The organism is Psittacicella hinzii (assembly GCF_003585885.1).
GTDB lineage: Bacteria > Pseudomonadota > Gammaproteobacteria > Enterobacterales > Psittacicellaceae > Psittacicella.
The window spans coordinates 1-115,343 of record NZ_NRHC01000016.1 but is presented as its reverse complement, the minus strand read 5'-3'; the positions used below and the strand labels follow the sequence as shown (position 1 = coordinate 115,343).

Annotated in this window: 105 protein-coding genes and 7 tRNA genes (1 of these 112 running past the window's edge); 46 read left to right on the top strand and 66 right to left on the bottom strand. The window is 33.2% G+C overall.

Annotation, left to right across the window (positions count from 1 at the left end; translation table 11 throughout):
* The 5 genes from CKF54_RS01780 to CKF54_RS01760 all read left to right on the top strand — a co-directional run.
* Positions 1–1,241: the 3' portion of a DEAD/DEAH box helicase gene (locus tag CKF54_RS01780; protein ID WP_119524567.1), read on the top strand. 616 nt of this gene lie to the left of the window's left edge; 1,241 of the gene's 1,857 nt are visible here — the last part of the coding sequence; its start codon lies off the left edge, out of view; it ends in the stop codon at positions 1,239–1,241.
* Between the two features lie 369 nt (positions 1,242–1,610).
* Positions 1,611–3,494, top strand: a complete 1,884-nt coding sequence (dnaK, locus tag CKF54_RS01775) for a molecular chaperone DnaK (protein WP_119524566.1) — start codon at positions 1,611–1,613, stop codon at positions 3,492–3,494.
* A 33-nt stretch (positions 3,495–3,527) separates the two neighbouring features.
* Positions 3,528–4,709 (top strand): DnaJ domain-containing protein, encoded by a 1,182-nt coding sequence (locus CKF54_RS01770; RefSeq protein WP_119524565.1) that lies wholly within the window; start codon positions 3,528–3,530, stop codon positions 4,707–4,709.
* A gap of 117 nt (positions 4,710–4,826) precedes the next feature.
* Positions 4,827–5,189, top strand: a complete 363-nt coding sequence (gene secG / locus CKF54_RS01765) for a preprotein translocase subunit SecG (RefSeq protein WP_119524564.1) — start codon at positions 4,827–4,829, stop codon at positions 5,187–5,189.
* A 10-nt stretch (positions 5,190–5,199) separates the two neighbouring features.
* Positions 5,200–5,285 (top strand) — tRNA-Leu (locus CKF54_RS01760).
* Between the two features lie 42 nt (positions 5,286–5,327).
* Here CKF54_RS01760 and CKF54_RS01755 read toward each other — a convergent pair.
* The 21 genes from CKF54_RS01755 to CKF54_RS01655 form a co-directional block, all read right to left on the bottom strand.
* Positions 5,328–6,554, bottom strand: coding sequence for an MFS transporter (locus CKF54_RS01755; protein ID WP_119524563.1), 1,227 nt, complete (start codon positions 6,552–6,554; stop codon positions 5,328–5,330).
* A 63-nt stretch (positions 6,555–6,617) separates the two neighbouring features.
* Positions 6,618–7,811, bottom strand: coding sequence for a peptidoglycan DD-metalloendopeptidase family protein (locus CKF54_RS01750; RefSeq protein WP_119524562.1), 1,194 nt, complete (start codon positions 7,809–7,811; stop codon positions 6,618–6,620).
* Between the two features lie 15 nt (positions 7,812–7,826).
* On the bottom strand, positions 7,827–8,441 hold the full coding sequence (locus tag CKF54_RS01745; RefSeq protein WP_119524561.1) for a YqaA family protein: 615 nt from the start codon (positions 8,439–8,441) through the stop codon (positions 7,827–7,829).
* Positions 8,441–8,929 (bottom strand): 2-C-methyl-D-erythritol 2,4-cyclodiphosphate synthase, encoded by a 489-nt coding sequence (gene ispF, locus CKF54_RS01740; RefSeq protein WP_119524560.1) that lies wholly within the window; start codon positions 8,927–8,929, stop codon positions 8,441–8,443. The genes CKF54_RS01745 and ispF overlap by 1 nt, the downstream gene beginning before the upstream one ends.
* Position 8,930: 1 nt before the next feature.
* On the bottom strand, positions 8,931–9,887 hold the full coding sequence (locus CKF54_RS01735) for a 2-C-methyl-D-erythritol 4-phosphate cytidylyltransferase (RefSeq protein ID WP_119524559.1): 957 nt from the start codon (positions 9,885–9,887) through the stop codon (positions 8,931–8,933).
* A 2-nt stretch (positions 9,888–9,889) separates the two neighbouring features.
* On the bottom strand, positions 9,890–10,267 hold the full coding sequence (locus CKF54_RS01730; protein ID WP_119524558.1) for an FtsB family cell division protein: 378 nt from the start codon (positions 10,265–10,267) through the stop codon (positions 9,890–9,892).
* A 19-nt stretch (positions 10,268–10,286) separates the two neighbouring features.
* On the bottom strand, positions 10,287–11,564 hold the full coding sequence (hemL, locus tag CKF54_RS01725; RefSeq protein WP_119524557.1) for a glutamate-1-semialdehyde 2,1-aminomutase: 1,278 nt from the start codon (positions 11,562–11,564) through the stop codon (positions 10,287–10,289).
* A 5-nt stretch (positions 11,565–11,569) separates the two neighbouring features.
* On the bottom strand, positions 11,570–12,073 hold the full coding sequence (mreD, locus tag CKF54_RS01720) for a rod shape-determining protein MreD (RefSeq protein WP_222987472.1): 504 nt from the start codon (positions 12,071–12,073) through the stop codon (positions 11,570–11,572).
* The gene (mreC, locus tag CKF54_RS01715) at positions 12,066–13,172 is read right to left on the bottom strand and encodes a rod shape-determining protein MreC (RefSeq protein ID WP_222987471.1); all 1,107 of its coding nucleotides are present in this window, start codon (positions 13,170–13,172) and stop codon (positions 12,066–12,068) included. The genes mreD and mreC overlap by 8 nt, the downstream gene beginning before the upstream one ends.
* 66 nt (positions 13,173–13,238) lie before the next feature.
* The gene (gene metG / locus CKF54_RS01710) at positions 13,239–15,284 is read right to left on the bottom strand and encodes a methionine--tRNA ligase (RefSeq protein WP_119524554.1); all 2,046 of its coding nucleotides are present in this window, start codon (positions 15,282–15,284) and stop codon (positions 13,239–13,241) included.
* A gap of 63 nt (positions 15,285–15,347) precedes the next feature.
* Complete coding sequence (glyS, locus tag CKF54_RS01705; protein WP_119524553.1) at positions 15,348–17,441, bottom strand: glycine--tRNA ligase subunit beta; 2,094 nt, start codon at positions 17,439–17,441, stop codon at positions 15,348–15,350.
* A gap of 22 nt (positions 17,442–17,463) precedes the next feature.
* Entirely contained in the window at positions 17,464–18,399 is a 936-nt protein-coding gene (gene glyQ, locus CKF54_RS01700; protein ID WP_119524552.1) for a glycine--tRNA ligase subunit alpha, read from the bottom strand.
* A 21-nt stretch (positions 18,400–18,420) separates the two neighbouring features.
* A complete protein-coding gene (gene rph / locus CKF54_RS01695; protein WP_119524551.1) occupies positions 18,421–19,158 on the bottom strand; it encodes a ribonuclease PH in 738 nt (245 codons plus the stop codon).
* 228 nt (positions 19,159–19,386) lie between these two features.
* Positions 19,387–20,733 (bottom strand): acetyl-CoA carboxylase biotin carboxylase subunit, encoded by a 1,347-nt coding sequence (gene accC, locus CKF54_RS01690; protein ID WP_119524550.1) that lies wholly within the window; start codon positions 20,731–20,733, stop codon positions 19,387–19,389.
* A gap of 41 nt (positions 20,734–20,774) precedes the next feature.
* Complete coding sequence (gene accB, locus CKF54_RS01685) at positions 20,775–21,242, bottom strand: acetyl-CoA carboxylase biotin carboxyl carrier protein (RefSeq protein WP_119524549.1); 468 nt, start codon at positions 21,240–21,242, stop codon at positions 20,775–20,777.
* Between the two features lie 254 nt (positions 21,243–21,496).
* On the bottom strand, positions 21,497–22,051 hold the full coding sequence (locus CKF54_RS01680; RefSeq protein ID WP_119524548.1) for a type II 3-dehydroquinate dehydratase: 555 nt from the start codon (positions 22,049–22,051) through the stop codon (positions 21,497–21,499).
* A 63-nt stretch (positions 22,052–22,114) separates the two neighbouring features.
* Positions 22,115–23,572, bottom strand: coding sequence for an ATP-binding cassette domain-containing protein (locus tag CKF54_RS01675; RefSeq protein ID WP_119524547.1), 1,458 nt, complete (start codon positions 23,570–23,572; stop codon positions 22,115–22,117).
* A 12-nt stretch (positions 23,573–23,584) separates the two neighbouring features.
* Positions 23,585–24,412, bottom strand: coding sequence for an ABC transporter ATP-binding protein (locus tag CKF54_RS01670; RefSeq protein ID WP_119524546.1), 828 nt, complete (start codon positions 24,410–24,412; stop codon positions 23,585–23,587).
* Between the two features lie 8 nt (positions 24,413–24,420).
* On the bottom strand, positions 24,421–25,320 hold the full coding sequence (locus CKF54_RS01665; protein ID WP_119524545.1) for an ABC transporter permease subunit: 900 nt from the start codon (positions 25,318–25,320) through the stop codon (positions 24,421–24,423).
* Position 25,321: 1 nt separating this feature from the next.
* The gene (locus tag CKF54_RS01660; RefSeq protein ID WP_119524544.1) at positions 25,322–26,323 is read right to left on the bottom strand and encodes an ABC transporter permease; all 1,002 of its coding nucleotides are present in this window, start codon (positions 26,321–26,323) and stop codon (positions 25,322–25,324) included.
* Between the two features lie 8 nt (positions 26,324–26,331).
* A complete protein-coding gene (locus CKF54_RS01655) occupies positions 26,332–27,981 on the bottom strand; it encodes an ABC transporter substrate-binding protein (protein WP_262407790.1) in 1,650 nt (549 codons plus the stop codon).
* 178 nt (positions 27,982–28,159) lie between these two features.
* On the opposite strand from CKF54_RS01655, the gene CKF54_RS01650 reads away from it, so the two are divergent.
* On the top strand, positions 28,160–29,086 hold the full coding sequence (locus tag CKF54_RS01650) for a hypothetical protein (protein ID WP_119524543.1): 927 nt from the start codon (positions 28,160–28,162) through the stop codon (positions 29,084–29,086).
* A 40-nt stretch (positions 29,087–29,126) separates the two neighbouring features.
* On the opposite strand, the gene CKF54_RS01645 is transcribed toward CKF54_RS01650, so the two are convergent.
* Both CKF54_RS01645 and CKF54_RS01640 read right to left on the bottom strand, forming a co-directional pair.
* Positions 29,127–30,311 (bottom strand): LptF/LptG family permease, encoded by a 1,185-nt coding sequence (locus CKF54_RS01645; RefSeq protein WP_119524542.1) that lies wholly within the window; start codon positions 30,309–30,311, stop codon positions 29,127–29,129.
* A gap of 3 nt (positions 30,312–30,314) precedes the next feature.
* Positions 30,315–31,649 carry an LptF/LptG family permease gene (locus CKF54_RS01640; protein ID WP_119524541.1) on the bottom strand — a complete coding sequence of 445 codons (1,335 nt, stop codon included), beginning with the start codon at positions 31,647–31,649 and terminating at the stop codon, positions 30,315–30,317.
* 193 nt (positions 31,650–31,842) lie between these two features.
* Here CKF54_RS01640 and CKF54_RS01635 point away from each other — a divergent pair, with 193 nt between their 5' ends.
* Positions 31,843–32,937, top strand: a complete 1,095-nt coding sequence (locus tag CKF54_RS01635) for a hypothetical protein (RefSeq protein ID WP_119524540.1) — start codon at positions 31,843–31,845, stop codon at positions 32,935–32,937.
* A gap of 75 nt (positions 32,938–33,012) precedes the next feature.
* Here the strand turns inward: CKF54_RS01635 and CKF54_RS01630 are convergent, their stop codons facing one another.
* A complete protein-coding gene (locus CKF54_RS01630) occupies positions 33,013–33,681 on the bottom strand; it encodes an N-acetylmannosamine-6-phosphate 2-epimerase (protein WP_119524539.1) in 669 nt (222 codons plus the stop codon).
* A 146-nt stretch (positions 33,682–33,827) separates the two neighbouring features.
* Here CKF54_RS01630 and CKF54_RS01625 point away from each other — a divergent pair, with 146 nt between their 5' ends.
* Positions 33,828–34,388: a VUT family protein gene (locus tag CKF54_RS01625; protein WP_119524538.1), complete on the top strand. Its 561-nt coding sequence runs from the start codon at positions 33,828–33,830 to the stop codon at positions 34,386–34,388.
* Between the two features lie 53 nt (positions 34,389–34,441).
* Here the strand turns inward: CKF54_RS01625 and nagA are convergent, their stop codons facing one another.
* The 6 genes from nagA to CKF54_RS01595 all read right to left on the bottom strand — a co-directional run bounded on the left by nagA (position 34,442) and on the right by CKF54_RS01595 (position 40,577).
* Positions 34,442–35,617, bottom strand: a complete 1,176-nt coding sequence (gene nagA, locus CKF54_RS01620) for an N-acetylglucosamine-6-phosphate deacetylase (protein ID WP_119524537.1) — start codon at positions 35,615–35,617, stop codon at positions 34,442–34,444.
* 10 nt (positions 35,618–35,627) lie between these two features.
* Complete coding sequence (gene nagB / locus CKF54_RS01615; RefSeq protein WP_119524536.1) at positions 35,628–36,467, bottom strand: glucosamine-6-phosphate deaminase; 840 nt, start codon at positions 36,465–36,467, stop codon at positions 35,628–35,630.
* Between the two features lie 146 nt (positions 36,468–36,613).
* Complete coding sequence (locus tag CKF54_RS01610) at positions 36,614–37,582, bottom strand: hypothetical protein (protein ID WP_119524535.1); 969 nt, start codon at positions 37,580–37,582, stop codon at positions 36,614–36,616.
* Between the two features lie 46 nt (positions 37,583–37,628).
* Complete coding sequence (gene bioD / locus CKF54_RS01605; RefSeq protein WP_119524534.1) at positions 37,629–38,492, bottom strand: dethiobiotin synthase; 864 nt, start codon at positions 38,490–38,492, stop codon at positions 37,629–37,631.
* 12 nt (positions 38,493–38,504) lie between these two features.
* Positions 38,505–39,287, bottom strand: coding sequence for a methyltransferase domain-containing protein (locus tag CKF54_RS01600; protein WP_119524533.1), 783 nt, complete (start codon positions 39,285–39,287; stop codon positions 38,505–38,507).
* Positions 39,288–39,347: 60 nt separating this feature from the next.
* Positions 39,348–40,577 carry an aminotransferase class I/II-fold pyridoxal phosphate-dependent enzyme gene (locus CKF54_RS01595; protein ID WP_119524532.1) on the bottom strand — a complete coding sequence of 410 codons (1,230 nt, stop codon included), beginning with the start codon at positions 40,575–40,577 and terminating at the stop codon, positions 39,348–39,350.
* A gap of 363 nt (positions 40,578–40,940) precedes the next feature.
* Here CKF54_RS01595 and lipB point away from each other — a divergent pair, with 363 nt between their 5' ends.
* The 4 genes from lipB (at position 40,941) to rpiA (ending at position 44,807) form a co-directional block, all read left to right on the top strand.
* Complete coding sequence (lipB, locus tag CKF54_RS01590; RefSeq protein WP_222987470.1) at positions 40,941–41,855, top strand: lipoyl(octanoyl) transferase LipB; 915 nt, start codon at positions 40,941–40,943, stop codon at positions 41,853–41,855.
* A gap of 23 nt (positions 41,856–41,878) precedes the next feature.
* Positions 41,879–42,892 (top strand): lipoyl synthase, encoded by a 1,014-nt coding sequence (gene lipA, locus CKF54_RS01585; protein ID WP_119524531.1) that lies wholly within the window; start codon positions 41,879–41,881, stop codon positions 42,890–42,892.
* A gap of 35 nt (positions 42,893–42,927) precedes the next feature.
* Positions 42,928–44,106: a radical SAM family heme chaperone HemW gene (hemW, locus tag CKF54_RS01580; protein ID WP_119524530.1), complete on the top strand. Its 1,179-nt coding sequence runs from the start codon at positions 42,928–42,930 to the stop codon at positions 44,104–44,106.
* A 62-nt stretch (positions 44,107–44,168) separates the two neighbouring features.
* Positions 44,169–44,807 (top strand): ribose-5-phosphate isomerase RpiA, encoded by a 639-nt coding sequence (gene rpiA, locus CKF54_RS01575; protein WP_119524529.1) that lies wholly within the window; start codon positions 44,169–44,171, stop codon positions 44,805–44,807.
* Positions 44,808–44,848: 41 nt separating this feature from the next.
* Here the strand turns inward: rpiA and CKF54_RS01570 are convergent, their stop codons facing one another.
* The 8 genes from CKF54_RS01570 to rpsM form a co-directional block, all read right to left on the bottom strand.
* Positions 44,849–45,682, bottom strand: a complete 834-nt coding sequence (locus tag CKF54_RS01570) for a hypothetical protein (RefSeq protein WP_119524528.1) — start codon at positions 45,680–45,682, stop codon at positions 44,849–44,851.
* A 17-nt stretch (positions 45,683–45,699) separates the two neighbouring features.
* Positions 45,700–48,264: a primosomal protein N' gene (priA, locus tag CKF54_RS01565; protein WP_119524527.1), complete on the bottom strand. Its 2,565-nt coding sequence runs from the start codon at positions 48,262–48,264 to the stop codon at positions 45,700–45,702.
* A gap of 62 nt (positions 48,265–48,326) precedes the next feature.
* Complete coding sequence (gene ppa / locus CKF54_RS01560) at positions 48,327–48,857, bottom strand: inorganic diphosphatase (RefSeq protein ID WP_119524526.1); 531 nt, start codon at positions 48,855–48,857, stop codon at positions 48,327–48,329.
* A gap of 130 nt (positions 48,858–48,987) precedes the next feature.
* Positions 48,988–49,356: a 50S ribosomal protein L17 gene (gene rplQ, locus CKF54_RS01555; RefSeq protein WP_119524525.1), complete on the bottom strand. Its 369-nt coding sequence runs from the start codon at positions 49,354–49,356 to the stop codon at positions 48,988–48,990.
* 28 nt (positions 49,357–49,384) lie between these two features.
* Positions 49,385–50,392, bottom strand: a complete 1,008-nt coding sequence (locus tag CKF54_RS01550; RefSeq protein WP_119524524.1) for a DNA-directed RNA polymerase subunit alpha — start codon at positions 50,390–50,392, stop codon at positions 49,385–49,387.
* A 32-nt stretch (positions 50,393–50,424) separates the two neighbouring features.
* Positions 50,425–51,060 (bottom strand): 30S ribosomal protein S4, encoded by a 636-nt coding sequence (gene rpsD, locus CKF54_RS01545; protein WP_119524523.1) that lies wholly within the window; start codon positions 51,058–51,060, stop codon positions 50,425–50,427.
* Positions 51,061–51,100: 40 nt separating this feature from the next.
* The gene (gene rpsK / locus CKF54_RS01540; RefSeq protein ID WP_119524522.1) at positions 51,101–51,493 is read right to left on the bottom strand and encodes a 30S ribosomal protein S11; all 393 of its coding nucleotides are present in this window, start codon (positions 51,491–51,493) and stop codon (positions 51,101–51,103) included.
* 17 nt (positions 51,494–51,510) lie between these two features.
* A complete protein-coding gene (gene rpsM, locus CKF54_RS01535) occupies positions 51,511–51,867 on the bottom strand; it encodes a 30S ribosomal protein S13 (protein ID WP_119524521.1) in 357 nt (118 codons plus the stop codon).
* A 435-nt stretch (positions 51,868–52,302) separates the two neighbouring features.
* Here rpsM and CKF54_RS01530 point away from each other — a divergent pair, with 435 nt between their 5' ends.
* Together CKF54_RS01530 and CKF54_RS01525 are read left to right on the top strand one after the other, a co-directional pair.
* On the top strand, positions 52,303–53,445 hold the full coding sequence (locus tag CKF54_RS01530) for a hypothetical protein (RefSeq protein ID WP_119524520.1): 1,143 nt from the start codon (positions 52,303–52,305) through the stop codon (positions 53,443–53,445).
* 7 nt (positions 53,446–53,452) lie between these two features.
* Entirely contained in the window at positions 53,453–54,130 is a 678-nt protein-coding gene (locus tag CKF54_RS01525) for a uracil-DNA glycosylase (protein ID WP_119524519.1), read from the top strand.
* A gap of 97 nt (positions 54,131–54,227) precedes the next feature.
* On the opposite strand, the gene CKF54_RS01520 is transcribed toward CKF54_RS01525, so the two are convergent.
* The 7 genes from CKF54_RS01520 to CKF54_RS01490 all read right to left on the bottom strand — a co-directional run bounded on the left by CKF54_RS01520 (position 54,228) and on the right by CKF54_RS01490 (position 56,133).
* Positions 54,228–54,671: a ribonuclease E inhibitor RraB gene (locus CKF54_RS01520; RefSeq protein ID WP_119524518.1), complete on the bottom strand. Its 444-nt coding sequence runs from the start codon at positions 54,669–54,671 to the stop codon at positions 54,228–54,230.
* Positions 54,672–54,798: 127 nt separating this feature from the next.
* Positions 54,799–54,874 (bottom strand) — tRNA-Asn (locus CKF54_RS01515).
* 30 nt (positions 54,875–54,904) lie between these two features.
* Positions 54,905–54,980 (bottom strand) — tRNA-Phe (locus CKF54_RS01510).
* 6 nt (positions 54,981–54,986) lie between these two features.
* Positions 54,987–55,062, bottom strand: a tRNA-Asn gene (locus tag CKF54_RS01505).
* A 45-nt stretch (positions 55,063–55,107) separates the two neighbouring features.
* Positions 55,108–55,183 (bottom strand) — tRNA-Asn (locus tag CKF54_RS01500).
* 50 nt (positions 55,184–55,233) lie between these two features.
* Positions 55,234–55,309, bottom strand: a tRNA-Phe gene (locus tag CKF54_RS01495).
* 557 nt (positions 55,310–55,866) lie between these two features.
* Complete coding sequence (locus tag CKF54_RS01490) at positions 55,867–56,133, bottom strand: DUF493 family protein (RefSeq protein ID WP_119524517.1); 267 nt, start codon at positions 56,131–56,133, stop codon at positions 55,867–55,869.
* A gap of 226 nt (positions 56,134–56,359) precedes the next feature.
* Between CKF54_RS01490 and CKF54_RS01485 the strand changes: the two genes are divergently transcribed.
* The 26 genes from CKF54_RS01485 (at position 56,360) to pgsA (ending at position 90,772) form a co-directional block, all read left to right on the top strand.
* Positions 56,360–57,643: a transglycosylase SLT domain-containing protein gene (locus tag CKF54_RS01485; protein ID WP_222987469.1), complete on the top strand. Its 1,284-nt coding sequence runs from the start codon at positions 56,360–56,362 to the stop codon at positions 57,641–57,643.
* Positions 57,644–57,724: 81 nt separating this feature from the next.
* Positions 57,725–58,804: a 3-phosphoserine/phosphohydroxythreonine transaminase gene (gene serC, locus CKF54_RS01480; RefSeq protein WP_119524515.1), complete on the top strand. Its 1,080-nt coding sequence runs from the start codon at positions 57,725–57,727 to the stop codon at positions 58,802–58,804.
* A 72-nt stretch (positions 58,805–58,876) separates the two neighbouring features.
* Positions 58,877–59,551: a thioredoxin domain-containing protein gene (locus tag CKF54_RS01475; protein WP_119524514.1), complete on the top strand. Its 675-nt coding sequence runs from the start codon at positions 58,877–58,879 to the stop codon at positions 59,549–59,551.
* 72 nt (positions 59,552–59,623) lie between these two features.
* Positions 59,624–60,805: a prephenate dehydratase domain-containing protein gene (locus CKF54_RS01470; protein WP_119524513.1), complete on the top strand. Its 1,182-nt coding sequence runs from the start codon at positions 59,624–59,626 to the stop codon at positions 60,803–60,805.
* 116 nt (positions 60,806–60,921) lie between these two features.
* Positions 60,922–61,887: a 16S rRNA (cytosine(1402)-N(4))-methyltransferase RsmH gene (gene rsmH, locus CKF54_RS01465; RefSeq protein ID WP_119524512.1), complete on the top strand. Its 966-nt coding sequence runs from the start codon at positions 60,922–60,924 to the stop codon at positions 61,885–61,887.
* 15 nt (positions 61,888–61,902) lie between these two features.
* Entirely contained in the window at positions 61,903–62,583 is a 681-nt protein-coding gene (locus tag CKF54_RS01460; protein WP_147396801.1) for a cell division protein FtsL, read from the top strand.
* A 3-nt stretch (positions 62,584–62,586) separates the two neighbouring features.
* Positions 62,587–64,422, top strand: coding sequence for a peptidoglycan D,D-transpeptidase FtsI family protein (locus CKF54_RS01455; RefSeq protein WP_119524510.1), 1,836 nt, complete (start codon positions 62,587–62,589; stop codon positions 64,420–64,422).
* The gene (locus tag CKF54_RS01450) at positions 64,409–66,229 is read left to right on the top strand and encodes a Mur ligase family protein (protein WP_119524509.1); all 1,821 of its coding nucleotides are present in this window, start codon (positions 64,409–64,411) and stop codon (positions 66,227–66,229) included. The genes CKF54_RS01455 and CKF54_RS01450 overlap by 14 nt, the downstream gene beginning before the upstream one ends.
* A gap of 14 nt (positions 66,230–66,243) precedes the next feature.
* Entirely contained in the window at positions 66,244–68,295 is a 2,052-nt protein-coding gene (locus CKF54_RS01445; RefSeq protein ID WP_119524508.1) for a Mur ligase family protein, read from the top strand.
* Positions 68,296–68,306: 11 nt separating this feature from the next.
* Positions 68,307–69,371, top strand: a complete 1,065-nt coding sequence (gene mraY, locus CKF54_RS01440; protein WP_119524507.1) for a phospho-N-acetylmuramoyl-pentapeptide-transferase — start codon at positions 68,307–68,309, stop codon at positions 69,369–69,371.
* An 82-nt stretch (positions 69,372–69,453) separates the two neighbouring features.
* Positions 69,454–72,222: a UDP-N-acetylmuramoyl-L-alanine--D-glutamate ligase gene (gene murD / locus CKF54_RS01435; protein WP_119524506.1), complete on the top strand. Its 2,769-nt coding sequence runs from the start codon at positions 69,454–69,456 to the stop codon at positions 72,220–72,222.
* Positions 72,223–72,348: 126 nt separating this feature from the next.
* On the top strand, positions 72,349–73,596 hold the full coding sequence (gene murG / locus CKF54_RS01430) for an undecaprenyldiphospho-muramoylpentapeptide beta-N-acetylglucosaminyltransferase (protein WP_119524505.1): 1,248 nt from the start codon (positions 72,349–72,351) through the stop codon (positions 73,594–73,596).
* 56 nt (positions 73,597–73,652) lie between these two features.
* Positions 73,653–75,047 carry a UDP-N-acetylmuramate--L-alanine ligase gene (murC, locus tag CKF54_RS01425; protein WP_222987473.1) on the top strand — a complete coding sequence of 465 codons (1,395 nt, stop codon included), beginning with the start codon at positions 73,653–73,655 and terminating at the stop codon, positions 75,045–75,047.
* Between the two features lie 5 nt (positions 75,048–75,052).
* A complete protein-coding gene (locus tag CKF54_RS01420; protein ID WP_119524571.1) occupies positions 75,053–76,030 on the top strand; it encodes a D-alanine--D-alanine ligase in 978 nt (325 codons plus the stop codon).
* Between the two features lie 24 nt (positions 76,031–76,054).
* On the top strand, positions 76,055–76,960 hold the full coding sequence (locus CKF54_RS01415; RefSeq protein ID WP_119524503.1) for a cell division protein FtsQ/DivIB: 906 nt from the start codon (positions 76,055–76,057) through the stop codon (positions 76,958–76,960).
* Between the two features lie 276 nt (positions 76,961–77,236).
* Positions 77,237–78,559: a hypothetical protein gene (locus CKF54_RS01410; protein WP_222987468.1), complete on the top strand. Its 1,323-nt coding sequence runs from the start codon at positions 77,237–77,239 to the stop codon at positions 78,557–78,559.
* Positions 78,560–78,703: 144 nt separating this feature from the next.
* The gene (locus CKF54_RS01405) at positions 78,704–80,269 is read left to right on the top strand and encodes a cell division protein FtsZ (RefSeq protein WP_119524501.1); all 1,566 of its coding nucleotides are present in this window, start codon (positions 78,704–78,706) and stop codon (positions 80,267–80,269) included.
* A 152-nt stretch (positions 80,270–80,421) separates the two neighbouring features.
* Positions 80,422–81,360 carry a UDP-3-O-acyl-N-acetylglucosamine deacetylase gene (lpxC, locus tag CKF54_RS01400; protein ID WP_119524500.1) on the top strand — a complete coding sequence of 313 codons (939 nt, stop codon included), beginning with the start codon at positions 80,422–80,424 and terminating at the stop codon, positions 81,358–81,360.
* Positions 81,361–81,442: 82 nt separating this feature from the next.
* A complete protein-coding gene (locus CKF54_RS01395; RefSeq protein ID WP_119524499.1) occupies positions 81,443–81,916 on the top strand; it encodes an RNA pyrophosphohydrolase in 474 nt (157 codons plus the stop codon).
* A gap of 3 nt (positions 81,917–81,919) precedes the next feature.
* Entirely contained in the window at positions 81,920–82,750 is an 831-nt protein-coding gene (locus tag CKF54_RS01390; RefSeq protein WP_119524498.1) for a sulfite exporter TauE/SafE family protein, read from the top strand.
* Positions 82,751–82,792: 42 nt separating this feature from the next.
* A complete protein-coding gene (lgt, locus tag CKF54_RS01385) occupies positions 82,793–83,665 on the top strand; it encodes a prolipoprotein diacylglyceryl transferase (RefSeq protein ID WP_119524497.1) in 873 nt (290 codons plus the stop codon).
* Complete coding sequence (locus CKF54_RS01380; RefSeq protein WP_119524496.1) at positions 83,662–84,486, top strand: DNA mismatch repair protein MutH; 825 nt, start codon at positions 83,662–83,664, stop codon at positions 84,484–84,486. The genes lgt and CKF54_RS01380 overlap by 4 nt, the downstream gene beginning before the upstream one ends.
* Positions 84,483–86,363 (top strand): DNA topoisomerase IV subunit B, encoded by a 1,881-nt coding sequence (gene parE, locus CKF54_RS01375; protein ID WP_119524495.1) that lies wholly within the window; start codon positions 84,483–84,485, stop codon positions 86,361–86,363. Before CKF54_RS01380 ends, parE begins: the two co-directional genes overlap by 4 nt.
* Before the next feature lie 5 nt (positions 86,364–86,368).
* On the top strand, positions 86,369–88,618 hold the full coding sequence (gene parC, locus CKF54_RS01370; RefSeq protein ID WP_119524494.1) for a DNA topoisomerase IV subunit A: 2,250 nt from the start codon (positions 86,369–86,371) through the stop codon (positions 88,616–88,618).
* Between the two features lie 145 nt (positions 88,619–88,763).
* Positions 88,764–90,113, top strand: coding sequence for a lysine-sensitive aspartokinase 3 (gene lysC / locus CKF54_RS01365; RefSeq protein WP_119524493.1), 1,350 nt, complete (start codon positions 88,764–88,766; stop codon positions 90,111–90,113).
* A 26-nt stretch (positions 90,114–90,139) separates the two neighbouring features.
* On the top strand, positions 90,140–90,772 hold the full coding sequence (gene pgsA, locus CKF54_RS01360) for a CDP-diacylglycerol--glycerol-3-phosphate 3-phosphatidyltransferase (protein ID WP_119524492.1): 633 nt from the start codon (positions 90,140–90,142) through the stop codon (positions 90,770–90,772).
* A 150-nt stretch (positions 90,773–90,922) separates the two neighbouring features.
* Here the strand turns inward: pgsA and CKF54_RS01355 are convergent, their stop codons facing one another.
* Genes CKF54_RS01355 through CKF54_RS01340 form a run of 4 tightly spaced genes read right to left on the bottom strand, consistent with a single transcriptional unit; the run spans position 90,923 to position 97,199 of the window.
* The gene (locus tag CKF54_RS01355; protein WP_119524491.1) at positions 90,923–92,326 is read right to left on the bottom strand and encodes an efflux transporter outer membrane subunit; all 1,404 of its coding nucleotides are present in this window, start codon (positions 92,324–92,326) and stop codon (positions 90,923–90,925) included.
* A gap of 2 nt (positions 92,327–92,328) precedes the next feature.
* The gene (locus CKF54_RS01350) at positions 92,329–93,453 is read right to left on the bottom strand and encodes an ABC transporter permease (RefSeq protein ID WP_119524490.1); all 1,125 of its coding nucleotides are present in this window, start codon (positions 93,451–93,453) and stop codon (positions 92,329–92,331) included.
* Entirely contained in the window at positions 93,454–96,216 is a 2,763-nt protein-coding gene (gene rbbA, locus CKF54_RS01345) for a ribosome-associated ATPase/putative transporter RbbA (protein ID WP_119524489.1), read from the bottom strand. It lies immediately after the preceding gene.
* 8 nt (positions 96,217–96,224) lie between these two features.
* Positions 96,225–97,199, bottom strand: a complete 975-nt coding sequence (locus tag CKF54_RS01340; RefSeq protein WP_119524488.1) for an HlyD family secretion protein — start codon at positions 97,197–97,199, stop codon at positions 96,225–96,227.
* 586 nt (positions 97,200–97,785) lie between these two features.
* On the opposite strand from CKF54_RS01340, the gene CKF54_RS01335 reads away from it, so the two are divergent.
* The 6 genes from CKF54_RS01335 to truB all read left to right on the top strand — a co-directional run bounded on the left by CKF54_RS01335 (position 97,786) and on the right by truB (position 103,842).
* Positions 97,786–97,862, top strand: a tRNA-Met gene (locus tag CKF54_RS01335).
* Positions 97,863–97,970: 108 nt separating this feature from the next.
* Complete coding sequence (gene rimP / locus CKF54_RS01330; RefSeq protein ID WP_119524487.1) at positions 97,971–98,510, top strand: ribosome maturation factor RimP; 540 nt, start codon at positions 97,971–97,973, stop codon at positions 98,508–98,510.
* A gap of 19 nt (positions 98,511–98,529) precedes the next feature.
* The gene (gene nusA, locus CKF54_RS01325; protein ID WP_119524486.1) at positions 98,530–100,098 is read left to right on the top strand and encodes a transcription termination factor NusA; all 1,569 of its coding nucleotides are present in this window, start codon (positions 98,530–98,532) and stop codon (positions 100,096–100,098) included.
* Positions 100,098–102,377 (top strand): translation initiation factor IF-2, encoded by a 2,280-nt coding sequence (infB, locus tag CKF54_RS01320; RefSeq protein ID WP_119524485.1) that lies wholly within the window; start codon positions 100,098–100,100, stop codon positions 102,375–102,377. Before nusA ends, infB begins: the two co-directional genes overlap by 1 nt.
* A gap of 77 nt (positions 102,378–102,454) precedes the next feature.
* A complete protein-coding gene (rbfA, locus tag CKF54_RS01315; protein ID WP_119524484.1) occupies positions 102,455–102,811 on the top strand; it encodes a 30S ribosome-binding factor RbfA in 357 nt (118 codons plus the stop codon).
* A 2-nt stretch (positions 102,812–102,813) separates the two neighbouring features.
* On the top strand, positions 102,814–103,842 hold the full coding sequence (gene truB, locus CKF54_RS01310) for a tRNA pseudouridine(55) synthase TruB (RefSeq protein WP_119524483.1): 1,029 nt from the start codon (positions 102,814–102,816) through the stop codon (positions 103,840–103,842).
* A gap of 31 nt (positions 103,843–103,873) precedes the next feature.
* Here the strand turns inward: truB and pgeF are convergent, their stop codons facing one another.
* From pgeF to CKF54_RS01225, 17 genes are all read right to left on the bottom strand, one after another.
* Positions 103,874–104,698 (bottom strand): peptidoglycan editing factor PgeF, encoded by an 825-nt coding sequence (pgeF, locus tag CKF54_RS01305; protein ID WP_119524482.1) that lies wholly within the window; start codon positions 104,696–104,698, stop codon positions 103,874–103,876.
* Positions 104,699–104,701: 3 nt separating this feature from the next.
* Complete coding sequence (gene rluD / locus CKF54_RS01300) at positions 104,702–105,616, bottom strand: 23S rRNA pseudouridine(1911/1915/1917) synthase RluD (RefSeq protein WP_119524570.1); 915 nt, start codon at positions 105,614–105,616, stop codon at positions 104,702–104,704.
* Positions 105,617–105,812: 196 nt separating this feature from the next.
* Positions 105,813–106,565: a hypothetical protein gene (locus CKF54_RS01295; protein WP_119524481.1), complete on the bottom strand. Its 753-nt coding sequence runs from the start codon at positions 106,563–106,565 to the stop codon at positions 105,813–105,815.
* Positions 106,566–106,775: 210 nt separating this feature from the next.
* Entirely contained in the window at positions 106,776–106,889 is a 114-nt protein-coding gene (gene rpmJ / locus CKF54_RS01290; protein ID WP_119496835.1) for a 50S ribosomal protein L36, read from the bottom strand.
* Positions 106,890–106,957: 68 nt separating this feature from the next.
* Positions 106,958–108,286 carry a preprotein translocase subunit SecY gene (secY, locus tag CKF54_RS01285; RefSeq protein ID WP_119524480.1) on the bottom strand — a complete coding sequence of 443 codons (1,329 nt, stop codon included), beginning with the start codon at positions 108,284–108,286 and terminating at the stop codon, positions 106,958–106,960.
* A gap of 74 nt (positions 108,287–108,360) precedes the next feature.
* Entirely contained in the window at positions 108,361–108,837 is a 477-nt protein-coding gene (gene rplO, locus CKF54_RS01280) for a 50S ribosomal protein L15 (RefSeq protein WP_119524479.1), read from the bottom strand.
* 2 nt (positions 108,838–108,839) lie between these two features.
* Positions 108,840–109,022: a 50S ribosomal protein L30 gene (gene rpmD, locus CKF54_RS01275; RefSeq protein WP_119496838.1), complete on the bottom strand. Its 183-nt coding sequence runs from the start codon at positions 109,020–109,022 to the stop codon at positions 108,840–108,842.
* Between the two features lie 6 nt (positions 109,023–109,028).
* Positions 109,029–109,529, bottom strand: coding sequence for a 30S ribosomal protein S5 (gene rpsE, locus CKF54_RS01270; protein ID WP_119524478.1), 501 nt, complete (start codon positions 109,527–109,529; stop codon positions 109,029–109,031).
* Between the two features lie 15 nt (positions 109,530–109,544).
* The gene (rplR, locus tag CKF54_RS01265; protein WP_119524477.1) at positions 109,545–109,898 is read right to left on the bottom strand and encodes a 50S ribosomal protein L18; all 354 of its coding nucleotides are present in this window, start codon (positions 109,896–109,898) and stop codon (positions 109,545–109,547) included.
* Between the two features lie 12 nt (positions 109,899–109,910).
* Positions 109,911–110,447, bottom strand: a complete 537-nt coding sequence (gene rplF / locus CKF54_RS01260; protein ID WP_119524476.1) for a 50S ribosomal protein L6 — start codon at positions 110,445–110,447, stop codon at positions 109,911–109,913.
* A 16-nt stretch (positions 110,448–110,463) separates the two neighbouring features.
* A complete protein-coding gene (rpsH, locus tag CKF54_RS01255) occupies positions 110,464–110,856 on the bottom strand; it encodes a 30S ribosomal protein S8 (RefSeq protein ID WP_119496842.1) in 393 nt (130 codons plus the stop codon).
* A 44-nt stretch (positions 110,857–110,900) separates the two neighbouring features.
* Positions 110,901–111,206 carry a 30S ribosomal protein S14 gene (gene rpsN / locus CKF54_RS01250; RefSeq protein ID WP_119524475.1) on the bottom strand — a complete coding sequence of 102 codons (306 nt, stop codon included), beginning with the start codon at positions 111,204–111,206 and terminating at the stop codon, positions 110,901–110,903.
* A gap of 9 nt (positions 111,207–111,215) precedes the next feature.
* On the bottom strand, positions 111,216–111,755 hold the full coding sequence (gene rplE / locus CKF54_RS01245) for a 50S ribosomal protein L5 (protein WP_119496844.1): 540 nt from the start codon (positions 111,753–111,755) through the stop codon (positions 111,216–111,218).
* Positions 111,756–111,777: 22 nt separating this feature from the next.
* Positions 111,778–112,101 (bottom strand): 50S ribosomal protein L24, encoded by a 324-nt coding sequence (gene rplX / locus CKF54_RS01240; protein ID WP_119524474.1) that lies wholly within the window; start codon positions 112,099–112,101, stop codon positions 111,778–111,780.
* Between the two features lie 12 nt (positions 112,102–112,113).
* The gene (gene rplN / locus CKF54_RS01235) at positions 112,114–112,485 is read right to left on the bottom strand and encodes a 50S ribosomal protein L14 (protein ID WP_119496846.1); all 372 of its coding nucleotides are present in this window, start codon (positions 112,483–112,485) and stop codon (positions 112,114–112,116) included.
* Positions 112,486–112,842: 357 nt separating this feature from the next.
* Positions 112,843–113,742 (bottom strand): UTP--glucose-1-phosphate uridylyltransferase GalU, encoded by a 900-nt coding sequence (galU, locus tag CKF54_RS01230; protein ID WP_119524473.1) that lies wholly within the window; start codon positions 113,740–113,742, stop codon positions 112,843–112,845.
* A 19-nt stretch (positions 113,743–113,761) separates the two neighbouring features.
* Positions 113,762–115,147, bottom strand: coding sequence for a phosphomannomutase CpsG (locus tag CKF54_RS01225; RefSeq protein WP_119524472.1), 1,386 nt, complete (start codon positions 115,145–115,147; stop codon positions 113,762–113,764).
* Between the last annotated feature and the right edge of the window lie 196 nt (positions 115,148–115,343).

The following is a 115,343-nucleotide window of genomic DNA, read 5'->3' as shown; positions in this document are numbered from 1 at the left end:
AGAAGCACTTAAAGGATCCTGCTGAAGTAAAAATTCATAAAGTAAAAGGCAATGAACCTAAAATCGAACAATTCTATTGGTTACAATACCAATACTCTAGAGATCAGGCTCTAATTCGTTTCCTTGAAGTTGAAGAGTATGATGCGGCTATTATCTTTGTTAAAACTAAACAAGGATGTAATGAGGTTTGTGAATTCCTTCTAAAAAATAATGTTGCTGCAGCGTGTCTACACGGAGATATGAGCCAAGAAGTACGTGAATCAACTTTAAATGGCTTACGCAATGAAAGTATTAACGTACTAGTTGCAACAGATGTGGCTGCTCGTGGTTTAGATATTGATCGTATCGACTTAGTAATCAACTACGAATTACCTAGCGAAAAAGAAAACTATGTTCACCGTGTGGGTAGAACTGGACGTGCTGGTCGTGAAGGTCGCTCTATTACTTTCGTAGGTGAGCGTGAAAGAGCTAATCTATTTGCAATTGAAAAAACCTCTAATAAAGAATTAAAAGAGATTAAAGCTCCTAACAACCAAGAACTTGAACAATTTAGACGTAACAAGTTCAAAAAAGAATTAGAGTCAAAAATTAATGATGCAAATTTAGATAACTACATTCAGTTAATTGATGAACTAATCCCTACAGATTTTGAACCAAATCAAGTTTTAGCTGCTTTACTGAATCTTGCTACTAAAGAACGTCGTCTTGTATTACCTAAAGATAAACCTATTCGTAATAAATTTACGTACGATAGAGAGTATTTCTCACGTGCAAAAACTTATGTACGTAATGGTAGATACGAAAACAATGATCGTCGCTCAACTGGATCAAACCAAGATCAATATATGATTAATCTTGGTCGTAACGACAATTTCAAAGTACAAGATATTATTAAGTTAATTAATAAACACAGCAGTCGCGTTAATATTGGTAATATCCGCATTAACCGTGATAACACTATTATTGAGCTACCTAAAAACTTTGATAGAAAAGCAATTGCTGCTATTTCTAATGAAACTTATGCTAATAAAATTATCACTATGCGACGCTTAGAGCGCCAAAATAACTTTGGTCGCAGACAATACGATAATAATTACGAAAACCGTAATAACTCAAGAAGAGACTTTAATGGTCAGAGAAAAGAATTTTACGGTCAAAGACGTAATTACAATGAGCAAAGAAATGATTTTAATAATAGAAAATCATTTAACAACTCATCAAGAACAAAAAGAGAGTTTTAATTAAAAGTAGAGAGGATCACTCCTCTCTACTTTTTTATTACTTAATAAATAGCTATATCCCAATTAGCAAAACCAATAAATACAAAAATATTTTAAGAATTTACATCTAAACCTCTTTAAATATAAAAATAAGAGGGTATAATATATTACGAGAAAAAACAAAAATACTTTATCAAGTAGCGTTTGAGGATAAATTGCGAAGAAGAAATTTTGCGAATAATTTGAAAAATTTTCTATTATTCACGGCTAAAATGAAAAAATTTTCTAAAAGATTAAATTTATTTCATATTTTCTCTTGAAAATTTAAAATCTCGCGCTATAATTTAAGAGTAAAAAATTAAATAAAAAATAAAAATAAGGAAGTAATATATGTCAAAAATTATTGGTATTGACTTAGGTACTACAAACTCTTGTGTTGCTATCATGGATGGTAACAACTTAAAAGTAATTGAGAATACTGAAGGTCACCGTACAACTCCTTCTATCGTAGCTTACACTAAAAATGGTGAAGTATTAGTTGGTCAAGCAGCTAAACGTCAAGCTGTAACTAACCCTAAAAATACATTATTTGGTATCAAACGTCTAATCGGTCGTCGTTATGAAGACGCTGAAGTGCAAAAAGATATCAAAATTATGCCTTTTGATATTATCCGTGCTGACAATGGTGATGCTTGGGTAATGGCTTTAGAACAGAAAAAAGCACCTCAACAAATTTCAGCTGAAGTTCTTAAAAAAATGAAAGAAGCTGCTGAAAACTACTTAGGTGAAAAAGTTACTGAAGCAGTAATTACAGTTCCAGCTTACTTCAACGACGCACAACGTAAAGCTACTAAAGATGCTGGTGAAATCGCTGGTTTAAACGTTCAACGTATCATCAACGAGCCTACAGCTGCTGCAATGGCATTCGGCTTAGATAAAGTAGAAGGTACTTCTAACGTATTAGTTTACGACTTAGGTGGTGGTACATTCGACGTATCTGTTATCGAAATCGACTCTACAGACGGTAACAAAACTATCGAAGTGTTAGCTACAAACGGTAATACACACTTAGGTGGTGAAGACTTTGATAACTTAGTTATTAACTACATCTTATCTGAGTTCAAAAAAGACAACGGCAACATTGATCTATCTAAAGATCCAGTTGCAATGCAACGTGTTAAAGAAGCTGCTGAAAAAGCTAAAATTGAGTTATCATCAACTAACTCATCTGAAATCAATTTACCATTCATTACTATGGACATGACAACTCAAGCTCCTGTTCACTTAGTAACAACTTTAACTCGTGCTAAATTAGAAAGCTTAGTAGAAGATTTAGTTAACTCTACATTCAAACCAGTTGAGCAAGCTTTAAAAGATTCAGGTTTATCTAAATCAGAAATCAACGACGTTTTACTAGTAGGTGGTCAAACACGTATGCCTCTAGTACAACAAAAAGTTAAAGAATTCTTTGATGGTAAAGAGCCACGTAAAGATATTAACCCTGATGAAGCTGTAGCTTTAGGTGCTGCTGTACAAGGTGCGGTATTAAGTAAAAACGATAATGTTAAAGATCTATTATTATTAGATGTAACTCCATTATCTCTTGGTATTGCAACAATGAATGACGTATTCTCTGTTCTAATTGAAAAGAATACATTAATTCCAAACAAAAAATCTCAAGTTTACTCAACTGCAGAAGATAACCAACCAGCAGTACAAATCGAAGTTTACCAAGGTGAACGTTCACGTGCTTCAGACAACAAACTATTAGGTAAATTTAACCTAGAAGGTATCCGTCCAGCTCCACGTGGTGTTCCACAAATCGAAGTTACTTTTGATATCGATGCTAACGGTATTATTAAAGTATCTGCTAAAGATAAAGACACTGGTAAAGAACAAAACATTACGATCAAATCTGACTCTGGTTTAAGTCAAGAAGAAATCGAGCAAATGAAACGTGACGCTGAATTAAACAAAGCTAAAGATGCAGAGTTTAAAGAATTAGCAGAAGCTAAAAACTTAGGTGACCAAATCGCTTCACAAGCTCGTAAATTATTTGAAAAAGTAGGTGATTCATTATCTTCAACTGATAAAGAAGAAATTCAAAGCGCTATTGAAGGTGTTGAAGCAGCTGTTAAAGGTAATGATAAACAAGAAATTGAAAATGCAGTTTCACGTTTAGACAAAGGCTTCAAACTATTACAAGAAGCAGCTGCTAGAGAAGACAACAATAACGATTCAAACGATTTTGTTGACGCTCAAGCTAAAAAATAATCACTAACTTATAAATAATTATTTAGGAAGCCCATGTTAGTATGGGCTTTCTCTTTTGTTATAAAAAATCTTATGAGCACATATTACGATATCCTTGGTATTAACAAATCTGCTAGTGATAGAGATATAAAGAAAGCTTACAGAAAACTTTCATTACAATACCATCCAGATAAAAACTCATCAGAAGAAGCTGCAGAGAAATTCAAAGAAATTAACGCAGCTTATGAAGTACTAAGTAATCCTGAAAAACGTGAATTGTACGATAGTTTAGGACACGAAAATTACATTCGCAGCAATGGACAAGGATTTGGTGGTTCTGGCTTTGGCGGTGAAGGATTTGGTGGCTTTGGTGGTTTTGAAGATATCTTCTCCACTTTCTTCAATGCTGGTGGCGCTAATGCAAATCAAAAATCTCCAGTTAGAGAAGGTAGCGATATCGCTGTAGATATTCAAGTTTCTCTTGAAGATATTCACTTTGGTAAATCCATCGATATTACCTACTATCGTGAAAAGAACTGTAGCACATGTAAAGGTACAGGTTCTAAAGATGGAACACAAGCACCTGCTTGTAAAAAATGTCATGGTTCAGGTACTGTACAGAACTTTATCTTTGTGCAAACATGTCCAGACTGTCGTGGCACAGGTCGTGATTTAAGCAATAGATGTGAAGTTTGTCATGGAAATGGTACTGTTCAAGAAAAAGAAACTATTTCATACGACATTAAGAACATCAATCCACAAAGTACATTAAGATTCAAAGGTTTAGGTAATGAAGCTGGGGCTGGATCTATCCCAGGTAATTTATTCGTACATATCCATGCTAAACCTCACGAAGTATTTGATTACGATCCAAGAAACTCTAACTTAGTGCTTCGCTATCCGATAGACTTTATTTCAGCTACGTTAGGTAAAAAGATCTCTGTTCCTACTTTAGATGGAATTGAAGAGGTTTTAATCCCAGCAGGTGCTGAAAATGGTCAACAAATACTCCTTAAACAAAAAGGTTTAAATGTTCAGCGTGGTAGAAGTGACTTAGTTGTTATTCTTGAAGTGAAAAGCTTAAAACATTTAACTAAAGCACAGAAAGAACAATTAGACAAGCTTCTTGATACTGTAGATCCTACTTCACAGTTAGATGCTGAAAAAGGTAGAAACAATAAACCTTCGGCTGTTAAATTAAGTAAAATTAATAGCTATATTAATCAGAAAAAATAATAAAAAAGTCTAGTAAATGCAAGTTAAGCCTTGCATTTACTACTTTTTTCTTATATAATGAGAAACAGATTTTAGTTTTTTATAAATTGCTTTTAAAGCAAATACAGATTAATAACAATGTATACTCTTTTATTAGTATTATATGTAGTCGTTGCAGTATTTATCATTGTTTTAATTATGTTGCAGCAAGGTAAAGGTGCTGACGCTGGTGCTTTAGGTGGTACTGGTGCCTCTAACACAGTGTTTGGTTCATCAGGTTCTGCAACTTTTTTAAGCCGTTTAACTGCTATTTTTGCGACTATTTTTATGTTAGTAGCGTTAGTTATTGCTAACATAACTACACATCGAGATTCACAAAGTGATGATCTTTTAAAACAAATTAGTGATACTCCAACTCAAACAGCTCCAGTATCTCCATCACTTCCAACTTCTGTTCCTTCGGAAAATCCGGCAACGCCAAGTAATTCCGATAACAAATAATAAGTTTTAAGCAGGTATGGTGGAATTGGTAGACACGCTATCTTGAGGGGGTAGTGCACATCGTGCGTGTGAGTTCAAGTCTCACTATCTGCACCAATATAAAATAAGCTCTTGTATTAATTTACAAGAGCTTTATTTTTATTCTATAATTTTAAGTTTAACTGCAAAGTATGAAGTGATTGGTAAAATAATACTACCAACTACGAGTAAAGCAATACTTGCGTAATAAGTATCTGTAATATCATATAGCCAACCAAAAAGTAATAAGTATATAGATGTTACTATAAAACCTACACTATTGACTATAGAAGACAGTTTAGAGGTGCCTGCAGAAGTATTTAGTTTTAAAGATAATAATAAAAGCAATACCGCTAAGATAAAACCTGCTAACGCTCCAAAAATTGCAAAAATAACAATTAACAGATAATAATTAGTAACAAATAACATGCTAATTGTTGTAGCAGAGAAAATAGCAGAACTGATAAAGAAAATGACAGCTAGCTTTTCTTTATATTTCATTACTACTATAGGCGTAATCAGAGAAAATACTAGAGCAAGTAACTGAAATAAGTTAACTAAAAAACTAAATTGCGCGTTCGTAATAGCTTCTCCTATATAAGACTTAAACCAACTTATCGCAAAATAAAAATTAAAACTTTCTAAACCAAAGGTTATTGCTATACACCAAGGAGCTAGTTGTCTCCACATAGAAACCTTTACTGGAGCACTAGTTGATAAATCAATATTTTCTCTTGATTGTCTAATTACTTTCATTCCCCCAGCTGTAAACTTTAAACTAGGTAAATAAACGATTATTATAGCTATAGTGACAATCAACCATAGAGAACCAACAGCTTGCCAAGAATAACCTAATTCAATCATTAACAACGCTGAAAAGGTACCAAGTAATGAAGAAACTGATAGGTTTGCTCCATTAATTGCATTTAGCAAGCCCAGTTGCTTTCGAAAGAAACCGTTAATAAATGCAGGATAAAGCACGCTTATTATCGTAATACCTAGAGATAATATTATTGTCCCTAAATATATACTGTAAACTCCAGGAGTGATGTAAGAGCTTAAATAATCTCTTATTACAATCCCTAAGGCTATAGCAAACATTCCATATAAAATAGCTAGAACAAAACCAATTTTTTGGTCAATCTTTACTACTAGTAGAGCAAAAAATGCCATTACAAAAGTTGGTAAGCTCAAGATAATTCCTTGTTGCGTTTTGCTTAGTCCCATTTCATTAGCAACTATATCTATAATTGGAGACAACTCTGTAAAAGGAGCACGGCTAATTAGTGTTACTAAACAGAGAGCGATAGCTGTATAGTAAAATGCAAATTTTGATTGGAAATTCATAATAAATTCAAAGATTTAAAAAAAGATTATTTACCCCGAAAGTAAATAATCTTTTTTGTTTAATTAACGTTTTGCTAAATATTTTAAAGGATCTACAGTATTACCATTCACACGTACTTGATAGAATAGCATTGTCGTACCTTTACCACAAGTATTACCCATTAAAGCAATAACATCACCTTTTTTAACTGTTTGGTTAGCTTTAACTTTATTACTTGAGTTACAAGCGTAAACTGTTAGCATACTGTTATTATGGTTGATAATAACAGTGTTACCGTATTTATTATAAACCCCTTCATAAATTACATGACCATCTTGCGAAGCGTAGATCTTATCGCCGATTGTACCAGCAATATGAATTGAGTGGTCACTACCATCTTTATTTGAGTAAGTTTGAATCACACGCCCATTAGCTGGCCACATTAGAGCATTAGAACCTGTTGCTTGTCCTTGAGCTTGTACTGTTTGCGCCGCTTGTGTTTGGCTTGTTGTAGTTTGTTGTGGTTGTGAAGTTACTGTGGTATTAGTTGTACTTGCTGTTACTGGTTGAGTTGCTTGAGTAGCCTGCTGTTGTACTTTTTGCGCTTGTTGTTGCGCTTGTTGTTGTGCAGATGATGTAGTGGTTTGTACTGCTTGTTTACTTGCATTAACTGTTGTAGCTACTGGAGCAGTAACTTGTTGCTGCACTGAAGCACCGTTACAAGCATTTGGATTTAGCACTAAAACAGTACCTGGAGTTAGTACACTATTTAAAGATAAATTATTAATTCTTGCTACTTCTTTGTCAGATGTACCTGAAATATAACCTAGTAAAAATAGCGTATCACTTTGTTGTACTACGTAATTTTTAGCAGTGTAAGAACCCTTTTGAATACGACTATAGATAGGTTTATTGTCAGCATCGCGAGGAATTACAAATGGTTGCGTAGCTTCACAAGCTTGTAAGCTAGCACTGTTAGTTACAGTATTTACATTATTAGCTACTGTATTTACATTTGAAGATACAGTATTACTTGCATTATCATTTACATAAACAGAGCTATTCTCTTCTGCTGGATTAACACTAAAGCTTGGATTAATGCTTGAAGTATTGGTATTTTGTACAGGAGTGCTTGTTGTTTGTTGTTGTGTTGTTCCAGCATACTGACCAGTACCTGAAATATTATAAATAGGTGCATTATTATTTGGTGCTGAGCATGCTGCTAATAATGAAACTACTAAAGTAGTTAAAGATAGTTTTAAAACCTTTGGGGTCATTATAATTCCTCTAGTTTACTTGAGTAATAGATATAAAACTAAGCCTAAAATAGATAAAATTAATATTATCCAACTTGATTTATTAATAATATTTTCAATTTGTTTACTATATTTTTGTCCAAAATAAGCAAAAAGGTAAGATACAATTAAGAATCTTATTAAGCGAGATATAAAGCTTAAAACAAAGAAAATTACAAAATTGTAACCAAAAAAGCCAAAAGCAATTGAAAAAATCTTAAACGGTAGTGGTGTAAAACCAACTAAAACTACAGATAAAATTCCATAATCTTCAAGAAAGTTCTTTATTTGAATAAAAGTTGCGCTTTGATCTAAATTTTCAGCACTAACTTCACTACCTGAGATTAATGAAAAAATATAAGCTGCGACATCATGAAAATAATAACCTAATGCATAGCCAACACACCCACCAAGTAAAGAATAAAAAGCCGCATAAAATGCTAACCTAAAAGCTTGATGTGGCTTTTGCATAGCAATAGGTCCTAAAAGAACATCTATTGGTATAGGTAAAATAATCGCTTCTAGAAAACTATACACACATAAAAAAGTATTTGCGTTTTTATGACCAGCATAGTAAGTCAAACGATTATAAAACCTTTGCATTATTTTCATTAATTACTTTCCTTTTGAATAAGAACAACAGCTTCTACCGCTATACCTTCTTTTCTTCCAGTAAAGCCTAATTTTTCACTTGTAGTTGCTTTAACAGAAACATTTTCAACTTCTGTTTCTAAAACTTTAGCAATGCTTAAGCGCATTTGCTCAATATATGGCAAAAACTTTGGAGCTTGAGCAATAATAGTACTATCTAAATTAACAAGCTTATATCCTTTATCTTTAATTAGATCATAAGTCTTTTTTAATAAGATTTTACTATCAATTTTATGATAATCCATTGAGGTATCAGGAAAATGTTTACCTATATCTCCTAAAGCTAAAGCTCCTAGCAGAGCGTCACAAATGGCATGTAAAAGTACATCCCCATCACTGTGAGCTAAAAAATCATGTTGGTGTGGGATGCTAACTCCACCCATTTTAATAGGGCCATTTGAATTAGTATCGAATGCGTGTACATCGAAACCATGTCCTATTCTAAACATATTAATTTCCTAAATTAATGTAAAACTGTGCTAAAGGTAAATCATCTGGTAAGGTTACTTTAAGATTATGACGTCCAAATTTTACAATTTTTACTAAATCATTAAGATATACCATTACCGAACTTTCATCTGTTAAAGATGCAATAATTTGTTTATTCGCCATACTTGTTAAAGTATTATTATACAATAACTTCTTATCCGCGATTTTACTATTTTCTAGAGCCTGTAAGCTACTAAAACTAACTAAATACTTATTGTAAGAGTGATAATACTTACTTAAATCTACAGGTTCATCTAGTGCTATAAAAAGCTTAGTTAAGATATAGTAAAGGTATAGTAAATTAAACGTTTGTGGTGTCTGCGCAAGCACTAAATTGTCACGGGGAATATTTTCCTGTGCAAATTGCTCTGAGTACTTTTTAACAGAATCAACTACAAAATTTACAGGCAAAAGACCGGCAAGTACAGCTTCGCCATTCTTAGCTATAATTGTTTCAATTGAATCTAATTCCTTACAAAAGGAGATTATGTTACTTATATCTTGTGAAGTTATACATGGACGAGCTACATCATGAATTAACACAAAAGTTTTAGCAGGATCCCAACCTTTGCGTAAGCATAGCTCCATTGAGTTTGCTAGTAAAGAATAAACTGTATTAATACGTTGCCCATAACCCCAACAAAAGTATAACTCGTCAGAAGCTTCTTGAAGCAAACTAGAATTACTCTCGCTGTATCTCTTGAAATCTTTGAATTTTTCTAGATTTGCACAATATTTATCCTCTTCATGTAAAGCTACAATACTAGCATCTACATGTTCACTAAATTTTTGCTCTACTATTTCTAAAAGAGATTTTTGTTCACCTTGATAATTTAATTTAAGATATTGTTTAGGTACTTCTGCTTGCATACGTGAACCAACACCAGCGGCACAAAGCAAAGAAATATATTTAAACATCCTTAATCTCTCTTACTAAAATTAGGATTTAGAATTGGTGAATTTGGTGCTGGAATATATTTACGATTGTCATCTTTTGAATAATAGTTAGGTAAAACACGATTATCTATTATTCTAAAAAATACCTCATCTTTACGAATGTAATTTAGTTGTCTGCGTGCAAAAGATTCGTAAGTAAATAAATTACCACTTTTTAAAGCTTCTACTCTTTGTTGTAAGTATGCGTTATCTTGCTGGAGCTTAGCGTTTATTTGCGTTTGCTCAGCTATCTTATATTTCATATCATTGAGGTAAATGTACCCATTTCTACCAATTATTATGCCGTAAACTAAATAGCCTATAGCGCAAACTAAAATAAAATTAAACAATCTAAGCCCCATGAAGATACCTCATTTAATCTTAAGCTAACTGTGCAAATGCTTGTTCAGCTACTTCCAATACAAAATCTAAATCAGCTTTAGTATGAGCTAGCGACATAAAGCCTGCTTCAAATGCAGAAGGAGCTAAATACACACCATGATTTAACATAAATTTATGAAAAGTTTTAAATTTAGAAAGATCAGCCTGCATTGCCATCTCTAAATCAACAACTTCTTTATCTGTAAAGAAAAAGCCAAACATTCCACCTACCTGAGTCGTATAAAATGGAATGTTATATTTTGAAGCTAAATCCTTTAAACCTGTTAAGAGATACTCAGTGCTCTCTTTTAATTGCTGATAATTCTCTTCTTTGTTTAAAAGTTTTAACGTCGTTAATCCTGCTGTCATAGATAGAGGATTACCTGACAAAGTACCTGCTTGATATACTGGACCTAATGGTGCAATTTTTTCCATTATTTCTTTCTTACCACCAAATGCTCCTACAGGCATTCCTCCACCAATTATTTTACCTAAAGTTATTAAATCAGGGTTAACTTTATAAACTTCTTGCGCTCCTGCAAATGCAACCCTAAATCCAGTCATAACTTCATCAAAAATTAGGACTGCTCCATATTGATCACAAAGTTCACGTAGACCTTGTAAAAATCCTTCTTCAGGAGGTACACAGTTCATATTACCCGCTACAGGCTCTACAATTACACAAGCTATTTGTCCCTTATTAGCTTCAAACAACTCTTTAACTGAATTTAAATTATTATATTTAGCTACTAAAGTATCTTTAGCTACTCCTTCTGTAACCCCTGCAGAGCTTGGAACTCCTTGAGTTAAAGCCCCTGAACCTGCATTTACCAGTAAGGAATCACTGTGTCCATGGTAGCAACCAGCAAACTTAATTATCTTTTCTCTAGACGTAAATCCACGAGCTAATCTGATTGCACTCATTGTTGCTTCTGTACCTGAAGAAACCATTCTAACCATTTCTAAATTTGGGATATGATTTGTTAGGTAGTTAGCTAATTCAAGTTCTATTTGTGTTGGAGCACCAAAACTTAATCCATTATCAATTGCTTTCTTAATTTCGCTAGCTACTTCTGGATTATTGTGTCCTAAAATCGCAGGTCCCCATGAGCCAACAAAATCAACATATTGATTACCTTCAACATCATAAACATATGCTTTGTCTGCTCTCGCAATAAATACTGGATCAGAATCAACAGAGTTAAATGCTCTTACAGGACTATTAACTCCTCCAGGAATACATTGTTTACTAGCTTGAAATAATTCTTGAGAATTCATAAATTTTACCTAAAATTTATTCTAAAACGTTTAACTAACCAATACTGCAACATACCAATTGCAGTAAATACCCATGCCCAAATTATTACAGAAGTAAGAATTGGTAAGAAAAAGCTCAGATTAAATTGAATAAGATTATAAGAGAATAATTCTAATAATGCTATTATTAAAGAATAGATTACAATAATTACAGTGGTACAAATTGTTTGGAATGCAAAACCAATGGAATTATAAAGCTTAACTAAACGAGTATTAATAAATGTAACTATAATAAAAGCGATAGCATGCTCTCCTAAAGGGGTACCCGAAATACTATCTAACAGTACGCCTACCACAAGAGCAGTAATATATCCTACTTTAGCAGAATCTCTTATAGTCCATACTAAAAGTAAAGTTAAGATCCAATGTGGTCTAAAACTTGCATACTCGCTACTCCACGGAATAGTCGTTACCACAAAAGCCAAGAAGAAAGTTAAGTAAATTACTAATAAACGAATTAAATTATTCACTTCCTCTCTCCTCTGTATTTACAGGTACACGTGTTTGGTTGATCGTATAACAGTGTTGTCGACCTAAATCGGTATCTTCCTTATAAGAGAGCAGTTCCATTGTTTTTAAATCATTAAGACGCTCTAAGTATTTACCTATACTTAAATTTTCTGGGTTTATACCTTTATAGGTATAGTTTAAAAAATTAGTTTTTCTCTTATTAGAGTAATTTCTAGCGTTTAGTGAATTATACATAAATTCACGATTATATACTAAATTTAGAGCCGATTTTGCTGGATTTACCTCACAATAAGGCCATAGAGCTACCATATAACGCAAACTACTTAAATGTGCTAATGGCTCTGCGTAAGCTCTGATTACATTATTGTTATTATCTGTAATCACTCGACTTACTTTAGCTACCTGATAATTTTTTATAAATCTCTTAGCTAAACCAGAAGTATAAAGAATATCACCTACCTTTAAGGTTGACTTAGGTCTAATATGTTCAACTAAAAGTTCAGAACTATTTGTACCTTTCAATAGATACGCTTCTTGATTACTAGAATTGTAAACTGGTACATATGAATTAATATCAGTAATCATTAAAACACGACTTTGATTATCTGAAACTGAAATTATTTGACCTATTAAGCCATAAGCATCCACTATATTTTGTCCGTAAAAAATCCCATCATTAGTACCTTTATCAATAAAAATAATGTTACTTTTTACTCCTTGCTCTGTGTTAATAACATTAACAGCATCAAATCTAGCTATTTCTGCTTGAGAAATATTTAGCAAGGCTTTAAGTTGTCCATTTTCTTCTAAAACAGCCTTAAATCTATTTAATTGCGCTTGCAACTCTACTACTTGTTTTTGTAGTTGCTCATTTGCACTATTTAATGAACCTACATCTCTAAAATTAGGAGAAATATGATTGACAAATTGTTTAGTCCCTGAATTAAAGATGAAGATTCTGTTAGTTAGATTATCTAAACTAGTTTTAAAAGGCTCAATTGTCTTAGTTATAGATAAGCAAAATAAAGTAACCGCAATAACAAAAGAAGTTATTGCTCTCCAAAAATGCTTGGGCTTATAGAAAATAGCATTATGCACTAAGAGTACCTTCTGTAGATTTGAAATAAACCACTAATTTGTATTAGTGGTCTACTTCTTATATTTTTATGCAACTTTTCCAGGAGAAAGAGTATCTTTTACCGTTAGAAGGCTTAAGTTTCCATCAACCTCTGCCGATAAAATCATTCCCTCAGAAACACCAAACTTCATTTTACGAGGTAGTAAATTAGCAACAACAACTACATTTGTTCCAACTAATTCCTCAGGATTTTTATAGAACTGACTAATGCCAGAGAAAATATTTCTCACATCACCATTACCTAGATCTACTTTAAATCTTAGAAGTTTATTTGAGCCCTCAACAGCTGAACACTCTAATACTAGCCCTAAACGTAAATCTACTTTAGTAAAATCATCGATTGTAATTACTGGAACTTCTTCTTTTTGTTCTTTAGCATTTTTAGAATCGAAATCTTTCTGTAGCTTTTCATTTAAAGCCATTTCTTGCGCAGCTTCAGTTTTTGACTCTTCTACTAATTGATCTAAGGTTGATTTTTCTAAACGTGTAAATAATGGGGTAAACTGATTAATATGTTTACCAAACGGTAATTTATTTAAACCGTTCCAAGTTAAAGTTTCACCTAAGAAGTCTTCAGCCTTTTTAACAATTTCCGGAACAACAGGTTTTAATAAAGTCATTATTGCTCTAAAGTAGAAAATTGTTTGCGTACAAACTTGGTGAAGTTCTTTTTCACGATTTGGATCTTTAGCAATAACCCAAGGAGCTCTTTCTGTAAAGTAACGGTTTGCTTCATCCGCTAATGCCGAAATTTCTCTAATTGCTTTAGAGTAATTTAACGTCTCATAAGCCTTACCAATTTCTTCAAACTTAGTTGTAAATGCTTGGTAAGTTAATGGCTCATCTAAATCCAGAGCTAGACGATTATCAAATTGTTTAGCTAAGAAAGAAGAAGCACGTGAAGCGATATTTACATATTTATTTACGATATCTGAGTTAGTACGCGAAACAAAGTCTTCTAAATTTAAATCAACATCAGAAATAGACGGATTTAGTTTAGCTGCATAGTAATAACGTAAAGAATCAGAATCTAAATGTTTTATCCAAGTCTTAGCTTTGATAAAAGTACCGCGTGATTTTGACATTTTCACACCATTTACAGTTACATAACCATGGGCAAAAATGTTATTTGGTAAGCGGTAATTAGCACCCATTAATAAAGCAGGCCAGAATAATGAATGGAAGTAAATAATGTCTTTACCAATAAAATGATACATTTCCATATCATCATTATCTGCACTAATTAAATGATTGTAATCAAGACCTTTCTCTTCGCAGTACTCTTTGAAACTAGAGAAGTAACCAATTGGAGCATCTAACCATACATAGAAGTATTTTCCATCTTTATTTGGCACTTCAATTCCAAAATAAGGAGCATCACGAGAAATATCCCATTTTTGTAATCCTTGATCAAACCACTCTTTCATCTTATTAGCAATTTCTGGCTGAATATTGCTATCAGATAACCACTGTTGTAATCTTTGATCAAATTTTGGTAAATCAAAGAACTGATGTACTGATTTACGCAGTTCAGGTTTAGATTTACTTAAAACAGAATATGGGTTAATTAAATCTACAGGAGAATAAATTGAAGAACATACTTCACAGTTATCACCATATTGATCTGGGGCGTGACAACTAGGACATTCCCCTTTGATGTAACGGTCAGGTAAGAACATATTTTCTACTGTGTCGTAAAATTGTTCTATCTCTTCTTCAACAATACAACCATTCTTTTCAAGAATTTTATAAACATTTTGAACATTATCATGATGAACTTTAGTCTCAGTCGAACTAAAATTATCAAAACTAATATTGTAATCTTTATAAATACCTAAATAGTTTTCACGAAAATCTTCTACTAACTTATTTGGAGTAATGCCAAGTAGACGAGAACGTAGCATAATCGGAGTACCATGAGCATCAGCACCACCAATAAACGCAACATCTTTGCCAATCATACGTAAGTAACGTACCCAAATATCTACTTGTGTATACTCTAGCATATGACCTAAATGTAGATCATTATTAGCATAAGGTAAAGCTACCGTTACTAAAGTTTTCTTTGTCATTGAAAATCCTAATGAGGTAAATCTTCTTAATATTTCTATTAAGAAGATTTACTAAAATATTCTTTAATAATTTAAAGCTGAAATATCAGCTACTAAGCTAAATAATAATTGCAGTTTAGTTAAAAGAGCATATCTATTCTCTTTTACTTTTACATCATCTGCATTAACTACAACATTATCAAAAAAGGCATTTACATCCTCACGGATACTTGCAAGCTCTGATAGAAGTTTGAAGTACTCTTGTTTTTCATATAGAGGTAAGCAACGCTCTTCTAAAACTAATAAATCTTGATATAAATAGTTTTCTTCATTAGTTTCAAATAATGCTTCGTTAACTTTAGCTTCTAATTCAAATTCTGACTTAGTTAAGAAGTTATTGATACGTTTATTTGCAGCTGCTAAGTCTTCACAAGCTGGATTTGTTTTGAATTCATGTACAGCTTTTAAGCGTAAATAGAAATCATAAGGATTATTAATGCTTAGATTTTGTACTGCTTGAATCTCATCAACCGTGTAACCTTGCTCTTCGTATAACGCTCTTACACGACCATTAACGAAAGTTAAAATACTTTGACGTAACTCTTCAGCAGGCACGCTTAATTTTGTGCCATAGATTTCAATTGCTACATCAATTAACTTAGCTAAGTTCAGATTAAATTCATTTTCAGTTAAGATACGTAAAATCGCAATCGCAGCGCGTCTTAAAGCAAATGGATCTTTTGCTCCTTTAGGTGGTTGGTTAATCCCAAAAATACCAACTAAAGTATCTAACTTATCAGCTAATGAAATAATCGATCCAGTTAAAGTTGAAGGTAATTTGTCGCCTGAGAAACGTGGCAGATATTGCTCATATAATGCTGTTGCAACTTCACTTTCTTCACCCGCTGCTTGAGCGTAATACATACCCATAATACCCTGAGTATCCGTAAACTCAAACACCATGTTAGTCATTAAGTCACATTTTGATAATTTAGCTGCTCGAGCAACAAAAGTATCATTACCATTCAATTCTTTTGATAAAACTAAAGCTAATTTTTCAATACGCTCAACTTTATCATAAACTGAACCTAATTGATTTTGGAATACCGCAATCTTTAAGCGAGGAAGTAAATCTTCTAGAGGCTTTTTAAGATCTTGCTCATAGAAAAACTTAGCATCTGATAATCTTGGACGAATAACCTTTTCATTTCCTTCAATAATTAATGAAGGATTTGCTGGGTTTACGTTAGAAACAAAGATAAAGTGCGGTAGCAGTTTTGAAAATTTATTGTCTGCAAATAGTGGGAAATATCTTTGATCTCCCTCCATTGTATGAATCAGAGCTTCTTTTGGAACTTTTAGGAACTCTTCTTCAAAGTTAGCCATTAGTACATTTGGGTATTCAACTAATGAAGTAACTTCGTCAACTAAATCATTATCTAAATTAACAAAACCGCTGTTGTTATTTGCTAGTTCTTTAATTTTTGAAACTATAACTTCACGACGTTTATCAAATGAAGCAATAACCATACCTTCATTTAATAATCTAGTTTCATACTCATCAGCATGATCTAAATTAAACTCTTTAGTACCTAAAAATCTGTGACCATAAATTTTACGATCAGATTTAACTCCAAAAGCTTCACCCTCTAGAACTTTATCATCTAGCAACATAGTGAAAGTATGTACTGGTCGAATGAATACAAAATCATTGCTTCCCCAACGCATACCTTTAGAAATTGGAATACCTGCAATAGCTTCTTGTACTGCTATTGGCAATAATTCTTCAGTATTCTTACCAGGCTGTTCAAAGGTGTAATACAACCAAGAACCTTTATCTGTTTCTAAGAAAGTTACATCGCTAAAATCTACATTATTAGCTTTTAACCAACCTTGAGCAGCTTTTGATAAGCTACCATCTTCATTAAAGCAAGCTGATTTCGCAGGACCTTTCTTTTCAATTAACTGACTATCAGCAATGCTGTTTAGACCTTTAATGTATACTGCAATTCTGCGCGGAGTTGCAAAAGCTTGTAAATCTTCATACGCTACATTAGCTTTATGTAGAGCTAAAATTAAAGCATTAGTAAATCCCGCACTAATATCTTTTAAATCAGTTGGTGGTAATTCCTCAGTACCTAACTCAACTAGAAAGCTGTGTTTACTTAGTTCTGTCATCTTTAGATCTCTTTATAATTCTTTAATCTAGAGTTTGCATACGGTTGCACATAGGGAAACCTAAAGCTTCACGACTCGCGTAGTAAGCTTCAGCCACTAATTTGGTTAACGTACGAATTCTTAAAATATATCTTTGACGTTCTGTAACCGAAACTGCTTTTCTTGCATCTAGTAGGTTAAAGCAATGCGCTGCTTTTAGAATTTGCTCATAAGCAGGTAAAGGTAATGGTTTTTCTAATTCAAGTAAGCGTCTCGCTTCTTTTTCATAGTGCTCAAAACTTGAACTTAAAAACTCAACATCAGCTTGTTCGAAGTTATATGCTGACTGTTCAACTTCATTTTGTTTAAAAATATCAGCGTAGTAGGTTTTACCAAGTGGACCGTCACACCATACTAGATCGTAAACATTATCAACGCCTTGGATATACATAGCTAATCTTTCTAAACCGTAAGTTAACTCACCTGTAACCGGTTTACATTCAAGACCACCAACTTGTTGGAAGTAAGTAAATTGTGAAACTTCCATACCGTTTAGCCACACTTCCCAACCAAGTCCCCAAGCACCTAGAGTAGGGTTTTCCCAGTTATCCTCAACAAATCTAATATCATTTTCAACTGTGTCAAAACCTAACATTTTTAAAGAGTTAATGTATAACTCTTGAATGTTGTCCGGAGAAGGTTTAAGAATTACTTGGAATTGATAGAAGTGTTGTAAACGATTAGGGTTTTCACCGTAACGACCATCTGTTGGACGACGAGAAGGTTGCACATAAGCACAACAAATAGGTTCTGGACCTAAAGCTCGTAATACAGTCATTGGGTGAGATGTACCAGCACCTACTTCTAAGTCAAGTGGCTGAACAATAGTACACCCAACATTACCCCAATATTCTTGAAGAGCTAAAATTAAACCTTGAAAGGTTTTAATATCAAAATTAGTTTTTAAATTACTTTCCATGAATAATACACAATTTACAAGTTATTCAATACCTAAACTTCTTTTCTGTTCAGTAACAATTTTTGCAATACTTTCTTGACCTAAATCATATACACGATCAAGAGTTGCTTTAGTAAAACTTTGTTTTTCTGCACTTAATTGAAACTCAATTAGCTTCGCTGATTCACTCATTACTAAATTACAATCAGCGCCAATATTAGAATCTTCTGCATAATCTAAATCCACTAGAACCTCTTCATCATTGATACCTAAAGAGATTGCAGCAACAAATTCTTTAAATGGGTTCTCAGCAACTAGATTATTCTTCACTAAATATTGACAAGCATCATATAAGGCAATACATGCTCCATTTATTGCTGTAGTTCTCGTACCACCATCAGCTTGAATTACATCACAGTCAATAGTGATAACTACTTCAGGCATTTTTTCTAAATCAACAGCATTACGTAATGCGCGTCCAATTAAGCGTTGGATCTCCATAGTTCTACCAGAAACGCTACCTTTACGTCCTTCACGAGAATTTCTTGTATTGGTTGCTCGTGGAAGCATATTATACTCCGCAGTTAACCAACCATGATTTAACTTCTGCTCTTTAATAAACGGAGGTAATTTATTACCCACAGTAGCTGTACAAAGAACTTTTGTACGTCCAAATTCAATTAATACAGAACCTTCTGCCCAAATATTACAATTTCTTGTAATTTTTATTTGACGATATTCCGTATTAGCACGATTTTCAGATCTTACAATTGACGGCATTTTTATTATTCTACTAAACTTAAATTATGATTTATAAATTGAAGCTTTTATCAGATAAATAGAGAAATTTATCTTATAAAAAGTCCAATTTCACATTGTTATATTTTACCATAAATTACGGTTCTTTATGACAGATCTATCAAAAAGCTCGGACTTTTTTTGTCATAAAAATTGGCACTATATAATTATATAGTGCCATTAATATTTCTTATTTAAGTTAACACTAGGTTAGCTCTGTAGACCTAGTTTTTTCTCTAAATAATGGATATTTGTACCGCCTTTATTAAAGTTTTCATCTGTAATAATATCCATTTGTAGAGGAATATTCGTTTTAATCCCCTCAACTACTAACTCTTGTAATGCACGATTCATACGAGCAATCGCCATCTCACGAGTATCACCGTAAGTGATTAACTTACCGATCATTGAGTCATAAGTTGGTGGTACTGAATAACCTGCATAAATATGAGAATCCCAACGTACCCCAAAACCGCCTGGAGAGTGGAATGAAGTAATTTTACCAGGAGATGGTAAGAAATTCTCTGGGTTTTCAGCATTAATACGACATTCAATAGCATGACCGCGAACTTGAATATCTTCTTGTTTAATAGATAATGGTAAACCTGAAGCTACTAAAATTTGCTCACGAATTAAGTCAACACCAGTAATCATTTCAGTTACAGGGTGTTCAACCTGAATACGAGTATTCATTTCAATAAAGTAGAACTCACCGTTTTCGTATAAGAATTCAAAAGTACCCGCACCTCTATAGCCAATACGTTTACAAGCTTCAGCACATGCTGTACCAATTTTCTCTCTTTGCTCTGGAGTAATACCTGGAGCTGGTGCTTCTTCTACTACTTTTTGGTGTCTACGTTGCATAGAACAGTCACGTTCTGCTAAGTAAACTGCGTTACCAAAATTATCAGCAATTACTTGAATTTCAATGTGACGAGGGTTTTCTAGGTATTTTTCCATATAAACCATGTCATTGTTGAATGCTGATTTAGCTTCGGCTTTAGTCATTGAAATAGCTTCTTCTAAGCTTTCTTCATTGCGCACTACACGCATACCACGACCACCGCCACCACCTGAAGCTTTGATGATAATAGGATAACCAATACGTTTAGCTATCTCTTTATTTAATTTAATATCATTACTTAAAGGACCGTCTGAACCAGGTACACAAGGCACACCTGCAGCTTTCATCGAATTAATAGCTGCAACTTTGTCACCCATAATACGAATTACGTCAGCAGGAGCTCCAATAAAAGTAAAACCTGAACTTTCTACAGCTTCAGCAAACTCTGCATTTTCACTTAAAAAACCATAACCTGGGTGAATTGCATCACAGCCAGTTGCTTCCGCAGTTGAAATTAGAGCTGGAATATTTAAGTAAGATTTCGCAGAAGGAGCTGGACCAATACAAATACTTTCATCAGCTAGTGCTACGTGCATTAATGAACTATCAACTGTACTATGAGCGGCAACAGTTTTAATCCCTAATTCTTTACAAGCGCGTTGAACACGTAAAGCAATTTCACCACGGTTAGCAATAAGAATCTTCTTTAACATATAATACTCGATTTTAGTGCAATGCACTATTACAGTTAAAATTATTCAATAATAAATAGTGGTTGATCGTATTCAACAACATTAGCATCTTCAACTAAAATTGCTTTCACAACACCTGCTTTATCAGAATCAATTTTGTTCATCATTTTCATTGCTTCAACGATACATAAAGTATCACCCACATTCACTTTAGAACCAACTTCAACGAATGGTTTAGCATCTGGGCTAGAGCGACGATAAAAAGTACCAACCATTGGTGATAATACTTTGTGACCTGAAACTTCAGGAGCTGATGTTTCTGCTGGAGCCGCAGAAGCAACTGGTGCTACTGGTGCAACTGCTGGAGCTGGTTGATGATATGCTGGAGCTACTGGTGCTGTTGTTACTTGAATATTTTGTTGACGATTTAAAACAATTGAGTTTTTATCTTCAACAATTGTAATTTCTGTTAACGAAGACTCTTCGAATACTTTAATTAACGCTTCGATTTTTTTGATATCAAAATTCATTGACAATCCTATTTTCTACAGTTACAAAAATGTTTTAAAAAACAATTTTAGCTTTAATTATTCGGGTTACTATAAATACTTAAGTTTTTTAGAATCCGTAATTTTTATTAAAATCTCTTCAATAAAAATCTTTCTAAATAGTAAAACCTAACAAGTATTTAGGAATTCAAAAACTATACTTTTTTATCTTTGTGAGGCAATCTCTAAAAAACAGTATTTACATAATCTGCTTTATTTTACCACAAATATAAAAATTATTTGCTAAAGATATCTAATTGTTCTAGCCAATACTCAAGAGCTAATTCATAACCCTTAGCACCTAGACCACAAATTACTCCTTGAGCAATATTCTGTAGATAAGTATGGTGTCTAAATTCTTCACGACTGTGAATATTTGATAAGTGAACCTCAACAAATTTGGCTTCGATTGCAAGTAAAGCATCTCTTAGAGCTACTGAAGTATGACCAAAAGCGGCTGGGTTGATAATAAAATAGTCTTCATACTTATTGGCACTAGAAAGCTTCTCTAAAAAAGTTCTATGTAAGTAATCAATTAAAGCTCCCTCGTGATTACTTTGAAATGAGTGTAATTCAAACCCAAGGTTCTGATTTTCCACTAAAACCTGAAGCTTTTCTTTGTCATCATGTTGCACAAAATTAAGATTAGATTGCTTGAATTTTGTTAGAAAATTACTTTGTAATTTATGAATAATTTGATCCAAAGTAACCCTACCATATTTTTCGGGTTCACGATGACCTAAAAGATTTAAATTTGGTCCATTAAGTATAAAGAATCTAATAACCTTCATAGTCCTATCCTTTAGTTATATAAAATGACCCTCTTAAAAAAATTAAGAGGATCATTATTATGATTAGTTATGGTACTTTCCTACTATATCATCAGGTAATTTTGGAATAGCAGCTAATAATTGTTTTGTATATTCGTGTTGTGGATTATTAAAAATATCCTCAACATTGCCATACTCGACAACATCACCTCTATACATAACAATTACTTTATGCGAGATATGTCTAACTACTGAAAGATCGTGACTGATAAATAGGAATGACGTATTGTATAGCTTTTGAATCTCTAACATTAGATTTAAAATTTGTGCTTGTACAGATACATCTAAAGCACTTACAGGCTCATCAGCCACCACAATAGATGGATTTAAAATTAAACCACGCGCTATAGCAATACGTTGTTTTTGTCCACCTGAGAACATATGTGGGAAGCGCTTTAAGTGCTCAACTTTTAGACCAACTAATTGAATAATCTTCTCAATTGTCGCACGTCGCTCTTCACTTGTTAATTTAGTATTGTAAATTAATGGCTCCTCTAAAATTTTAAATATCGTTTTACGAGGGTTTAAAGATACATGTGGATTTTGAAATACCACTTGAATTTCTTTACGCATTAATTCACGATCAGTTGCTTTAGTAAAGTCAATGGTTTTCCCTTTAAACTTAACCGCACCTGAAGTTGGCTTTTCTATACCAATTAACATTTTTGCTAAAGTTGATTTACCTGAACCAGATTCTCCAACAATAGATACTGTCTCACCCGCGCGTAAACTAAATGATACATCTTTAACAGCGTGTAAGGTTTTACTACTAAATAAGCCTGATCTTACTTTATAGTCTTTTACTAAGTTAACACCCTCTAAAAGCACCTCTGAATCTTTCATTAAGTCATCAATATCAAATTCATATTCTGGGTAGTATTTAGAGAGCTTAACCTGTCTCTTAGTTCCATCAAAGAAAGTGTACTCTTTGGTTTTTACAACTTCTTGCTCTTCCACAACAGCACTATCTTCTGAAGAAATATCCTCTTCTACATTTACAGAAGATTCAACCTCAGTCGCAGTTAAAGGTTCTTCCTCTTTTAGCAACTCTTTGTCGCCATCTTTAGCTGGAAGATCGTCAACAGTATCTTTAGCTTGTACAACTATATTGTTATCAGAAAAATCTGTTTCTTCAGCTTTAACTACAGCTTCTTCCAAGTTATTTTGCTGTTCAGTCTCTAAAGCCTCAGTAGCTACTGCGTTAAAATTATTTACTTTAGGTAAGTCCACTTTATTTAATTCTTCATTTTCTTTTGAAGACACATCAATATCTTCTTCTGTATTTACTGCTGTTAGCTCTTCTGCTTCCTCTTCCTTATTATTTTTACTCTTAACTTGTAAAAGATTAAAAGAGTATTGTTTAGCATACTCTGGAACTATGTCAGCATCAACATCTGTTTTAGCTAAATTAACAATTAAAGGAACATCTTTAGGCAGTAAACAGTTCACTGTTAAAGTATCCTTTTTAACTTCTTTTGTCATAATTAAGATCCTTTAATTCTTATTTGCTAATTTGATTGGTTCTAAATTTTTAGCAAACTGTGGAAGTGAACTGATTAAAGCGCGAGTATATTCTTGCTGAGGGTTTAAGAAGATATCAGATACAGATCCCTCCTCAACAATCTCACCTTGAGACATTACAATAATATGATCTGAAATTTCAGAAATTAGTGCTAAGTTATGACTGATAAAAATCATTGTCATATTATTCTCTTTCTGAATTTTTAATAACAGATCTACTATCTGTTTTTGAATAATCACATCTAAAGCCGTAGTTGGCTCATCTGCAATTAAGATCTTAGGTTTGCTTGAAATAGCTATACCTATCATTATTCTCTGTAACTGCCCACCTGATAATTGATGTGGGTAGTAATCTAGACGAGATCTAGGTTCAGTAATCCCTACTTGCTCAAGCAACTCAACCGCCATCTCTTCATATTCTCTTACAGATTTTTTAGGATGGTGAACTTGTAAAGTTTCAATAATTTGCTTACCAATAGTATAAGTAGGATCTAAAGCATTTAAAGCATCTTGGAAAATATAAGAAATCGTTTTACCCAGGTAATTTCTTTTTTGTTTTTTAGGTAAATTAAAGAAATCTATACCATCTAACTTAATTTCTTCTGCTTCTATGTGAGCACTCTTACCAAGAATGTCCAGAATTGCTAAAGATGTAATTGATTTACCTGAACCTGATTCCCCAACAACTCCTAAAATCTTTCCTTCAGGAGCAACAAATGAAATACCTTTTAAAGTTGGAGGATTGGTTTTCTTACCAAAGGTAACTTTTAAATTTTTAACACTTAAAATATTATTAGTCACTTTTCCTCCTAATTAGACTGTCTTAATTTAGGGTCTAAGGCATCACGTACACCATCACCCATAAAGTTAAAGCCTAAAACGGTTAATAAGATTGCTAACCCTGGAAAAGTTACCGTCCACCATGCTGATAGGAAATAGCGAGTTGACTCTGATAACATAGTTCCCCATTCTGGAGCTGGTGGTTGCGCTCCCATACCTAAGAAACCAAGTGCTGACATGGTTAAAATGGCACTTGAAAAACCTAAGGTCATTTGTACCGCTACCGGTGTTAAAGTGTTAGGTAAAATATTTGCAAACATTAATTTGAAATTACCTGCACCTAATAAGCGAGAAGCAGTTACATAATCTTTTGACTTTTCAATTCTTACACCGATACGCATTAAACGAACATAAGATGGAATTGAAATTACCCCAATTGCTAAGGCTGCATTTTTTAATGAAGGTCCTAGTACAGCAACTACAGCAATAGCTACAAGTAAAGATGGTAAAGACATAATAATATCTACTAAACGTGAAATTACAATATCTAAAACCCCACCATAATATCCGGCAATAGTTCCTAAAAATACGCCAATCATTGAAGAGATTGCTACAATGATTAACCCATTTAGGATAGATACACGAGCTCCATAGATAATTCGAGAAAGAATATCTCTACCAAGGTCATCTGTACCAAGGATAAATTGAGATGATCCACCTTCTAACCACATAGGTGGCTGTAAAGAATTATCTCTAAATTGTTGAATTGGATCATAAGGTGCTATATAAGGTGCAAATATAGCGGCTAAAGTTAAAAGGATAATAAATAATAATCCAATAACCGCACCTTTATTTTGTACAAAAGCTCTGACAAACAAACTAAATGATGACTTGCCATAAACTTCATCTGTATGACTAACAGTTGACATATTATTTTGCTCTTGGATTAACTAAGGTATAAAGAATATCTACAAGGAAATTGATTAAAATCACAAAAATTGCAATGAATAAAATTGCAGACTGAATTACAGGGAAATCTCTAGAGTTAATTGCATCAACTAACCATTTGCCCACACCTGGCCATGCAAAAATAGTTTCTGTTAAAATTGCACCTGACACTAAGCCCCCAACGATAACACCAAGGATAGTTATAATTGGAATTAGAGCATTACGTAACGCATGTCCTACAATAACTCGATAACTTCCAAATCCACGTGCTCTTAAAGATTGAATAAAACCTTCATTTAACACTTCTAACATAGACGAACGAGTCATACGAGCAATAATTGCTGTTGGAATAGTTCCTAAAGCAATGGTTGGTAAAATAATATGGGCAAATGCTGATTTTAACGCACCAACATCTTTAGATAAGATTGCATCAATAATCGAGAAGCCTGTTTTTTGCGGAATAAAATATTCTATACCAATATATCCAGATACAGGTAGCCAGTGTAGGGTAATAGAAAATACCATTACTAAGATTAGCCCCCACCAGAATACTGGCATTGAATAACCAATTAATGAGATAGACATTAATAAATTATCTAACCATTTACCGCGATTCAATGCTGCAATAATCCCAATTGGCATACCCAAACAGCAAGCAAATAAAATTGCCGTAATACTTAATTCTAAAGTTGCTGGGAAACGATCAAAGAATTCTTCCAATACAGGTAAACCTGTATTAAAACTAATACCAAAATTCCCACTAAAGATATTTTTTATATAGATTAAATACTGACTTACTAAAGACTGATCTAATCCTAAAGCAGCTTTCATAGCTGCATATTCCTCTTCAGAAGGAGTTTTATCTCCAAGCATTGCTAATACTGGATCACCAGGTAAAGAATGCACTAGGATAAAGGTTAAAATTGTTATTCCAAAAAAGGTAGGAATCAACATTAACACTTTCTTTAAAATAATTGAAAACATAGTTGTAACTAATTTCTATCTGCAAGTTTTACACCATAAAACTCAACAAAGCCAAACGGTGTATATTTGTAATCTAATACTTCAGGTCTCATAATTGCTAACAGCATTGAGTGACCTATCACAATAAACGGCTGATTTTCAACAAACACTCTTTCAGCTTGAGCGTAAATTTTTGCACGCTCGTCTGTATCTGCTGTAGTGCGAGCTAACTCAACTAAGCGATCAAATTCAGAGTTATTAAAACGAGAGTAATTTGATTTACCAATAGAACCACTTGAAAGTAATGGAGTTAAGAAGTTATCAGAATCACCGTTATCTCCAGACCAACCATAAGTTCCTGTTTCAAAGTTACCTGCTCTTGTCTGTTTAATAAACTCGTTATACTCTGTAGTCTCTAAAGTTGCTTCTACACCAATTTTCTTCCAATCTTGCTGAATTAATTCCGCAGTTCTTCTTGGATTTGGATTTGAAGATCTTGATACTGGCTGTACAAATATTTTGATTGAGAAACCATTTGGGTAACCAGCCTGTGCAAGTAATTTTTTAGCTTCTTCTGGATCATATTTAGCTACTTTTAAGTCAGGATCATAACCCAGCATAGTAGAAGTTAGCACATGCCCATCAACAACCACTTGATCGTTATAAACTAGTTTAGCAATTGCTTCTTTATCTATTGCCATGTCTAAAGCGCGACGTACTCTTACATCTTTTAATACTTCAAGGTCATTATTTAATGCAAGATAAGCCACGTTTAAACCAGTTTGTAGACTAGTCTTTAAGTTATATTTATCTATTACAGTAGCCTGATCAATTGAATTAGGAGCTTCCATGAAATCACACTGACCCGTAATTACTTTTGCTAAACGCGAAGTTGGATCTGGAGTAATACTGTAAATTAAAGTACCAATATCAGCCTGACCTCTAAAATAATTAGGGTTAACTGTATAACGAATTGCGGTATCTTTAATGTAAGTATCTAATTTCCAAGGACCTGTACCAATTGGTTTTTGATCAATTAATTCAGGTTTACCTTCACTTAATAAAAAGTCAGCGTACTCCTTAGAATAAATAGATAACACATCCATTGCTAAGTCAGAGACAAAAGTAACATTAGGCTGATTTAGGTAAACCTTAACCGTATAATCATCCACTTTTTCTAGGTGATTTACTAAACTACTAAATCCCATAATATTCCAATAAGGATAATTCCCACCACCTACTTTGTTGTAAGGATTATCTTTATCTAGCATACGAGAAAAAGTAAAAATAACATCATCAGCGTTAAATTCTCTTGTTGGTGTAAAAATATCATTGTCGTTAAAAGTTACACCTTTACGTAAATGCAATGTTACTTCAAGAGAATCTTCACTAACTTCCCAAGACTCTGCTAATGCTGGAATTAATTTTGTACTCCCACGCTCATTTTCTACTAAACGATTAAAAATTACACGCGATGAGGAGTTATAAGAAGTTCCGTCCGCTACTATAGCTGGACTTAATGCTCTTGGGGATCGCCCAATACAAAATACTAAAGTTTTGTCATTAGTTGCAGTTACTCTTTTATCATCAATATTTTTGCCTGAGTTCATGTAGGCAGCAACCCCACCCACAACTGCGGCTAAACCTGCAAAACTAATTAAGGTTTTCTTTAAGCTCATGATTTTTATTTGTTTGAATTTTTAAAAATAGTTTTAGGTATGTAAAAATTAGTTACACCTCTATATTTTACAAGAAGATCCGTAGATTTAAAAGAAATATCTTTCACCATTTACTTTTGAGAGTATAATATTCGTTAAAATCGCAAACCACAAAGTACTAACTATAAGAATTTACTCTATGAAAATCCAAAAAAATTGGTACTACATCTCTTTTAAAGGTAAAGATGCTAGCAAATTCTTACAAGGTCAAATACCTGTAAACTTAGATACTTTACAAGTCGGAAGTTCTACTTATTCATGTGTTACTTTTCACACTGGTAAAGTAATTGCTACCTTTAGACTTGTTAAAGTAAATGAAAATAGCCTCTTTATGCTTGTTTACGGTAAAACAAATGCAGACCGTTTACTTGCTCATTTTAAAAAATACGCAATCTTTAGTGATGTAGCTATTGAATTAGTTTCTAACTGCGAAATTTATTTAGCTACTCTTTCTGACTATGAGTTAGGATATAAAGAACTAAATGACAATATTGCCCTAGTAAACACTACAGGCAACACTGCATTCTTCATTGCAGAACAAAACACTACTCCTGAAACACTTAGAGAGTTACTTTCTAATAATGAAGTAGAGTTATTATCTGAAGAACAATTTTTTACTCTAACAACTCTAAATGGTTTTGTTTATAACCTAAAAGATGAGTATGTTGATAAATTCTTACCTCAAGCCCTAGGTATAGACCATATAGAAGAAGCTATTAGCTATCGTAAAGGATGCTACCAAGGTCAAGAAGGAATTGCTCGAGCTAAGTTTAGAGGGGTTAACAGCCAAACTCATGTTACTTTTAAAGTTACAAATGAATCTAAGATTGAACTTCAACATATTGAAGTTACTCTAATGGCAAAACTTGATAACGGCTCCTTAAAAAGCTCGGGATATATTTTAGGTATTTACCAACAAGATGAAAATACTTGGTTAGTTGATACTGTTTTAAGCAGTAAACTTTTACCAGAAGAGACAAATTATTGTTTAGAAGTGAATGAGACTAAATCCACATTTGACCTCACTCCAATTAAAATTTATCACTCTTCTGACGTGACACCATAAAAGAAAAAATACAGCAGTGCATAACTGCTGTATTTTTTGCTTATTTTTTCTTTACTAGGTAACAACCATAAATAAAGAATAAAAGAGAAGGTACCAATGCAGAAAGAATTGGTGGCATCCCATAAGTAGTTAATAGCGGTCCAATTGTATTGTTTAAGACGTAAAAAATTAAACCAAGGATCACTGCAAAGAATATTTTTATCATTATTGATATGTTGCGCATATTACCAAAAATACTTGAAGTAGCGACAAACATCATGACAAAAAAGCTTAGTCCAGCAAATATTTTTGACCAGAACAAATATCTATATGAATCAGAGTTTTGATTAGTCTCTGTTAAGAACTTAATATAGCTCCAAAGAGAAGTTAACGTAAAGTTATTTCTATCTTGATTTACAAGAACTAGCTTATCTGGAGTTAAGTTTGAAGACCAATTCAACTCTTGATAAAGCTTAACATTAAAGCTTTGATTAATTGAAAGTTCTTTAACTAATCTATCAATTCCCTCTTGATTTACTACTTCTAAGTTCTTTTTAATGATATTTTCCTTATCACTTTCAAGCTGTGAACCAGTCTCTTGAGTAAAAATAAATTGTTGTACATTAGTTAATGTCCAACTCTTACTTTCAGCATTCCACTGCCCTTTATCACTTAGTAAAACTTGCGATAATGAAAAGTTATTTTCATCATATTTAATTACTAAGATATCTTCTAAATTAGCGTTACTTCCTACTTGTGCATAAACAAATTCTCCATTGGCTTTTGACCAAAGAGTTTGATTACTTGTGTAAAAATTCCCACTATTTATCTTAGAACTTTTCATTGAGTAACCGTAAGCAGCAGCCTGTGGTGCTACCCACTGTTGTACTGCCATATTAAAAAGTGAAAAGGGAATTACAAACCAGAGAAGTCCCCAAAATATTCTTAAACGTGATACACCTAAAGCTTGAATAATAATTAATTCACTATTAGACGCTAGTTGTCCTAAAGCAATCATAGCTCCTAATAAGCCAGCCATAGGGAAAAAAGTGTTAATATCTGGAGTAGCTAATAGGACAGAATATAGTAAAGCATCTGTTAAAGTATAAAGTCCTTTACCTACATTAGAAACCTCTTCGGTTATACGTATTATTAAACTAAAGAGCACTAAACCGATTAAGGTATAAATAACAGTTATGCTAACTTTCTTAACTACATACTTATCTAGCGTACGGAAAAAAAGCATTATCTACTGCCCTCCAAAAAATTTACGTATATAAGCAAATACAACATTCTTTTTGATTGCAGGTCTATCTGTAATTAAAATAAATACTAATATTACATAAAGAATGTTAGTTAAGATAAAAATGTGTAAGGTTGTATCTATCACTTTACCCTTGTTAATAACAGAACTTAAAGAATTAAGAATTAACAGATAAATAAAATAAAGGAAAGTAGATACAATAACATTAGAATACTTACTTTGACGAGGATTAACTTTAGAGAAAACAAAAGCTAATAAAGCAAATAAGTATACTGACAAGGCGTTAATAAATCTTACAGCTATTTCCAAATAAACTCTAAATTTATCACTATCATCATGATCAAGTAACTGAAAAATAGTCTTAAATTTATAAGCTTCTAAATTTGTTTCTTGTTGCACTAAACCAATACGTAAAGTTAATGTTTCAAAATTTATCTTATTTAAGCTATCTAAATTAGCATTTAGGACATTTTTAATATCACTATATTGGTAGTTATTTGCATCAAAGATTAAAATTCCGTTTTCATCTTTTTGTGGAGTTAATAACTCATCTATTTGTTTTTGCTGTTCAGCTGTTAAAGTTACATCGCCTTGATCCTTTATCTCATTTTCTCTTAGAACTTTTTCTCTGGCTATCGCAGGTAAATTACCTGTTAGCGTGTTGTAAAAATTATCAGATAAATTTCTTGAGAAAATAGAACCATTTTCAAGAACAATTAAACGTTGATTATCTTGAACAACCACTTTACCCTGCGAGCTCATGATAAAATTAATTGTTTTATCTTGATTAAAGTCAAATACATAAATACCATTAGCTACGTTACCATCAATTTTATTAACAAATAAAATATAGTTAGTGTTTGGTATTGCGTTAAAACTACCCGGAGTAATTAAAGAAAAAGTCGGATTGGTTCTAAAATATTGCACTTGGTTTCTACTCTCTGTTAACAGAGCGGGTGCAAGAAAAAACGAGTTGAACAAGCAAACTAAGAATACAATGCTCGTAGGTAACATTAAAGTTTTTATTACTCTACCATGTGGAAGTCCACAAGCATACATTACCGTCATTTCTTGGTTGTTATACATACGAATAAAAGTAAATAACACCCCTAAGAAAAATGAAAAAGGTAAAAAGTATTGAAGCATAGTAGGCATATTCAAGAGGATATACTTGAAAACAAAGCCTACTGGAATATTCCCACGACTAACTTGTGTAAATGCTACAATAAGTTGTTGTGCAAAAAATATCGAAAATAAAATTAAAAACGTAATAACGAACGTTTTTAAAATGTTTTTCTTTAAATACTTTAGAATTATCATTCTGTAAAAATAGTAGTTAAAGTTAATAACAAAATCTGGTTATAAGATCATACAATTATACCATTTCTTAAACTTAATCCTCGTTTTCTATTTGAAATAATTTAAACATTTGATAAACTATAGAAAAGCGATCAGTATAAAGATATACAGATTATCTATAACTTTTCAAATTTATTTATGCAAAGGAATAATTATGAGCAAATCTGCTTTGTGCACTAAAGTAGCGGACTTTGTTAAAAGTAATAAACAACTTTTATTAGGCTTTTCGCTTTTTAGTTTAGCTTTCTTTAAGCTATATATAGTCGTTCTTTTCTTACCTATAGTGTATTTCCATTTATTAAATACATTAAACCCGCAATATAATCCTAGCACAAATGAACACCGTGAATATTACTGGTCATTTTTAGTTTTAACTATTATTCAACTTCTACTATTAGTAGTTGGTATTAGTCTAGCAGTATTTTTATTCCACATAGCTGGTTTTTTAGGTTTAGTTGTTGGCTTAATCATTGGATACATTACTAGTTATGTATTTGTCCTACTACACAGCGCTTATTCTTACCTATTTTTAAATGATGTAACTATCGTTCAAGCTGTAACTGAAGGACATAACCTTTACAACAAATTACCAGCTAAACAAAGAAAATCTTTACTAACTTTCTTTAGCTTAAGTCTATTTGTTTTAGGTGGTTTAAGTTTATTTTGCTACAACAGTTTATTTGTTTTCCTTGCAGCATTTTTAGTTTTTGTTTTAACTATAACTACTTCATATTTATCAACTCAAGATACATTTGAAGAAAATGAAGAAGAAAGTGAAAGTGCTTGTCATAAATGTAATCTTAGATCATTTAACTATTCTGATCTACTAGATCCACAAACTTATGTTAAATTCTTCGTTTGGTTAGTAAAAATTATCTTTGACACTATTGCTGGGGTATTCCAAGTTGTTTACGCAGTATTTGCTGACATTCGTCAAGCTTTTTTATATAGTGATGATAGTAGCAATGAAACATCATCAGCAAGTCAAGAGAATGTAACTCCTGAGATTAAACAAGAAGAATCTACTGCAGAAGAAAAAGAAAATTCTCCTGAAGAAGATGCTACAACAGCTCAAGAAGTAACTTCTCAAACTGAAAATAAAGCTGATAATAGCGAACAAGAAGAAAACAAATCAACTGAAGATTCTTCAGAAAAAGAAGATACAGAAAATAATAAAAACTCTGAAGATAAAGTTGATAATTTAGAAAACCCTATTAGACTAGATCTAAATAAAGATGATAATAAGTAACTCCTACTATTATCTTAAATCTTCAAAGTAATTTATTACTAAGAAAGGTGCCTATCGCAGGCACCTTTCTTTTTATTATTGTACTTTTGTAGCTTGTACAAATTTTTCGGTCATCACTTCTAAACGAGTTAATACTGTACCTACTGTTACGCAACTAGCACCACTAAGTATAGCTTTTTTTACATCTTTAAATGTATTTAGTCTTCCCTCTCCCATTACAAAGTAGCCTTTTTCTGCAAAATAACTAATTAAGTCAAAGTCTGCTTCTTCTGGAACAGGACCACCTGTGTAACCTGACAATGTAGTGCCTATAATGTCACACCCTAAACTGTGGCAATAATCTCCGTCTTCTTTACTTGAACAGTCAGCCATAGCTAAACAGCCATAACTATGAATTGCTTTCACTAACTCTTCTCTTGAAACAGGGCGAGTTCTATCTGTTCCATCAAAAGCAATAATATCAGCTCCAGCTTTAGCTAATCTTTCAACATCTTCAAGAAATGGAGTAATACGTACAGGAGAATCATCTAAATCATATTTAACAATACCAATAACGGGTACTTTTAAATGACGTCTACTCTCTAATAAATTATCTACTCCCTCAATACGTATACCAGCAGCACCTCCATTCACAGCTGCTTGAGATAACAGAGAAACTATTTCCGGCTTATCAAGAACACCATTATCAACAGGCTGAACACTTACTACTAAATTTCCTTTTAATTTATTTAAAACTTCTTTCATACACCCCTCGCGAAAATTGTAAATTTACTTTTTCTTATGGTAAAATAATCCTTTGTATGTCCGCTTGCGTAAGATTACTCGCTTATTGCAGGTTAATTTAAATTAATCATCTTAAAGGTATGCTTTTTGATGAAAGGATTATTTACATGAAATACATTTGGATCTTAGGATACGTTCTCTCTGTTCTTTTAGCTAACGTAACTTTAGATAAGTTCATTCCTTTACCTATTTATGGACAATTATCTATTGGTACATTATTCTTTGCTTTTATTTTTACTCTAAGAGATAGAATCCACCACTTTGGTTTAAAATATGTTTTTATTGCTATAGGTTTAGCTTTACTTGTAACTGTTACTTATAGTATTTATGACAATATTGAACCTCGTTTCGTAATTGCTTCATTCTTGTCAATTGCCGCAGGTGAATTAGCGGATACTGTTGTATTCCAAAATCTTAAGAAGAGTAATTGGTTAGTACGTTGCTTTACCTCTAACAGCATTTCAGTGCCATTGGACTCATGCTTATTTACTTTCTTAGCATTTTGGGGCAATCCAGAATTCCCACTATCTTTTATGCTACAAATTATTTACGCTGATATAGTAATTAAATATATCATTGCGGCAGTAGTTGCTTTACCTATTTACTTTATTGGTAAAAGAACATTCTTACTACACCCTTCACAAAAAGAAAGTCAAGAAGTAGTCTAGTTTTTTACCTTTTGAAAAAGACGCACCTAACAGTGCGTCTTTTTCTTGTTTAATTATTGAGCACTATAAACTTTTAGCCCACTAACATAAGTTTCTTTTACGCTAAAGTTATCATCTATAACAATTAGATTTGCAATATAACCAGGCTTAATTGAACCAATTTTATCTTCTAAACCTAACTGTTTAGCGGGGTTTGTCGTTGCGAGACTAAGAATTTTAGCAAAATCAAAATCACTATTAGTTTTTAATCTATTTAACTGTGAATCCATCGTTATTGCAGAACCTGAAAGGGTTCCGTTCTCATCATAGCAACCCTCGTTAATAACTTTAATTCGTTTACTCGCAAAGTCAAATTCGGTAATATCACTTCCTGCAGGCATTAAAGCATCAGTCACTATAAAAATATTATCGCCTTTTACTTTAATTGATAGATTTACTAAAGACCAGTCAACATGCACTCCATCAGTAATAATTCCTGGAGTTATTTTAGGAGATTCATATATTGCCCCAATAACCCCTGGAGTTCTACCATTTTCAATTGAACTCATAGCATTGTATAAGTGAGTAGCACAAGTTACTCCTGCATCAATATATGCTTTTGCTTGTTTATAAGTAGCATTAGTATGACCAAGTGAAACTAAAACCCCAGCATCTAATAATTGTTTTACCTTTTCTAGCTCATTTTCTTCAGGAGCTAAGGTTAACATTTTTATGTAGTTTGCATACTCTAAGTAGAGATTAAGATCTCTATCCTGCATAGGTTTAATGAAATTGATGTTATGCGTTCCCTTTTTAATAGGACTAATGTGAGGTCCTTCAATATGAATACCAGGAATTACATATTTCTCATTAGGATGATCTTGGTGATATTGTGCTATAACTTGTAAAGCTTTTTCTCTAAACTCATATGGACTAGTAATTAAAGTAGGAAGAAAGGTTGTACAACCAAACTTATAATTACAATCGCGCATTACTTCTAATGTCTGCTCACTTAAATTATCTAAAGTCTCATTAAAGTTCGCACCACCACAACCATTTACTTGCAAATCAATATATCCAGGTGCCAAATTTGCACCATTTAAGTCAACGAGTTGGTAGCTACTGTCTATTGTATCTAACTGACTGCTACTAACTATATCTTCAATAATGCCATCTTTTACTAAAACAACTACGTCTTTAATTAGGCTAGGAGAGTAAATATTACCATTTATAAAAGCTAATTTTGTCATAACAACCCTCTTATAAATACTCTGCAAATACAGTTAAATCTTTAGAGAAGTCATATTCTTTTTGAGAATCTATATGCTCTATCTCTCTAAAATATTTAAATGTTTTTAGAGTTAGCTCTTCACTAGCATCTTCGTCGCAAACAATCATTGCATGCTTATGCAGTTGTAAAGCAGTAATTGTCCACATATGAGTAACAGCTCCCTCAACAGCTTGTTTAATTGCATGTGCCTTATTACTTCCAGTCGCGATAATCATAATGCGTTTTGCTTCCAGTAGAGTACCAACACCGACTGTTAGAGCAAATTTTGGCACCTCATCTAAATTATTGAAAAAACGAGAGTTTGCTACACGAGTTTCAGTCGTTAAAGTTTTAACGCGGGTTTTTGAAGATAAAGATGATCCTGGCTCATTGAATGCAATATGCCCATCAGTACCAACCCCACCTAAAAATAAATCAATACCACCGTAAGACTTTATCTTATCCTCAAAAGCTTGGCAAGTAGCTGGAATATCATTTGTCATCCCATCTAAGATATTAATATTTTCAGCAGGTATATCTATATGATTGAATAAATTTTGGTGCATAAAGTATGAGTAACTTTGTGGATGGTCGGGAGGTAAACCTAAATATTCATCCATATTAAAAGTTACAACATTCTTAAAGCTTACCTTTCCTGCTTTAAAATATTCAATTAAGTATTTGTAAGTTTTTAAAGGAGATCCTCCAGTTGGTAATCCTAAAACATAAGGTTTTTCAGCAGTTGGATTTGCTTTATTAATAGAATCGACAATATATTTTGCACTCCATCTTGCAACATCATCTGCTGCTACTAAAGGAATAACTCTCATAAACTTAACCTCTTAATTCATTAAAAATTTAATAACTCACTTATATTATCAATTAAATTAGATTTTACTGCAAAAGTAAAAGTTAAAAATGAGGCAAATGACCACTTTTAAAAAAAACTCTGAACTACATGGTTCAGAGTTTTCTATTAATAATTAAATTCAAGACTACCGATTTCTGATTCAATTGCAAAGCAATAATTAGAAAATTCATCATAGTCTTGGTTATTTATATCTAATAGAATAAAGTAAAGGTTGTGTTCTTTACCTCGTTCTAGTAATTCGGTTAATAATGCGCGAATTTTAAATAATCTATCAGCAGCCCCTTGTGCAGTAGTATAAAAGCTTTGGTAGCTTGCTAAGTCTAATAAACTACGTAATCCGGAAATAACTACACAGGTATTAAGTTCTAACTTTTTATTTACTGTTAGATCGTAAAGTCTATAAAGATAGGCATACATAAATTTAAAGAGTTGATCCTTACTATGTGCACGTAAATCAACATAACTTACTTTTTTGGTGCCTGTAAAAATATTGTAGTTATTATCGTATACCGTGTTCAGTAAACTTTTACTAATTCCTCTAAATTGTTCATTTATACTTGTACACTTTTCGAGATCTCCCATCTCCATATAGTAATTAGACATCCCAAGTGTAATGTAGTTGTTTATAGCTTGCACTGAAGAAACCTTTTCTGTAGCAATGACTTTTTGACGTTCTACATAAGAAAAGCTAGAGGTAAAAGCTATAGAGTTCTTTACTAGATTAACAAAAAACTCCCTTTCTTCTTCAACCTTTAAATCTAAGTTGTTAAGAAAGTATTTAATCGTATAAGCATTTCGCTGATAAGGATGAACTACTGCTTTAGCATCCACTCCTTGCTTGCCTATATCCTTCTCAAAAACTACAGGCTGATTTCCTTCAACTTTTGCTTGGAAATCGTCTCCAGCAAAATCAAGGATTGAAAAGGTTAATTTGCTATTTTCTTTATTAAGCTCTTCAATTATAGCCTTATCAACTACGGTGGATAAATCGTTCTTAATCGCAAGATTTCCTGTGACCTTTAAATTTTGTAAGGCAAGGAATTCGTTTTTAAATCTTGGAGTACGTAATGACATTATATAAATTCAAAAGATAAAATTATTTTTAGAGTTAGTTATTTAATTAAAAGTCCAAAGTTGTTGAATTTAAGTTATTAAATTTAACAATCTTTAACTTTTGTAATTTTTCAATTAAAGAAGTATCTTGTAATAAGTAACTATCTTTTAATTTATAGCTAGTAATGAGCTCATAAGCTTTACTATCTGTTTGCTCTTTACTTAAAGCTGTAGCTACTTCTTGTAGATTTAAATAGTAATGTAAATTGCTATTACTAATTAACTGACTTAATTGCTCTTGTTCAAAAGGAAAATTATTATAAACCAGATAATCAACTCTAGGTAAAAGTTTAATAGATGCTAAAGTATGACTAATTGAACCTAGCTTACCATTTGTTACTAAAACAACTTCGCTTTCAACTTTCTTTTCTTGACAAATTTGAAGGTATAAATCAAGTAGATCTAAATTATTTAGTAAATCATTTACAGGTGACAGAACACCACCCGCAAACTCAACTAACAAGTAATCTAACTTAGTATAACTATCAGATATCAAGTTAGTTAAATTATTTTGTGCGTAAAGCTTAGTTAAATAATTTTTAAAATCTTCAACTAATTTTTCAACTTTTACATATTGTCCTTCATTTGCCGAAGCTAAGTGAGGGGAAGAATGGAGTTGAAAAATGTAAGAGCATATCATCGAATTACCTAAATAGTTATTGAAACTTTTAAGGTTATCACGAGACAGACAATATTCAGTCGCAATTCTCTTTTGCTCTTCTAAATCAATAGAAGTATGTTCACTTCCAGTTTGAATTGGTTTATAAGAAGCTACTTTATAGTTCTTATAACAAAGCTGCCCAAGTATTGAACCACTCAGATAAGTTTTACCAACTTCAGTATCAATACCACAGACAAAAATTACTTTCATAAAACTACCTTCTTAGTTTTTTACACAAATAAAAATTAAAGGTCTGTAAGTAAGAGGATAGTGCTTACCTACTTTAAACTGTTCAAATCCTTTATAAAAATCCAATAATTTAGTTTTAGTCCAGTGTGCTGAAGTCTTAAGATTATTTACTCCGGTTAATTTTAAATGACTAAATAAGTCTTTTAAAACTTCAAAATAAAGTTTACTTTGAAATTCTTGTGCAACTAAAACTTTAAATCCTGCATTATCTAAAAACTTTAACCACTCCTCCTTACTATAGTAAGTTAAGGAGTTTTCAGTTAAACTCTTTAGTTCGATAAAATTGTCTTTTGCAAAAGTAGAAAAAGCAAGAACTCCATTTTCTTGTATAAGGTTATCAAAGATATCCTTTAATAGCCCTTGGGGATTTTCTACCCATTGCAAAGTTGCATTACTTAAAATCAGATCGTACTTTGTCTTGTGGGTTTCTTTACACCATAAGACTAGGTCTGCTTTAATTTTTTGTAAATCACCTACAAACTGATGATTTAATAATGCTTCTTTTACTTCTTGTTTTAGCTCTACTAAATCAACAAGAGTTAAATCTATTTTGGAAGTTAAGCTTTTACTATACTGTAAAGATAAATTTGCGCCAGCTCCTGCACCAAGATCACAAACTTTCAATTTTCTTTCTTGGATAAATAAATTTAGCAATTGGCATATCTTCTCGCCCATTCTCTTTTGCACTATAGCATTTGTAGCATAAGTATCTTGAGCTTGGGTAAAGTTAAAAGCAATCTTATCCTTGTTTATCATTATTATATACAAAATTAGGGGCAAAGAAAATTACTTCTTTGCCGTCCTTATAAATCAGTACTATTTAACTCTGTATCTATCACAAAGTCTTGCAATAGCATTAACTGCTTCTTCTAACTGCTTAACATCAGGTAAGAAAACAATTCTAAAGTGGTCTTTATCTTTCCAGTTAAAGCCCTGACCATGCACAACTAATACATGTTCCTCTGATAACAGTTTTTGAGCAAAGTCTAAGTCATCTTTAAAAGTAAACTTACTTAAGTCTATTTTAACAAAGGCATAAAGAGCACCTTCAACATTTTCACAAGATAAACCATCAATCTGGTTAATGCGATCAACTAAAAGAGTTCTTTGCTCATATAATCTACCACCTGGAGAAGTAAGATCATAAATTGAAGTATCATCAGTTAAACATTCTTTAATAATAGCTTGGAAAGGAGATACCGAACATAAACGCATGCTTGTAAGTTTATCTAAACCACTTACAAATCCTTTAGCTTGTTCAAATGGACCTGATAAGAACATCCAACCTAAACGATAGCCACAAAGTCTGTTAGCTTTTGAAGCACCATTAAATGTAATAACTAAAGCTTGATCACTTAATGAAGCTACTGGTACATGCTGCGCTTTATCATAAAGAATACGATCGTAGATTTCATCTGAAAGGATCATAATCTCATGTTTTACAGCTAATGCAACCACTTCTTCTAAAACTTGGCGACTATAAACCTGTCCTGTCGGGTTATTAGGATTGATTAAAACGATTGCCTTAGTATTCTCATTAATTTTAGCTTCGATATCTTTAATATCTGGTTGCCATTTATTATTTGGATCACAACGATAGTATACCGCTTTCCCACCTGCTAAATTAACTGCAGCAGACCATAACGGATAATCTGGAGTTGGTACTAGAATTTCGCTACCTGCATCACATAAAGCATTAGTTACTAGTAAAATTAATTCTGAAACACCATTACCTACATAAACTCGGTTAATATCATTGATATCAGTTCCAATCCCTAGCTTATGATTATATTCAAGAATCGCTTTACGTGCTTCTACGTGTCCTTTAGAATCACAGTATCCGTGATGCTTAAATAAGCACTCTTGCAGAGTTTTATTAAAAACTTCCGGAACCTCAAAACCAAATACTGCAGGATTCCCAATATTTAATTTTAAAATGCGATTACCTAAACTTTCTAAGCGATTTGCTTCAATAAGAAGAGGTCCGCGGATCTCATAACTTACGCCATCTAAGTGAGCTGCTGGTTGTTTAAATTTATCCCACATGGCTACATCCTTAACTTATTAATGATCCTAATATTATATTAGATTTCATTACAAAGTTAGATAAAAACTAAAGTATTTTTTGTATTTCCTGTCAGAGATCACACATATTTAACTAAATTTATCTCTAATAGCTTTTTCTTTAGTCAAGATTTGACAAAACAAGCTTTTACTTACTCTTACTTTCGCAAGTTATCTTATACTTTTCATAAAAACTATTCTTATCTACTTGAATTAAATATTGTCTCTATTGGTAACTTTTATAAGAAAACTTTCAGATTTGGGTGTTAAATTCTTATTTCTGTTATAATCTCTTTGTTCACATATTAAAAACGTTAAAGAATGTGATAAAAAGTTGAGGTACTCATGTTTACAATTAAACAAATTGAAGACGATGAGATTAGTAGCAGTAACTTAACTGATTGGCAAGTACTTAATACAGACTTTATCTCTAATTTTTTAGCTAAAGACTTAGAAAATGTAGATACATCAATTTATCATTTACGTAACAAAGATTTAGCTAAAGTCACAGAAATGAGTTCTGAAGTCTGTTCTAAAGTTATAGTACAAAGATACCATGATCTAGTTAATTGGGAAGAAAGCTTTAAGGCTATGGTTGATTTCACACATAACCGAACATCCCAGACAATAGATCAGATTCTAGTCTTAGAACACCAACCTGTTTTTACGCAAGGAATCAATGGTAATGCTAGTCACATATTAAACAATAGGTTTAATATTCCAGTTATGCAAGCTGATAGAGGTGGGCAAGTGACTTATCACGGTCCACGTCAACTAATCGTCTATTTGCTAATTGATTTTGAACGTAAAAAAAAGCAACTCGCTGATTTTGATATTAAATTCTATGCGAGAAATATTGTAACCGCTATGGAGCAAGCTGTGGTTAATATCCTAACCCACTTAGGAATAAAAAACGCCCATGCTAAACCTGATGCTCCAGGTATTTACATAGATGAAAAAAAAGTTTCCTCACTAGGGATAAAAATTACTCGTCAAGGGACCTACCACGGTATTGCTATTAATTTAGATATGGATTTACTGCCTTTTAATAGCATAAATCCATGTGGTTATGCTGGTCTTGAAATGTGCAATCTTGTTGACTTTCTTGATCCAAAAGTTTTAAATGATAAAGCTCTATTTACTCAAGATTCATTAAACGAAGATTATTACACTAGTATACAAAAATTAGTTTCAGAGTATTTTGTTTCATATATTGCCAACTGTTTTGCTTACAGTCATATCTATGAACTAGCTCTTTAAAGATTTAAAAGGTATAAATAATTATGGGTAAAGAGTTTAAAATGGAACGTGGGGTTCAGTACCGTGATGCTGCCAAAACCTCAATTATTCCAGTTAAAAATATTGATCCAAATCAAGAGTTCTTAAAAAAACCAGATTGGTTAAAAATTAAAATTCCTGCTGATAACTCTCGTATTAGAGAAATTAAAGGTGCTTTAAGGAAAAACTCTCTGCACTCTGTTTGTGAAGAAGCTTCGTGTCCAAATCTCCATGAATGCTTTAGTCATGGTACGGCTACTTTTATGATCTTAGGAGCTATTTGTACACGTCGTTGTCCTTTCTGTGATGTTGCGCATGGTAAGCCATTACCTCCGGATCCAGAAGAACCTATCAAATTAGCGCAAACAGTACAAGATATGCGTTTAAAATATGTGGTTATTACTTCTGTAGACCGTGATGATTTACGTGATGGTGGTGCTAACCACTATGCTCAAGTAGTTACCGAAGTTAGACGTCTAAATCCAAATATTAAAGTTGAAACTTTAGTACCTGATTTTAGAGGTCACATTGATAGAGCATTAGATGCTCTTTCTGTAGCTCCACCTGATGTTTTCAACCACAATCTAGAGAATGTTCCACGTTTATATAGAGATATTAGACCTGGGGCAAATTATGAAAAATCTTTAGAGCTACTGCGTAAATTTAAAGAACGTTTCCCTCATATCCCTACAAAATCTGGGTTAATGGTTGGACTTGGTGAAACTAATGAAGAATTATTCCAAGTAATGCGTGACTTACGTGCAAATGGTGTAACCATGCTTACCATTGGACAATACTTACAACCTTCAAGATACCATTATCCTGTTCAGAGATATGTACCACCTTCAGAGTTTGAAGAGATTAGAAAATACGCTCTAGAACTAGGCTTTGAACATGCTGCAGTTGGAGCATTTGTTCGTTCATCTTATCATGCTGACTTACAAGCAAAAGAGATAGTTAACAATGAACTTAATGACCATACAGCACCTATTCTTAATGCTAAAATAACTGAACTATAGGATCGTCAAAAGACGATCCTTTTATTCTTACTATTATGATCAAACTACCTCCACTCAGTTTATATATCCACATCCCGTGGTGTGTACAAAAATGCCCATACTGTGATTTTAATAGCCATGGTATTAAGACTAAAAATATTGATGCTGATGGTTATTCTCCTGATCAAGAATTAATTCCAGCCGATGAGTATGTTACTTGCCTTATTGAAGATCTTAAAGCTGATCTAAAATTTAGCCAAGGAAGAAAAATATCTTCAATCTTTATTGGTGGAGGAACTCCTTCAATTTTACAACCCAAAAATATAAAAGACATAATCGAAGGAGTAAAAGCTCTTATACCTTTAATGCCAAATTGTGAAATTACTTTAGAGGCAAATCCTGGTACTGTGGATCAAGAAAAATTTAAAGGTTTTCTTGATGCTGGCGTTAACCGCTTATCTATTGGTATCCAAAGCTTCAATGAACAGCACTTACAAACTCTGGGTAGAATTCATAGTAATACTCAAGCGCAAAAAGCCGTTGAGGCTGCATTTTCTGCAGGCTTTAAAAAAGTTAATGTTGACTTAATGTTTGGTTTACCCAATCAAACCATCTCGCAGGCATTAGATGATTTAAAACAAGCTATTGCTTTAAAGCCAACGCACCTATCTTGGTACCAACTGACAATTGAACCTCATACTATGTTCTACTCACGTCCGCCTAAGTTACCTGATAGTGATTATATTTGGGATATTGAAGTAGAGGGGAAAGCTTTCCTTAAAGAACATGGATATAACCAATATGAAGTTAGTGCCTATTCTTTAGGAGAAGTTAATCAATGTGAGCATAACTTGCACTATTGGCAATTCCATGATTATCTAGGAATTGGTTGTGGAGCTGCAGGAAAAATAACCAACCTCAACGGTATCATTCGCACAATGAAAACCAAACATCCAGCAGGTTATTTAAAAGGTAACTATATTTCTTCAGTAACTAAGGTAGAAAAAGAACACTATTTATTTGAATACTTTCTTAACCGCTTTAGATTATTTACCCCAGTAAATAAACAAGACTTTGTTGATTTTACTGGTTTAGATGTGCAAACTGCTGAATTAGCTTTGGCTAAGCACATAAAGAATGGAAACATCATTAGCACAGAAAACACCTGGGAGTTAACGGCTACTGGTCATAACTTCCTGAACTCTATCTTAGAAGATTTAATTCCTGAAAATTAACATACAGGTAATGGCTTTTTGGTTTATAATAATTTACAGTTAAACTTTGCAAAGCAATTACAATGAAAACTCAAAATCAACTAAAAGAAGAAGTAGCAAGAAAAGCTTTACAATACGTAAAACCAAATCAGGTATTAGGGGTAGGTTCAGGTTCAACTGTTAATATCTTTATTAACTTATTGCATGAATTACCTTTTAAAGTTGAAGCCGCAGTGGCTGCTTCTAAAGAAAGTGAGCGTACTCTTCGTAGTGTTGGTATTAAAGTACTTGACGCGAATGAAGTTGAATCTTTAGATGTTTATATTGACGGAGCTGATGAAGTTACTTCTGAAGGCTTTATGACTAAAGGTGGTGGCGCTGCTTTAACGAGAGAAAAAATTGTTGCAAGTATAAGTAAATCTTTTATTTGTATCGTTGACAAATCTAAAAAAGTTGAAAATTTAGGAACAACGTTTGCTTTACCTGTAGAAGTTATTCCTATGGCAAGAGAAGCTGTTAGTCGTGCATTAAAAAAATTAGGTGGAAATCCTGTTTTTCGTGAAAATTGCATTACCGATAACGGCAATATAATCTTAGATGTAAGAGATTTCATTATTAAAGATCCTATTGCAATGGAACAAACTATCAATAATATTCCAGGCGTAGTTTCTAATGGAATCTTTGCTCAAAACAAAGCAACTTTAACTTTAGTTGCTGAATAAAAAAAGAGCTACTTGTTATATTTACAAGTAGCTCTTTTTTATTAATTACATTTAAAAGCGTAATATCTTTGTAACCAAGAGGAATCTGCTTCAGTTAAATTACCTGAAATTTTTAACCAATAAAGAGTATCATTTTCAGAAGATACACTTACATTACTCTGAGTAAATACTTTTCTAGGGCTATTTTTTAGATAACTAATGTATTTACTTGCCGAACTTTGATCAAGAAAAGGACCACAAGTTAGAGTTATAGGTTTACTAACCTCTTGCGTAGTATTGCTTTGTTGCGCTGTAGTTTTATCCGTTAATCCTGCATTTTTTTCAGCTTCTTCCTGCTTTAATGCTTCTTGCGCAGGAACAACTGAAGTTTCTACCGTGCTTGGATCTACAACTAAATCATTTTGCTCTTCAATCGTGTTGTCTATTGCCGTTAAAGTAGGAGTAGATAAATTTAAAGAACTTCTGAGCTTGTCAACTATTTCTTTTTGCTCTTTTGTCATGCTTACATATGGGTGAGCATAGTTTGGAGCTTCGCTAGGTCTTGTTTCATCTAAGACTAAATAGTTTTTATTATCTTCAAAGAATGAGATATAACCCCAAGTTTCTTTTGGTACTTCAGCCACTTCAACTACTTTTGCAGTTGTAACACGAGAGTGTGAGGAACTTATATTGTTTTTATAAATACCTCTAATGCTATATACAGCTATTAAAAGTACTAGCAGTACAAGTAAAATATCCGCACGTCTTACTTGTCTACCTTTAATTTCAAAAATAGATTTATTTAAATACTTTATGGTTGAATCAATAAAGTTATTAATATTTCTTAATATCTTTACAAAGTAATTTTCTTTTCTGTGATAAGCTAGAAACTTCATATAAGCTTCCTCAAAAGCTAGTTTAGGTCATAAGGATCAACATCTATATAGAAAATAGGTCTATGTCTTTTGTATAGTTCACTTTCATAGAATTCTCTATTCACTTTCTGGAGAATCTCATTTCTAGCCTTTCTATCGGCAACAATGAAATCTATGACAAACTTATGTAGTTTATTTTGTTTTCCTACATCATATAAATTTACAGAATTAGCCAATTTTCCATCACCATACTCATTTATGGTTTGCGTTAAAAGTTTCATTAACTCTTGTGCTAAAAGAACTACTATTTCTTGGTTCTGATGTCTTAGAGCTAAATAAGCTTGATGAGTAAATGGTGGGTAATTTAAATCCCTTCTTATTTGTAAATATAGATTTGCAAAATTGAAGTAGCTCAAAGTTAAAAGGTCGTGATAGATCTTCTCGTGAGGCATTGCAGTTTGCAAAACCACCATACCTGGCTTACTCTCTCTTCCAGCTCGACCAGCTACTTGAACATATAACTGTGCTAATCTCTCACTAGAGCGATAATCCTCACTTAACATTAAGCCATCTATATTTAATAAAGCTACTAAGGTTACATCTGCAAAATGGTGTCCTTTAGCTAGCATCTGGGTGCCAATTAGAATAGCTCCCGCAGTGTTATGAGCTCTATTCAAATTATACTCTAATTCTCCAGAGTTCTTTGCGGTATCTCTATCAATTCTAATTATTTTATCACTAGCGTAAAGATTTGCACACAATTTTTCAATCTGTTCAGTACCTGCACCTAAAGGCTCCAGAAAAGTAGAATTACAACTCGGACAATGGTCTGGAATATGACTAAATCTAATCCCACAATTGTGACAATGTAATTCATGTTTACGTCTATGATAAGTTAGGGGACGATCACAATCTGGGCAAAGAAAAATATAGCCACAATCATGGCACACTAATTGAGGAGCATAACCACGTCGATTAAGAAAAAGTAATACTTGATTATTCTTTCCTAGCTCTTCCTGCATTAAATTCCATAGATCTACAGTTATACCAGCCTTATTTAACAAAACACGTTTATCTTCAATCCCAACAAAATCTTGCTTACGTATATCTAAAATAATAGTCTTATTTTCATTAGTTGTTGCTGCACGACGAGATAAAATTAGATGTTTATACTTGTTTATAGCAACATTATACAAACTAGTAAAACTAGGAGTTGCAGACCCCATAACAATTGGTACTTGTAAGTTGTTTGCACGCACAGCGGCTAAATCTCTTGCATTGTAACGAAAGTCATTTTGTTGTTTATATGAAGAATCATGCTCTTCATCTAAAATAATGCAACCAAGGTTCTGCATTTGCATAAAAACCGCTGATCTCGTACCAATTAAAATACTTATTTCACCATTAAGACATTCTTTTACTAACTGATTTTTACTTTCATCATCAATATTAGAATGGATTATTCCTATCTTAACATTAAAACGATTTTTGAAGCGACTAACTGTCTGTGGTGTTAAACCTATTTCAGGCACTAAAACTAAGCAACTTTTACCTTGTAAGAGGTAGTACTCAATTATCTGTAAATATACCTCAGTTTTACCAGAACCTGTTACACCATCTAGTAGATAGGCATTATAACCGGTTGCTCTAGTTACTTCTTGATAAACCTGTTGCTGTTGCGCATTTAATTGGAGTTTATTACCTTGGTTAATTAACTCCCCATGAATATCTTCTATTGGAGAGTTTTGATAAGGTGCAAACCATTTACTTGCACGTTGTTTGAATTCTGGTATAGATGCACTTTGACAAGTAACTATTGTACTTTCTAAGTTTATAAGCTGTTGTGAAACTAAAAACTCAAAAGATTTACTATTTTGATTGACCTTAGGAGTTTGTTTACTTAACTGTAAAATCTCATGATAAGTTAAAGAATCCAAACTTAACTCTTCATTACTGGTTAAGTATGGATATTTAGTCTTAAGTCTATAAAGAAAATAGTTACTTTGAACTAAATTAAGAATCAATTTAAATATTGTTAAATTGATTTCTGAATCTTTTAAATAGGTTTTGAACTCTAAGGTTCTTTCATTTGCACTTAAAGGAGCACTCAATAACATTGCTAAGTTAGCAAAATCATCAGAGCTTTCTTTCCCTAGTAGACTATTCTCTATGAATAGATTTAATTCTAGCAAACTCGTAATTTTTGTAGCGAAATAAATACTTATTAAATTAAAAATTGAGGGCGAAAATTCATATTTAACTAAGTAAAAACTACTAACCTTTGGTAGGCTTGTACGATAAAGTGGTGGTAAAGCTGCAAATAAAGTATTACCTAAACTTGCAATATAATAATTACTTGCAAACTTCAAACTTTTTAAAAGTTCAGCACCAAAGTACTGGGGATTTACTACTTTTAGTACAGGTTTGACTCTCTTAATCTTAGGGTCTACTTGTGCTAAAAGATTAATTACAACCGCATGTATATCTCTACCATTAAAATTTACATAGACTATCCCACCTACTCTTACTTCACCAAGAGAGGGATCAAGCTTATAAAAGAAAGTCTGATTTAAATTTACAGGTACTACTACTTCAATATACATCCAAAATAATCCATTAAATTATAAAAGTAAAAGCGAGAAACACTTCTCGCTTTTATTCTTAATTATTTGTTGTGGTAACGATTGTAGCTATCTAGGATTTCTTTTTCAGCAGACGCTTTGTCTTCCCAAGCTTCAACTTTAACCCATTTACCTTTTTCTAAGTCTTTATAGTGTTCGAAAAAGTGTTTAGTTTGTTCTTTTAGATATTCAGGGAAATCATTGATATCTTGAATATCTTTGTACATAGGGGCAATTTTATCGTGTGGAACAGCTAATACTTTAGCATCAACACCTGACTCGTCAGTCATTTTTAATACACCTACAGCACGACAACGAATTACAGCACCGTGTACTAATGGGAAAGGTGTTAATACTAATACGTCAACTGGATCACCATCTAATGATAAAGTTTGATTAATAAAACCATAGTTTAGAGGATAAACCATTGCTGTACCGATAAAACGATCACAGTAAAGAGCACCAGACTCTTTATCCACTTCATATTTAACTGGATTAGTATATGCTGGAATTTCAATTACAACATTGAAATCATGTGGTAAATCTTTACCCGCAGGAACTTTTTCTAATAACATAAAAATCCTTAATTATTTAAAAATATCCGAAGATAAGCATATATATTATATCAATTTTACCAAAAAACTGAATAAAAATCTTACATATGCAAAAGAGGAACCCTTATTAAGGATTCCTCTTTATAAACAATTATTTAGCTGATTTTTCAACTAATTCGATAATCGCCATAGGTGCTGCGTCACCTGCACGGTAACCGTATTTAAGGATACGAGTGTAACCACCTTTACGATCTTTAAATAATGGACCTAATACGTCGAATAATTTTTTAACAGCTTCTTTGTTATTACCTAAACGAGCAAACGCTAAACGACGGTTAGCAGTTGTGTCTTCTTTAGCTAAAGTGATTAATGGTTCAATGTAAGAACGTAATTCTTTAGCTTTAGGTAAAGTTGTCTTGATAACTTCGTGTTCAACTAAAGCAATAGATAAGTTACGGAACAACGCTTTACGATGTGCACTATTGCGGTTTAGTTTACGACCAGTTTTTAGATGGCGCATCTATTAAAACTCCTAGTAAGCTGAACTTTTAATATTTAAGTTCTGCTGGTGGCCAATTCATTAGGCGTGTACCTAATTGAAGACCATGATTTTTAAGAATATCCTTGATCTCATTTAGTGACTTACGACCTAAGTTAGGTGCTTTAAGTAAGTCAACTTCGCTTTTCTGAACTAAGTCACCAATGTAGCGAATGTTCTCTGCTTTTAAGCAGTTAGCTGAACGAACAGTTAACTCTAATGCATCAACAGATTCTAATAAGATCGGTTCAAATTCAGGTTTTTTAACAGTTGGTTCTGCTTGTTGCTCAATAGCTTGAAGATCTACAAAAGGAAGTAGTTGTTGATGTAAAATTGAAGCAGCATGACGAATAGCATCTTCTGGATCAATAGTTCCATTTGTTTGTAAAGTAATGGTTAACTTGTCATAGTCGTTTGATTGACCGTGACGAGCATTAGCTACTTCATAATTCACTACTTTTACTGGAGCAAATTTAGCGTCTAATAACACAGTTTTTGAGCCAAGGATGCTAATTTTTGGTTCTACACCTTTTTCGCGACGATCTCTAGCTGGAGAATAACCAGTACCAGTCTGAATGCGTGCATAAATACGAATTTCAGCTTTAGGTGAAGTTAAGTTACAAAGAACTAAATCTTTATTAATTACTTCTACGCCAGGTTGTAAGATTACATCGCCAGCTTTTAAAGGACCAACGCCTTTTTTCTCAAACTGAACGATAACCTCATCCATGTCGTCAGCTAGTTTTACAGCTAACTCTTGGAAATTCAGAAGAATGTTTAATACATCTTCTTGAACACCTTTAATTGTATCGTATTCTTGCTGTATACCTTCAATACAAACTTCGGTAACAGCTGCACCAGGCATAACAGATAAGAGGATACGACGTAAACTGTTTCCTAAAGTATGTCCAAAACCACGTTCTAAAGGTTGTAATGAAACTTTCGAAAAATATGGTTCTGCATACTCTTCAATGTCAATCGTGGATGGAGTAAGAAGTTTAGTACTTTTTGATTCCATAAAATCCTCTACTTGATATTATTTCAGACTAATTATTTTGAGTATAACTCGATAATTAACTGTTCATTGATAATGATATCAGCTGGGATTTCTGAGCGTTCTGGAACAGCTTTGAAAACACCTTCCATTTTATCAGCATCAACGTCTAACCATGTAGCGCTTAAACGGTTTTTAGCTAATTCAAGAGCTGATTTAATACGAACTTGTTTCTTAGCTTTTTCACGGATTGATACAACATCGCTTGCTTTTAATTGGTAAGAAGGAATGTTTACCACTTTACCGTTAACTAAAACGCTTTTGTGACTTACTAGTTGACGAGCTTCAGCACGAGTTGCTGCGAACCCCATTCTGTAAACTGTATTGTCTAAACGGCTTTCTAATAATTGTAATAAGTTCTCACCTGTATTACCTTTTAAGCGGTTCGCTTCAAAGTAATAGTTGCGGAACTGACGCTCTAAAATACCGTATAAACGACGAACTTTTTGTTTTTCACGTAATTGATTACCGTAGTCAGATAAACGAGCTCTACGAGCACCGTGTTGACCAGGTGCAGTTTCTAAACGACCTTTCTTTAATTTATTTTCTAAACCACGTAAAGATGATTTTAAGAATAAATCTGTTCCTTCACGACGGCTTAGTTTTACTTTAGGTCCTAAATATCTTGCCATTTTATGCTTTCTCCAATATTTCTACCGATAACGTTGTTAATTAAACACGACGTTTTTTCGGAGGACGACAACCGTTGTGAGGGATAGGTGTTACATCAATAATGCTAGTGATTTTGTAACCAGCTGCATTTAATGCACGAATTGTTGATTCACGACCTGGACCAGGACCTTTTACGCGAACATCAAGATTTTTTAAGCCGAATTCTTTACATTTTTCAGCTACACGTTCAGCAGCTACTTGACCAGCGAATGGAGTAGATTTACGTGAACCACGGAAACCAGAACCACCAGCTGTAGCCCATGCTAACGCATTACCTTGACGATCTGTAATAGTAACGATTGTATTATTGAAAGAAGCGTGGATATGTGCAACACCATCAACTACGTTCTTTTTAACACGTTTTGCACGTGTGTTACGAGCAGGATTAGCCATGTTACTTTATTCTCCGATTATTTCTTAATTGGTTTAGCAGGACCTTTACGAGTTCTCGCATTAGTCTTAGTACGTTGACCACGCACTGGTAAACCACGACGGTGACGTAAGCCACGGTAGCAACCTAAGTCTGTTAGACGTTTGATGCTCATGTTAACTTCACGACGTAAGTCACCTTCTACAGTGAATTTAGCAACTTCAGCACGTAACTGTTCGATTTGTTCTTCTGATAATTCCTTGATCTTTGTACTTGGAGCAATACCAGTAGCTTCACAGATGTGTTTAGCACGTGTTGCACCAATACCATAGATTGCAGTTAGAGCAATTACAGCATGTTTTTGATCAGGAATGTTAACGCCTGCAATACGGGCCATTTGCACTCCTAGAGTAATAAAAAAACTATGTATCTTGAAAAGCCCGTTTCAGGATACTCAAAACATAGTCTTAATAACAAAAAATAAAAATAGCATTATTATTAATAATGCTGCCTAAGATTTTTAAGTTGGTTTAACTAAAAACGGTTAAGGTGAGAATATCTACTTTAAAACCTAAGAACCAGAATCTAGAACTTGCATAAACTTTTTTAATTTCCCTTATTATCTTGAAAAAATTAATTTTCTTATTTATTTTAACGGGTAATATTGTTTACACAGAATAAACCAACGGCTTGTATTATAGCATAATAAAAAAATCTTTTCTATTCTTTTTTCAATATTTTTTACTTTACTACGTATTGTTGAGCTTACTTTAATGTAATGGTATAAATTAATGCTATAATTTAGCTAAAAAGCTAAGAAACTAAATTATTTATGTTCAAAAAATTTTTTAATTTATTTAATAAAGCAAAAGATAAAGAAGAGACTAAACAAAAGCACAAGTCTCAAGCAAATAATATTTCTTTAAATGAGTTCAAGCATCTTGAATCAACAATTGAAATAGATGAGCTAAACACTATTACCCCGCAGCTTGAAGCTGAATTTAATATCTTCACTAAATTTCTTGAAGAGCAAAAAGAATTTAAACTAAATATCTCCCAGGCTCTTTTATCTGATGCTCAAAAATTAACTCAAAAGAATTTATTTGACCTAATCGTCTCTTATAGCAAGGAATATCAAACTTTTACCAGCCACATCTTAAAGCAAAAGACAGAAGTGGATAAACTAGACTCTCGTTTTCTTTCTTTAATGGCTTCTATTGAGGACGTATTTAATAAAAAATTATTTGATAAGCAAGGAAACATTGACTTAGATAGCCTAGCACTAATTAACTTTTTCTTGAATGATATTTTTTATAAAAATAAGGATTCTTTAATTCAAGATAAGCACAGCTTACAGTCACAGGATTTATATGACATCCTAGAGTCGCATTTCTCTGGAATGGCACCTTCAAAGTTCTATCAAACCTATGTTAAAGATTTGTACCCACAACATCTCTTACAAAAGTTGGATCAGGATATTGAAATGGCGATAGGAAAAGACAATGATTTCTTTGATTGCCGTCTTCCACTACTATTACTGATCCCTACCGTTCGTAAGGGTACATTTTTACCTTTAAGCTATCACGAAATTATTTTAAACTTTTTCTCTGATAGGATTGAAAATCCAAAAGATCAGTTGCACTTTTTAGAAATGCGTAGAAGTGTAATCACTTATGACCTACCTTTAGTAGAGCTTCTAATTACACAGTATTTAACAATAAAAGCATATGAGTATGATTTAATTAATCAATCTTATTTTATTGATAAAACTAACCTAGAAAGCTTCTTGAATAGAATTAAAATGCAACCAATCTACTTATTTGCATATTTAATATTAGCAAGAAGAAAATCTAAACAAGACAAGATATTCTTACATGAAAAGGATATTCTAATTTTAGATAGATTAAGTTATTTATGTGACAGCAATGTTGACTTTAAAAACTTATACCTTTATTTAAAAGGTAAAGGACTTTAGGACTTTTATGAATTGGTTAGATAAAGAAATAACATTGCTCAATAGTAATTGGAATGATCTTGGAAAGTTTATCGCAAACTCAGATTTGAAAAACAAGATAGAACAACTATATGCAAGTGATAACGAGAAGATACGCCCACAAAAGCATGAACTATTTAATGCTTTTAAGCTTCCTCTTAACAAAGTAAAAGTTGTTATCTTGGGACAAGATCCTTACCCTTCAGATCATGCACATGGGCTTGCTTTTAGCTCACAACTACCGGATCAGGTTCCTAAAAGTTTAGCTAATATTTTTAAAGCTTTACAGTATGATTTTGGTGAAGAGTATTTACCTAATATACAAGGGGTAGCAAATTTAACTCCTTGGCTCAATGAAGGAGTATTTCTTCTTAACACCAGATTAACTGTAAACATGAAAGAACCTTTAGCACCTGAACATGATATATGGGAAGACTTTATCGTTGAGGTTTTTAAACACTTAGCAAGAGAAGAAAACTTAGTTTACTTACTTTGGGGTAAACATGCACAGAAGTATTTAAAATACATAAACAAAGACAAAAATTTTGTTATTGAGACTGTTCATCCTTCTCCGCTTAGTGCTTATCGCGGTTTCTTTACTGCTAACTGTTTTTTAAAAACTAACCAATATCTTGAGAGTGTAGATAAATCACCTATAAAATGGTAATACTTAACTAAAAACTCCCTCAGCTAGAATAAGCATGAGGGAGTTTTTAGTTATTTAATATGTAAAACGAATATTGTAAGCGTAATTGTTTTGAACTTTAATCCTGCGAAGCCCACTCTATATCAGAGTCTTCTTCATCTTCACCATCTTCAACAAAGGTACCAAATAAACCATATGAAACTTCTGAGCTTGGAAATTGTTCAATTAAGCTAAGAATTTCTTCTATATCTGCCAAAAGAACGTCTGGTTCCTCTAAAGTACTTTCTGTAATCAGATCTAAATTCCAAAATCCCTCTGGATATTTCTCTAGATCTTCATCTTCAAGCATTTCTCTATCAAAAAATTCAGGATCATCAAACTCAAAATTTAACTTATTAGCTTTGCTGATAAATTCTTCGATACAATCTTCACTTCTAAATAAAATGTGGTGAAGGAAGATATGGTCTAAATGTTTTAAAGATCCATTTGCTTCTAGATCCGCAAAAGTAGCATTTACTACTTTTTCTAGTTCCTTTTTGCTGTAAGAATGGTTACTTTGCATAAAAAATTAAAAATGTAAATTAAAAAGAAAACCTTGCAGATTATTATACAACAGCTTAGTTAAAATTAAATAAAAAAAAGGGAAGATATAAACCTTCCCTTTCTAAATAGATCTTATTAAAGAATAGTGGCTCCTCCTGCTGGACTTGAACCAGCGACATACGGATTAACAGTCCGCCGTTCTACCGACTGAACTAAGGAGGAATAAAAAATTGGAATTTTTATTTGAAATAATGGTGCCTCGAGCCGGAATCGAACCAGCGACACAGGGATTTTCAATCCCTTGCTCTACCGACTGAGCTATCGAGGCAAAAAATGGCTCCTCCTGCTGGACTTGAACCAGCGACATACGGATTAACAGTCCGCCGTTCTACCGACTGAACTAAGGAGGAATTGTAAATATCTTCTTAATCTATAAAAAGATAACAATAAAAAAGTGGCTCCTCCTGCTGGACTTGAACCAGCGACATACGGATTAACAGTCCGCCGTTCTACCGACTGAACTAAGGAGGAATCGCAACTATTTAATAAATCTCTTTAACTAAAAAGAAATTTTTATAAAATGGTGCCTCGAGCCGGAATCGAACCAGCGACACAGGGATTTTCAATCCCTTGCTCTACCGACTGAGCTATCGAGGCGAATACTGTATTATTAACCAAATATCTAAGCTTTTTTTCTTTGCTTCCCTTGGCTAACGGGTATATTATGCAATAATTAAAGTTTAATGTCAACAACAAAATTTAAAAAAGTCTTTAATCTGTTGTTTTTTACTAACCAAAAAATCGCTAGTTTTATCTAAATAATTACTTATTTTAGCTAAAAAGTTACTTTTTGCAGGTTAATATAAGAAAAAATTAGCAATAAACCAAATAAATTAACCTTTTTATTTAACATTTTTTTATTAAAGCAAAATATTCACAAGAAAAAGACATTCCTTCCACTAAAATTAAACCAACTCAATTTGATTAAAGTTAAATGGGGTTTGAATATATTGAAACACAAGCCTCTACTATTACTCTCCTCTTAATAATAGACTTAATAACAATATAATCTAATATATGACCACCTAGTCTTCTCTTAAATGCTTGCTGTACTTACACTATGGGATATAGACTTTACAATCTTCTTTATATAGTTAAAGAGAGGAGAAACCTCATATATAAAGATCTCTCCCCTCAATTAAAGCTAATATTTGTTAGATAACAACTCTAACAGTTTCTATCTTAGAAAACTCTGTGTATAAAAGTTCCATTTGAGCAGGACTTTCTACATTTAAAGTTACAGAGCAAGAAACATAATTACCTTTGCTACTTTTTCTTGTCGTTACATTAAAATCTTTAATGTTATGCTCTTGCATCAACTTATTAATACCGGCTAAGATAATTTCCTCTTTATCACCGACAACTTTAAAACTAACTTCAGATGGAAAGTCCATTAATTCTGGAATTTTAGTTCCTAACATATATACCTCTAAATTTTTGTATATTCTTTTTCTGCTCTATTATAACCTGATTTTAGCGTTTGACTATAGAGTTTATTCTCTAATAGATAGATAGTAATTGATTTTCTCTGTTACGCTTTTCCTTATTATTAAATCTCTATATGCTAAAATATCTTCACATCTTTATAACTTAAGGAATTATCTTTTTAATAATATGATCAATTATTTAAAGTACCTACTTATATTTTTGACTAGTTTAGTATTTAGCGTTCAAGCATTTGCTTCTAATAACCAAACCTTAAAAGTAGGTATGGTTTTAACACCTAATTACTTCATTAAAGATGGGGAGACTACTCTTGGTCTTGATTATGAAATTCTAGAGAATTTTGCCAAGCAAAGAAATCTGGTATTAGATATAAAAGTTTACCCCTCATTATCAAGTTTAGCTAAAGGGCTCGAACAAAACGAGGTTGCTATTATTGGTGGAAATCTAACCAATCACTTTAGATTTCTAAAAAAGCACTATCAAACAACACCCTACCTAGTAGAAAAACTGACTATTATTGCTTATGAACAACATTCAAGCAGTACTGTAAGATACCCAACTCATAGTAACAATATCTTTCAAGCAGCGGGAGCGGATTATAGTAAGGTTTTACCCTTGAAAATCCACGAGACTGATTTAAATATTTTTGGCTTATTTAAAAAAGTTGCTAACTTAAATAAGTATCAAACTTTAAATGTGCGCTACATTGTTACTTCTGAAAATAAAGCTAGAGCACTACAGCAAATTTACCCTACAACCAAGCTTTTTAACGCAAAAGATAAGAATGGGAAAGATGTTACAATCAATGACGTGTTCTTTATCAAAAATGATGAACTACGAAATGATTTCAACAATTTCCTAGATAACTTCATCAATACTAAAACGTTTACAGATATTAAATACAACAACTTAAATTCATTAAAGTTCTTTAATCGTGAAGAGAATAGAAGTTTTGTTAGTAACATGCAAACTAAATTTCTTCAATATAGCCCCCTCTTCCGCAAAAACGCAACTGAAATGGATTGGCGTTTGGTTATGGCTGTAGGTTATCAAGAGTCTCGTTGGACACCTGACGCCGTAAGTCCTTGGGGACCTAGTGGTTTAATGATGCTAACTAATGCTTCAGCCAAAGCTCTTGGGGTTACTAATAAACTTGATGCCAAACAGTCAATTACTGAAGGTACGAAATTATTAATGAAATTTCGCAATAACCTAACTAAAGAAATTAAAGGTTATGATCGAGACATGTTTGCTATTTCCAATTACAACCAAGGAATTGCTAAAATTATCGATGCTCGAACTTGGTTGAGAAAACACGGCTTTGATCCAAACTCTTGGGTTGACTTAGCAAAGCACTATCCAGACATGAGTAATGAAAAGCATAAATATGGCAAGATCAATGGTAAGTTAGCTTCTGAGTATATTATTAATGTACGCAAATGGCACTATATGATTATTAACTATACTCATTTTTATAGGTTTTAACTCTGAAGCTATAGCTAAAAAATTATTTTATGCTATGATAACTATCATTAGACTATCAACGTGTCAAATCAGGATTTTGCAATGAAATATTTTAATTACGCAGCAGGTCCTTCTGCTTTATTTCCAGAAGTAGTAGATCAAATTAAACAAGAGTTATGTAATTGGCAAAACACTCACTCTTCGGTGTTCGAAGTTAGTCACCGCGGTGCTGAGTTTATGGCATTTGCTCAAAACATGGAAAAAACCTTTAGAGAGTTATTAGGTATTCCTGAAGACTACGCGGTTTTATTCCTACAAGGTGGTGGTCGTGGAGCTTTTGATGCTGTTCCTTTAAACTTGCCATTAAAACACAAACGCGCACTTTACTTAACTTCAGGACATTGGTCGCGCCAACCTGCGCTTGAAGCAAAAAAATATCTTGAAGTTAAAATTGCAGAACTAGTTGACCAAAACTTCAAACCAACAAAATTAGATTGGACTGAAGAAACAAAAGACTGTGACTATGTTCACTTTACCGCTAACGAAACTATTGAGGGGATTGAAAACTTTACACCTCCAAAAGTTTCTCCTGGCGTTATGGTCGTAGCTGACATGAGCTCTGATATCTTATCGCGCCCAATTAATGTATCTGACTATGATGTTATCTACGCTGGTGCGCAAAAAAATATTGGTTGCTCAGGGGTAACTATATATATAGTAAAAAAATCTTTACTGGGTAATGCAGCTCCTTACTGCCCAACTATCTTAAATTGGGATGTTTACTATAAATCAGATTCTTTATTCAACACTCCTGCTACTTTTAGCTGGTATACATGTGGATTAACTTTTAATCATCTTAAAGAAAAATTTGGTAATCTAAGCAACTTAGAAAAACTAAATATTCGTAAAGCTGAGAAGTTATACAACTATATAGATTCAGAAGACTTTTATACAAACAAAGTTGATCCTAGCATTAGATCACGCATGAATGTTTCTTTTACAACTCCAAGTGAAGAGCTTGACGCTAAATTTGTACAAGAAGCTAAAGAAGCTGGTCTATCTGGATTAAAAGGTCATAAAGTTTTTGGTGGATTAAGAGCTTCTACCTATAATGCTTTACCTGAAGAAGCTGTAGATGCTTTAATTGACTTTATGAAATCATTTGCAACTAAATATCGTTAATTGTAATTTTAAATTTTGTCTATAAAACTATACTATATAGATATCTTTAATTAACCTATCCAAGAAGTAACTATGAATTTACAATTAATCAAAAAAAGCTTATTTACTTTCAGCGCAGCTAGCTTAGCTTTATTTTTTTCTAACCTAAGCTCTGCTAATGTTGTTGCAGGTAAGGATTACACTGCTTTAAATCAACCACAGACACCTAATCCTACAGTTTATATGGCTATGTCTTTAAGCTGTACTCACTGTGCTGACTTCACTAAAGTGTATGAAGTACCTGAAAAAATTAAAGAAATGTTAAAACAAACTTATCCTGATAATGGTGAGTTTCTTGAATTCCACATTGTAATGTCTAACACTCCAATTTATAATGACTTTGCTCGTTTACGTTCAGTGTTATATGTTACAAAAAGAGATGATCTTTTAAGTAGTGCATTTGACCTACCTTACAAATATAAAGGTAGCGATCAAGTATTAAAAGATTGGGTTTCTACTAATTTGAAACTAAATAAAGCAGATACAGATGCTTTATGGAATAGCTCTGCTGTTAATACTTTCTATAATAAACAAGAGGAATTAACAAAACAGTACGATATTCGTCAAACTCCAACTTTTATCATTAACGGTAAATATGAGTTAAACTTAAGTAGTATTGCTATTCCTTATCAAAACCCAACTCCTAGCCAAATAGGTGACGCGGTTGTTAATCAAATTAAAGAAATTCTTTTAAAAACAACTAAATAATTTTCAATAAAAAAGAAGGCTCTTGCCTTCTTTTTTATAAAATTTCTCAAAGCTTTTATTTTCCTTAAAAATATGTCAGATTCAAATAGAAAACTAGAACTAATTAGAGAAGATATTAATAATATTGATCAGCAATTAATAGATCTTCTAAGCAAAAGACGAGATTTATCTGCAGAGGTTGCACAATATAAAATTAAAGAGTGCAAACCAATTAAAGATTTTAAACGCGAACATGAGTTAATTACTTCTTTAGTTAATAAAGCTGCTAATGCTAAACTGAACTTAAACTCTGAGTTATTAAATTCAGTTTATAAAAGCATTATTAATGATAGTTGCAACTATCAACAAGAAATAATTATCCAAGAGAAAAATCTTTTTGATTTAAATAGTAAAAAAGAAATTAGCATTTCATACCTAGGCTTACCAGGTAGCTACTCTTATGTTGCAAGTGAAAAATTTGCTAAGCATTTAAACAAAGAAGTTAAATCAACTGGATACGAAACTTTTAATGATGTTTTAAATGCAGTTACTTTTGGTAATGCTGACTTTGCGGTTTTACCTTTAGAGAACACAACTTCTGGTTCTATTAATGAAGTATATGATTTACTAGCTAAAGCTTCGCTAGAAATTGTTGCTGACATTGCTATAGACATTAATCATGTTTATTTAGCGAAAGAAAGCTTTGATGAAAAAGAGATTGAAGAAATCTATACTCATGTACAACCATATGAGCAATCAATTATCCATATTAAAGAACTACAACCTAATGCTAAAGTAAACTTTACAGCAACTACTACGCACGCAATGCTAGCTGTAGCTAATTCAACTAATAAGCGTGCTGTTGCTATTGGTAATTCAAGCTCTGCTTCATTATATGGTTTACAAGTAATTAGTGAAAGTATTGCAAACAGTTCAAACAACCAAACTCGTTTTGTAATTCTTTCTAAAAAAGAAGTTAAATTTGCTGAAAGTGTTTCTTATAAAACTATGCTTCAGCTAATTACAAATCACAGTGAAGGTGCTTTAGTAAACTCTTTAGAGCCTTTCAAAAAATATAATATTAACTTAACTAAACTAGAATCTCGCCCTATCTTAGGTTCACCTTGGCGTGAAATGTTCTTCTTAGAGTTTGAAGGACATATTGAACAAATTCATGTTCAACAAGCTTTAAGTGAACTTGAGCAACACTGTCGTGGTCTAAAAGTAGTAGGCAGTTTCCCTAGTTTTATTACAGTTGAAGAATTGTTTAAATAAAAATTTTCCCTTGAAAACTTCGCTTTTCAAGGGATTTTTTGTAACAAAGCCACCTCATAAATGATAAAATATAAAGTTGCATTAAGGCAAATTTATCGATAAAAAACTTATTACTCATGCAAGAATTTAAACATACTACTGTTATGCTTAATGAAGCTGTTGCTTTATTAGAAATCAAAGAAGACGGCTTCTATGTGGATGGCACTTTTGGAAGAGGTGGTCACTCTTCTCTTATCTTAAAACACCTTGGAGAAAATGGACGTCTTTATGTATTTGATAGAGATATTGAAGCCATTAAACACGCGCAAACATTAAATGACCCACGTATTGTTATCGTACATTCACCTTTCTCAAATATGGGAGAGTACTTTACACAAAACAATCTCCTTGGAAAAATTGATGGAATACTACTCGACCTAGGTGTTAGTTCTCCACAAATTGATAATGCAGAAAGAGGATTTAGCTTTATGCACAATGGACCACTTGACATGCGTATGGACCAAAGCAGTGGTTTAAGTGCTAGAGAGTGGTTGTATCAAACAAGTGAGAAAGAAATTGCAGATGCTTTATTTCTTTATGGACAAGAGAAAAACTCTCGTTCAATTGCTAGAGCAATAGTTCAGCTAAGAGAAAGTACAGAGTTTTCTGATTTCTTACCAGATACAGATGCTTTAGTTAAATTAGTAAAAGGCGCTTCTAAAAAAGTTGATAAAAATAAAAATCCTGCAACAAGAACCTTCCAAGCCATTCGTATAGCAATAAATAACGAGCTAGATGAATTAAAAACTGCATTAAATGATTCTTTAAAAATTTTATCTCCACAAGGAAAGTTAAGTATTATTAGTTTCCACTCTCTTGAAGATGGTATTGTTAAGCACTTTTTCAAACAATACTCTACTAGTGAAAGCTTACCTAAATTTTTGCCTATTGCTGATACTGATTTAGAAGGTAATGAACCTTATTTTTCTCATACTACTAAAGCTATTAAACCTAGTGAAGAAGAAATTGCAGTTAACACACGCTCGCGTTCAGCAATCCTGCGTGGAGCAACAAGATCTTCAAAACCTTTCAATGGCTTATAACTTTTATAGACTAACGTGAACTTCTTTAAACCACCTCAATACTCGAAAGCGAAGAATAAAGGTAAAAATAAGAAGACTTCTAAAACCTCTGGAATTTTCTCGACAGATATGCCAGAGGAGACATCAGAGAAAGAGACAACACCTTTAAGTACCCAAGAAGTTAATGATGCTTCTCAAGCCAATGGAACAGCTACTGCGGATTTAGTTGAAAATTTAAGTGAAAATCGCTTTGATCAGCAAAAAGCGCAAAGTAAAGATTACAAAGAAGAAACTAAAGAAAGACGCAATAAATACATAGCACAAATCTATGGCAATTTAAATTGGGATTCAAACTTAACTCCACTAAAAATACTTTACAAAGATCTCAGCACAAAACTCTTCTTAACCATTATTCTTTGTTTAGTTGTTTTGGCTTTAGCTATTACAAAAATTTATATTACTCGTCTATCGATTGATAATACTGTTAAGTATTCTCAGTTACTTGCTGATAAGAATTCTCTTACTTTGTCAAATGATAATTTATATCTAGAATTTTTATCCTTAACCTCCAAATCTAACATTATTAGAATAACTAAAAACAAGATTTACTTGGTTCCAATTTCCACTGAAGCTGAGGTTATAGTTGTAATTCCTTACTTACCACAAAATAAAGTAATACCTACAACAACTATCCCTTTACTTATGACAAACGAGTAAAAAATGGCTAAGAAAAAGCAATTAGGTACCCATAACAACTATTTAGATCCTATTAAAACTAGCTCACAGAAGCGAGATGAAGAAAATTTAAAAGACTTTAAATTTGGGATTAAAATTACTAGCGGTAGACTATACTTTTTTGCTTTTAGTTTATTAATTGTTTTTCTCCTGTACTTAACTTTATATTTTCTTCAATTTTTTACCAATGTTATCCCATTGCGTGATGAACAGCATTTAGTCAAAGAAACTAATGCTCGTATTCAAAGAAATGTTAAATTAAACGCTCCACGCGGGAAAATTGTAGATACTAATGGCAAGATTTTAGCTATATCTACTCCTTATCAAACCTTTGGACTAGATGTAAAAGTATTCCTTGATCCTGCATATAAAGCAGTCAATCAAGTTGATAGTCCAACTTTTATTGCTTTAGCTAAGGCTTTAGATCTAGATCCACAAAAACTTTATCAAGAGATTACTAGTAAGCCTAACTCTAGATACCTTAAATTAAAAAACCAAGTCTCTCCAACTTTAAGCAAATACATTAAAGAACTAAAAATTCCAGGGTTATCTTCATACACTGATTTCCGTAGATTTTATCCATATGGAGACTCTATCTCTCAGGTGATTGGTTTATTAGATAAGGAAGGGAACGGAATGTTTGGTATTGAGAAATTAAAAAATACTGAACTAACTGGAGTTGACGGAGTTATCTCTTACGAAAAAGATTTTAGTCATAACATTATTAACTATAAGAGTACAGTTAACTCACACCCTGGTGAAGATGTAAAACTGACTATAAATATTGACTTACAAGAGAAAGCTTATCAAGCTTTAAATGAAGCCATTATTGATAACAAAGCGGACACTGCTACGGCAATTCTGGTTGAAGTAAAAACTGGTAAGATTTTAGTAATGGCAAATGCGCCTTCTTTTAATCCAAATAACCGTCGTACGATTACTCCTAGTTATTTAAATAACTATGCAATCACTTCGGCATTTGAACCGGGTTCTACTGTAAAGCCATTTGTCGTTTATGCTGGACTTAAAAATAGAGTAATAACTCCAACTACGGTAATTAGCACAAGATATTTAATGGTAGGACGTCATCAGGTTAAAGACGTTGCTCCAAGGGATCATCAGTCAATTAGAGAAATTCTACAGAGATCTTCAAATATAGGGGTTTCTAAAATTTCTCTTTTATTACCAGGAGATACTCTTAGACAAACTTATTTAGCAGCTGGCTTTGGTCAAAAAACAGGATTAGGATTGTCTGGAGAAACTATGGGATATTTCCCATATAACCAGAGATTAACTGAACTTGATAGAGCTGTGTTCTCTTATGGTTATATGCAGCAAGTAACTCCACTACAGTTAGCACATGTTTACGCTACTCTTGGAAATATGGGATTAGAGTTACCTTTATCTATTGTCGAAAGTAACAAAAAGGTTGAAGGAGAACAAAAGCTAGATCCTAAGATAACTAAAACAGTTGTAGAACTTATGACTGGGGTAGCAGAGCAGGGAGGTGGTGGTACTAGAGCCGCTGTTCCTAACTATAAGGTATCGGTAAAAACAGGTACTGCTAAAAAAGTAGAAAATGGCGCTTATGTGGATAAGTATATTGCCTACACTGCAGGGGTAGCTCCCTCTAGTAATCCACAGTTTGCTTTGATTATTGTGATTGACAACCCAAAAGGTAAACAGTACTATGGTGGTGCTATAGCTGCTCCTGTTTGGCGTAAAATCATGGAAAGTGCTTTAGTATATTACAATGTCCCAGAAGACAATATGACAACTAATCGTATAGTCCTAGATAATAAGAAAAATGGTACAAATTAATACTAATTTACAAATTAAAAAGCTATTAGAGTTAATTGAGATTTTAAAACCACTGATTGTTAAATATCAATTAACTAACATTAGCACGCATAGCAAAAAATGTGATCAACATTCAATCTTTGTAGCAACTAAAGGGCTGAATGTTGATGCACGTAAATTTATACCTGAAGTTGTTAACCAAGGTTGTCGTGTTATTTTTACCTCAAACGAAAATTTAATTGGTGAAAATAATTATCTTTACCGCCAAGATGTTATTAACGGAGAAAATGTAGAGATCTTTGAAGTTTATGATTTAAATAAATATTTAAGCTTCTTAACTTTAAAATTCTACGATTACTTAGCTTCAGCGTGTAATCCAGATAAATTTGGTTTAACTATACCAGTTATAGGTATTACTGGTACTAACGGTAAAACCTTAACTACAAATTTAATTTGCCAAGGATTAAAAGCTTTAGTTAATAAACCATCTCCTTATTTAATTGGAACTATTGGTTTAGGTTCATATGACCATTTAACTAAAGCTATTAATACCACTCCAGATGCTTGTACGGTTTTAGATAAAATTTTCCAAGCAGACCTTCAAGACGCTAGCGCTTTAGTTATGGAAGTGTCATCACATGGCTTAGATTTAAATCGTGTAAGAAATGTTCGTTTCAAACAAGCTATTTTTACCAATTTAACTCAAGATCATTTAGACTACCATAAAACTATTGAAAATTACTTCCAAGCTAAAACTCGTTTTTTCACTAAGCATAATGTAAATGATTACATTGTTACTTGTACTGATCAAGAAAATGATTGGGGCGCTAAACTTGTAAAACTTATTTCTTTAAAGCTTAGTCAAGAAAGAGATGAAGGAGCTTCACGTGGTATTTCAGCTTCTACTCCTGCAAGCTTATCATTTTTAGGAGCTATTCCTCCTGATGAGCATATTGCAGGTGCACGCAATACTCTACCTAATCCATTAGGTGAAAATGATTTTCTAGAGCTACAACCAGCTGATTATGACCTAGTAAGCCAGGTATTAAATATTCAGAATAAATCTCGCTTAGCTGTTATTAATATTGGCGAAACTATCAATGAAATTGCAAGTTTTAAAGCTGATATTATCGTAAATCTTCTTAACATTAAGTCAGAAACTAATGGTTTAGTAATTGATTTTAGTTTTGAAGACAAAACAACTGATTTCAAAGCAAGAAAAGAAATTCATGTACCTTTATTAGGTTTATTCAATGCTTATAATGTTCTCACTGCAATTACTTCCCTTTACCTATACGGTTTAGATTTTGAACAAATTATTGCTTTTACTGCTAACTTTAAATCAGTAAAAGGAAGAATGGAAATTATTCCAAACAATGAGAATAAAACAGTAATCGTTGACTTTGCCCATACTCCAGATTCATTAGCAAAAGCTTTAGAAAGTACAAAAGTTCACTTTAAAAACCAAGCTAATAGCAAATTAACCGTTGTTTTTGGCTGTGGAGGTGATCGTGATACTAGTAAACGCGCGATTATGGGGAAAATTGCCAGCACTTTAGCTGATAAAGTTATCATTACAGATGATAATCCAAGAAGCGAAGAGGCTAGTAAAATTGCGGAACAAATTTTTGAAGGCGTTAACCCTAATTTCAAAAATGTTAAGTATATTGCTGACCGCAAACAGGCAATTTATAGCGCGATACAAGAAGCTTCTCCAGGTGATTGTATAGTAATTGCTGGTAAAGGTCATGAAACTGAAAAGATTATTGGTACTCAAGTGTTACACTTCTCTGATCAAGAAGTAGCAAATGAATACTTTAAAAACTAATTTAGAGGATTACAATGCCTAACGCTATTTCTTTGAAAGATATTGTTGAAGGTTTAGCACGTGCTGATCTATTAGATAACCGTTTCATCCCTTATCAAGAAACTAGCTTAAGAACCTTTAAAGCAATCAAAGATATCCAAGATAAGATTAACGCTAATCTTAAAGATTTTCTTCTTGAAGAAGAACGTATCAAACAAAAACAATCTCATGAATTAGCTTTAAATCAAGAAATCGCTAATCTTATCGTTATTAAAGAACCTAAAATAGATGGTTTAGATAGCGATAAAGAAAAGGAGCTTAAAGTTGCAAAAGCTAGCCCTAAAAAATTAGGGCTAACTTTACTTGAGACAAAAACCAACCCGCTTGATCTTGCAACAGGAGATTACGCTGGTGATGAGCAATATCATCCTGCCCCACAAGTATTATGTGACCTTTTTGCCTACGCTAGGTTGCCTTTTGCTTCCCAAGATATTTTCTTGACAACAGACACAAGAAGATTAAGCGAAATTTCTACTGAACAAATTGCAGGTTTCTTTGTTCTTGATAGCACACGTTTAACTAAAGAAGAATTAGCTTCTATCGCATTAAAACGTAAAAATTGTGTAGTTTTTATTGGTAACCTTACTACAGAGCTAGCTGATTTTTGTTTTAACCAATCTATAGGTAGAGTTATTCCAGTAACCGATATCTATCAAGCTTTAGAATTTGTTGCAGGATATTTACGCATACACCATAACCCACTTACGGTTGCTATCACAGGATCATCTGGGAAAACTTCAATAAAGGAAGCTATTGCTCATATCTTTAGTAAATACTATGAAAACCGTGTTATTTCTACAGCAGGAAATTTTAATAATGAATTAGGAGTTCCTATTACATTATTAGATTTAGCTAATGCCAAAGTTAAGTATGCTATTTCACCTGAAGTAGCTGTAGTTGAGCATGGTGCTAACCACTTAGGAGAAATTTACCATACAAGTCTAATTTCTCGTCCAGATATAGCGGTTATTAATAATATTCAACCAGCCCATACAGAGGGGTTTGGTGGCTTAAGGGGAGTTTCTTTAGCTAAAGCAGAAGTTTTTGCTAATCTAAACTCTCAAGGAGTAAAAGTAATAAACTTAGATTCTTATACTAATGATTTACTTTTTGCTCGCCATAAAGAACAAACTTTACTAACTTTTAGTGCTGAAAATAACCTAGCTGATTTTTATATTGATAAAAAATCAATAAGCGCTTTTGAAGGACAAACCTCTTTTGATTTACACATCAATGGTTTTGAGTGTAAAAGAGTACATTTCCCTAAAGGAAATGCTTATTTAACCAAAGAGATTTTTGTTGATCCTCAAGTAGTTAAAATTCACACTAATTTAAAAGGTACTATTGGAGTATACAATGCAACTGCTGCATTGATTACATGTCTAGCTGGGGGGATTCCTTTAGATCACATTCTTTATGCTTTAAAAGATGTACCAATTCCTTCTCGCAGAGATAAAACTATAGTTACCGAAAAAATTACTTATATTGACGATAGCTATAATGCTAATCCTGGATCAGTTTTAGCTTCATTAGAAAATCTGACTAACGAAAAAGCTGATATCAAAATTTATGCTTTAGGAAACCTAGCTGAATTAGATTATCAAACTAAAGTAGACTTTTTTACTGAAATATATGACAAATATATTTTTGGGCAAAATAATAACTTTTATTTAATATCTAATTTAACTTTTAGTTTAGAAAAACCTAAAGCTTTAGCTGATGAAAAGCTATACGTCTTGCCTTTCAATAAATCAAACAGATTTGTCTATGTGCTAGAAAGACCTAATATAGTTGCTAGTAAAGAAGATTCTTCTTATTACAAACTTGCTACCCAAGTGTTTGAAATCTTACAGCAACATAATAATAGAACTTTTGCTATCACCTTTAAAGGCAGTAACTCTTCAAAAATGAATTTGTGTATGCTAGAACTTCTTTCGCTTATAAAAGAGAATTTTAGCAACTATGAACAATACATTAACCAAGAGTTAATTACTTACGTTAAAACTAATTACCAGAGAACTCTGTAATATAAAAAATTATGTTTGACATTAATTTGATTAATATGCTCCTCCTATGCATGCTTGGAGCTTTTATCGTTTCTTTTCTAATCTGCTTAATTGCAGGTCCTTATTTAATTAAAGCTTTACACAAGCTTAAATATGGTCAAAGTATTCGTTTAGATGGTCCTGAAACTCACTTGAAAAAACAAGGAACTCCAACTATGGGTGGAGTTATGATCATCTTAGCGGTAGTTGTTTCGGTACTACTTTTTGCCCCTTTAAACTCTCTAAATTTATGGTTATCACTATTTGTGTTTATTGGGTTTGGAGCTGTAGGTTTTGTTGATGATTACTTAAAAATCAAACGTAAAAACTCAGATGGTCTTAGTGCAAAACAAAAATACTTAGCCTTATCTTTAGTATCCTTAATTCCTATTTTTATTCTGTACTTTGGTACCGATAGAGAAATAAACTACATTCTAAATATTCCACTATTTAGTTGGCAACCGTATATTGGCTTCTTATTTATTCCACTAGCTTACTTCACTGTAGTAGGAGCTTCAAACGCAGTTAATTTAACTGATGGTTTAGATGGGCTAGCTATTATCCCTACACTATTTTGTGCTGTAGGTTTTGGGCTAATCTCTTTACAACTAGGACTTATCGACTCTTTTATGCTACAAGAAAGCTTTGATACGTTGAGCTTAACTGTTCTATGCTCAGCTCTTGCTGGTGCTTGTATAGGCTTTTTCGTATTCAACTGTTACCCAGCTCAAATTTTTATGGGTGATGTTGGTTCTTTAGCTTTAGGTGGCTTATTAGGTTTCTTAGCAGTTTTAGTACGCCAAGAGATTCTTCTCGTAATTATGGGAGGAGTTTTTGTGGTTGAATGTTTATCTTCAGCAATTCAAATGCTATGGTTTAAATATACTAAACGCAAATATGGCGAGGGTAGACGTGTCTTCTTAATGGCACCTTTACACCACCATTATGAGAAAAAAGGTTATGCTGAAACAAAAGTAATTGCTCGTTTCTGGGTAGCCGCATTCTTACTACTGCTAACTAGTTTAGTTATCTACTTCTCTGGTTTTAAGATCATTTAATTAAATTTGACGTATAATATAAAAGACTAAATAATTTTATTTAGTCTTTTATTTATGTCTCTACTTTTTCAACCGTATCCTTATGTCCTTACAAATATCACGTAAAATTAATATAGGTATTGTTGGGGTAAAAAAATCAGGTTTTGAAACAGCTAAGTTTCTACTTACTAATCAAGATCACAATCAATATCAAATTACATTATTTGATGACAAACCTGATTTTGAATTAATATCTATTTTACAATCAATTAACAGTAGTGTTAGTTTATATCCATTAAACACTCCTGAAATACTAGCGCAGCAGAACTTTTTAATTGTTTCTCCAGGTATTCCAAAAAATCATCAAGCATTTACTCTAGCCTTAGAAAAAGGAGTTAAAGTAATTGGTGATATTGAGCTATTTGCACGTGTAAAAAATGAGTCAAAAGATCCAATCTTTCGTAATGCCCCTGTTATTGGGATTACAGGATCTAACGGTAAAACTACCGTTACAGAGCTTACTACTCATATTTTAAAACACTTAGGTTACAATGTTGCAATGGCTGGTAATGTAGGCATTCCTATCATGTCTACTTTAAGTGAAACATTTAACTACTATGTTTTAGAACTTTCGAGCTACCAACTAGAAACCACGAAAAACTTAAAGCTTCGTGTCGGTACTATTTTAAATATAACACCGGATCACTTAGATAGATATGAAAGCTTTAAAGAGTATTCTGAAGCTAAGCACCACATATACGACTTAAGTCAAAGTCTGCTATATAACAAAATAGACCAGAATACATGGCCTGGAAATGAAAATGCTAAAAAACACATGACCGCATTTACTTCTGATCCAGTAAATAACCCAGCTTCATATTTTTATGATCCTAAAAAGAAAACATTAAACATTCCTGCTCTTTACGGTAATGCTAGTTCGATATCATATGTTTCAATTCCTGTTAAAGATTTCCAATTACAGGGATTACATAATTATGAGAATATCCTAGCTGCTATAGCTTTAGTACGTTTAACCTTACAAGGTCATTCAGAGCAACAAGATAAATTAATCTTTGAAGCTGCAAAAAGTTTTAAAGGATTACCACATAGATTTGAACTTGTGCACACAGCTAACAATGGAGTACGCTTTATTAATGACAGTAAAGCAACTAACATAGGTTCAGTTGAGTCTGCACTAAGATCTATTGATCTGCATGAAAATGGTAAGCTTTATCTTCTCATGGGTGGAGAAGGGAAAAAACAAGATTTTAGTGAGCTGGCTCCAGCTGTAGCTAAAATTAAAAATATTGAAGTACTTTGCTATGGACGTGATGCTGAAGAAGTTGCAAAATGCGCTTCTAACGCACAAGTTTTTAAAGAGGGTACTTTAGAGCAAGTAATGAACCATATTGCTCCTCAACTTAAAAGTAACGATGTTGTACTTTTAAGTCCAGGTTGTGCTAGTCTAGATCAATTTAAAAACTACGAACACAGAGGGCAGGTTTTTACTGAAATTGCAAAAAAGTATCAAAAACCTAGTAGATTTAAGCGTATTGGAGTTAAAACTCTAAATACTGCCCAATCATTTATTCATAAATTAATCTATCTAGGTGAAAAAAATCATAAAGAGCCATATGATATTAAGCTTTATGATGGCTATCTTTTAGCTTTAATATTCTCTATCTTTGGCTTAGGTATTATTACGGTATTCTCAGCTTCTACTTATATGACAGTAAAGCAAACTGGTGCTATATTTAATCCTAAGCAAGCCTTACTAATGGTTATTGGGGTTGGTGCCTTCTTGACCTCCTTGTGTATAAACTCGTCATTATGGCGAACTTTACTACCGCTTATGTCTATAGGGACAATTGGAGCACTCCTCTTTGTACACACTTTTGGGCATTCCCTTAATGGTGCTCAACGATGGATAAGTATCATGGGTTTTACGTTCCAGCCTGTGGAATTAGCAAAACTTTGTACATTTATCTACTTATCTCACTATTTAGTTGCAATTTCGCAAGATAGGAATTTTAAGCTCATAGATATGCTAGGCTTTACTTGCTTTTTAGCAATAATGTCTATTTTGCTTTTACTTCAACCTGACTTTGGTTCGACTTTAATGTTAGGTGTTATTAGTACAATTACTATAATTTACATTACCCCTAACTTAAAGACCCTAACTTACCGAGCAGCTCCATTTATTATAGTAATGGTAATTTTATTAGTAATCTTCGTTACTAATAAAGCCTACTTAATGAATCGTATTACAGGTTTCTTAGATCCTTATTCAGATCCTTATGGAAAATCATATCAAGTTATTAACTCTATCTCTGCATTCTCTCATGGAGGATTTTGGGGAGTTGGACTTGGAAATTCTATTTTTAAATCTGGGTATCTAACAGAAGCAAATACGGACTACATATTAGCAATCTTTGGAGAAGAATTTGGTTACATAGGTATAATTATTTTAGTTACGCTTGAAATCTTACTTTTCTTAAGAATGTTCAAAATTTCTCATCAAACATTCTTTATCTATAAAAGACCTTTCCAAGCTATTTTAGTTTTTACCTTTGTACTGTGGTTAGCATATCAATCGTTATATAACTTAGGCATGACCGTAGCTTTTCTACCAACAGATGGTAGTACCCACCCATTAATATCTTACGGTGGATCGTCATACCTAGTGACTTTTACCGCTTTAGGTATAACCATGCGTGTTGACTATGAAAACCGACTTATCGCGAATGGACATACCTTTAAAGAGGGACGTTCTCAAGATATAGTCTTAAGCTTTTTCAATTTCCTCGCGGAAAAATTCTCTAAAGATAAAAAATTCAAGCACCTTAAAAAAGCACGTAAAAGTAAACCATGACTTTAGTCATGGTTTACTTTTTATGAATTATTTAAGCCATTTATTCCGATAAGTACAGAAAGAACTGCAAATTTGTAATATACTATAGACCTGTAAATAAATTCATCAAAATCTATTTTTTAGACTATGACAACAAAGAAAAAAGTTCTTATAGTTGCTGGGGGTACAGGAGGGCATATCTTCCCAGCTCTTGCTGTTGCCCAAAAATTATCTGCTGAAAACGTTGACATTTCATGGGTTGGAACTTCCGATCGCATGGAAAATGATATAGTGCCAAAATATGGCTACCCTCTTCATACTATCAAAATTGAAGGTATAGTATCGCGTGGATTAAAAGCTTGGTTAAAAGCACCATTTACTTCACTCAAAGCAGTAAAAGATTCTATAAAAATCCTTAAAGAGATCCGTCCAAACGTAGTGGTAAGTTTTGGAGGATATGTGTGCGGTCCAGTTGGGATTGCAGCAAAATTATTAGGCATTCCTCTAATTGTTTTAGAGAACAATGGAGTAATAGGTCTAACTAATAAAATTTTAATGAAATTTGCAAATTTAACACTATTTGCCTACCCATTACCACAAGCTAAAAAACCAGAATATATTGTTGGTCAACCTCTAAGAGAAGACTTCCAAAAGGTAAATAGCGAAGATAACCTTCGCCCTCTTTTAGAAAAAGCTAAAAATGAGTTCATTGAACTTAAAAACTATTTAGCTAATTTAGATAAAGAATTTACCCAAGATCTAGAATATAACGAAGAAAACTTTTCTAAGTTATATAGTCTTTTAGATAGCAATGAACAAAAAGACTTTGATCATTTAAGCTTTCAAAAACAAAAACTTAATATCTTTGCAGTTGGTGGATCAATAGGTGCTCGTATCCTTAATGAAAACCTTGCTCCAGCTGTTAAACTCCTAGCTGAAAAAGATATTTATGTAGATCTTGTACAGCAGGTTGGTAAAAATAACTTAGCTAATGTAGAACAATTAGCAAAAAACTTAGAACTAGACAAAGTTGCAAGTAGTTTTACACCAATTGAATTTATTGACAATATGATAGAAAGATACTTAGCTAGTGATCTAATCATTTGTCGTTCTGGTTCTATGACTGTATTTGAGATTGCTAGCTGTAATCGTCCAGTTATCTTTGTCCCTTTAGCTCATCATAAAGACCAACAACAACTTCTTAATGCTAAATACCTAGTCGACCAACAGGCTGCTCGTGTAATTTTAAATAAAGATTTTAACTCGCAAACACTTGTAGAAAATCTGTTAACCTTAAATTACAACAAGCTTTACCTAATGGCTAAAAAACAAACTACTTTAGCAACTCCACAAGCTACAGATAAAATTACTGCATTCATAAAAACTTATTTTTAATCAGCTATATGAATAACCAATTTATTAATCAAAACGCTACTACCCAAAGAAAACGTATGAAAATCGATGGGTATATCCACTTTATTGGTATTGGTGGCGTAGGTATGTCTGGTATTGCCCAAGTATTAAATAATCTTGGCTACCAAGTTTCAGGTTCTGATATAGGTAAAGGACCTACTATTGATAATCTTAAAGCAATGGGGATTATTATCTACCCAGAGCACAAAGAAGAGAATGTAGAACAGGCTGCTTTTATTGTAGTCTCTTCTGCAATTAAAGAGTCTAACCCTGAAATAATTGCGGCTCGCCGTAAAGGTATACCAATTATTCGTCGTGCGCAAATGCTTGCTGAAATCATGAGATTTAGACATGGTATTACTGTGGCTGGTACTCATGGTAAAACTACAACAACTGCAATGTTAGCTACAGTTTTCACCCATGCAGGTGTAGACCCTACATTTATCAATGGTGGAATTGTAAAAAGCGCAGGAAGTAATGCTCACTTAGGTAAAGGGGAATACTTAATTGCCGAAGCAGATGAATCTGACGCTTCCTTTTTACATTTAACTCCTTTTGTATCAGTTATTCTAAATATTGAAAAAGATCATATGGAAACTTACAATGGTGACTTTAACCGTATGGTCGATACTTACATTAACTTCTTACACAACATTCCATTTTATGGCACAGCCGTAGTTTGTTATGACTCTCCTGTTATTAGAGATATTATCCCTCGTATTAGCCGTAAAACTATAACTTACGGATACCATGAGGGGGCTGATTATCGCATTATCTCTTATACTCCAGGTGTATTTAAATGTAAGTTCTCAGTACTGACCCCTGAGCAAGAAGTTCTAGATCTAGAACTCTCTGTTTCAGGAAAACACAATGCTTCTAATGCAACTGCAGCTTTAGTTGTTGCTTTACACGAAGGCTTACCTTTAGAAAAAATCAAAGACGGCTTAAAAGCTTTTACCGGTGCTGGTAGACGTTTTGATAAAATTGGTGAATACCAAATTGACGAGAAGCGCAAAGCGTTATTTATTGATGACTATGGACATCACCCTACAGAGTTAGAAGCAACTATTGCGACTGCAAGAGAAAACTTCCCTGATCGTCGTTTAGTTATGCTTTTTGAGCCGCATAGATATTCTCGTACGATTAATTTATTTGATGATTTTGTTTTAGCTTTAAGTAAAGCGGATCAAATAATCCTTTTAGATGTGTATCCGGCAGGCGAAGAACCAATAGTTGGTGCTGATTCTCAAAGCTTATCACATGAAATTCGTAAACTTGGGAAAGATTGTATTGCTATAGGTAACAATGATTTAACCCAAACTTTAAATCTTCTACTTCATGATAATGATGTAGTTTTCTCACAAGGAGCTGGATCTGTTTCTCGTAAAGTACATACAGCTTTAGCTAATTCAGGTTGGAAAAAATTGGGTTAATTATTATGCAATATACTCTGGAAGATTTAAAAAATTATAAAATTGCCGTTCTATGTGGTGGCACTTCAAATGAAAGAGAAGTTTCTTTAAACTCTGGTAAGTGCATTTATGATGCTTTAAAGTCTAGCTCTCTAAATTTAGATGTTATCTTATTTGATCCTAAAAATGAAGATTTAAGTAAATTAAAAGAGCTAGGTGTTAACTTAGTTTTCAATACTTTACATGGTAGATTTGGTGAAGACGGACAAATTCAAGGGTTCTTAGATGTTTTAGGAATCAAATATACTGGTTGTCGTGTCTTACAATCAGCTTTAACTTTAAATAAACTTTTTACCAAAAAGATCTGGTTACAAAGCAACGTTTCAACACCAAAATCTATCTCTCTAAAATCTCACGAAATTTTAGATTCAAGAGAAACATTAGATATTGATCATATTATTGCAGAATTAGGTCTACCTCTCTTTGTCAAACCGAATCTTGAAGGTTCTTCAATTGGTATTAGCAAAGTTAAGGATCGTGATAGCCTATACAAAGCGTTAGAAGTTGCTGCAAAAATTGATAAAGATGTTATTATTGAACAATATATTAATGGCGGTGAATATTCTGTACCTGTATTAAATGGTAAAGCTTTAGCTGCTATTCAAATTATTATTGATTCAAAATACGAATTCTACGATTATCAATCTAAGTATATTGACCATTCTACTCGTTATGAGTGTCCTGCAAACTTAACTGCAGAACAAACTAAACAAATTCTTGCTCTTGCAGAGCAAGCTGCTAAAACTATTGGTATTAATAGCTGGTGTCGTGTTGATATTTTAAGTAATGACAAAGGTGAGTTCTATGCTTTAGAAGTTAATACTAATCCAGGAATGACAGAGTATAGTCTTTTCCCTATGGCAGCTAAACACTGCGGAATGAGTTATCAAGATCTTTGTTTACATGTTCTTCTAAATGCAATTAATGACGTTGAACTTGGTTAAGAAATAGAATAATTTTGGTATACCATGAGAAGTTTATTAAAATCAAAACTATTTTATCTAAGTCTTTTACTCTTATTAGCTTTAGGTATTTTAGTAACGCAAAGTAGTCGAGTTAGCTCTTTCTTTGCTACCAATCCAATGAATAAATTTCAAATTAACAATAATTTGCAATTTACTGAATCAGAGGATATTTTAAAGGCTATAAATAGTTCTGATAATGAGGACAAAGGATACTTTAAATTTAATACAAAAAATTTAGTAGACACTTTGAAAAAATACTCTTGGATTGATTTTATTTTAGTAAACAAGGTGTGGCCTCAAACAGTAAATATACGTCTAGTTGAGTATAAACCCTATGCTATTTGGACAGATGGTTTAAAAGTTGGCTATATTACTGATAAAGGAAAATTATTCTTTAGCCCCAAGCAACAAGAAGTTAACTCTGAGTTAGAAAATAAAAATACCACAATGCAGTCTTTAGATTTAAATACTGATAAAATTCAAGAGGGTATCCCTATTTTAATTTCCAATGAGTATTACATCCAAACTGCATTAAATTATTGGTATCAAATTAAAGACGACTTAGAAAACTCTAATTTACAAATCAAAGAGATCAGGGTTGATTCCTCTGATGCTTGGCAAATTCTACTAAGCAATGGAATTCTCTTAAATCTTGATTCTATTGATATCAATGCAAGCATCCGTCGCTTTTTATTAGCTGCAGAGCAAATAAAAGTTCCACAAGGATATCTAGTTAGCTATGTAGATCTTCGTTACAACAATGGAGTATCAATAAAGTTTATCCCTGAAGGTCAAGCTAAGACTTCTCTTATCTCTAGTTTAATACCTGGTAAGGGTGGGGAGAATCTTTATAATGCTAACTTTACTTCTGAACCTGTAAAAGGCGACTACAAAGATGACTTAAATTAGTAAAAAAGGTAGGTTATTTTTTATAAAACCTACCTTTTTTATGATTAAAATGGGAATTTATGCACATTTTTGACAAAAAGTAATAGTTAATAGTCATAAATGTTGTAAAATGATAGTAGTATTTTTCTAACTTTTTAAATTTATTTAATTTAATTAAGTTAATTTTTTTATTTACTTAGTTTTTGAGCTAAATCTTAAAAAATTTTTATTGATTTTAGCTGTTACACTCATTAGCAAATATCCCTTTGAATTGTGGCAAAAAATAAAGCAAAGAACTTGATTTTATCAATCCATATTGACTCTTCTGAAATCAATTTAGCTGCTGGATATGTTGAAAATGAAACGGTAAATCTCTTAGCTTTAAAAAGAGGAATCCTCCAAGGAATTAATTTTGGTAATATTACCAACAAAGATTTATTTACTCACTCAGTTGTAGAGAATATTCAAGATTTTCTTGATAACCATCTTAAAATCGAGAATCGAGAAAAAGCTAAAGATTTAAATTTAGATATCGCTGATGACAAATTAGTCGTAAAAAGAATCTCTTACAATATTATTGTCTCTGAATTAAGAAAACAATCTCCAATTCAAACTCACATTTTAAAAGAAATTCTTAAAAATTACTTTTTTGCGGATGATGTTATTTTAGGCGATGAGGTTATTTTCAAATGTACAGCTGACACAGCAGCTACAACCTTACTAGTTGATGAGAATCAAGTAAATAAACCTTATTTAATAAATATAAACTTATGCTATAACTCTACTTGGATTAACTTTATAAAAGATCAAAATGACTATTTTATTGAGTCTCTTAGTGTAGAAAAAGGTTTTAAAGAAATCGTTAATAGCATAAATAATAATCCAAAAATAAAAAGACCTTTACCTCTTGAAGCTGTTTATAACGGCTTAAGTGGATTTAATTTTTTAGTTACTAGATCTAAACATAACTTTAGAATTCCTTTATTTAATGTAAACTTTACCATTAGTGATACTGAAGAGTCTATTGTTTTACCTTTACAAGAAGTTTTTCATCTTTGCTATGACAAATTGAAAGAACTTGATCGTGATGGTTTAAGATTTACCCCAAACTTTTTTAATAAAGTACAATTAAATATCATGGGGTATGGAGCAGATTTACAAGATGTTTCAGCTGTTGCTTCTTTAGTCTTCTCAGAAAGACTAGAAAATGAAATTGAGTACTTCAATAAACAAAAAGAAGAAAAATTAACTAGCAATGGTCAACAACTTGAACAAACTTCGCTTAACCTAGTTACAGGGATGCAATATTACTCACATAGCTTTCTTCCATCTGCAAATCTAAAATCTAGAACTCTAATCTATTACACTAGTGAAGAGCAATTAAAAATTGAGCACAAAGTGTTAAAAGTAAGCAATAAGGTTTACTTTAGACCTGGGATCTGTTTTAGTTTTAGCCATTTTATGGTTGATAATGCTGGTAGAGAATGCTATAAACTATATCAAGCGACTAGAGATCAATTTACTACTTCTTTTGGATTAATTTACAATTTCCACTTAGCTAGACCTAAGCCTATAAAAGTAGGGTTCTTTGAGTCTCTTTTAAAATTCTTTAAGATGTAAGTAACTATTTTTATAACTTATATCTGAAATATAGTAAAATAACAGGGTAAAAGTTTATTTACTTCGTAAATTTTATTTTTAGCCTAAGAATTAAATATTTTTAGCGTATAAAATAGATCAATTTAAACGACAAGTCCAACATCTATGGAAAATGACATTGTTCTTCCTGTTTTGAATGCGAACGGCGGTAAATCAGAAATGAAAGAAACAGATCAATTAGAAAAAATTATTGTTATCGGAGTTGGTGGAGCTGGTAACAATGCCGTTGACTATCTTTATAAACAACCGGGCTACATGGATAATGTAGGTAAAAGTGTTTCTCACTATATTTTTAACACTGATGAGAATTGTTTAAATAACTTACAGTGTGAAAATAAATTAGTACTTGGTAAAAATTTACTAAAAGGTAAAGGTGCAGGGGCTAATATTAACGTTGGACGTAATGCCACTGTAGAAGCTATCCAAGAAATCACAGAAATTGTAAGTGGTACTGACTTAGTATTTATTACAGCCGGTATGGGCGGTGGTACGGGAACTTTAGGTTCTTCAATTGTGGCTGAAGCTGCAAAAAATGCAGGAGCAATTGTAGTATCACTAGTAACTTTACCATTTAAATATGAAAACCGTATGCGTGAAGCATATTACGGTATTAAAAATCTTTATCGCCATTCTGATTCATTAATCATGATTGACAATCAAAAAATTGTTGATTTCTATCCTGATTATGAATATACTCGTGGGCTTGATGAAGCTAATAAAATTCTTTCAAACGCAATTTCTGGCGTAATTAAAATTATCCGTAACCCAACAACGATTAATACAGACTTCGAAGATTTAAAAACTATCCTAAATAATGGTGGTAAATCACAAATCTTATATCGTAGTTTAGAAGGTGAAGGATTAGATTCAATTACTGAAGATCCAGAAGGTACAATCGACTATATCTATAAAGAAGTTACAACTTCACCATTAATTACAAGTTCTAATATTGAACAAGCTACTGCTTTCTTAATTCTTTTAGAGTGTTCAAGTCACTTTACCCAAAGAATTATGGATCAGTTTGTATCTCGCTTCTCTCGCGTTAAAGATCAAGAAGTAGAAAGCTTTGATGAACTATTAGAAGATCTTGATAGCTTAGATGATGATAAAATTGAGTCAATCCAAAATAATGGACCTCAAGTTATCTTCGCTTATAACAAATTACCAGACAACGAAGACAACACTCCTCGTTTAAATATAACTATTGTTGCTACTGGTATGGGTTCGCATAGCAATAAAGAAAACGCTCAACCTATTGCGCAAACAGCAAGTAGCTACCAAACACCTACTCCTGTTGCAAGTAGCAAACCAAGCACTAAATCTTCAGTTGAGAGCAATGATGGTTTAGCAATTAAACCAAATAATGGTGCTAAAGTTTTAGGTGAAACTCAAGTAGCTCCAGCTGCTGAAAAAACACCTGCAGCTCCTGCAGCAAATACTGCTTCAAATGATTTATTAGCTTCTCTTTCTTCTTTAGATGAAGCAACAATGCAACAATTTTTAGCAGCTATTAAAGCAGCGCAGCAAGGCAGTGCTCCAGCAACAGAAGAATATCGCTCTCCAGCTTTACCTGAAAGTAGTAACTTATTTGTTACACCTACTACAGAAGAAAAAGCAGAGCCACAAAATAAATTATCTTTCTCAGATGATGATTTAGATATTGATGAATAGTTGGAAAAAGTACAGAAGTTTCTTCTGTACTTTTTTATTATCTTTGATTTTTTAGTTGTAAATTTGCTATAATAAAATGTAGATTATTTTATCTTCTTACAAAAAAAAGAACACATATAAAAATACAGAACAACAACTATAAACTTTAGACTATGACTATTTTTCAAAGAACAATCAAGCACCCAATTGAAGTATCAGGTATCGGACTTCACTCTGGGAATAATGTAATGTTAAAATTATTACCGGCTCCTGCAAATACAGGTATTATCTTCCGTCGTGTTGATTTAAATCCGGTAGTAGAAGTTAAGGCTGACCCATACCTAGTAAGAGAAACAACTTTATGTACAGGTATTGTTACAGATGAAGGTGTTCGTATTCAAACTATTGAACACTTAATGGCAGCTATTTCTTCTTTTGGAATCGATAACCTTTATATTGAATTAAACTCACCTGAGGTTCCTATTATGGATGGTTCTTCAGCTGCTTTTGTCTTACTATTCCAAGATGCTGGTTTAATTCAATTAGATCAACCTAAACAATTCTTCCGCATCACCAAAAAAGTACGTGTAGAAGATGGTGATAAATTTGCTGAGTTACTACCTTCAGAAAGTAATATCTTTAATTTAGATTTCACTATCGATTTTAACCATCCAGCATTTTCAAAAGATTTAAGTCACTACAACATGGATCTAACGACTAACAACTTTGTTAATCAATTATCACGTTGTCGTACTTTTGGTTTCTTAAAAGACATTGAGTACTTACAACAAAATGGTCTTTGCCGTGGTGGTAGTTTAGCTAATGCTATTGTTTTAGATGAAAACCGCATTATCAATGAAGAAGGTTTACGTTATAACAATGAATTTGTTCGTCACAAAATGTTAGACGCTATCGGCGACTTATTCCTTTGTGGTCACAATATCATTGGTAACTACAAAGCTTTCAAATCAGGTCACCATTTAAATAATCAATTAGTTCGTAAGCTAATCGCTGAAAATGCTTTTGAAGTAGTTACATTTGAAGGGTTATCTGTTAAAGAAAAAACCGAACTACGTGAAAATGTTGTTAGAGACAACAAAGTACACGCTTAAGAATACCTTACAAAATATTGGACTACAGCATTTACTGTAGTCCTATATTTATATTTAACAACTTACTTCTTTATTAAAAATAATGAATAACAAAAAATCTCAAGAAAACCTTCGTCAAGGGGTTGGTATTATAGTTATTAATAAAGAGGAAAAACTTTGGCTAGGTAAACTAACTAAATTTCCACAATGGCAATTTCCTCAAGGAGGAATTGAAGAGGGAGAAACGCCTGAGCAAGCAATGTATAGAGAACTTGAAGAAGAGACTGGGATAAAACCTAATCAAGTTAAAATCATTGCAGAGAGTAAAAAATGGTTAACTTATAAGTTTCCTTTTAACTTTCAAGATTATAATGGCGCAAAACAAAAGTGGTTCTTAGTACAGTTAATTGACAACAATGCAGTAATAGACTACTCTTTTGCAAAAGAATTTGTTGCTCATAGTTGGGTAACTTACTGGTACCCAATCCGTAATGTAGTTTACTTTAAAGAAGAAGTTTACCGTAAAGTTTTAAAAGAATTTTCTCGCTTTGTTTTTAAACGAAAACCAAAATATTAAACAATGGATCCACAAATTATTACCTTTATAGTTACTTGTCTTTTAGCCGGTATTTTTGCCGGTTTAAGTTCTGGACTGTTAGGATTAGGAGGAGGTCTAGTAATAGTTCCAGTTCTTAACTATACTTTACCTAACATCTTTACTATTTCTCCTGAATACTTACTTCCTATCTGTATTCAAACTAGTTTTGCAATTATCATCTTCAACACAATAACTGCTTCTTTAAAACAATATAAATTAGGGAATATTAACTTTAAAGCAGCTTCAATTATCATCCCACCGATGATTATCTTTTCTGTTATTGTTGGACAGTTTGTTACTTCAATTAACCCAGGATATTTAAAAATCCTCTTTGGTTTTGTTGTAATTTACTCTTCACTCAATATGTTAAGAAAAAAATCAAAAGTTGAAGAAGATCAAAATGCTACTCTACCTGTAGGAAAAGGATTATTAGCTGGGGCTGCAATTGGAGGAATTTCAGCAACTGCAGGAATTTCTGGTGGCTCATTTTTAGGTCCTTTATTCCACTCTTGTAAATTTCCAATTAAGAAAGCTTTAGGAACCTCATCTTTTTGTGGAGTTTTTCTAGCTATCTCTGGATTTTTAACCTATTTTATAGCAGGCTTAAATGTTGATACTCAAGTGCCATATACTTTTGGCTACTTTTCTTTTATCGCTTTTATTGCTATCTTAGTAACTTCTGTATTCTTTGCTCACCAAGGAGTAAAATTACAATCGGTTTTACCTGCTCCTAAAGTAAAACGCATTTTTGCTTACTTCTTAATTTTAGTGGCAATTGATATGCTATACGATGGCTATTTATTAATAAGCTAATAAATATTTATCTCCATTTAAATTTTGATTCTAGTCTTTACCATGAAAATATTCGCTTATTTGTTTTTTATAATTCTAGGGATTAGCTTTAACGCACCAGCGCAAGCTTATTTAGAATTTCCTAATTTTAATCCCGTAGCCTTTAGTATTTTCAACTTTGAAGTACGTTGGTATGGACTATTTTATCTCTTCGGTTTAGGAGGAGCTTTACTCCTAAACTATTTTCTTCTAAAAAGTGATCATAAACACTCTAGCACTTATAATGCTGGAGTAACTGCAGCGCGCTTTAATGATATAGCTATAAACTGTTTTATCGCTGCTATTATAGGCGGGCGTTTATTCTATGTGATTTTTTACAATCCTAGCGTTTACTTAAAAAATCCTATTGAAATTCTTTATATTCATCAAGGAGGAATGTCCTTCCATGGAGGACTATTTGGAGCAATTGTTGCTTTATATTGGCAAACAAGAAAAAATAAAGAATTTTGGCAATATGCTGATTTAGGTGCAACTGTAGCACCTTTAGCTTTGGGATTAGGCAGATGTGCAAACTTCATAAATGGAGAACTTTGGGGACGCGAAACTGATGTTCCTTGGGGGATGATTTTCCCGACAGGTGGTGATATCCCACGTCATCCATCTCAATTATATGAAGCGCTTCTTGAAGGCCTAGTGTTACTAGTTATCCTACTTTTAGTTCGTAAACGTCGCCTAAATCTTCCAAGCTTATTATCAGGATTATTTCTGTTAGGTTATGGGATTGCTCGCTTTATTGTTGAATTTTTTAGAGAACCAGATTCGCAATTAGGTTATATTCTTGGTCCATTTACTCAAGGACAATTACTAACCTTACCTATGATTATTATCGGTCTTTATTTAGTACTTACTTGTAAGAAAAGAGCTAAAACTAAATGAAAAATTCCAACTGGCAAATAGATAGTAGATTTCAAGCAAGCTCCACTGAAAAACTGCAATATAAACTAGAAAATAACAGCTTAAAAGCTCATCAGGCTAGCAAGCTCATGCAACGAGAGTTTAATCTAGATTTAGAGTTACATACTAGCCTATTTGCTAAACAGGTAACTCCTTCTCCTGCCCCTAAATCATTAGCAGAACTACTCTGCTATTGTGATAATATTAGTGGTAAAACTCTCGAAGAAGTCGCAACAAGACATAATGTAGAGATGATCTACACTTTACAAGAAAATCGAGGCTGGATTGGTAATCTAATCGAGATTGCTCTTGGAGCAGTTGCAGGTTCTAAACCAACTCAAGATTTTGCCAACCTTGGCGTAGAACTAAAAACTTTAGCTATTAATGCCAAAGGTGAAGCAAAGAATGATATTTTTGTCTCAAGCTTACCGATTAATGGCTATATGATGCAAAGTTGGGAAAATAGTCATTTACTTTATAAACTAAAGAAAATTCTTTTTGTACCAATTGAAGCTGATCCTAGTATTCCTTTAAAACAAAGACGTATAGGAAAAGCTTTCTTTTGGTCCCCAACTATACAAGAGTTACAAACTCTAAAACAAGATTGGCAAACAATTATGAATTTTATTACCTTGCAAGATTTCGAACAATTGAAAGGTAATATTGGTAATATTCTTTGCGTTCGCATCAAAGCACTTAACCGTAACCAATCTATAAGTAGTAAAGATGTAGATGGTTTTAAAATTAATCTAGCTCCTTTATCTTTTTACCTACGAAGATCTTTTATTAATCAAATTCTATGAAAAACTATAACGCTGAGCAGATAGTTATCCTTAAAGGGCTTGAACCTGTACAAATGCGTCCAGGGATGTATACTTTTACAGACAACCCTAATCACTTATTACAAGAGATTTTAGATAACTCTGTCGATGAAGCTATCAATGGTTATGGTAAAGAAATTAGCATAACTCTATATGAGGATAATAGTGTTGAAGTAGCAGACCATGGTCGTGGTATTCCTGTAGATATCCATCCTGAAGAAGGAATTTCCGCAGTAGAAATCTTATTAACAAGATTACACGCTGGTGGTAAATTTGGAGGAAAAAACTACGATTTCGCAGGTGGTTTACACGGGGTAGGTTCTACAGTTGTAAATGCCTTATCTGCTAAGCTTGAAGTAACTGTCTGCCGTGATGGCAAAGTTCACTTTATGCGCTTTAATTATGGAGCTCCAGAAGCTCCTTTAAAAGTCATTGACAAATGCCCAAAAAGTCAAACAGGAACAACTATTAGATTTTGGGTAGATGGAAAGTACTTTGATTCAGAAAAGTTTGATCTTAAAGCTTTAAAGAAAATCTTTGAAGCTAAAGCTATTCTAGCTCCAGGATTAAAAATCCATTTTATTAATAAACAGGATAATACTGAAAATACTTGGTTATACGAACAAGGTATGACTGAATACTTACAAGAACACCTTGAAAGTGAATACTTACCTAATCCTGTACTATCCTTTAATAGCAAATACCCAGAACAAGAGCTTGAATTCTGTTTAGCTTGGATGTTTGACGAGCCTGTAGCTGTAGATCAGTCTTATACTAACCTTATTCCAAATAACCTAGGTGGTAATCACGTTAAAGGTTTACGTGATGGCTTACTAGAAGCAGTAAGAACTTTTGCTAATGCTCATGATCTTCTAGAAAAGAAATTAACTTTAGTTGCTGATGATATTTGGAGCCATTGTAATTACATTCTTTCTTTAAGAATGAAAGATCCACAATTCCAAGGGCAAACAAAAGAAAAGTTAACCTCTAGAGAAGCTACTTCATTTGTTTCTCGTGAAGTGAACGCTCACCTTAGCCAATGGCTAAATGAGAATGCAAACTTTGCCAAAGACCTTATACAGCATTTTATTGAGCGCGCAAAAAAACGTATTGCTCTAGCTAATAAAGTCGTACGTAAAAAATATACCTCGGGTCCTTGTCTTCCAGGAAAATTAACAGATTGTACCTCAACTGATCTTGAGCGCACTGAACTCTTTATTGTTGAGGGGAACTCTGCAGGTGGTTCAGCACGTATGGCAAGAGATAAAGACTACCAAGCTGTTCTTCCTTTAAGAGGTAAAATTCTAAACTCTTGGGAAGTAGACTCTGATCAAGTCTTAAAAAACAATGAAATCCATGACATTGCTGTAGCTATTGGTCTAGATCCTGATTCTGACGATTTAAGTAATTTACGATATGGAAAAATTTGTATTCTAGCCGATGCTGATAGTGATGGAGCTCATATTGCAACTCTAATTTGTGCTCTATTTATGAAGCATTTCCCTGCTTTAATTGAGCATGGACATGTTTATGTTGCTCTTCCACCTTTATTTAGAATTGATGTTGGAAATAATGTTCACTATGTTTTAGATGAAGATGAAAAGAATCAAGTTCTAGCACAGTATAAAAATAAAAAGAATATTCGTATAACACGATTTAAAGGATTGGGTGAAATGAACCCAGATCAGCTAAGAGAAACAACTTTAAATCCTAACAATCGACGCTTACTACAGTTACGTTGGCATAACCAACGCAAGGAAGCAGAAGAGTTAGTTGATATGCTTTTAGCTAAACGTCGTTCTGGTGATAGACGTGACTGGTTAGAAACAAAAGGTGACGTTACTCAAGTTGATGGTTAAATGATATGAGTACAAAAAACAATATTAACTACGATGGGGTAGAAGAGTTTGACTTAGCCCAATATTGCGAAGAAGCTTATTTAAACTATGCTACTTACGTGATTAAGGATCGAGTTTTACCTTACATTGGTGACGGGTTAAAACCTGTACAGCGCCGTATTATTTACACTATGGCAATTGAAGGTATTGACTCTAAAGACAAGAAAAAAAAGTCAGCTTATACCGTAGGTCAAGTTTTAGGTCGTTTCCACCCACATGGTGATTCTGCTTGTTATGAATCACTTGTAATTATGGCGCAAAACTTTTCATACCGCTATCCTTTAATTGGTGGACAAGGTAACTTTGGGGAAGTATTTGATCCCAAAGGCTTTGCTGCCATGCGTTACACTGAAGCGTTTTTAAGCCCTTATGCCAATGCTTTACTAACAGAGTTAAACTCTGGTAATGTTAATTTTCAGGATAACTATACTGGCGATGAAAAGGAACCTCGTTATCTCCCAGCTATTCTTCCTAATATTATTCTTAATGGTACTACGGGAATTGCTGTAGGTATGGCAACAGACATTCCTCCTCATAATATTAATGAGGTAGTTGATGCTTGTTGTTTACTAATCGATAAACCTCATGCTGAACTTGAAGAAGTGATGCAGCATATTCAAGGTCCAGATTATCCTACCGGAGCAGAAATTAACAATAGCTTTAGTGAACTCTATGAGATTTACAAAACTGGTAGAGGAACTATTCGTCAGCGAGCTGTGTGGCACGCTGAAAAAGAGCAAATTACAATTACGGAACTACCTGCTCAGGCAGCGCCAAATTTAATTCCGAAAATAGCTCAACTTATCCAAGATAAAAAGATCACTAATATCTTGGATATCCGTGATGAGTCTTCGGAAAATGAATTAAAGATTATTCTTTATTTAAAAAGAAATAAAACTGATGTCAATGCCTTAATGAATCAACTTTGTAGCTTAACTGATTTAGAAAAAACTCAACGAGTTAATCTAAATATGATAGGTTTAAATGATAAACCTGCAGTTAAAGGGTTAGTTGAAATCTTAAGTGAATGGCTAATCTTTAGAAAAGAGATAGTACGTCGCCGTTACGAACATGAATTAACAATAATTGCTCGTAAACTAATGCGTATTGAAGGTTTTTTAATTGCTTTCAATAACTTAGATAAAGTAATTGAAATAGTTCGCTATAGTCCTAAAGCTAAAGAAGAACTAATTGCAACTTTTGCTTTAACAGAAGAACAAGCTACGGCAATTTTAGATCTAAGAGTACGCGAGTTAGCTAAATTAGAAGAAGACAAACTACGTAAGAATAAAAGTAGTTTATTAAAGCAACAAAAGCAGATTAACCATCTTCTAGAAAATAAAAAAGCTTTTGATCAACAAATCAAAAGTGAACTTATTGAAGCAAAAGCAAAATTTGGTAATGAACGTAAAAGTAAATTAGTTGAGTATCAATCACAAAAATTAGTAGTTACTCAGCCTGAAGTAGAAAGTGAACCTGTTACAGTTGTTATCTCTAAAAATGGTTTATTCCGCTGTGGTAAGGGTCACGAGGTTAATCTAGAGAATATTCAATATCGTAACAACGATAGCTTTGCTCAAGAGATTAAATGTTTAAGCACTGATACTTTATACGTTTTTGATTCAATTGGTAGAGTTTATAACATCCAACCAAATCAAATTCCAAATTTAAGAAGTGCTGGAGCTCATATCTCTCAATTAGTTAATTTCAAAGACAAAACTAAACTTGTAAGTGTTTTTACTGCGAGTCCAGAGCAATTTGTTCTTCTTGCTTCAACAGATGGTAATGGTTTCTTAACTACTGTTGCTAATCTAGAAACAAAAAATAAAGGCGGTAAAGCAATCTTTAGTCTTGATGAAGAAACTACTGAATTACTTTCAGCAATTCTTGTACCAACAGAATATAGTGAAGAAGCTCCTGTTGGACAATATGAATGTCTAGTACTTTCAAATCAAGGAAGAATTTTAAAATTTGAACTTAAAGAAATTCCAGCTAGAAGTAAAAGCTCTGGGGTAAGATTAATTAAGTTTGAAGATGATGATTCTTTAGCGCATGTATTTATTGTAAATAATAAGTCTAGTCTTTTAATTCAGAGTGGTAAGCGAAGCATTCCAATCAGTGCCAATGATTTAAATAGCTTAAAATCTAGCCGTGGTTATAAAGGACGTAAGAAAACAGTTTCTGTTGCTCCTAATAGCATTATCACTGTGAAATAATTAAGCTTTACCTCATTGTCAGATTTTTTATATAATATATCTCTGAAATAATAAAACTTTAAAGGTAAAATAACACTACTATAGTAGTAGGAATTTTACCTTTAATAATTTTTAAGATTCAACGCAAAATTTTTTAAATATTTTTATGTCACAAGACTATATTGTTGCCAAATTTGGAGGCACATCTGTTGCCGATTATGATGCAATGTTAAATTGTTTTAACATTATTAACAGTAATCCTAACGTTAGAGTAGTAGTACTAAGTGCTAGTGCTGGAGTTACCAACCTTTTAATTGAATTAGCTTCAGGTTGTGAAAAAGAAAAGCGTAAGGAAATTCTGGAAAAAATCAAGTTAATTCAGTTTAATATTATTAATCGTCTACAATTTCCTGAAGAAATTGCTCAACGCATTGAATCTTGTTTAAAGCAGATTTCTAGCTTATCTGAAGCTGCTAGCTTATCAACTAATGATGCTTTAGCGGCTGCAATCGTAGGTCATGGTGAGCTAATGTCTACCATGATATTTACTCATTTATGTAAAGAGCAAGGTGCTAGAGCTGAATATCTAGATGCTCGTGAAGTAATTAAAACAAATGAGAACTTCTCAGAAGCTACTGTGGATCTAGAACAAACTCTACAAAATGCACCTGTAGTTTTAGATTTATTAAAAGAACCTGAAACTAAAGTTATCACTCAAGGATTTATTGGTCAAGAAACTGAAGGTAAAACTACTCTATTAGGACGTGGTGGTTCTGATTATTCAGCAGCTTTATTTGCTGAAATTATTGACGCTCAAGCTTGTCATATTTGGACTGACGTTTCAGGTATTTACACAACAGATCCTCGAATTGTTAGTAACGCTCAAAGAATTGAAACTATTAGTTTTAAAGAAGCATCTGAAATGGCTATCTTTGGTGCTAAGGTATTACACCCTGCAACAATTTTACCGGCTGTACGTGCTAATATTCCAGTATTTATTGGTAATAGTAAAGACCCATCATCTGGTGGTACTTGGATTACTAAAGAAGTTGTTAATCCACCAACATTTAGAGGTGTGGCTTTCAAAAGAAATCAATCAATTCTTACGATTTCAAGCTTAAAAATGCTAGGTACTTCTGGTTTCTTATCAAAAGTTTTTAGTATTTTCTCAAAATACAATGTTGTGATTGACTGTGTAACAACATCTGAAGTAGCTCTTGCTGTAACAGTTGATCATAAACAAAACTTAAACCATGGTTCTCTAGAAAACCCTGATTTATTAGCAGAATTAAATGAGTTAGGTTCTGTAAAAATTGAACACAACTATAGTTTAATTGCTTTAATTGGTAATAAATTATCTCAGACTTCAGGTTTAACTAAAGCTTTACAAGCTCTAGACAACTCTTCATTCAGAATGGTTTGTCAAGGTGCATGTGACTATAATATTTGTTTCCTAGTACCTGCTGATAAAGCTGACTCAACAATTACTCAGTTACACAAAAATCTTTTTGAGTAACTTTTGAGTAACTTTAAGGAAAATAAATGCGTATAACAATACCTACATACTTTACCCTTTTTCGTTTACTACTTATACCTTTAATGGTCGTAGTTTATTTTAGTTTAGCACCAAGAGCGGCTCATTTTTATACAGCATTAATCTTTTTAATTGCATCAGTTACTGACTGGATTGATGGCTTCCTTGCTAGAAAATTAAACGCAGTGTCTAATTTTGGTAAATTCCTAGATCCTGTAGCTGATAAATTAATTGTCTGTGTTGCTCTAGTTTTAATTGTTTATGAGTATACCTACTACAGAAACAGCTCATTTGATTATCTATTTAAGCAAAATGATATTTTAGTAACCATTGCTGCAATCATTGTTCTGTGTCGTGAGATAATAGTTTCCTCACTAAGAGAATGGATGGCTAGCTTAGGTAAATCTTCAAAAGTTGCAGTTTCTTACTTAGGTAAAATCAAAACTACCGCACAAATGACAGCAATCTGCTTTCTTTTATGGCGTCCAAACCGTTATTCAGACATTTATGAAGGCATGTACTGGATTGAACACATGAGTATTGGTTTAGTGTGGTTAGCAGTTGTACTAACTATCTGGTCTATGATCGATTATCTCATTATAGGCTTTAAATCAGTTAGCGAATTAGAAGAAAAGAAATAACTTATACGCATTTTAATAACAGTTTCGGTTTAAAACCGAAACTGTTATTTTTTTATCAAAAATTACTGCAAGTATTCCTACAGCCAAACAAGAAATTTTGCCAAAAGAAAAAGTTCCATAATTACTTATGGAACCCAATTTAGCTAATAATTAATTTTGTGACCAACCACCACCTAAGGCTTTGTAAAGATTGATCATGTTCAGTGATGCTTGATAATTGCTGTCTATTAAGGTTAACTCAGCGTTATACTTCTCAATAGTCGCATTAATAGAATCACCTAAAGTCTTATCACCATACTTATACAGTACTAAAAACTGCTCATCTTGAGTTTTAGCATAGTTATAAGCTTGCTTATAATAATTAACTTGATTATCTAAGCTTAATTGAAGTTGATAAGCATTTTCTACTTCAACCAGAGCTTCTAATAAGTTTTTATCATACTCGATCATAGCTGCTTTCAATGAAGCATTTGAAGAAGCTATATTAGACTTAATACGTCCATTTGTAAAAATAGGTAACTGTACATCTAAGCCTAACATTCCTGCGTTAGCGGTTGCGCTCCCTATATCCCCACCTAAATTAATGCGTCCTCCCATACCAAAGAAACTAAAATTAAAGCGTGGGTAAAGATCCGCTTTTGCTGAAGCTACTTTTGCAGCAGCTGCTTCTACTAAGTTTTCTTTAGCTTTTAAATCAGGACGACGATTTAATAAGTCAACTGGTTGCCCAGATGAAGGAATTGCAGGTAGAGCAAAACTATAATCACTTGCTAGAGCCAGACTAAACGTTTGGTAGTTATTGCCAGTTAAAATAGCTAGGCTACGCATTAAAGCGTCTCTTTGTGCTGGAATTAAAGCTAAAGTAGCTTCCAATTTGCTAACCTGTACTTTAACTTGAGTTAGGTCACTTGCTAACACTTGACCAGCTCTAAAACGTCCATTTACATACGCTTCTAAACGCTTTAATTGAGCTAATTGTTTTTGTAAAACAATTTGCTGTTGGTTAATCGCATTTAATTGAAAATAACTTTGCGCAATTTGTCCAGTTATTAAAACTTGGGTTGCATATAGCTGATCCTGACTAGCTAATGCTTGAAAGTATGCTGCAGCAGCATCTGAACGCTTTTTCCCAAAAATATCAACTTCCCAGCTAGCTGATACCCCACCATAAACAAAACTTCTATTTGTGTACGGCATATCATACAGGCCTGGAATTTCTACTTTTGAACGATTAGCAGTACTCGAAGCACTTACCCCAACCGTAGGACCTTGATCTGCTTTAGCATAATTGCTATAAGCACCAGCTTGTTCTAATCGTGCTTGGGCTAAAGCTAAGTCTAGATTGTTTTTTAAGCCTTGTTCAATTAAAGAAGTTAAAGTAGCATCATTCCAATTTAACCACCATTGAGCAATGTTTTGTTGATTTGTTGTTAAATTATTTGCTACTTGGTATTGTGTAGGAACTTCGACGCTAGATTTTTGGTTTACCGAAGTAGTACAAGCTGACAAGGTAAAAGCAAATACTACTAAAGCCGTAGATGTAAGAATTTTCATAATTAACTTTGTCTCGAAAGCATGGTTTTAAATTTCATAAAAGCTATAGTTATAAAAACAACACCAATAGCTGATAACTTAACTAACGCAGGCCATACATCAGAAATTCCTGCTCCGCGGAAAATAATATTACCTACATAACCATTGAAAATGGTAGTTGGTAATAATTGACTAATTGAGTAAGCCACTGTAGGCATATTTTCTACCGGAGACATTGATCCTGATAAAAGATTTAAAACCATGAAAGTTGGTAAACAAATTAGCGCAAATTGCGGTAAAGTTGGAGCAATTACAGCTAATAGAATACCTAAAGAAGAAACTGTAAAAAGAAAAACAGCAGCTCCTAAAATAAATAATGGTAATTGCATTAACGAATAAGGCACACCAATTACTAATTTTATCGAGAAAATCAATGATAAGGTTGAAGCTGCAAGTAGAACTAAACCATTAGTTAAAATTTTTGCCGAAGCTATTTCACTTGAACTTACAGGCATTACTAATAAGTGTTCAATTGTTCCTCTTTCTTTCTCCCTGATAATTGCCGCCCCAACTAGCATCAGAATTAGTAAGGTTAAGAAACCACTAATTTGGTTGGTTCCCATGTACCAACTACTGTAGTAGTTAGGGTTAAATAACACATTAACTTGAGCATTAATCGGTAAAGAAGCACTCTCTTGGTTAAAGTAATCTCTAATTTCCCCATTAAATATTTGTTTAATGTAACTAACCCCAACCCCTGCTTGCGTCATAGCAGTTGCATCAATTAGGATTTGAATTTCAGGGTTGTCATTTTGTAAATATGACTTTTCAAAATTTGCTGGAAAGATAATGACAAAAGTATATTTTCCTTTATCCATACTTTCATCAATCTCAGCATAAGGTATTTCTTCTACTTGTTTGAAACTTGGTTTTCTTAAGCTATCACGTAACTTATAAGTTAATGACGATTTATCATAATCAACTACCGCCACAGAAGCATTTTTAATTTCTGTGGTAGGCATATTTGAAATGGTATAAACCGCAACTGTAAATACGTAGACAACTAATACTAACAGAATCGGATCAGATAATAGACTTTTAGCCTCTTTCCCGGATAAATAAATTACATTTTTGAACCAATTTAACATTTACTTCTCCTGCTTTTTAAGGAATAGAGTTCCTAAAGAAATATACACTAGATAAATCGCAATTAAACCTAAGTATAGTGATATAAAGCTTGTGAATCCTAATCCCTTAGTAAAAGCTCCTAAGCTGATTTTCTGGAACCAAGCACCAGGTAATAAATGTGAAACAGCTTGTAATGGATAAGATAAAGTCGAAGTAGGGGTAATTAAACCAGAGAAGTTTACTGATGGAATCATAGCTATAATTGCAGTTAAGAATAGTCCTGCAATTTGCGAACCTACAAAACTAGAAATTAGCATACCGAACCCAGTAGAAGCTAAAGATACTAAAAAGCCACCTAAAAATAGAGCAAATACTGAACCTTTAATCGGTACCTGGAAAATAAAGACGGCTGATAAAACCAAGAAAGTAAAACTTATAGTTGAAAGAAATACATATGGTAATTGTTTTCCTAGTAAAAACTGTAATTTACTAGCAGGAGAACCATATAAGTTCATAATTGAACCAATTTCTTTTTCCCTAACAACGCCAACAGCCATCATGATTGCTGGTATTAAAACCATAGCAAGCATGATTACCCCCGGACTAATTGCATACACACTCTTAAAATCTTGGTTGTAAATATATCTTTCTACAATATTTGCACCAGAGGAACCTGAAACAACAATTCCTTGACTCTTATAAAAGTCTGCTAAAAATGTTTGTAGTACAGCTTGAGAAATACCTACAGCATTTTCAGCAATTGAAGGATAAGTACCATCAATAAAAACGCCAATATTAGGTTGGTCACCATTGAGAAGTTTTTTACCAAACTCCGCAGGAATCTCAAAAATAATTTTGGCTGCTGTTGATTGGAAAATTTTCTCTTCGTTAATCGGACCAGTGTAGTCACCTATATTCTCTAAGTAATTAGATCCATGTAAAGTTTCACGTAGTTGATAGCTAAGTGATGAATTATCATTATCAACTACTACATACTTCACAGGTTTTACGTCGAAAGAAATACTAGATCCCATTGAAAGGAAAAGCATTAAGGCGCCACCAACTGCAAAGAATAAACGAATTTTATCTCGTAATAATTCAACCGCTTCACGTTTAGTAAAGGCAAATACTAAAGCAAACCAATTAACTAATGGAGATCTTTGTTTAGGTTTACTATCTAAATTTGTCGGTAATTTTGTATCTTCTTTTACTTCAGAGCTTTCTTCATGTTTTTCCTCTTGAGGCATATTGTCAAGCAGATACTCTATAAATGCTTCTTCAAGAGTTTCACAATTTTTCTCTTCTTGTAATTCTACAGGCGTACCTAAAGCTAATACCTTACCTTTATCCATTAAAGAAATACGATCACAACGCATCGCTTCATTCATAAAGTGAGTTGTGATAAAGATAGTTATTTTATCTTTACGAGAAAGGTCAATTAGGTATTCCCAGAACATATCACGAGCAGCTGGATCAACCCCTGAAGTAGGTTCATCAAGAATTAAAACTTCAGGCTTATGTAAACAAGCTGCAGCTAACTGTAATCTTTGTTTAATCCCTAGAGGTAAGTCTTTTGGTTTATTGTTAGCATAATCATCTAAAGCGAATTGCTTTAAGGAATTATCAACAGTTTCATTCCACTTATCTTTAGGTAGAGCAAAGAGTTTTGCGTGGAGCATAAGATTATCTCTTACTGTTAACTCTTCGTATAAACTAAAAGCTTGTGACATGTAACCAACAAGTTTACGAGTTTCCATGTCTGAAGCATCTAAAACTTTACCTAATAGTTTCGCTTCACCCTCTGTTGGCTCTAACAGACCTGTTAACATCTTCATAGTTGTAGATTTACCACAACCATTAGATCCAAGGAAACCAAAGATCTCTCCCCTAGGGATTTCAAAGTTAACATTGTCAACCGAAACAAAGTTACCAAACTTTTTAGTAAGGTTATGTGCTTCAATTACAGGAGGTTCATTTGGGTCATGGATAAATGGAGGGATTTCAAAGCCATCAACTTTACCACGTTTTTCTTCTGGTAAAAGCTTCATATAGGCTTGTTCAAGAGTATCACTATTTGTATCTCTTAAAACCGAAGCGGTTAAGTCATTGGCAATAACAACCCCGTCATCCATTGCTAACAAATATTCGAATTGCTGCGCTTCATCAATATAAGCTGTAGCAACAAGAACAGTCATATCAGTACTCTCTGCTCTTAAACTTTCAACAAGTTCCCAGAACTGACGACGTGATAATGGATCTACCCCAGTTGTTGGTTCATCAAGAATTAAAAGTTTAGGACTATGGATAAGAGCACAACAAAGACTTAACTTTTGTTTCATTCCCCCAGACAATTTACCAGCAGGACGATCTCTAAATGGATATAAACCTGTAGCTTTTAAAAGTCTTTCAATTCTTACTTTTCTTTCACTCTTGTTTAAACCAAATAAATTTGCATGAAACTCTATATTTTCGTTAATGGTTAAAGTTGGATATAGATTTTTTCCTAAACCTTGAGGCATAAAAGCAATCTCATGTGCAAGAATGTCTCGATTAGCTTTTTTAGCTATATCCTTTTCAAAGACTTCAACCGTTCCTTCTTGAATTATCTTTACGCCTGCTATTAAGGATAATAAGGTTGATTTACCTACTCCATCAGGACCGATTAAACCTATAGTTTTACCACGAGGAATATTTAAATCAATTCCCTTAATAGCTTGCTTACTTTTATAAAAGTGTTGCAAATTTTTAATTTGCACAGCAAACTGATTATTTAATTCACTCATTTTTTAAACTATTCTGGTAATTTAATTTGTAATGAACTTGGCCATTGACCGCCATTATTTAGTTTTACATAGCCCATGGTTGTAATACCATTTCTAAAATAATTTTTGTATCTTAGGGCTACGTCTTTGTCCACTTGAAGTTTAACTTTAAAAACTAATTTCGTTCTTTCTTCTTTAGTTTCCACTGATTTAGGGGTAAATTGTGCACTAGAATCAATATAAGTTACTTTTGCAGGGAAAACAGCGTCTAAACCATCAATTACAACTCTCGCTTCATTATTAATGCTTAAATTGTTAACTTGATCAGTAGTTAAAAAGACATTTACATAAACATCTGATGGATCTAACAGACTAACTACTCGTCCACCATTACCAATCACGATACCAGGATTAACTAGTTTATATTCTACTCTACCGCTAATTGGAGCTTTAACTGCAAGATCATTTAAGGTACTTTGCGCTTCATTTACAGTAGCTTGTGCCTGAGAAATCTGTGCTTGAGCAACATTTACAGTAGCTTGTGCTGCTTCTAATTGTGCTTGCGCTGAATTAAAGTTTGCTTGTCTTTGGCTATATTCTGTAGCCGAAATTAAATTTTGTTTTCTTAAGCTTTTAGCATTGTTAAAATCTAATTGAGCCACATCTAAAGCCTGTTGAGCACTAACAACTTGGCTTTTACTTGCCTCAAGGTTATTTTTTGCACTTTCTAAAGCTGCTTGTGCTGCACTTAGACGTGCTCTAGCTTGATCACTTGAAACTGTAACAAGAATCTGATCTTTGTCAACAAATTGTCCTTCTGAAACTTCAACAGTTTCAACTTTACCGGCGTATAAACTTGCTACGTCATAACGTTCTACAGTTACTCGGCTATTTGAGGATACTACATAAGCAGGTAAATCAGTCGAGTGCTTATAAAAATATGTTGCTGCTCCTCCACCAATTACACATAATGCAACTAATGAAATTAATAAACCTTTTTTCATAAAATAATGTATACGATGTATTATTGATAATAAAGTTATGCAAAATTCTAGAGAATATCTATAATATAAGTAATCTCTACTGATAGTTAATATTATACTAAATTACTATATAAGTAGATAAAACAACAAAAAGGCAAAATATACAATTAACCATACATAATTTATATTTTTGTATAGATAATTATATACAGTATATAGTTATTGTTACATTCGGCTTGTTTTTGTATGCTAATTACAAAATCTTACTAACTAGGGAGCAGTAGAGTACATCTATACAGTTAAATTAATACTGTAGCTTTAACTATTATTTGCAAGAATGTTACTCTAGTTACTTTAAGTTTTCTTAAATCTTTAAAGCAAAATTATTAATTTTGCATTTAATTTTAAATTTACAATCTCAAACTTAAAATTTTTTATAAAGAAAGTTTTACTAAAAAACATAGTTTTAAGTAAAAATATAAAAATATTTATTAAAAAAGCTTGCATTTAGAACTTTATTAATCTATAATAGTCAACGTTGAGGAAAGACAGGAAAGAAATTAAAAAACTTTAATACATTCCTGTGCATCAGCAGCAAGGTTTTTGTTGCGGGATGGAGCAGTCTGGTAGCTCGTCGGGCTCATAACCCGAAGGTCGTTGGTTCAAATCCAGCTCCCGCGTCCAATTTTCTTAATACAAAAGGATCTTTTTTCCTTTTTGAAATTGTTTTTCAAAAGGGCAGCTTAATGTTAAGCTGCCCTTTTTGCTTATGATATTTTTATAGAGAAACACATGGCATCAATCCAAGATAATATTAAAGAAATGATCAGACCTACAGTAGAAAGCTTAGGTTATGATTTATGGGGAGTTGAGTTTACTAAAGGTAAACACCCTACTTTATTAGTTTTTATTGATAAAGAAGATGGAATTGTAATTGAAGACTGTGAAGTTGTTTCAGATGCAATTAGCCCAATTCTTGACGTAGAAGATCCAATTGAAAGCGAGTATGATCTAGAAGTTTCATCTCCAGGTTTAGATAGACCTTTATTTACTATTGAACAATTCAGTAAATACATTGATCAACCTGTGATTGTTCATTTACGTATGGCACAACAAAACCGTCGTAAATTTGCTGGTAAGTTAGTAGCTGTAGAAGGAAATACTATTAGTATTGATACTTCTTACGTAAAACCTAAGCCAGGTAAAAAAGCTAAACCGGGTAGAGTAAATAATGCTCGTAAAAACAAAGAAGAAACTGCGCAAAATGTTGTAGATATTATGTTTACTAACATTTTAAGAGCAAACCTAGATCCTATTATCGATTTTATTTAATTTTCCATAACACAAAATTATGTCAGCTAACAATAAAGAATTAGAACTTGTAAAATGGGCACGTAATATTGCCGATAGACGTAACATTGAATTCGACCGTATTCTAGAAGCTATCGAAGAAGGCTTAGCTATCTCAGTACGTCGTAAATATGACGGTGAACGTATTTTCCGCATTAAACTAAATCCAGAAACAGGTGAAGCAACTATCTACCGTCAATGGAAAGTAGTTGAAGAAGTTAATGTTCCTACACGTGAAATCAGTATAGAAGCCGCTTTATTTGAAAATGCAAATATCAAAGTGGGTGAGTATATTGAAGATATTGATGAAGACGAAGTAATTGAATTAGACCGTATTGGTTATAATACTTTCCGTCAAATCATGACTTCAAAAGTTCGTAGTCTTGAAAACGAGAAAATTATCAAATCATACGAACCTTACTTAGGCAAAATCGTTAAAGGTCGTGTAAGACAATCAAAAAATAATACTGTAGTTTTATCTTTCCCTGAATTCTCTCGTCCATATGAAAATAACTTTGACGAAGAAGCAGAACACCACTATGTAGAGGGTATTCTTCGCCGTGACGGTTTAATTCCAGGTGATAGATTTAGAAATAACCAAGAAGTGAGTGCTTTATTAGTTGCTCTTGAATCAGGTGATCCTAACAAGCAACAAATGGTACTATCTCGTACTTCCCCAGAATTCTTACATGCACTATTAAGAAGACAAGTACCTGAAATTCAAAATGGCATTATCGAAGTAGTTGATATTGCTCGTGAACCAGGTTTACGTGCTAAAGTTGTAGTTAGAACTAATGACAAAAAATTAGATCTAATTGGTGCATGTTTAGGGGTTAAAACTTCAAGAATTAATCCAATTACTCGTGAATTACGTAACGAAAAAATTGATATCATTCCATTTGATCAAGATTTTGTTACTTACATCCATAGCTTACTAACTCTTTCACCTGAAGAAGAAGCACAAATCATTATTGATGAAAAAGCGAAAATGATTTCAGTGGCAGTAACTGCGGAACAACTTCCGATTGCCATTGGTCAAAGAGGTGTTAACGTTCGTTTAGCTAATCAAATCCTAGGCTGGAAAATCCACGTTTACGATATTGAAACTTTTGCTAAACAAAAAGAGGAAGAAGATCAGAAATATATTTCTGTCTTTGAAACAGATCTACAATTAGATCATGATACAGCTCGTTTCCTTGTTGAACAAGGATTTAGAAATGTAGAAGAATTAGCAGCTACAAGTCAAGAAGAGTTAGAAGAGTTATTTGAACCTGAAGACGCTAAACTCTTAAAAGAAATGGCTAATAACTGCGTTAATGAATACTTAAACGCTCAATTAGAGCAAATTGAAAAAGCTAATATTGAGCAAGGGCTTAAAGAGCTTGAAGGAATGACTAACGAATTCTTAATCAAGTTAATTGAGCATAATATTAAAACTTTAGAAGACCTAGCTGATTTAGCTACTGACGAACTTACTTCATATATCAACGTAAGCGAAGTTATTGCAAATTCTTTAATTATGCAAGCGCGTCAAATCGTATGGTTCAATGAAGAGGAGAGTGAAGCATAATGGCAAAAACAGAAATTAAACCAAAAAAACGTAATAGCTCTGATAATGTTCAACACCGTAAAGATAGAAGTCTATCTCCAGAACAAATGGCAAAATTAGAGCAACAAGCTAATGAAGCTAACATTGAAAAACAACGTCAAAAACGTCGTGAAGAAGAAAAACAAGCTCAATTAGAACGTGAAGAACGTGAAGAACAAGCTCGTATAGCTAAATTAGAAAAAACAGCAAAAGACAATTTAGAACGTCAAGAACGTTTAAATCGTCAAAAATCTGAAGATAAACAAAACCGTAAAGCTGAAAACGAAGCTAAAAAGAAAGCTAAAAAAGCAAGAAATAATAATTCACAAGATAACAATTTAGATAACGGCTCTGACGATTACTCTAAATATTCTTCAAAATTTGCTAAAGATGCTGAAGTTGAAGAAGATCGTCGTTCTAATAAAGCTGGTAAAAGACGTCAAAAAGGTGCAAAAAGCAAATTAAAACAAAGCTTTAATAAGCCTGCTGCTCCTGTTGTACGTGACGTAGTTATCGGTGAAACAATTACGGTTTCTGAATTATCTAACCGTATGGCTGTTAAAGCTGCTGACGTGATTAAATTCTTCATGAAAATGGGAGAAATGGTTACTATTAACCAAATTCTTCCACAAGAAACTGCGGCATTTGCTGCTGAAGAAATGGGTCATAAAGTAATTCTACGCAACGACAATGATCTAGAGTTAGAATTATTAAGCCAATCAAACGAAAGTCAAGATGACGCTAAAGAAGTTACACGTGCTCCAGTAGTTACTATCATGGGTCACGTTGACCATGGTAAAACTTCATTACTTGACTACATCCGTAAAACACGTGTTGCTTCAGGTGAAGCTGGTGGTATTACTCAGCACATTGGTGCTTATCACGTTTCATTACCATCTGGTCGTGAAATTACTTTCTTAGATACTCCAGGACACGCCGCATTTACAAATATGCGTGCTCGTGGTGCTAAAGCTACGGATATCGTTGTTCTAGTAGTAGCGGCAGATGATGGGGTAATGCCTCAAACAATTGAAGCTATTCAGCACGCAAGAGCTGCACAAGTACCAATTATTGTTGCAGTAAACAAAATCGATAAACCAGAAGCTAACCCACAAAAAGTACGTAACGAATTAATTCAACACGGCGTAATTTCTGAAGAATTAGGTGGTGATGAAATCTTTGTTAACGTATCAGCTAAAACTGGTAAAAATGTTGATGAGCTACTAGAAACTATCGCGTTACAAGCTGAAGTTCTAGAATTAAAAGCAACTAAAGATAAATTAGCTCAAGGTGTAGTTATTGAATCATTCCTAGATAAAGGTCGTGGTCCAGTCGCTACTGTACTAGTACAAAATGGTACTTTACGTAAAGGTGACATAGTATTATGTGGTCTTGAGTATGGTAAAGTACGTGCTATGCGTAACGAGTTAGGTAAAAACGTTGAAGAAGCTGGTCCTTCAATCCCTGTAGAGATCTTAGGTCTTTCAGGTGTGCCAAGTGCCGGTGATGAAGTTACTGTAGTAACTGATGAACGTAAAGCTCGTGAAGTTTCTAACTACCGTCAAGGTAAATTCAAAGAAATTAAACTTGCTCGTCAACAAAAAGCTAAACTTGAAAACTTATTTGCAAGTACAGAAGAGAATAAAGCTAGCGAGCTTAACATTGTCTTAAAAGCTGACGTTCAAGGTTCTGTTGAAGCTATTTCTGATGCGTTATACAAACTTTCTACAGATGAAGTAAAAGTTAATATTATTGCTTCTGGTGTGGGTGGTATCTCTGAAACTGACGCTACACTAGCATTAGCTTCACAAGCAATTATTATCGGTTTTAACGTTCGTGCGGATGCTTCAGCGCGTGCAATTATTGAACGTGAACATATTGATTTACACTACTACAGCATTATCTATGACTTAATTAACGAAGTTAAAGCTGCTATGTCAGGTTTACTAGAGCCTGAATATAAACAGCAAATTACAGGTATCGCTGAAGTTCGTGATGTATTCCGTGCACCTAAATATGGTCAAATCGCTGGTTGTATGGTTACTGAAGGTGTTATTAAACGTAATAACCCAATTCGTGTTCTACGTGACAACATTGTTATCTACGAAGGTCAATTAGAATCATTACGTCGCTTTAAAGATGACGTATCTGAAGTAAGAGCTGGTACTGAATGTGGTATCGGTGTACGTAACTATAATGATGTACGTGTAGGTGACCAAATAGAAGTTTACGAAGAAATTCGTATTGAGCGTCAAATTTAACTAAGCATGCTAAATTAAATTGCAAAAATCCTAGTAACGCATGTTACTAGGATTTTTATATTAAAGGAAAGAAATTCATGGTAAAAGTTTTTAAAAGATCTGATCGCGTAGCATCAGAATTAAAACGCCAAATTTCAATTATTTTACAAAAAGATATTAATACTAAACAAATCGGGATGGTCGTAGTTACAGATCTACAAATTAGTCCTGATTTAATGTACTCAAAAGTGTTTGTAAGCTTTTTAAATACTCAAAGTTCAGAAGCTTTAACACCAGCTGAAAAAATCGAAATTCTAACTAAACAAGTACCTTACATTCGTAGTTTAGTAGCTAAAGCGATTAAATTACGCGTTGTTCCTGAAATCAAATTTATTTACGACGATAGTGCTGATAAATACGAACAAATTAATCAAGTTTTAAAATCAGTAAAATAAAAATGGCAAAACGAAGAGATATAGATGGAGTATTAATTTTTGATAAACCTCTAGAAGTTAGCTCCAATAATATTCTACAGCGCATTAAATACCTCTATCGCGCAAATAAAGCGGGACATACTGGTGCTTTAGATCCTCTTGCTAGTGGGATGCTACCTATTTGCTTTGGTGAAAGTACTAAAATGGCAACTATGATGCTAGATTCTGACAAAGAATATGAAGTAGTGGTACATTTTGGTGTTAGAACAAGTACTTCAGATAGAGAAGGAGAAATTATCTCCGAAAATGAAGTAAACTTAACACTAGAGCAAATTCAAGCTACCATCAAAGAGCATTTTACTGGCTTAATCAAACAAAAGCCAACTATTTGGTCAGCTATTAAATACCAAGGCAAACCTCTGTACGAATATGCTCGTAAGGGTATCGAAGTTCCAGTTCCAACTCGTGAAATAAATATTTACGAAATTGAGATCCTCGATTGGCAACAACCTTTTCTAAAACTTAGAGTCTACTGCTCAAAAGGAACTTATATTAGAACCCTTGCTGATGACTTAGGACAGGTTTTAGGTTGTGGGGCTCATGTTAAAGAACTACGTCGTACCAAGATCGATGGATTTGAAAATTGTCAAATGGTAAGCATTGATACTATTGAAGAATTAGCAAAGGATAATAATTTAGAAGCTTTAGATTCTTTATTGCTACCTTTAGAAACTCCAGTTAATATGTATCCAGCTTTAAACCTAAGTGACGCGCAGTTATTAAAACTATGCTTAGGTATGACTTTAATTTACGCTTTTGCTGAGCAAAATAATCGTGAGCAATTTGATCAGATTGAGCAACTCTTTAGAATTTACCACCACCAATATGGTTTTATCGGTATGGCTAAAAACACAGCTAAAAACCGCTTAAGAGGTTATAGATTACGCTCTAATACTGAAATCATTGCCAAAGAATTAAAAGCTCGTGGAGTTAGTGTTGATAAAGCTGACGAACATGAGAAAAAATTAATTAATCAATTAAGAAAAAGCTAGGTTTAGAACCTAGCTTTTTCTATTTGATATTCTATTCATCAATCCAGATCATACTAGCAAATCTACCAGTAACACGATCACGGCGGTAAGAATAAAAACGACTATCTTGAAAAGTATCTATTTCAGAGTGATAGATATTTTTAACTTGCACCCCAAATTTACGCAGAATTAATTCCGTAATCTTAGGTAGGTCTCCTAACCATTTGTTTTCTTCCTGTATATAAGGAGTAAAACAAGTTAAGAAATCTCTATCCTTTTGCGCAAACTCCATTAATACATCGGAACCCACAACAAAAGATTCTTTACCTATACAAGGACCAATCCAAGCATACATTTGTGCATAGTCTCGATTAGAGAACGTACTCAGAGCATTTTCAACAACTCCAGAAACTAAACCACGCCAACCAGCATGTACTGCAGCTACTTCCTTTTCATCAGCAGTTGCCAACAATAGAGGTACACAGTCAGCAGTTAAAATAGTACAAACCTTATTTACTTCCTTAGTATAAACCGCATCGACTGAAAAGATTTTTACGATTTCTTTCTTCTCTGGGCTAGATTCTTGCTCTGGGTGATCTTTAATATAGTTATACTCGGCTAATAATGTTTTATCAACGGGTATTTTTATTACATGCGCACCACTCACTTGAGTTATCCATAAAGGATCTTCAGGCAACTCTAACTCATCTCTTACAAGTTGACGATTCTTATTTACTAAATTTAAGTTATCACCAACATGACTTGCTAAGTTTAAACTAAAGTAATCTGTATGGCTTACACCGCCAAATCGTGTAGTTGCTAAGGCTTTAACTTTCTTTAAAGGCCAGTTAGGAGTTATTGTTTCAATCTTGCTCATATATTAGCTACGTTCATCCCTATCTTTTTGTAATGCTGCAACTAATTGTTCCATATCCTCAGGTAAAGGTGCTTCCCAAGTCATGGTTTCCCCAGTTGCAGGATGTTGTAACGAAAGCTTAACTGCATGCAATGCCTGACGCTTAAATGCTCGTAAAGTTTCAGCTAATTCTGGTAGGGCATTTTTTGGTAAGCGTACACTTCCGCCATATGTAATATCACCAAGTAATGGGTGAGCGATATAAGACATATGCACACGAATTTGGTGAGTTCTACCAGTTTCCAGACGTAAACGTAAACGAGTATAGTTACGGTAAGCTTCCATAACACGATATAAAGTTACTGCTGGTTTACCATTTTTATGATCAACTGCCATAGCTGTACGTTTAGTCGGGTGACGACCAATTGGTTGGTCTACAGTTCCACCTTTAGTCATTAAGCCATATGCAATTGCTTCATACTCACGAGTTACACTCTTAACTTGTAATTGCTCTGCCAATGAGGTTTGTGCAGCCAAATTCTTTGCCACAACCATTAAACCAGTAGTATCTTTATCTAAACGGTGCACAATCCCCGCTCTTGGGATTTTATTTAATTCAGGGTAATGGAAAAGTAAGGCATTCATTAGAGTACCACGTGGATTACCTGCTCCAGGGTGTACAACTAAATCTTTAGATTTATTTATTACTAAAATATCGTCATCTTCATAGACAATATTTAGAGGGATATCTTCAGGTACTGAAGTTAAGACTACTGGGATTTGCGCTTCTACTTCACAAAACTCAAAGCCTGTTAATAAATGTGCTGGATCTTGCACTACTTGACCATCTAATTTTACATGACCATCTAAGATCCATTCTTTAATTTTAGTGCGAGAATATTCTTCTAAAACGCTAGCTATACCAGCATCTAAACGCATATTAAAGTGATCTAAGTTAAAATCAAATACATGCGATTTAACTTCAACTTTATCAGCATAAACTGGAGAATCTGTACTCATAATAATTTAAGATCTAGAAATTAATCTAATCAGTTATTTGTAGTTAAAATTAGCAATATTATATCAAGTTTTCAAACAAAAAAGAAAGGTAAGTTTGCACTTACCTTCTTTTAAATTATTGATTTTCTGATTGAGTTTGATTTGTTTGGTTAGCTTCTTCAGCTTTACGGCTTTCTAATTGAGCAGCTAAAGATTTTTCTAAATTTTCATATGAGAAATTAGGAGCAGAAACAATTTCATATAATGATTTAGTTAAATCACAAGTTGCTTTGAAATTACCATTCCAGTTAGTAATTTCATTAACTACTTCTGTTGGGAATGGTAATACTTTACCCTCAGCATCTCTAACTTCTAATTTTTTGATTTCGTCAATATTAGCTTGATAATTGTTATTTAACTCACAACCTGTATTTAATTGACTTAATAAATCAGAGAAGTTTGCTTTTTCTAAATCAAACTCATCGTTTGGATAGTCTAATTCAAAAGTTTGCTTGTCATTTTTATAATTATCAACAATCTCGTTAAAGTTCTTATTTAACGTAGCTAAAATTCTGTACTCTAATAATTGTTTCTCATCATTTGGAGCATTATTTAATAAACGAGCACCATTTGAGATATTGTTTAATAAAGTTACAAATTTACCAGTTAAAGGTAAAGCTGCGTTAAAATTGAACTCTCTATCAGTATAACGGTTGATAAACGCTTGAGTTGGGTTAAAGTCTTTTACATACACATCAACTTGTTGTGTTTGCTCTGCTTGCTCTTGAGTTGTTGTAGTTGTTGCTGTTTGTTCTTTATTACAAGCTACTAATGTTGTTGCTGCAAGAACTGCTGTAGCAACTAAGCTTAACTTTTTGAATTTATTCATAATTAATTTTGTACTTAAATTTTTTTTCTAGGAATTTTATACGTTAGTTGTATAGACAAAGTTTATAAAATCAAGTAAAAATATAAAGGAAATCCTTTATATTCTTGTAAAAGCTACTGAACATTTATCTCTAAGTAAAAAACTCATATAGAAAAAACCAATTGTCCATCGACAATTGGTTTTCCTTTGAATCAAAGATTCTAGTGTCAATTAACCTTGACGTTGTTTGTGTTTTGGATCTGTACAAATTACACGAACCACACCATGACGACGTACGATTTTGCAGTTACGACACATGCATTTTACTGATGCACTTACTTTCATTTTAAACCTCAAAAGATTAAAGCATTAGAATTATAGCAAACTATTTATAGCCTTGCTATAGTTTTTTATTAACGCCAATTTGAACGGTACTTATCAAGATTAGACTCTTTTAAAATTTTGCCAAATTTATTTGACATCATTTGAGACTGAACTTGACCTATAAAGTCCATTACAACTACAACCACGATTAGGATAGAGGTACCACCAAAACTTGAATTATAGCTGTAGAAGAAACGCATGAACTCAGGTGATAATGCTACGATTGCTAAGTATAAACCACCTAATAATGTAACACGAGTCATTATACGATCTAATAACTTAGCAGTTTGCTCACCTGGACGGTTTCCAGGAATGAATGCACCCGACTTCTTAAGCTGTTCAGCTGTATCTTTCGGGTTATACTGTAAAGCAGTATAAAAGAATGCAAAGAATATAATAAGAGCAGCTAATAAAACCATTTGTAATGGTTGACCTGGGTATAACATGTTACCAAGAGTATTAAAGGTATCAAATTTTGCCCCAAGACTTGTTACAAAAGTAGTAATAAATGCAATTATTGATGAAGCAAAGATCGCAGGAACAACCCCCGCCATATTAACTTTAAATGGAATATACGATGGAGCTGATTGTTGTTGACGTGAACCAAACATATGGTTACGTTGAGCATATTGTATTACAATACGACGTTGTGAACGTTCAACAAACACAACTGCATATATAATGATTAATGTAATCGCTGCGATAGCAAATAGAGTTAATAAGCTGATACTTTCTGTACGTGCTTGCTCTAATGTACCCATTATTGCTCCAGGAAGTCCCGAAACGATACCCGCAAATACAATTAATGATATACCATTACCAATTCCACGTTCAGTAATCTGCTCACCTAACCACATTAGGAATAAAGAACCTACTGTTAGTGAGATTGAAGCTGAGATCACAAAACTTAAGCCATAATCAGGAACAAGACCTTCAGCATAAGAAGGCAGAGCAGTACTAATTACAACAGATTGTAATGCTGCTAAAATCAGAGTGAAATAACGTGTAATTTTTGAAATTTTACGACGACCAATTTCACCTTCTTTCTTAAGTTCTACTAGAGAAGGTAAGAAAGTACTTAATAACTGCACAACGATTGACGCAGAGATGTAAGGAGTAATCCCTAGCGCGAAAATAGATGCACGTTGTAAAGCACCACCACTAAAGGTGTTCCAGAAATTTAATGCTGAACCAGTATTTTCTGCAAAAGTCGAAGCTAGAACTGAAGCATCTACTCCAGGTACAGGAATATATGTACCAATACGGAAAACAATTAGAGCTCCAAGAACGAACCATAACTTCTTACGCAGTTCTTGCATAGGTGTCAGCTGAGATCCTTGATTACCTGGTTTAGACATAGCTCACCTTTAAGTTAATAAGAAAAGAGAACCTACCTAGGTAGGCAGATTCATCTTTTCAAAAATATATACTATTAAGCTTTTTCGTAAGAACCGCCAACAGCTTTAACCGCTTCTAAAGCAGAACCTGTAATACGGATATCTACGTTTGAACCTGCTAGTTCATTGAACTTAATATTAACCGCTTTAGTAACTTTACCAGATAAAATTACTTTTACGAATTTAGTATTACGACGTAATAAACCTTCAGCCTTTAAGCTTTCTAAAGTTACTTCAGTGTTAACTACTCTATCTAAATCACTTAAGCGAATTTCTTCAGATACTAAAGCCTTACGTGAAGTAAAACCGAATTTTGGTAAACGACGGTATAAAGGCATTTGACCACCTTCAAAACCACGACGAACACCGCCTGATTTACGAGCGTTTTGACCTTTGTGACCTTTACCAGATGTTTTACCAAGACCAGAACCAATACCACGACCTAAACGTTTAGGAGCAGTTTTAGAACCAGCTGCAGGGCTTAAAGTATTTAGAGATAAACGATCTGACATTATTATAACTCCTCAACTTTAACCATATAGTAAACTTTGTTTACCATACCACGCACTGCTGGAGTATCTTCTAACTCAACTGAGTGACGGATTCTACGTAAACCTAAACCTTTTAACGTAGCGATATGTTTAGGTAAACGACCAATTGAACTTTTAGTTTGGGTTACACGGATTTTTTTAGTCATCTTAAATTACCCCAAAATTTCTTCAACAGTTTTACCACGTTTAGCAGCTACTTGAGCAGGAGAGCTTACAGCTTCTAAAGCTTTGATAGTTGCACGAACAACGTTACGTTTGTTAGTAGAACCGTATGCTTTTGCTAATACGTTGTGAACACCTGCTACTTCTAAAACAGCACGCATCGCACCACCTGCGATGATACCTGTACCTTCAGAAGCAGGTTGCATGTACACGTTAGAACCAGTGTGAGAACCTTTCACAGGGTGGTATAACGTTGTACCATTTAACTCAACATGAATTAAGTTACGACGAGCTTGTTCCATTGCTTTTTGAATAGCTGCAGGAACTTCTTTAGCTTTACCATAACCGAAACCTACGCGACCTTTACCGTCGCCTACTACAGTTAAAGCCGCAAAACTAAATACACGACCACCTTTTACAGTTTTAGAAACACGGTAAACGTTAATTAGTTTTTCTTGCAGCTCGCCTGCTTTATTTTCTACATTCGCCATTTATTTTGACTCCAATTAGAATTTAAGACCAGCTTCACGAGCAGCGTCTGCTAATGCTTTTACACGACCGTGATATTTAAAACCTGAACGGTCAAATGCGATTTTGCCGTCGAAGTTGTTACCTAATAAACGCTCAGCTACAACTTTACCAACTAAAGCTGCTGCTTCAACGTTACCAGTGTATTTTAATTGAGATGCTAAAGCTTTTTCTACTGTAGAAGCAGATGCTAATACTTTAGCTTCTGGTGAAATTACTTGCGCATAGATGTGGCGTGAAGTACGGAAAACTACTAAACGGTTCACACCAAGAGTTTGCAAGTGTTTACGTGTGCTCGTAGCACGACGAATTCTAGCAGATTTTTTATCCATGGTATTACCTTATTATTTTTTCTTAACTTCTCTAATACGCACAACTTCATCAGTATAACGCACACCGTGACCTTTGTAAGGTTCTGGTTTACGGTAAGAACGGATGATTGCAGCTTGTTGACCAACTAATTGTTTATCGATAGCTCTTAAAACGATTTCTTGTTGGCTAGGGCATTCTGCTGTAACACCTTCAGGTAGAACGTGTTCGATAGGGTGAGAATAACCTAAAGCTAAGGTTAAAGTATTTCCTTTGATAGAAGCACGGTAACCTACACCTTTAAGTTGTAAGCCTCTTGTGAAACCTTCAGAAACACCTTTCACCATGTTATTGATTAAGGCACGTGCAGTACCAGCTTGTTCTGAAGAAACACCTTCTTCACGACCTTGCCAGTTGAAAGATACTTGATTATCTTGTACTGCGATAGAAACTTGTGAGTTAACAGTTAATTCTAAAGAACCTTTAGGACCTTTAACTGTTACTAATTGACCGTTAACATTTACTTCAACGCCTGAAGGAATGCTAACTGGTGTTTTTGCGACACGAGACATTAGAACTCCTTATATATTAAGCTACAAAGCAAATGATTTCACCACCTAAACCTTCTTTACGTGCTAGACGATCTGTCATTACACCTTTAGAAGTAGATACGATAGCGATACCTAAACCACCCATAACTGTAGGAAGAGCATCTTTACCTTTATAAATTCTTAAACCTGGACGGCTTACACGTTTGATGCTTTCAACAACAGCTTTACCTTGGAAATATTTTAACTTAATAGTTAATTCTGATTTCACTGAATCAGTTGTTTCATATGATTCGATGTAACCTTCTTCTTTAAGCACTTTGGCAATCGCCACTTTTAGCTTAGAAGATGGCAAAGTTACAGTTTCTTTTCTCGCAGCTTGACCGTTACGAATACGGGTTAACATATCTGCGATTGGATCTTGCATACTCATTTGCTTTTCTCCGATCTAAAATTTGTTATTTGTAAAAGTGGAAATTACCAAGAAGCTTTACGAAGTCCTGGGATTTCACCGCTCATCGCTAATTCACGAATTTTTGTACGGCTTAAGCCGAATTTACGTTGATAGCCACGAGGACGACCAGTAATCGCACAACGGTTACGTTGACGGCTAGGGCTTGAATCGCGAGGTAATGTTTGTAGTTTTAATACTGCATTCCAACGATCTTCGTCAGAAGTGCTAGGAGAGTTGATTAGAGCTTTTAACTCTGCACGTTTGTCAGCGTATTTCGCTGCTAGTTTCGCACGTTTAACTTCACGTGCTTTCATTGATTGTTTTGCCATGGGTATACCTTACTTGCGGAATGGGAAGTTAAACGCTTCTAATAAAGCTAAACCTTCTTTATCATTTTTAGCAGTAGTTGTAATAGTGATATCTAAACCACGAAGACGATCGATTTTATCGTAATCGATTTCTGGGAAGATGATCTGTTCTTTAATACCCATGCTGTAGTTACCGCGTTTATCGAATGATTTAGCTGATAAACCACGGAAGTCACGAATACGAGGAATAGCGATGTTAACTAATTTATCTAAGAAGTCGTACATACGCTCACCACGAAGAGTAACTTTTGCACCGATCGGATAACCTTGACGGATTTTGAAGCCAGCAACAGATTTACGCGCTTTAGTCACTAAAGGTTTTTGACCAGAAATAGCTGTTAAGTCAGCTACTGCGTTTTCTAGGATTTTTTTATCTGAAATTGCTTCGCCCACACCCATGTTCAGGGTAATCTTCTCGATTCGAGGGACTTGCATGACAGATTTAAATCCGAATTGGCTCTGTAATTTGCTTACCACTTCATTTTTGTAGTAATCATGCAGTTTCGCCATCATTAACTCCAATTAATTTTTATTATTTAATAGTTTCACCTGTAGATTTGAAGTAACGAACTTTTTTACCATCTTCAAATCTAAAACCTACACGGTCAGCTTTTTGAGTAGCTGGGTTCCAAATTGCAACGTTAGAAGCATCGATAGGAGCTTCTTTTCTTGTAATACCACCTTCAATGTTTAATTGAGGATTTGGTCTTTCGTGTTTAGTAACTAAGTTTAAACCTGTAACGATTAATTTACCGTTAGGTAATACTTTAGTAACACGACCACGTTGACCTTTACCAGCTTTTTCGCTGCCTACTAGTAGTACTACTTCGTCATTTGAACGAATTTTATTAGCCATTTCAAATTCTCCTTATAGTACTTCCGGTGCTAGTGAAATGATTTTCATGAATTTTTCAGAACGTAATTCACGAGTTACTGGTCCGAAAATACGAGTACCGATTGGCTGTTCTGTATTGTTGTTTAAGATAACACATGCGTTACCGTCAAAACGAACAACTGAACCGTCTGGACGACGAACGCCTTTCTTGGTGCGCACTACCACAGCTTTTAATACATCACCTTTTTTAACTTTACCGCGAGGAATAGCTTCTTTCACAGTAACTTTGATGATATCACCAACAGCCGCATATCTACGGTGTGAGCCACCTAGAACCTTAATACACATTACGCGACGAGCACCTGAGTTATCAGCAACTGTCAGCATACTTTGTGTTTGGATCATGTTATGATGCTCCGATTAAAATTAGACTAGTTAAAGAACCTACTTTTAAATTAAAGGCATAAAATAAAGCCTTGCTAGCTTATTGCACACAAAGCCTATTATTAACTTACATCTCTAAAATTTAAAGCGTAGGACGTATTAATAATAAAAAACATAGAACTCTTAGTTCTAAGATTATTTTCTTAAATAAAAATAACTCGGTTATTATAACACAAAGAAACAACGCATTCAAGCATAAATTTCAATATTTTTAAGCAAAGAAACTAGAGGCTAAACCTCTAGTTTCTTCTGCCTTAAAATTAGCTATTTTTACATTACTTAAAAAAAGTAATCACTCTTAACTTTTAAATAAAAGTATTATTTAATGTTGTATCTTTGCGCAATACTATGAATCACTTCGCGAATTTCTTTCTCATGTACTTTATTTTGTAAAGCATATTCAACAAATGCTTCAAAATAACCTACTTTAGATCCACAGTCAAAACTTCTACCACGCATTAAATATGCTTCAACATCTTTTTTCTCGATTAGCATATCAATAGCATCAGAAAGTTGGATTTCGCCACCTACGCCTAAAGGAGTACGTTCAATTAAAGGCCATATTTCTTTATCGAACACATAACGACCTACAACTGAAAGATTTGATGGAGCTTCTTCTACTGATGGTTTTTCTACAATACGTAAGATTTTTCCAGACTGTTCTTTTTCAAAAGCTTCATTATCTTCTACTTGAACAATACCATAATTTACAACTTCTTCTTTAGGTACTGGAGCAACTAGAATCTGAGACTTACCAGTTTCTTTAAATCTACGAATCATTTCAGCTAAGTTAACTGCTTTTTGATTCGCTGTAAAGTGACCAAGTAAAACATCTGGTAATACTACCGCAAAAGGCTCATCACCAATAATTGGTCTTGCACAAGCGATAGCATGTCCTAAACCTAAAGCTGCACCTTGACGCACATGGATTAAAGTTACACCTGGAGGTGTAATACTTCTTACTTCATCTAGAAGTTGTCGTTTTACACGTTTTTCCAGTGTATGCTCAAGTTCAAACTGGGTATCAAAGTGATTTTCAATTGCTGTTTTTGAAGAGTGAGTTACTAACACCACTTCTTTAATTCCAGCCGCTGCACATTCGTCAACAATGTATTGAATCATTGGGCGATCGAATACATTTAACATCTCTTTTGGAATTACTTTAGTTGCAGGTAGCATACGCGTACCTAAACCTGCTACAGGAATAACAACTTTCATCTATATACCTTCTTAATTATTATTTTTCTGCAGTGATTGCATTACTAATTAAAGTAACTTTTTCTTCTACTAAACTTCTATTTGCTCTAGCCTCTACATTTAAACGTAATAAAGGCTCGGTGTTTGAAGTTCTGATATTAAAACGCCAATCACCAAAATCATAACTCATACCATCAATATAAGTTTCTACTTTTTCTTGATCCGCAAATAAAGCTTTTACTCTCTCAATTGCAGCGGTAGAATCTGCTACTTTAAAGTTCATCTCATCAGAGCATGGGAATTGCTCTTGCATTTGACGAACAAAGTCAGATAGATTTAAAGATGATTTTTGCACTAATTCCACAAGTAATAACCAAGGAATCATTCCAGAGTCACAATAGTAATAATCTTTAAAGTAATGATGTGCAGATAACTCACCACCGTACACAGCTTCATGTTCACGCATCTTATGCTTGATAAAGCTATGACCTGATTTAGATAGAACAGCTACACCGCCGTTATCACTGATAACTTTCTCTGTATTCCACATTAGTCGTGGTTCGTAAACTATTGTAGAACCTGGATTTTTACTTAGAAACGCTTGCGATAATAAGCCACAAATGTAATAACCGTCAACAAAGTTACCTTTTTCATCGAAGAAGAAACATCTATCAAAATCACCATCAAAAGCGATACCTATATCAGCTCCAACTTCTAAAACTTTTTCACTCGTAATACTTCTATTAGCTACTAATAATGGATTAGGAATACCATTAGGGAAGTTACCATCAGCTTCTGGGAATAAGTAACTAAACTCTACATTTGCATGATGTTGTTTAAAGATACCCTCGATATATTTCACTGTATCACCAGCTGCACCATTACCAATGTTGAATAACAGCTTTAACTTACGATCACGTTTAAAACCGTCTAAATCAACAAAGCTTAAAAGCTTAGATACATAATTTGGTCGTAAATTCTCTTCAGTTACAACTCCTGGAGTTGTTGCTGGAGTAAAGTTATTTTCTTCAATTAACTTCTGAATTTCACGTAGTCCAGTTTCTAATGATAGGGGAATTGAGTTTTTACCAACTATTTTTAGACCATTATAATCTTTTGGATTGTGAGAAGCTGTTACTTGAACACCACCATCTGCATTTAAAAAGCTAGTAGCAAAATAAACTTCTTCAGTGCCTGTCTGACCTAGATCAACTACATTGCACCCCATTTCTGTTAAGCCTTTGCTAATTAGTGCTTTATATTTTGATGAAGTTAAGCGAATATCGCTACCTACAACTACCGTTTTTGCATTTAAGTAAACCGCTAAAGCTCTACCAATGTTATAAACTAAATCATCAGATAACTCTTCGCCGATTTTTCCACGAATGTCATAAGCTTTAAAGCAGTTAAAATTATAATTTGTCATTGTGAAACCTTATTAAGATACTAAAATCTATTTAAGATTTTAGCAGGGAGATCGCATTCTTTATTAGAGACAAAAGTCTTATCTTATTATAACAAAAATCTGTTTTTGATATTTGAATACTGATCAATAGGCGCAAAGCTATTGAGCTGTTGTTTTACTCTAACCACTTTGCCTTTTGAAATGATCTTAAATATTT

Coding starts and splice junctions, on each gene's coding strand:
- CKF54_RS01405 (WP_119524501.1), top strand. CDS start 78,704: ATGGAAAATGACATTGTTCTTCCTGTTTTGAATGCGAACGGCGGTAAA.
- CKF54_RS01660 (WP_119524544.1), bottom strand. CDS start 26,323: ATGTTTTCAATTATTTTAAAGAAAGTGTTAATGTTGATTCCTACCTTT.
- CKF54_RS01570 (WP_119524528.1), bottom strand. CDS start 45,682: ATGAAGTTTCTAGCTTATCACAGAAAAGAAAATTACTTTGTAAAGATA.
- CKF54_RS01640 (WP_119524541.1), bottom strand. CDS start 31,649: ATGATAATTCTAAAGTATTTAAAGAAAAACATTTTAAAAACGTTCGTT.
- parE (WP_119524495.1), top strand. CDS start 84,483: ATGAAAAACTATAACGCTGAGCAGATAGTTATCCTTAAAGGGCTTGAA.
- lipA (WP_119524531.1), top strand. CDS start 41,879: ATGGGTAAAGAGTTTAAAATGGAACGTGGGGTTCAGTACCGTGATGCT.
- glyQ (WP_119524552.1), bottom strand. CDS start 18,399: ATGGAAAGTAATTTAAAAACTAATTTTGATATTAAAACCTTTCAAGGT.
- CKF54_RS01525 (WP_119524519.1), top strand. CDS start 53,453: ATGAATTGGTTAGATAAAGAAATAACATTGCTCAATAGTAATTGGAAT.
- CKF54_RS01475 (WP_119524514.1), top strand. CDS start 58,877: ATGAATTTACAATTAATCAAAAAAAGCTTATTTACTTTCAGCGCAGCT.
- CKF54_RS01595 (WP_119524532.1), bottom strand. CDS start 40,577: ATGTGGGATAAATTTAAACAACCAGCAGCTCACTTAGATGGCGTAAGT.
- CKF54_RS01680 (WP_119524548.1), bottom strand. CDS start 22,051: ATGAAGGTTATTAGATTCTTTATACTTAATGGACCAAATTTAAATCTT.
- CKF54_RS01350 (WP_119524490.1), bottom strand. CDS start 93,453: ATGTTAAATTGGTTCAAAAATGTAATTTATTTATCCGGGAAAGAGGCT.
- CKF54_RS01445 (WP_119524508.1), top strand. CDS start 66,244: ATGCCTAACGCTATTTCTTTGAAAGATATTGTTGAAGGTTTAGCACGT.
- rplX (WP_119524474.1), bottom strand. CDS start 112,101: ATGGCTAATAAAATTCGTTCAAATGACGAAGTAGTACTACTAGTAGGC.
- CKF54_RS01745 (WP_119524561.1), bottom strand. CDS start 8,441: ATGAAAATAATGCAAAGGTTTTATAATCGTTTGACTTACTATGCTGGT.
- rluD (WP_119524570.1), bottom strand. CDS start 105,616: ATGCGTTTAGATGCTGGTATAGCTAGCGTTTTAGAAGAATATTCTCGC.
- rpmD (WP_119496838.1), bottom strand. CDS start 109,022: ATGACTAAAAAAATCCGTGTAACCCAAACTAAAAGTTCAATTGGTCGT.
- CKF54_RS01420 (WP_119524571.1), top strand. CDS start 75,053: ATGCAATATACTCTGGAAGATTTAAAAAATTATAAAATTGCCGTTCTA.
- rpiA (WP_119524529.1), top strand. CDS start 44,169: ATGAAAACTCAAAATCAACTAAAAGAAGAAGTAGCAAGAAAAGCTTTA.
- rpmJ (WP_119496835.1), bottom strand. CDS start 106,889: ATGAAAGTAAGTGCATCAGTAAAATGCATGTGTCGTAACTGCAAAATC.
- CKF54_RS01655 (WP_262407790.1), bottom strand. CDS start 27,981: ATGAGCTTAAAGAAAACCTTAATTAGTTTTGCAGGTTTAGCCGCAGTT.
- infB (WP_119524485.1), top strand. CDS start 100,098: ATGGCAAAAACAGAAATTAAACCAAAAAAACGTAATAGCTCTGATAAT.
- rbbA (WP_119524489.1), bottom strand. CDS start 96,216: ATGAGTGAATTAAATAATCAGTTTGCTGTGCAAATTAAAAATTTGCAA.
- rplF (WP_119524476.1), bottom strand. CDS start 110,447: ATGTCTCGTGTCGCAAAAACACCAGTTAGCATTCCTTCAGGCGTTGAA.
- CKF54_RS01355 (WP_119524491.1), bottom strand. CDS start 92,326: ATGAAAATTCTTACATCTACGGCTTTAGTAGTATTTGCTTTTACCTTG.
- CKF54_RS01600 (WP_119524533.1), bottom strand. CDS start 39,287: ATGATAAACAAGGATAAGATTGCTTTTAACTTTACCCAAGCTCAAGAT.
- CKF54_RS01530 (WP_119524520.1), top strand. CDS start 52,303: ATGTTCAAAAAATTTTTTAATTTATTTAATAAAGCAAAAGATAAAGAA.
- CKF54_RS01550 (WP_119524524.1), bottom strand. CDS start 50,392: ATGGAATCAAAAAGTACTAAACTTCTTACTCCATCCACGATTGACATT.
- CKF54_RS01470 (WP_119524513.1), top strand. CDS start 59,624: ATGTCAGATTCAAATAGAAAACTAGAACTAATTAGAGAAGATATTAAT.
- galU (WP_119524473.1), bottom strand. CDS start 113,742: ATGAAAGTTGTTATTCCTGTAGCAGGTTTAGGTACGCGTATGCTACCT.
- ispF (WP_119524560.1), bottom strand. CDS start 8,929: ATGTTTAGAATAGGACATGGTTTCGATGTACACGCATTCGATACTAAT.
- CKF54_RS01770 (WP_119524565.1), top strand. CDS start 3,528: ATGTTAGTATGGGCTTTCTCTTTTGTTATAAAAAATCTTATGAGCACA.
- lipB (WP_222987470.1), top strand. CDS start 40,941: ATGTTTACAATTAAACAAATTGAAGACGATGAGATTAGTAGCAGTAAC.
- rplR (WP_119524477.1), bottom strand. CDS start 109,898: ATGGATAAAAAATCTGCTAGAATTCGTCGTGCTACGAGCACACGTAAA.
- glyS (WP_119524553.1), bottom strand. CDS start 17,441: ATGACAGAACTAAGTAAACACAGCTTTCTAGTTGAGTTAGGTACTGAG.
- lgt (WP_119524497.1), top strand. CDS start 82,793: ATGAAAATATTCGCTTATTTGTTTTTTATAATTCTAGGGATTAGCTTT.
- rbfA (WP_119524484.1), top strand. CDS start 102,455: ATGGTAAAAGTTTTTAAAAGATCTGATCGCGTAGCATCAGAATTAAAA.
- CKF54_RS01390 (WP_119524498.1), top strand. CDS start 81,920: ATGGATCCACAAATTATTACCTTTATAGTTACTTGTCTTTTAGCCGGT.
- ppa (WP_119524526.1), bottom strand. CDS start 48,857: ATGTTATTAGAAAAAGTTCCTGCGGGTAAAGATTTACCACATGATTTC.
- CKF54_RS01635 (WP_119524540.1), top strand. CDS start 31,843: ATGAGCAAATCTGCTTTGTGCACTAAAGTAGCGGACTTTGTTAAAAGT.
- pgsA (WP_119524492.1), top strand. CDS start 90,140: ATGCGTATAACAATACCTACATACTTTACCCTTTTTCGTTTACTACTT.
- CKF54_RS01295 (WP_119524481.1), bottom strand. CDS start 106,565: ATGAATAAATTCAAAAAGTTAAGCTTAGTTGCTACAGCAGTTCTTGCA.
- murG (WP_119524505.1), top strand. CDS start 72,349: ATGACAACAAAGAAAAAAGTTCTTATAGTTGCTGGGGGTACAGGAGGG.
- CKF54_RS01380 (WP_119524496.1), top strand. CDS start 83,662: ATGAAAAATTCCAACTGGCAAATAGATAGTAGATTTCAAGCAAGCTCC.
- rpsN (WP_119524475.1), bottom strand. CDS start 111,206: ATGGCAAAACAATCAATGAAAGCACGTGAAGTTAAACGTGCGAAACTA.
- nagA (WP_119524537.1), bottom strand. CDS start 35,617: ATGACAAAATTAGCTTTTATAAATGGTAATATTTACTCTCCTAGCCTA.
- CKF54_RS01340 (WP_119524488.1), bottom strand. CDS start 97,199: ATGAAAAAAGGTTTATTAATTTCATTAGTTGCATTATGTGTAATTGGT.
- CKF54_RS01625 (WP_119524538.1), top strand. CDS start 33,828: ATGAAATACATTTGGATCTTAGGATACGTTCTCTCTGTTCTTTTAGCT.
- rimP (WP_119524487.1), top strand. CDS start 97,971: ATGGCATCAATCCAAGATAATATTAAAGAAATGATCAGACCTACAGTA.
- rpsD (WP_119524523.1), bottom strand. CDS start 51,060: ATGGCAAGATATTTAGGACCTAAAGTAAAACTAAGCCGTCGTGAAGGA.
- nagB (WP_119524536.1), bottom strand. CDS start 36,467: ATGAGAGTTATTCCTTTAGTAGCAGCAGATGATGTTGCAAGATGGAGT.
- rpsH (WP_119496842.1), bottom strand. CDS start 110,856: ATGAGTATGCAAGATCCAATCGCAGATATGTTAACCCGTATTCGTAAC.
- CKF54_RS01415 (WP_119524503.1), top strand. CDS start 76,055: ATGAGAAGTTTATTAAAATCAAAACTATTTTATCTAAGTCTTTTACTC.
- murD (WP_119524506.1), top strand. CDS start 69,454: ATGTCCTTACAAATATCACGTAAAATTAATATAGGTATTGTTGGGGTA.
- rpsE (WP_119524478.1), bottom strand. CDS start 109,529: ATGGCGAATGTAGAAAATAAAGCAGGCGAGCTGCAAGAAAAACTAATT.
- CKF54_RS01735 (WP_119524559.1), bottom strand. CDS start 9,887: ATGTTTAAATATATTTCTTTGCTTTGTGCCGCTGGTGTTGGTTCACGT.
- lpxC (WP_119524500.1), top strand. CDS start 80,422: ATGACTATTTTTCAAAGAACAATCAAGCACCCAATTGAAGTATCAGGT.
- CKF54_RS01225 (WP_119524472.1), bottom strand. CDS start 115,147: ATGACAAATTATAATTTTAACTGCTTTAAAGCTTATGACATTCGTGGA.
- CKF54_RS01490 (WP_119524517.1), bottom strand. CDS start 56,133: ATGTTAGGAACTAAAATTCCAGAATTAATGGACTTTCCATCTGAAGTT.
- nusA (WP_119524486.1), top strand. CDS start 98,530: ATGTCAGCTAACAATAAAGAATTAGAACTTGTAAAATGGGCACGTAAT.
- CKF54_RS01650 (WP_119524543.1), top strand. CDS start 28,160: ATGAAAATCCAAAAAAATTGGTACTACATCTCTTTTAAAGGTAAAGAT.
- parC (WP_119524494.1), top strand. CDS start 86,369: ATGAGTACAAAAAACAATATTAACTACGATGGGGTAGAAGAGTTTGAC.
- secG (WP_119524564.1), top strand. CDS start 4,827: ATGTATACTCTTTTATTAGTATTATATGTAGTCGTTGCAGTATTTATC.
- accB (WP_119524549.1), bottom strand. CDS start 21,242: ATGAATTTTGATATCAAAAAAATCGAAGCGTTAATTAAAGTATTCGAA.
- truB (WP_119524483.1), top strand. CDS start 102,814: ATGGCAAAACGAAGAGATATAGATGGAGTATTAATTTTTGATAAACCT.
- pgeF (WP_119524482.1), bottom strand. CDS start 104,698: ATGAGCAAGATTGAAACAATAACTCCTAACTGGCCTTTAAAGAAAGTT.
- serC (WP_119524515.1), top strand. CDS start 57,725: ATGAAATATTTTAATTACGCAGCAGGTCCTTCTGCTTTATTTCCAGAA.
- CKF54_RS01755 (WP_119524563.1), bottom strand. CDS start 6,554: ATGAATTTCCAATCAAAATTTGCATTTTACTATACAGCTATCGCTCTC.
- rpsM (WP_119524521.1), bottom strand. CDS start 51,867: ATGGCCCGTATTGCAGGCGTTAACATTCCTGATCAAAAACATGCTGTA.
- CKF54_RS01395 (WP_119524499.1), top strand. CDS start 81,443: ATGAATAACAAAAAATCTCAAGAAAACCTTCGTCAAGGGGTTGGTATT.
- dnaK (WP_119524566.1), top strand. CDS start 1,611: ATGTCAAAAATTATTGGTATTGACTTAGGTACTACAAACTCTTGTGTT.
- murC (WP_222987473.1), top strand. CDS start 73,653: ATGAAAATCGATGGGTATATCCACTTTATTGGTATTGGTGGCGTAGGT.
- CKF54_RS01610 (WP_119524535.1), bottom strand. CDS start 37,582: ATGTCATTACGTACTCCAAGATTTAAAAACGAATTCCTTGCCTTACAA.
- CKF54_RS01520 (WP_119524518.1), bottom strand. CDS start 54,671: ATGCAAAGTAACCATTCTTACAGCAAAAAGGAACTAGAAAAAGTAGTA.
- mraY (WP_119524507.1), top strand. CDS start 68,307: ATGTTTGACATTAATTTGATTAATATGCTCCTCCTATGCATGCTTGGA.
- rplE (WP_119496844.1), bottom strand. CDS start 111,755: ATGGCGAAACTGCATGATTACTACAAAAATGAAGTGGTAAGCAAATTA.
- CKF54_RS01455 (WP_119524510.1), top strand. CDS start 62,587: ATGGCTAAGAAAAAGCAATTAGGTACCCATAACAACTATTTAGATCCT.
- rpsK (WP_119524522.1), bottom strand. CDS start 51,493: ATGGCTAATCCTGCTCGTAACACACGTGCAAAACGTGTTAAAAAGAAC.
- lysC (WP_119524493.1), top strand. CDS start 88,764: ATGTCACAAGACTATATTGTTGCCAAATTTGGAGGCACATCTGTTGCC.
- rsmH (WP_119524512.1), top strand. CDS start 60,922: ATGCAAGAATTTAAACATACTACTGTTATGCTTAATGAAGCTGTTGCT.
- bioD (WP_119524534.1), bottom strand. CDS start 38,492: ATGAAAGTAATTTTTGTCTGTGGTATTGATACTGAAGTTGGTAAAACT.
- CKF54_RS01675 (WP_119524547.1), bottom strand. CDS start 23,572: ATGACAAAAGAAGTTAAAAAGGATACTTTAACAGTGAACTGTTTACTG.
- CKF54_RS01665 (WP_119524545.1), bottom strand. CDS start 25,320: ATGTCAACTGTTAGTCATACAGATGAAGTTTATGGCAAGTCATCATTT.
- CKF54_RS01645 (WP_119524542.1), bottom strand. CDS start 30,311: ATGCTTTTTTTCCGTACGCTAGATAAGTATGTAGTTAAGAAAGTTAGC.
- rph (WP_119524551.1), bottom strand. CDS start 19,158: ATGCCGTCAATTGTAAGATCTGAAAATCGTGCTAATACGGAATATCGT.
- hemW (WP_119524530.1), top strand. CDS start 42,928: ATGATCAAACTACCTCCACTCAGTTTATATATCCACATCCCGTGGTGT.
- CKF54_RS01630 (WP_119524539.1), bottom strand. CDS start 33,681: ATGAAAGAAGTTTTAAATAAATTAAAAGGAAATTTAGTAGTAAGTGTT.
- rplQ (WP_119524525.1), bottom strand. CDS start 49,356: ATGCGCCATCTAAAAACTGGTCGTAAACTAAACCGCAATAGTGCACAT.
- secY (WP_119524480.1), bottom strand. CDS start 108,286: ATGTCTAAACCAGGTAATCAAGGATCTCAGCTGACACCTATGCAAGAA.
- metG (WP_119524554.1), bottom strand. CDS start 15,284: ATGACAAAGAAAACTTTAGTAACGGTAGCTTTACCTTATGCTAATAAT.
- accC (WP_119524550.1), bottom strand. CDS start 20,733: ATGTTAAAGAAGATTCTTATTGCTAACCGTGGTGAAATTGCTTTACGT.
- CKF54_RS01730 (WP_119524558.1), bottom strand. CDS start 10,267: ATGGGGCTTAGATTGTTTAATTTTATTTTAGTTTGCGCTATAGGCTAT.
- CKF54_RS01450 (WP_119524509.1), top strand. CDS start 64,409: ATGGTACAAATTAATACTAATTTACAAATTAAAAAGCTATTAGAGTTA.
- rplN (WP_119496846.1), bottom strand. CDS start 112,485: ATGATCCAAACACAAAGTATGCTGACAGTTGCTGATAACTCAGGTGCT.
- priA (WP_119524527.1), bottom strand. CDS start 48,264: ATGTATATTGAAGTAGTAGTACCTGTAAATTTAAATCAGACTTTCTTT.
- rplO (WP_119524479.1), bottom strand. CDS start 108,837: ATGTCAGATCGTTTATCTCTAAATACTTTAAGCCCTGCAGCTGGTTCT.
- CKF54_RS01750 (WP_119524562.1), bottom strand. CDS start 7,811: ATGACCCCAAAGGTTTTAAAACTATCTTTAACTACTTTAGTAGTTTCA.
- hemL (WP_119524557.1), bottom strand. CDS start 11,564: ATGAATTCTCAAGAATTATTTCAAGCTAGTAAACAATGTATTCCTGGA.